The sequence below is a fragment of the Sediminicoccus sp. BL-A-41-H5 genome, assembly GCF_050632405.1.
Lineage (GTDB): Bacteria > Pseudomonadota > Alphaproteobacteria > Acetobacterales > Acetobacteraceae > Roseococcus.
Genome location: NZ_CP192601.1, coordinates 1,763,477 through 1,872,167, shown reverse-complemented (window position 1 = coordinate 1,872,167; position 108,691 = coordinate 1,763,477). Strand labels below are relative to the sequence as shown.

Genomic DNA, 108,691 nt, shown 5'->3' with positions numbered 1-108,691 from the left:
ATGATCGCCGCGCCCATGCTGGCCGCGCTCTTCGCCCTGCTGCCCGGCACAGATTCCGGCGTGGCCGGCCCGTTGCTGTCCGATGCGCTGCTGCGAGGGCTGGAAGGCGCCTTCGGGCCGCTCGGCCGGCTCACCGCGCAGCTCGTCACCGGTGGCTTTGCGGCGATCTTCATCTACCTGGCCTTTGGCGCCTCGCCGAGCGACTGGCGCCGCGCCGCCCGCGTCACCGCCGATGCGGCGCTGGCCACGGCCGATACCGCCGCGCGTGGCGTGGGGGAGGCCGCGGTCTATGGCGCGCGCAAGCGCCATCTGCTGGTGCGCCCCTTCGTGGCCCTCGGTGGCCTCTTCCGCCGCAAGCCGCGCCCGGCCCCGGCGGCCGATCTGATGGACGTGCTGAAGGAGGCCGACCGCGCCGCCGCCACGCCGCACATCGCCCCCTATGTGGAGCCGCCCGCGGCCGCTCCCGTCGAGCAGCGCCCGAAGCTCCGTCAGGAACCTGAGGTCCGCCCCGCGCCGCGCAGCACGCCCCGCGTCGCCCCCACCGCCAAGCCCAAGGCGCCGCCCGAGCAGGCCACGCTCGACCTGCCCGTCGAGGGCTGGCGCACCCCTCCGCTCGACCTGCTTTCCCCCACGCCGCCCCGCGTGGCCGGCGGCCCGAGCCCCGAGGCGCTGCAGGCCAATGCCCGCATGCTGGAACAGGTGCTGAGCGATTACGGCGTGAGCGGCGCCATCACCGAGATCCGCCCCGGCCCCGTCGTCACGCTGTATGAGCTGGAGCCGGCGCCGGGCACCAAATCCTCCCGCGTCATCGGCCTGGCCGACGACATCGCGCGCAGCATGTCCGTGGTATCCGTGCGTATCGCGACCGTGCCGGGCCGCAGCGTGATGGGCATCGAGATGCCCAATGTGAAGCGCGAGACGGTCTGGCTGCGGGAGATGCTGACCAGCGAGGAATACCAGCGCGCCGGCGCCTCGCTGCCGCTGATCCTCGGCAAGAATATCGGCGGCACGCCCATCATCGCCGACCTCGCGCGGATGCCGCATCTGCTGATCGCGGGCACCACGGGCTCGGGCAAGTCGGTCGGCATCAACACCTTCATCCTCTCGCTGCTCTACAAGCACAGCCCGGCCGAATGCCGCTTCATCATGATCGACCCGAAGATGCTGGAGCTCTCGGTCTATGACCGCATCCCGCATCTGCTGGCCCCTGTTGTGACCGAACCGCCCAAGGCGATCGGCGCGCTCAAATGGACCGTGCGCGAGATGGAGCGCCGCTACCGCGCGATGAGCCAGATCGGCGTGCGCAACATCACCGGCTACAATGAGAAGGTGGTCGCCGCCCTCGGCCGCGGCGAGGTGCTGACCCGAAAGGTGCAGACCGGCTTCGACCCCGAGACGAACAAGCCCGTCTTCGAGGAACAGGCGCTCTCGCTCCAGAAGCTGCCCATGATCGTCGTCGTCATTGATGAGATGGCGGACCTGATGATCGTGGCCGGCAAGGAGATCGAGGCGGCGGTGCAGCGCCTGGCGCAGATGGCGCGCGCGGCCGGCATCCACGTCATCATGGCGACGCAGCGGCCCTCGGTGGATGTCATCACCGGCACCATCAAGGCGAATTTCCCGACGCGCATTTCCTTCCAGGTCACGAGCAAGATCGACAGCCGCACAATCCTGGGCGAGCAGGGCGCGGAACAGCTGCTGGGCCAGGGCGACATGCTCTTCCTGCCTGGCGGCGGGCGGATGACGCGCGTGCACGGCCCCTTCGTGGCCGATGCCGAGGTGGAGCGCATCACCGACTGGCTGCGCGAGCAGGGCGAGCCGGATTACGTGGAAGAGGTGACCGAGGTGGAGGAGGATGGCGAAGTCGGCCTCTCCGGCATCGCTGCGGCCTCGGATGCCGACAAGTCGCTGTTCGACCAGGCGGTGGATGTGGTGGCGCGCGAGGGCAAGGCGAGCACCAGCTTCATCCAGCGGCACCTGAACATCGGCTACAACCGTGCCGCCAAGCTCATCGAGCAGATGGAGAAGGAGGGGATCGTCAGCCCCGCCAACCATGTCGGCAAGCGCGAGATCCTCGTGCGCCGAACGGAGCGCGACGACTGAGGCTCAGGCCGCGAAGCGTGCGCTGCGGCCTGTCTCAAAGTAGCGCCGCCGGAAATCCTCGATGGTGCGGATCAGGCCGGCCTCCAGCGGGATCCGCGGCTCCCAGCCGATCGCCGCGCGCGCCTTGGTGATGTCGGGCTGGCGCTGACGGGGGTCATCCGCCGGCAGGTCACGGAATTCAATGCGCGAGGCGGAGCCTGTCAGGCGCAGCACCTCCTCGGCCAGATGTCGGATGGTGAACTCGCCGGGATTGCCGAGGTTCAGCGGTCCCGTCCCGGCGCTGGCGGTTTCCATGAAGCCGACCATCCCCTCAACCAGGTCATCCACGAAGCAGAAGGCGCGCGTCTGCTCGCCATCGCCATAGAGCGTGATGGGCTCGCCCCGCAGCGCCTGCATGATGAAGTTGGAGACGACGCGCCCGTCATTGGGGTGCATGCGCGGCCCATAGGTGTTGAAGATGCGCACCACCTTGATCGGCACCTTGTGCTGCCGGTGGTAGTCGAAGAACAGCGTCTCGGCGCAGCGCTTGCCCTCGTCATAGCAGGCGCGGGGGCCGATCATGTTGACGTTGCCGCGGTAATCCTCGGGCTGGGGATGCACCGTCGGGTCGCCATAGACCTCGCTGGTCGAGGCCTGGAGGATGGGCACGCGCAGCCGCTTGGCGAGCCCCAGCATGTTGATGGCGCCGATGACGCTGGTCTTGGTCGTCTGCACCGGATCGAACTGGTAATGCACGGGCGAGGCCGGGCAGGCGAGGTTGTAGATCTCATCCACCTCCACATAGAGCGGAAAGGTGATGTCGTGCCGCAGCAACTCGAAGAAGGGGTCGCTCAGCAGATGCGCGATGTTCTCGCGCGAGCCGGTGAAGAAATTGTCCACGCAAAGCACGTGGCAATTCCGCGCCAGCAGCGTCTCGCAGAGATGCGTGCCGATGAACCCGGCGCCGCCGGTGACGAGGACGCGCTTTCGGTCACGACGCATGGCGTTCTGCCCCTCCGAGGATGGATCGCGCCCTGGGGCGCGCATCCCGGAGGATCGGCGCGGAAGATGAAGAAAGCCTGAAGCGTCAGACGGGCTTGGTGATCGCCGTCAGCTCGGCATTGATGTCCCAGAGCACGGCGCGGATGTCGGTGGCGCCGCGTACTGTCACGCGCTCGGTGTGCATGGCCTGATAGGCCAGCGCGTGCTCCCGCGTGGTGAAAGCGTAGAGCCCGCCGGCGCGGCCCGCCGCCGCATCCTCGGTCCAGATCTTCCAGACCAGGCCCGGCGTATCGGCCGCGATGGAATGGGCGAGGGGGCGGAGCAGCGCGTTCCGCTCCGCCCCCGGCGCCGGATAGGGGGGCGGCGCCGTCGCGAAATCCATCTGAAGAACGACGGTTGGCTGCCCGGCCGATTCACGGCTTCGGGCTTCGCCCTCCGCCGATCGGACGGGATCGGCGCCGCCCATCGCTCAGCCCTTGTAGGCCACGGTGCGCGTGACCTGCTCGCCCAGGCCCGCAATGCCGACCTTCACTTCCTGGCCCGCCTTCAGGAACCAGGGTGTGGGCTTCTTGCCGAGGCCCACGCCGGGCGGCGTGCCGGTGAAGATCACGTCGCCGGGGAAGAGCGTGATGCACTGGCTGACATAGCTCACCAGCTGCTTCACGTTGAAGATCATGGTCTTGGTGCTGCCATCCTGCTGGCGGACGCCATCCACATCAGCCCACATCTTCAGGTCCTGCGGGTCGGGCACCTCGTCCTTCGTGACCATCCAGGGGCCGAGCGGGCCGAAGGTCTCGAAGCCCTTGCCCTTGTCCCAGGTCGGGCCGCGCTCGGCCTGCCATTCGCGCTCGCTCACGTCATTGCCGACGGCGTAGCCGGCCACATGATCCATCGCGGCCTCCTCCGTCACGTAGCGGGCGGTGGTGCCGATGACGACGCAGAGCTCGCATTCCCAGTCGGTCTTCACCGAGTTCTTGGGGATGATGATGTCGTCGTAAGGGCCGTTCAGCGCGCCGAGCGACTTGATGAAGACGATCGGCTCCTTCGGCACGGCGGCCCCGGTCTCGGCCGCGTGGTCGGCATAGTTCAGGCCGATGCAGATCAGGTTCTTCATGCCGGTCACGCAGGCGCCGATGCGCGGCGAGCCGGTGACGGCGGGCAGCGTGGCCGGATCGATCTTGGCGAGCTTCGCCAGCACGCCCGGCGCCAGCGCATCGCCATTCACGTCCGGGATGACGCCGGAGAGGTCGCGGATGGTGCCGCTGGCATCGAGCAGGCCGGGCTTTTCCTGGCCCTTGGGGCCGTAGCGGAGCAGTTTCATGGGGTTTCCTCCTGAATCGGGCGGCGGGAGCTTGCCCGCAAATGGCGCGGGCGCGAAGGGTGGCGCCTCAGTGGAAGACTCGGCCGGAATCGATCACCACCGTCTGGCCCGTCATCGTCTCGGTCCGGCACATGGTGACGACCATCTCGGCGCAGTCGTCCTTGTCGGCGGCCTTGCCGAGCAGCGCGCCGGCGGCCGAGCGCTCGATCTGCTCGGGCAGCAGGTTCGCCGTGGCGCGCGTGCCCTCCAGCAGGCCCGGTGCCACGCAGTTCACCAGCACCTGCGGGGCGAGGGCGACCGCCATGCACTTCGTCAGATGGATCAGCCCGGCCTTGGAGACGGCATAGGCGATGGAGGAGCCGCTGGGCCCGAGCCCGGCGACGGAGGCGATGTTGACGATGCGCCCGGCCCCTTGCGCCTTCATCACCGGGGCCACGGCCTTGGTCAGGCGCATGGGGCCGGTGAGGTTCACCGCCATGATCTTCTCCCACACTTCCTCGGTCAGGCCGTCCAGGTCAGGGAAGGGGATCGCCTTGTTGAAGGCGGCGTCGTTCACCAGGATGTCGAGGCGCCCGAAGCGCGCCGTCACGGCCGTGACCAGCGCCTGCACGGCGGCCGGGTCCGTGATGTCGCAGCCGAAGGCCGCCGTGTTCACCTGGTGGCGGGCCGCGATGTCGCGCGCCACCTGCTCGGCCTGCTCGCGGCTTTGCGCATACATGACGGCGAGATGCACGCCCTCACGCGCCAGCGCCTCGCAGATCCGCTGGCCGAGGCCGCCATTGCCGCCGGTGACCAGCGCCACCTTGCCCTTGAGTTCCATGTCGCTCCCTCCCTGATCAGGCAGGGAGAGTGCGGCGCAACCCGCCCGTGCGTCCAGCCGGGCCATGCGCGCGAGACGGCTCGTTCAGTAGAGATTGGCCTTCAGCCGCGCCGGAGCCGCCTGATCATACTCCGCCGGGTCGATTCCGCCCCTCTTATGGGCTGCGATGAGTTGCCCCATCGTCGGCACGCCCTCCGGCCGAGGCCGCCCGGCCCAGAGGCCCGAGCGCATGAAGGCCTTGGCGCATTGCATGAAGATCTCGCGCACCTCGACCACCAGCACCGTGGTCGGCGTCTTGCCCTGGGCAACACAGCGGGCGCGGAGTTCGGGATCGGTCGAGATGGTGGCCAGCCCATGCAGGCGCAGCGTCTCGTTCACGCCGGGCACGAGGAAGAGCAGGGAGACCCGGTTGTCCTCCAGGATGTCACGCAGCCCGTCCAGCCGGTTGTTGCCCTTGCGGTCGGGCAGCATGACGCGGTGGTCGTCCAGCACCTCGACGAAGCCTGGCGCATCGCCGCGCGGGGTGATGTGGTTGCCGCGCGCCCCCTGGGTCCCCAGCAGGCAGAAGGGCGAGGCCGCGATGAAGGCGCGGGTCGGCGCATCCAGCCGATCCGTGGATTTCGAGGCGGCGACGGGCGTCACCTCGTCATAGAGGGAGAGGAGCTGGTCGAGGGAGCTGACGGCATGCGGGTCCATCCCCGCATGGTGGCGAAACCCGGCGCCCGGCGCTATACCCCCGTCTTCAACCGATTTCTGAAGTGACCATGGCTGGGCATTCACAGTTCAAGAACATCATGCACCGCAAGGGCGGGCAGGACGCCAAGCGCGCCCGCGCCTTCGCGAAGATCAGCCGCGAGATCACGGTGGCGGCCAAGCAGGGCCTGCCCGACCCGAACCACAACCCGCGCCTGCGCGCCGCTCTGGTGGCGGCCCGCCTCGCCAACATGACAAAGGATGTGGTGGACCGCGCCATCAAGAAGGCGCAGGGCGTCGGCTCGGGCGAGGATTATGTCGAGGTCCGCTACGAGGGGCGGGGCCCCGGCGGGGTCGCCATCATCGTCGAGGCGCTGACCGACAACCGCAACCGCACCGCGAGCGACCTGCGCTCCATGTTCGGCAAGGCCGGGGGCGCCATGGGCGAGACGGTGGCGTTCCAGTTCGACCGCGTGGGCGCTCTGCGCTTCGGCGCGAATGTCGCGGATGCCGACACCATGCTGGAAGCCGCCATCGAGGCCGGCGCGCAGGATGTGAGCAGCACCGCCGATGGCCATGAGGTGCTGACCCTGCCCGAGGACCTCAACACGGTGCGCGACGCGCTGGAGGCCCGCTTCGGCGAGCCCCAGGCCGCGCGGCTGGAGTGGAAGCCCAACCTGACCGTCGATCTGGACGAGGAGGCCGCCGCCAGTGTGCTGAAGTTCATCGACGCGCTGGACGACCATGACGACGTGCAGCAGGTCTATGCCAATTTCGAGGTGAGCGACGCCGTGATGGCGAAGCTCTCGGGTTGATGTGATCGGCGGCGTTCGCATTCTCGGGATCGACCCTGGTCTGACCCATACGGGCTGGGGGGTGATCGAGAGCGCGGGCTCGCATCTGCGCTTCGTGGCGGCCGGCGCCATAAGCACCGGCACGGTGGATGAGCTGCCGGCGCGGCTCGTGCAGATCCACAACGCGCTGTCGCACCTGATCGGCGAATGGCGGCCGGATGAAGCGGCCGTCGAGCACACTTATGTGAACAAGAACCCGGCCGCCGCACTCAAGCTCGGCCAGGCGCGCGGTGTCGCGCTGCTGGCCCCGGCCATGGCGGGGCTTCCGGTTGCGGAATACCAGGCGATGGAGGTGAAGCGCGCCGTCGTCGGCACCGGCCATGCCGACAAGATCCAGGTGCAGGACATGGTGAAGCGCCTGCTGCCCGGCGCGGTGCTCAGGCGCGCGGACGCGGCCGATGCGCTGGCCATCGCCATCTGCCACGCGCATCACCGCGGCACGCGGAACCTTCTCGCGAGGCTCGCGCAGGCATGATCGGCATGCTCACCGGCCGTGTGGATGGCGTCGCCGACGGCGCCTGCGTGCTCGACGTGAACGGCGTGGGCTACCTCGTCGCCTGCTCCCGCAAGACGCTGGACCGGCTGACGGCGCGGGACGGCGTGCAGAAGCTGCTGGTCGAGACGCGTGTGAGCCAGGACGCCATCACCCTCTACGGCTTCCTCGACGCCGCCGAGCGCGAAGCCTTCCGCGCCCTGATCGAGGTGAAGACGGTGGGTCCGCAAAAGGCCCTGCTGGTGCTCTCCGGCCTCTCGCCCGAGCAACTCGCCCGCGTCATCGCCGCCAAGGAGCGCAAGAAGCTGGCCGAGGTGAAGGGCCTGGGGGCGGCCACCGCCAACCGCGTGATTGACGAGCCGGCGATGCAGAAATGGGCCGTGGGCCGCGCCACGCCCGAGGAGGATGGCGGCGGCGTGACGCTGGCCCCCGTCGCCCCTGAAAGCCCCGAGGCCGATGCGGTGAGCGCGCTGCTCAACCTCGGCCTGAAGCGCCCCGAGGCGGAGCGCGCCGTGGCCCGCGCCAAGGCGCAACTGCCCGCCGGCTTCGACCTCAACGCGCTGATCACCCTGGCACTGCGGGAGTCGGCCCGCCATGTCTGAGCGCCTGACCGGCCGTGAGCGCCAGGAGGAGGATGCGGGGGAGGCGAGCCTCCGCCCCCAGCTCCTCAGCGAGTTCACCGGCCAGAAGCTGCTGCGCGAGAACCTCTCGGTCTTCATCCAGGCCGCCTCCGCGCGCGGCGAGGCGCTGGACCATGTGCTGCTGCATGGGCCCCCCGGCCTCGGCAAGACCACGCTCGCGCAGATCGTGGCGCGCGAGATGGGTGTCGGCTTCCGCGCCACCTCGGGCCCGGTGTTGCAACGCGCGGGCGACCTCGCCGCCATCCTGACCAACCTGCAGCCGCGCGACGTGCTCTTCGTGGATGAGATCCACCGGCTGCAGCCCGCCATCGAGGAGACCCTCTACCCCGCGATGGAGGATTTCCAGCTCGACCTCATCATCGGCGAGGGGCCGGCCGCGCGCACCGTCCGCATCGACCTGCCGCCCTTCACCCTGGTGGGTGCGACCACGCGGTCCGGCCTGCTCTCGACGCCGCTCCGCGACCGCTTCGGCATCCCGCTGCGCCTCAACCTCTACACGCCGGAGGAGCTTTTTCGCATTGTCCGGCGTGGTGCCGAGAAGCTCGCCTTCGCGCTTTCGGAGGAGGGGGCCAGGGAGATCGCCAACCGCTCGCGCGGGACGCCGCGCATCGCGGGCCGCCTCTTGCGCCGCGTGCGGGATTTCGCCGTGGTCGAGGGCCGCGTGGCGGACCGTGCCATGGCGAACCTGGCGCTGGAACGGCTCGAGGTGGACGCCAAGGGCCTCGATGCGATGGACCGCCGCTACCTCCGCCGCATCGCCGAGCACCACAATGGCGGCCCGGTCGGCGTCGAGACGCTCGCCGCCGCCCTTTCGGAAAGCCGGGACACGCTGGAGGATGTGGTGGAGCCCTTCCTGATCCAGGAAGGGCTGGTGCTGCGCACGCCACGCGGCCGCATGCTGGGCGAGGCGGGATGGCGCCACCTGGGCCTGACACCGCCGGCCGGAAGCACCACGCAGCCCGATCTCCTGGATGGTCCAGCGTGAAGAAGAGTTACGAACACCGCCACTCCATCCGGGTCTATTTCGAGGACACGGATGCCGGCGGCGTCGTCTATCACGCCAATTACCTGCGTTGGGCCGAGCGCGCGCGCACCGAAGCCCTGCGCGACATGGGCCTGCCCCATTCCGAAATGCAGCGGCTGCATGGGTGCTTCCTGGTGGTGCGCCGCGCCGCCGTGGAGTATGCACGCCCGGCGCGGCTCGATGACGAGGTGGTGGTCGCCACCCGGATTCGCCGCGCGGCCGCAAGCCTGCTGCTGGTGCAGGAGGTCTTTCGGGGGGAGGAGACATTGGCCGTCATCGAGGTGACGCTCGCCTGCGTGGATGCGGCGGGCCTTGCCCCGCGGCGGCTGCCCGAACCCTGGCTGGGCGCGCTGCGCGCCCGGATCGCAACCGACGAAGCTTCACGACCCGGAGGCATGGCCCCTTGAAGTATCTCCTCGCCCTTCCGCTTCTGCTGGCCGCCCCGCTCGATGCCCTGGCGCAGGGCGTCTCCTCCGCGCCGCTCGCCGCCCCCGCGCATGACCTCTCGCTGATGGGCCTCTTTCTGCAGGCCGATTGGGTGGTGAAGGCGGTGATGATCGCGCTGCTGCTGGCCAGCGTCTATGTCTGGGCCATCGCCTTCGAGAAGTTCACCGCGCTCAAGCGCGCCAAGCGCGAGGCGGACGAGTTCGAGGACCGCTTCTGGCGCGGCGGCAGCCTGGATGAACTGTACCGCGCCCAGGGCGACAACCCGGCGCACCCCATGGCCTCGGTCTTCGTCGTCGGCATGCGCGAATGGCACGCGTCAACGGCCGCCGGCACCGGTGCCATGATGGTCGCCGGCACGCGTGAGCGTGTGGAGCGCGCCATGGCGGTGACCATCCAGCGCGAGATGGAGCGCCTCGAGAAGCGCATGACCTTCCTCGCCTCCACCGGCTCGGCGGCGCCCTTCATCGGCCTCTTCGGCACGGTCTGGGGCATCATGAACAGCTTCGCCGCCATCGCCGGCATGCAGAACACCAGCCTCGCCGTCGTGGCGCCCGGCATCGCGGAGGCGCTCTTCGCCACCGCCATCGGCCTGGTCGCCGCCATCCCGGCGGTGCTGATCTACAACATGCTGGCCTCGCAGATGGGCAAGTTCGCCGGGCGGATGGAGGGCTTCGCCTCCGAGTTCGGCGCGATCCTGGCCCGCCAGACCGAGGCGGCGGCGGCGGCACCCCGCGCCGCGGCGGCGGAATAAGCCCATGGCCGGCCCCCTGATGAAGCGCGGCGCGGGCGCCCGCTACCGCCCGATGGCCGAGATCAACGTGACGCCCTTCGTGGACGTCATGCTGGTGCTGCTGATCATCTTCATGGTGGCCGCGCCGATGATGACCACCGGCGTGCCGGTTGACCTGCCCCGCACCACCGCCCAGCCCCTGAACCAGGAGCAGGAGCCGCTGACCATCAGCGTGGACCCGCAGGGCCGCATCTTCCTGCAGGAGACGGAAGTGCCGCTGGAGGGCCTGGTCGCGCAGCTCCAGGCCATCGCCCGCAACCAGCCGGCCGGCGCCGCCCCGGGAACCCCGCAGGAGCGCCGAATCTTCGTCCGTGGCGACCGCGCCATCAGCTATGGCCGCGTGATGGAGGTGATGGGCACGATCAGCGCCGGCGGCTTCACCCGCGTGGCGCTGCTGGCCGAGCAGGCCAACCCCACGGCGCGCCCCCCCGCGCCGCCGGCCGGCGCGCGCCCGAACACTCCCGCGAACCCGTCCGCCACCCCCCCGGCGCGAGGCCAGGCCCCGCGCTGAGCCATGATCCGCATTCCCTCGCTCGCGGCGCAAAGGCCCCTGGGGCCGGGGCGCCGCCTGCGCCCCGGGCGCTGAGCCATGGATGACGGGCGTTTCCGCCTCTGGGTCGGCATCTCGTTCGGCGCGCATCTTCTGGTGCTCGCGCTGATCCTGCTCGAGCTGGCGCCCAAGCGCCTGCCCGAGCCGACGGAGCAGGCCTTCGCGGTCGAATTCGCCCCGGCACAGCAGGCTCAGGGTGACACGCCCGCCCCGCGCCCGGCGCCGCCCACGCCCGTTCCCGCACCCCCCACACCGACGCCCGAGCCGCCCGAGCCGCCCCGCAACGCGCCGGTCGCCCCGCCGCCGCCGCCGCCCCCGCCGCCGCCCGCCCCGGCCGCCACGCCGACGCCGCCCAGCCAGGCCGCGCGCCCGGCCCCCGCGACCCCGCCGCCCGAGCCCGCGCCCTCGCCCGTGCAGGTTCCGCCGCGCCCGCAGCAGCAGGCCCAGGCGCCGACGCCGCCCAGCCCGACACCGCCGCCGCCCACGCCTGCGCGCCCCGCGCCGCCCCTGCCGCTGCCCCCACCCCCGGTGCCTCCGCCGCCCGAGCCCGCGCGCACGCCCGGCACCGGCCAGACGCCGCCCGTGCAGCGGCCGGAGGATCGCAGCCAATCCGTGCTGAACACGCTGGAGCGGCTGCGCCAGCAACAGCAGCAGCAACAGCCGCCGACCGCGCGCGCCAATCCCTCGCCCGGCTCGCCCCAGCAGGGTGGCGGCGCGCCGCAGGGCACGGCCAACCTGACGGCCGCCGAGCGCGCCGGCCTCGCCGACAAGATCGGCGAGTGCTGGGCGGTGGATGCGGGCGCGCCCAACATCCAGAACATCATCGTGGAATTGCGCGTGGTGACGGATGCAGGCGGCACGGTGCGTGAGGTGCGGCCCAATGGCGCGGTGCCGACCGAGCCCCGCGCCCGCATGGTCTTCGAAGCGGCGCGCCGCGCCCTGCTTGACCCGCGCTGCAACCCGCTGCCCCTGCCGCGAGAGCGGCTGGACGCGCTGCGCAACACGGTGTTCCGCTTCAACCCGCGCGAGTTGGGCCTGCGCTGAGCAGCCTCAGGGCGCGGTGCAGCCGAGGAAGCGCAGGCTGACGGTGGATCCGGCCAGCGAGCCGCCGAAGGGATGGAAGCCTGCGAGCGTCGCCATCTGGCCGCCGCCGATCAACCCGGAGATGTTGCCCGACTTGCGCTGGTTGTTGCCGGTCATCGTCACTTCGATCGTGACCCGCGCGGCGCTCGTGGCGCGGTTGACCACGACGAAGCGCAAGGAGCTGAGCGTGCTGCCCGAATGCGTGACCTCCACCACCCGCATGTCGCAGCCATTGCTGCGGTTGCCCGAGATGGACAGGCCGGTGCCCGTCCAGCTCGTCTGCGCCTGGGCCGGGCCAGCCAGGAACGCCAGGCTGAGGACCAGGATTCCGGCCGCGATCAGCGTCTTCATGGGATGCCTCCTTCGGCCCAACATTGCGCCGCGTTAAGGCGTTTCCTCAAGGCCATGCCACCGATCCCCCTGATCGGCCGCACCAATCGCCCGCTGCCGCGTTGGGCCAGCACCGCGCAGGGAGAGATTCACCTTTCCCCCAGAATCGGGCAGAAGTGGCCAAGGTTCGGAGTCTGTCCAACATGAGCACGATCAACCGCCGTTCGCTTCTCGCCGCAGGCCTCGTCGCCCCCGGCATCTGGGCCACGCCTTGGCCGGCCAGCGGGCAATCGGGCCAGCCGACGATCGTGGACATCACCCGCGCCCGCACCGAGCCCATCCCGATCGCCATCCCCAACATGGCGGGCACCGGCAGCGAGGGCGCGCGGCTGGGCGCCCAGATCGCGCAGGTCATCACCAACAACCTCCGCAATTCGGGCCTGTTCCGCCCGGTCGAGCGCGCGGCCTTCATCCAGTCGCCCGAGGCGGCCGCGGCCACGCCGCGCTTCCAGGACTGGCGCGTGATCGGGGCCGTCGGGCTCGTCACCGGCCGCGTGGATGCGAGCGGCGACCGCCTGCGTGTCGAGTTCCGCCTCTGGGACATCCTGCCCGAGCAGCAGGCGCTGGGCACCGCCTACAATGCCAGCCTCTCCAACTGGCGGCAGATCGCGCACATCATCTCGGACGACATCTACAAGCGGATGCTGGGCGAGAACGGCTATTTCAACACCCGCATCGCCTATATCGCCGAGACTGGGCCGCGCGACCGCCGCACCCGGCGCCTGGCCATCATGGACCAGGATGGCGAGAACAACCGCTTCCTGACCGATGGCCAGTTCCAGGCCCTGACGCCGCGCTTCCACCCGAACGCGACGCAGATCGCCTTCATGTCCTACCAGCGCAACGAACCGCGCGTGTATCTCTTCAGCCTGGAGAGCGGCCGGCAGGAGGTCTTGGGCAATTTCGGCGGCATGACGCTGAGCCCGCGCTTCTCGCCCGATGGGCGCAGCGTCGTGCTCTCCGCCATCCGTGGCGGGGACGCGAATATCTTCATCGTGGACCTCGCCTCGCGGCGCGAGCGGCAACTGACCAACTCGCCCGGTCTGGACGTATCGCCCTGCTTCTCGCCGGACGGCACGCAGATCGTCTTCAACTCGGATCGTGGCGGCGACCAGCAGCTCTATGTGATGGACGCGGGGGGCGGCGGCGCGCGGCGCATCTCCTTCGGCAATGGCCGCTATGCCACGCCGGTCTGGTCCCCACGCGGTGATCTCATCGCCTTCACCCGCATCTCGCGGGGGCAATTCGCCATCGGCGTGATGCGCCCCGACGGCTCGGGCGAGCGCATCCTCTCCGAGGGCTGGGCGATGGAAGGGCCGACCTTCGCGCCCAATGGCCGCGTCATCATGTTCTACCGCGAGAGCGCCGCGCGCGATCAGCGCGGCGCCGGCTATTCCGCCCGCCTTTCCTCGATCGACATTGCGGGCTTCAATGAGCGACAGATCGTGACCCCCACCGACGCGACGGATCCGAGCTGGTCGCCCCTGATCAGCTGAGCCGGCGCGGGAGATTCCCTGTCACGGAGTGTGACCATGCGGCGTTTGCGCAGCTTTCGCCTTGATTGCGCCATGCGGCGAATGTAGGGGACTGCCTCATCATTTTGCGATTGGCGCGTCCCGCCGCGGGCGAATCCTGGACGCCAGCCTTTCGGAGCCATCGAAGGAGATGACCATGGCCGCCACAAAATCCCTCCTCGCCGCCATCGCGGCCGCGGGCCTGCTCGTCGCCTGCTCGTCCGACAACGACACCGCGAACACCGGCGGCGCGGGCGCCGGCGCCGGGCAGATCCGCCCGGGCAGCCAGGAGGACCTGGTCGCCAATGTGGGCGACCGCGTCCTCTTCGACACCGACCGCAGCAACATCCGCGCCGACCAGCGCCCCGTGCTGGAGCGCCAGGCGCGCTGGATGGGGCAGTACCCCTCCGTGCAGGTGATGGTCGAAGGCCACACGGATGAGCGCGGCACGCGCGAATACAACCTCGCCCTCGGCCAGCGCCGTGCCAATGCGGCGCGCGACGTGCTGGTGGCGGGCGGCGTGGCCGGCACGCGCATCACCACCATCAGCTACGGCAAGGACCGCCCCGAGGCGCTCGGCTCCAACGAGCAGGCCTGGGCGCAGAACCGCCGCGCCGTCACCGTCGTCCGCTGAGCGGGTGAGGGGGCGTGTCGGCGTTTCCGGCTGAGCGCGGCCCGCGGCTGCGCGTCCTGGCGGCGGGCCTGGCGGCTGGGCTGATGGCCCTCTCCGGCCCGGCGTTCGCGCAGATGGACAGCCGCGAGGGCATCGCGCTGCAGAACCAGATCCTGCAGCTGCGGCAGGAGCTGGAGCAGCTGCGCAGCCGTGGCGGCTCTGCACCGGCCCCGGTGGCCCGCGGCGGTTCCGGCGGGGGCGAGCTGGTCGGCCAGCTGCTCGACCGCGTGAACACGCTGGAGGAGGAAGTCCGCCGCCAGCGTGGCCGCCTGGATGTGCTGGAGAACCAGAACCGCCGCCTCGGCGAGGACATCGAAAAGCTGCGCGGCGACATGGATTTCCGCCTGAGCCAAGGTGGCGGTGGCGGTGGCGGTGGCGGTGGTGGCGGTGGCGCGCCCGCCGCGCCCGCCCGCCCTGCGACCCCGCCCACCACCAGCACCGCCGCCGCCGCGCCACGTACGCCCGAGCGTGCGCTGGCCGAGGGGCAGGCCGCGCTTGGCCGCCGCGACTTTGGCGCCGCCGAGGCCGCGGCGCGCGAGGCGCTGGCCGGCCGCTCCGGCGCGGCGACGGTCGCGGGCCAGATGCTCCTGGGCGAGGCGCTGATGGGCAAACGCGACTTCGGCAACGCGGCCATCGCCTTCAACGAGGCCTATACCCGCGCCCGCACCGGGCCCCGTGCGCCCGAGGCGCTGATCGGCCTGGCCGGCGCCTTCCAGGGCCTCGGCAACCGGCGCGAGGCCTGCGACACGCTGAACGACCTCCGCAGCCAGTTCCCGAACCTCTCGGGGGCGATGGCCGAGCGCGCGAATGCGGCGCGGCAGCGGGGGCAGTGCCGGTAAGCGAAGACGAGGGGCGCTGCCCCTCGACCCCGGCGAGAACCTCAGGTTCTTGCATCTCCGACCTTGAATTCGCGGCCCTCATGGCCCCGTTGGGGCCATTTGCCGACTTGATCGCCGTCGGCTGCTCCGGTGGGCCGGACAGCCTGGCCCTCACGCGGCTCGCCGATCGCTGGGCGCGTGCACGGGGCGCCTCCATTCTCGCGCTGATCGTCGAGCACGGGCTGCGGCCGGAATCCGCCGCCGAAGCTGACGCGACCGCCGCCGCCCTTGCCGCGCGCGGCATCGCCACCCGCGTCCTCCCCCTGGTGCTTCCCCCGGGCCCCCGGCTGCAGGAACGCGCCCGCATGGCCCGCCGCGCCGCCCTGCTCGCCGCCTGCCGTGCGGCCGGGGCGCCGCACCTTCTCCTCGCCCACCATGCCGAGGACCAGGTGGAAACCATCCTGTTCCGGGCTCTGCGCGGCAGTGGCCCGCGCGGCCTGGCCGGCATGGCCGCGGTGACGGCAGCGCCCGAGGCCTTGATCCTCCGTCCGCTGCTTGGCCAGCCCAAGGCCCGCCTCGCGGCAAGCCTCAAGGGCTGGGGCATGGACCCGGTGGATGATCCTTCCAACCGCAACCCGCGCTTTGCCCGCGCCCGCCTGCGCGATGCCGGGCCGGGCCTGCTCGATGCAATCCCCTTTGCCCGCCGCCGGGCCCGCCATGCGCGGGAGGAGGCGGCGCGGATGGCGGCCGCCGTGCGCCTCCTGCCCGAAGGCTGCGCGGCGCTGGACGTGGCGGCGCTGGGCCAGGACCGCGTCGCCTGCCGCGTCATGGCGGCGCTGATCCGCGCCATCGGCGGCCGTGCCCATGCGCCAGCCGAGGCCGCGGTCGCCGCCCTGCTCGCGCGCGGCACGGGGACGCTGGGCGGCGCCCGCTGGCTCCCCGGCGGCCGCTGGCTGGTGCGCGAGGCCGCGGCGGGCGGCTGGGACGCGGCGACGGGCCTCTGGGACGGCCGCTTTCGCCTCCCGGCCCCGCCCGCGGGCCATCATTGGGGGCCGCTCGGCGCCGGTGCCGCCGGCTTCCGCGCCCGCTTCCGCCACCTGCCGGCCGCCGCCCTGGCCGCGCTTCCGGCGCTGCGACGCGAGGCCGATGGAATGCTGGCCCTGGTGCCGCATCTGGCCTACGATGCGCTTGGATCTGCACTTCTTGACCCACTCTACTTCGCGCCGCTCGCCGGGCCCGTCACCGAATGTCACCCTTCAGGTGATTTTCATGGCCCCCGGGCATTCTCTCGGGGGGCGCCGACACCATGTTCACCATATGCCGGATCTGAGCCCGGCGAAGGGGAATGCGACACGTGAGCAATTTCGGCCGCAACCTGGCCTTGTGGGTGATCGTCGCGCTGCTGCTGGTGGCGCTGTTCAACCTGTTCCAGCCCTCGGGCACGAGCAGCCGCGCCCAGATGCAGGTGGCCTACAGCGACTTCCTCAACGAGGTGAACGCGGGCCATGTGCGGGATGTGGTGATCCAGGGCCGCACCGTCTCCGGTCAGCTGACCGATGGGCGCAGCTTCACCACCTTCACGCCGGAGGATCCGGCGATGATCTCCAAGCTGACGGAGAAGGGCGTGCGCGTGGTCGCGCGGCCCGAGGAGAGCGAGGTGAACCCGCTCTTCCAGATCCTCATCAGCTGGTTCCCGATGCTGCTGCTGATCGGCGTCTGGATCTTCTTCATGCGCCAGATGCAGGGCGGTGGCGGCCGCGCCATGGGCTTCGGCAAGTCCAAGGCCAAGCTGCTGACCGAAAAGCATGGCCGCGTCACCTTCGAGGATGTGGCCGGCATCGACGAGGCCAAGGCCGAGCTGGAGGAGATCGTGGACTTCCTGCGCGACCCGGCGAAGTTCCAGAAGCTCGGCGGCAAGATTCCCAAGGGCGTGCTGCTGGTCGGCCCGCCCGGTACCGGCAAGACGCTGCTCGCCCGCTCCATCGCGGGCGAGGCCAATGTGCCCTTCTTCACCATCTCGGGCTCCGACTTCGTCGAGATGTTCGTGGGCGTGGGTGCGTCCCGCGTGCGCGACATGTTCGAACAGGGCAAGAAGAACGCGCCCTGCCTGATCTTCATCGACGAGATCGACGCGGTGGGCCGCCATCGCGGCGCCGGCCTCGGCGGCGGCAATGACGAGCGCGAGCAGACGCTGAACCAGATGCTCGTCGAGATGGACGGCTTCGAAAGCAACGAAGGCGTGATCATCATCGCGGCGACCAACCGGCCGGACGTGCTGGATCCCGCGCTGCTGCGCCCCGGCCGCTTCGACCGGCAGGTGGTGGTGCCCAACCCGGACGTGAACGGTCGCGAGAAGATCCTGCGCGTGCATATGCGCAAGGTGCCGCTGGCGTCCGACGTGGACCCCAAGACCATCGCCCGCGGCACGCCCGGCTTCTCCGGCGCCGACCTCGCCAACCTCGTGAACGAGGCGGCTTTGCTGGCCGCGCGCACCAGCCGCCGCACCGTCGGCATGGCCGAGTTCGAGGCGGCGAAGGACAAGGTGATGATGGGGGCCGAGCGCCGCAGCCTCGTCATGAGCGAGGATGAGAAGCGGATGACCGCCTATCACGAGGCGGGCCACGCGCTGGTGGCGATGCACGAGCCCGAATGCGACCCTGTCCACAAGGCCACGATCATCCCGCGCGGCCGCGCGCTGGGCCTGGTGATGAGCCTGCCCGCCGGGGATCGCTACTCCAAGCACAAGTCCAAGATGACGGCCGAGCTCGCCATGGCGATGGGCGGCCGCGTCGCGGAGGAGATCGTCTTCGGCGCGGACAAGGTGAGCAACGGCGCCTCGGGCGACATCAAGATGGCCACCAACATGGCCCGCATGATGGTCACCGAATGGGGCATGTCGGACAAGCTCGGCATGGTCGCCTATGGCGAGAACAGCCAGGAGGTCTTCCTCGGCCATTCCGTCACGCAGTCGAAGAACCTCTCCGAGGAGACGGCGCGGATCATCGACAGCGAAATCCGTGGCATCATCGACCGCGCCTATGCCCGCGCCACCCAGATCCTGACCGACAACCGGGACGAGCTGGAGCGGCTGGCCAAGGGCCTTCTGGAATACGAGACGCTCTCGGGCGACGAGATCCGCACGGTCCTGCGCGGCGAGCCGGTGGTGCGCAACCGCCCGGATGAGCCGACCTCGGCCGGGCGTGGCAGCGTGCCGAGCGCGGGCCGCAACCCGCGCCCCGACACCGGCGGCGGGCTGAACCCGCAGCCGGTGGGGTGATGTCCACCGAATGGCTGGAGCCGCTGGGCCTGTTGCAGGGTCCGGCGGCCTTTGCAGCGCTACGCGATGGGCTCGCCCTGCCACTGCAGGGCGGGCCCTTTGCCTTCACGCTTGTGCGTGAACCGGCCGGCGCGGTCCTCGTGCCGCCCGACGACCACCCGGCGCTGGAGCGGCTGACGCGTCCCCTGCAACCCTTCGCCGGCATCGAGCGCCATCGCGCGCGCCCGCTCGTCATGGGCATCGTGAACTGCACGCCGGACAGCTTCTCGGGCGACGGGCTGGGGGCCGCGCATGACGCCGCCATCGCGCAGGGCCATGCCATGCTGGAGGCGGGCGCCGACATGCTCGACATCGGCGGCGAGAGCACGCGCCCCGATGCCGCGCCCGTGACGCCGGAGGAGGAGCAGGCGCGCATCCTCCCCGTCATTCGCGCGCTGGCCAAGGCCGCGCCGGTCAGCGTGGACACGCGCCACGCCCGCACCATGGCCGCGGCCCTCGAAGCCGGTGGCGAGATCGTGAACGATGTGAGCGCGCTGCGGCATGACCCGGAGGCGGTGCGCGTCATCGCCCAGGCGCGCTGCCCCGTGATCCTCATGCATATGCGCACGCTCGATCCGCGCACCATGCAGAAGGAGGTGCGCTACGAGGATGCGGCGCTGGAAGTGGCGCGCTTCCTGGAAGGGCGCGTCGCGACGCTGGAGGCGCTGGGCATCCCGCGCGGGCGCATCTGCGTGGACCCCGGCCTCGGCTTCGGCAAGCGGGTGGAGGACAACCTCGCGCTCGTCGCGCGGCTGCCGCTGTTGGCCAATCTCGGCTGCACCATCCTGGTCGGCGCCTCGCGCAAATCCTTCATCGGCCGGATCACCGGCGTGGCCGAGGCCGGGCAGCGCATGCCTGGCAGTCTCGGCATCGCCCTGGCGGCGGCGGCCCAGGGGGCCCATCTCCTGCGCGTGCATGACGTGGCGGAGACGGTGCAGGCGCTGAAATGCGCCGAGGCGGTGGCCGTCGGTTTCGAAGAGGGCTGAAAATGTCTGAATGGCTGCCCCTCGGGGTTTTTTTCCTGGCCTGCTTCGCCACCGCGGCCTCCGGCGCCATCTTCGCGCCGGGCGAATGGTATGAGCGGCTGAAGAAGCCCTGGTGGAACCCGCCCAACTGGCTCTTCGGCCCGGCCTGGGGCGTGCTGTTCATCATGATCGCGGTGGCGGGCTGGCTGGTCTGGCGGCAGGTGGGCTTCGGCCTCGCCATGTGGCTCTACGGGCTGCAGTTGGTGCTGAACTTCGCCTGGTCCGCCCTCTTCTTCGGCATGAAGCGGCCTGACCTCGCGCTCTATGAGCTGATCGCGCTGTGGTTCGCCATCCTCGCCTGCATCTTCGTCTTTGCGCCCATCAGCCCCTGGGGCATGGCGCTGATGATCCCCTATATCGCCTGGGTGAGCTTCGCGGGCTGGCTGAACTACACGATGCTCCGGCTGAACGGTCCCCGCCCGGCCTGAGCGCAACGTCAGCCCGGGGGCGGCGTTCGCCTTCTTGTGAAACGCGTCACAAGGAGGCCTCGGATGCCCATTCGCCATGCCCTCGCGGGCCTGCTTTTCCTCGCCACCCCGGCAGTCGTTCTGGCGCAGGCGCCGGCCGGCCTCATCTACAGCCAGGCGCTCTCCAGCGGGGTGACTGCCATGGTGCAGGAGAAGCTGCAGCAGGCGGGCGTCTATTCCGGCCGCGCCGATGGCGTCTGGGGCCCGGAAAGCCAGACGGCGCTGGAGCGCTTCCAGCAGACGCGCAATCTCCAGGTGACGGGCCAGCTCAACCAGGCGACGGCGGCCACGCTCGGCATCCCGCCGGGCGAACTGCTCTCCAGTCGGAATGCGCCCGCCGCTGCTGCCGCACCGCCGGCGCAGGAGACGGTGAGCCCCGCCGTGATCCGCAACGTGCAGCAGCGGCTGCGCGCGCTGGGTTTCTATCGGGGCGGCGTGGATGGCGTCTGGGGCGCGGGCACCCAGGCCTCGCTGGAGCGCTTCCAGCAGGGCCGAGGGCTGCAGGCGACGGGGCAGGTGAACCCGCTCACTCTGCAGGCGCTGGGGCTTGATCCGAATGCGCCCGCGGCGCGTCCGCGTTAGGCGCGAACCAGCCGCATCGCGAAGAACCCATCCATCCCCATGTCGGGCCGCGTGCGCATCGTCCCCGCGGCGGTGGCGCCGATGCCGGGCAGTTCCTCGTCGCGGATGGGATCGAGCCGCATGCCCTCGGGGAGATGCGCCAGATGCGCCTCGCCCTCCTCGGCCTGGAGCGAGCAGGTGGCAAAGACGATGCGCCCGCCGGGCTTCAGCAGCTTGCAGGCCGCCACCAGCAGGTTGCGCTGCTGCGCCGCCAGCACCGCCACATCCTTGCTGCGCTTGAGATAGGGCACGTCCGGATGGCGGCGGATGGTGCCGGTCGCCGTGCAGGGCGCATCCAGCAGGATGGCGTCGAACAGCGCCACGGGCTTCCAGCCGATCACATCCGCGTTCACCAGATCCGGCATGAGCTTCAGCCGCGCCATATTCTCCCGCAGGCGCGGCATGCGCGACGCCTCGCGCTCCACCGCCACCACGCGGGCACCGGCGGCGGCGAGCTGCGCCGTCTTGCCCCCGGGGGCGGCGCAGAGATCGGCCACCAGCTCGCCCGGCTTCACTGCCAACAAGCGCGCGGGCAGGGCGGCGGCGGCGTCCTGCGCCCATAGCTCGCCCGCCGCGAAGCCGGGTAGCTCGGTGATGCGCGTCCCGGCCGGCATGCGCGCGGTGCCGGTCGGCAGCAGCGTGGCGCCCTCGGGTGGCGTGGCGCCGGGCTTGAGCGAGAGGTCGAGCGGCGCCTCGTTCCGGTGCGCGGCGGCGATGGCGCGCACCGCCGATCCATGCGCCGCATGCCAGGAGGCCCAGAGCCAATTGGGCGTGTCCAGCCGCTCGGCGTCCAGCTCCTCCAGCGCAGCCGCGCCATGCTCGGCCACGCGGCGCAGCACGGCGTTGACCAGCCCCGCCAGCGGCCGCGGCACGATCGAGACGGCGGCGGAGACGGCCGCATGTGGCGGCGTGCCCAGCAGCAGCAATTCCGCCGCGCCGATGCGCAGCGCACGCAGGGCGGGGGCAGGGGGCTGACGGCGCAGGAAGGGTTCCATCACCGCATCCAGGCTCCCCAGGCGGCGCAGCACCGTGGCGGCGATGCGGTGCCCGGCCGCCTTGTCGCGCGGCTCGATGCTGGCCGGGATTCCATCCAGCGCCTCCTCCAGCGCACGGTGCTGCTCCAGCACGGAATCCAGCAGGCTGTCGGCGACGCGCCGGGCGGGTGAGATGCTCATCCCCCGCTTTATGGCCGTGCCCGGCCCCCCGTGCTAGACGCGCGGCGACATGACGACCCTCGCTCCCCGGATGGACCGCTGGATCAGCGGCATCGGCGCCCGCGCCCAGGCCTGGCCGCGCCTCGCGCTGGTGCTGCTCTGCCTGGCACTCTTCCTGCCCGGCTTCTTCGTGACCCCGGCGACGGACCGCGACGAGAGCCGCTTCTCCCAGGCCACGCGCCAGATGGTGGAGACGGGCGACTACATCCACATCCGCGTCGGCGAGGAGGAGCGCAACAAGAAGCCCGTCGGCATCCATTGGGCGCAGGCGGCGAGCGTGCATCTGCTCGAAGCCACGGGGTTGGGCACACGGCGGGACATCTGGGCCTATCGCGTGCCCTCGCTGCTCGGTGCCATTCTCGCCGTGCTCGCGACCTTCCACTTTGGCCGCGTGCTGGTGGGCCGCCGCGCCGCGCTGCTGGCGGGTGCCATGCTGGCCGGCTGCATGGTGGTGATGGTCGAGGCGCATATCGCCAAGACCGACGCCGCGCTGCTCGCCACCATCACCGCCGCCATGGGCCTCTTCGGCGCGGCCTATCTGCGGCCCGAGCAGTTCACCCCGCGTCACGCCGCGGCCTTCTGGGTGATCCTCGGCCTTGGCGTGCTGCTGAAGGGGCCGATCGCGCCCATGGTGCCGCTGCTGGCCGGCATCACGCTCGCCATCAGCGACCGCAGCGCGCCCTGGTTCCGCGCGCTGCGGCTGCTCTGGGGCCTGCCCCTGATGCTGCTGATGGTGCTGCCCTGGATGGTGGCCATCGGCATCGCGACCGAGGGCCGCTTCTTCGCCCAGGCCATCGGCGACGACATGCTGGGCAAGGTGGGCTCGGGCGATGAGAAGCATTGGGGCCCGCCCGGCTTCTACCTGCTGAGCTTCCTGATCGCCGCCTTCCCCGCCGGTTTCCTCGTCGTCCTCGCCGCCGCCGGCGCCTGGGGCCAGCGCCGCCAGCCCGTCACGCGCTTCCTGCTGGCCTGGATCGTGCCCACCTGGCTGGTCTTCGAGGCGGTGGCCACCAAGCTGCCGCACTACACCATGCCGACCTACCCGGCGCTGATGCTGCTGGGTGCCATGTGGGCGATGGACCCGCTGCGGCGCGAGCCGCCGCGCTGGCTGGTGCGTGCCATGAAGGGCGCGATCGCCGGTGTCGCCTTCGGCATCGGCGTGGTGGCCCTCGCCGTGCCCTGGTTCGTCACGCGGCATGAGCCGTTGGGCGCGCTGCTGGCGCTGCCCTTCGCGCTCCTACTCACCTGGCTTGTCTGGCGCGAGATGAGCCGCGCGGCCTGGGCGCGGGCCGCGGTGCTCGGCGTGGTGGCCGCCATCCCGCTCTATGCCAGCATCATGCAGTTCACCTTTCCGCGCATCGAGGCGCTGTGGATCGCCCCCCGTCTGGAAGCCGTGCTGGCGCGCGAGGCGCCGGGGCTCGACCCCGCGCAATTCGGTATCACCAGCCATGCCGAGCCCTCCACCCTCTTCCACATCGGCGGCGCGCTGCGCCTGCTGCGCCGGGGCGAGGATGCCGCCCGCTTCCTGGCCGAGCGCCCGGGCCGCGTGGTCGCCGTCGGCAATCGCGCGCTGGATGACTTCAACCGCGAGGCCGCGACGCTCGGCATCACGCCGCGCCAGATCGGCGAGGTCGCGGGCTTCAACTATACGCGCGGGCGGCCCATCACGCTCAGCCTCTTCAAGGTCACGACCCCATGATTGATCTCGTCACCTCCTGGGTGGCCGCCGCCGGCTATCTCGGCGTCTTCGCGCTGATGTTCCTGGAGAACCTGTTTCCGCCCATCCCGTCGGAGCTCATCATGCCCTTCGCCGGCTTCGCCGCCGCGCGGGGCGAACTCTCACTGCTGCTGGTGATCGTGGCGGGCGTGGTGGGCACGCTGGTCGGCAATGTCGTGTGGTTCGAGCTGGCGCGCGCCTTCGGCGCCGACCGCACGCGCCGCCTCTGCGAGAAATACGGCCGTTGGATCGGCGTGCTGCGCGAGGACCTGGACAAGGCGGAGGCGACCTTGCGCCGCTGGGGGCCGCTCGCGGTCTTCCTCGGCCGCATGATGCCGGGCATCCGCACCGTCATCTCCATCCCCGCCGGCCTGATCGAGATGCCGCGCCTCGTGTTCTATTCCTGGACGGCGCTGGGCAGCACCATCTGGGTCGGCGCGCTGGCCCTGCTCGGCTACATCCTGGAGGAGGGCTACCAGCACATCGAGGGCTATGTGGACCCGATCGGCAAGGTCCTGGTGCTTCTGGTGGCGGGCCTGTTCTTCTGGCAGATCATCCGCATCTGGACGCGCAAGCCGCCCGCGGCCTGACGGTTACATTCGAACGACTTTGTTTCTTGCATCAGCGGGGGCGGCGCGGGCCTATGGGCCATTCTTGAAGGAGTGGACCCGTGACGCTGACCCTGCCCCGCCGCCTCCTCCTCGCCGCGCCCGCCGTGATCACGCTGCCCGCCGCGGCGCAGGTCGTGCGCACGCCAGCGCAGATGGAGGGGCCCTATTACCCGCGCGCCATCCCGGCCGATGCGGATGACGACCTGCTGCAGGTGGCGGGCCAGCCGCGGGCGGCCCGTGGGCAGAGGCTGCTGCTGGGCGGCGTGGTGCGTGGCCGGGATGGCGCGCCGATGGCCGGCGCCCGCGTCCAGATCTGGCAGGCCGATGTCGCGGGCATCTACCTTCATCCCGGCGATGCGCGCGTGGCCGAGCGCGATCCTGGCTTCCAGGGCTATGGCGCGACGCGCACCAGCGAGGCCGGGGCCTATGCCTTCCGCACCATCCGCCCGGGCCTCTATCCCGGCCGCACGCCGCATATCCATATGCGCATCACCTCGTCCGACGGGCGGCTGGAACTGACAACGCAGGCCTATTTCCCCGACTCTCCCGGCAATGACCGGGACTTCCTGCTGCGTTCGCTCTCGGCCGCCGATCGCGCGCTGCTGATGGTGGCGCTGACGCCCGTGGATGACGGCGCGCGCGGCCGCTTCGACATCGTTCTGGGCTGAGCGCCCGTCACGCCTCGCGCGTGTAGCGGAAGTTGCAGTGGGTGGCCCCGCCCATGATGGTCTGCGTGCGTTCCAGCTTCAGCTTGGGGTCGTAACCCTCGCAGAGCGCGCCATCCCGGTTGCAGGAGAGCACGGCGCCGAGCTTGCCGAGGCCCATCTCGCGATAGGTCTCGGCGTAGCGGCAGCGCGTGACGTTGAAGTCGTAGTGGTTCTCGTCCTGGCGCAGCACCTCGATGCGCAGCGCGTCATCCAGCTTCCAGCGCTCCATCGCATCGGCGAAGTGCTGGATGCTGGGCTGATCCGTCGTGGCCGCGATGGCGGCCCCCGCTTGGCGCGCCAGCTTCACGATGGCGCGCGAGAGGATCTCCGTCGCCTGCTCCTCGCCCAGCGTGGCGGCCATCTCCTCGAAGATGCCCTTGGCGAAGGCCGCTTCGATGCGGCGCTGCTCGAGAACGGAGAGGGTCATGCGGGGCTCCTGCCAAGGGTTGCCACCGCAGCTTGCCGCAGCTTCGCCACTCTGCCCATCCGCGGCTTGCGGGTGGGACCGGCGCGCGCCAGCATGCGGCCAGCATTGCAGGAGGGACCATGTCGGCCACGCAGATCGCCCGTTTGGGCGGGTTTCGCTTCATTCCGGGCGTCTACCAGTATTCCGCCGGCGTCGCCGCCGAGCCCGGTTTCCGGCTGGAGCGCGTGCGCTTCGCCGAGCCCGTGCCGATGGCCGAGGGCTTCGAGCGCATTGCCGCCGTGCTGGAGGCCGCGGGTCGGCCGAAGCAGGCCTTCGCGGCCTGCGAGCTACGCTCGCCCGAGCCCTTCACCGAGGCGGGGTTCGAGGCCTTCAATCGCGAATACGGCGCGGTGCTGACCGAATGGGGCATCTTCCAGGACGGGCTGAACCCCATCGCGCGCAGCAATGTCTGCCCCGAGTTGCACAAGCCGGCCTCGCCCAGCTTCCACGCCTTCACCTTCACCGTGCCGGATGCCGCCGCCGCCCCCTCCTTCGTCGTCGCCGGCAGCGGGGAATCGGCCGAGGGCAAGGGCACCTACCGAGACAACACCGTGGCGCTGGGCGACATCTCGCCCGCCGGCATGCGCAAGAAGGCGCAATGGGTGCTCTCCGAGATGGAGCGCCGGATGGCCGGGCTCGGCTTCACCTGGGCCGGGACCACCGGCGTGCAGGCCTATACCGTCCACGACGTGCACCCCTTCCTGGCGGAGGAGCTGGTCGCGCGCGGTGCCGCGCGGCACGGGCTGACCTGGCAGTTCTGCCGCCCGCCGGTCGTGGACCTGGAATACGAGATGGATTGCCGGGGCGTCTTCACCGAGCGTGTGCTGCCCCAGGGCTGACGCTCATTTTTGTCGCCATGGCGCAAAAACCCGCCCTGGCGTGCTTGACGCATGGCGGGGGCCGCGCCGCATGATTGGGTGCCGCCCCGAAAGGATCCCGCCATGCCGAAGCTTTCCCGCCGCGCCGCCGCCCTCACGCTGCTCGCCACCCCCGCGCTCGCGCAATCCTGGGCGCCCACACAGCCGATCCGGGTGATCATCCCCTTCACGCCGGGCGGCACGATGGACACGGTGGTGCGCCCCGTGCAGCAGATCCTGCAGCAGGAGCTCGGCCAGCCCATCATCATGGAACACCGCCCGGGGGCGGCGACCGTCATCGGCACGCAGGAGGTGATGCGCGCCCCGGCCGATGGCCACACCATGATCATGATCGCCAACAGCTTCGCGGCGAACATCACGCTGCGGCCCAGCATGCCCTACAACTCGCTGCGCGACTTCGCGCCGCTGGCCATGGCGACGGTGGTCCCGCATGTGCTGGTGGTGCACCCCTCCGTCGCGCGGGATTTCCCGGCCTTCATCGCCGCCGGCAAGCGGCCGGGCGCCAATCTCGCCTTCGGCTCCTACGGCATCGGCACATCGAACCATCTGGGTGGCGAGCAGTTCCGCGAACTCACCGGCATCGGCGCCACGCATGTGCCCTATAATGGCGCGCCCCAGGCCTATACGGACCTGATCGGCGGGCGGCTGCAATTCATGTTCGCCAACCTGCCCGACGTGATCCAGCCCGCGCAGGCCGGGCAGATGCGCCCCATCGCCATCTCCGCCGAACGCCGCGTGCGCGAATTGCCCGATGTGCCGACCATGGCGGAACTCGGCTTCCCGCTGGTGCTTTCCGACAGCTGGTTCGGCCTGATCAGCCGCGCTGACGTGCCGGCGCCGGCGCGCGCGCGGCTTGAAGCGGCCTGGCTCGCGGCACTCACACGGCCCGAGGTGAAGGGCCGCCTGGAAGAGCTCGGCTTCACCGTGCTCGCCAAGCCGGGCGCCGAATTCGGCACGGAGATCCGCCGCTACGCGGACACCTACGCGCAGGTGATCCGCGCCAACAACATCCGCGTGGAGTAACCCCCCATGAGCACGCCGCTGGAACACATCTTCGTCGAGGGGCAGTGGAAGGTCGCAGCCCCCCTCTCACCCGCCGTGAAGGTGGGCAACCTGATGTTCATCTCGGGCATCCCCGCCTATGACGAGAAGGGCGCCCTCGCGGTGGGGGACTTCCCCGCGCAGATGAAGCAGACCATGGCGACCATCACCGGCATCCTGAACAGTGTGGGTGCGGGCTGGGACCGTGTGGCGAAGGTGAACGTGCTGCTGACGCGGCGCGAGGATTTCGAGGAGATGAACCGCATCTACGCGGCGCACTTCCCGGATGGGAGATATCCGGCGCGCACCACCGCCATCGTCTATTCGCTGCCGCGCCCGAACTTCCTGCTGGAGATCGAGGCCGTCGCCGTCCTCGACTAACGCCGAGGCAGCCAGCGATAGCCGGCCATGCCGGCGAGCAGGCAGAGCGCCATCAGGGCGAAGCCGGCGCGATAGCCGGCCTCGCCATCGCCCACCGCGCCAACCGCCCAGCCCACCAGCACCGGCAGCAGGGCCGAGCCCAGCACCTGGGCCAGGTTCACGGTGGTGACGCCGCGCCCCACCAGCGCCTCGGGGAAGAGCGCGCGGCCCTGCGTCACCAGCAGGATGGAATAAGCCGAGAAAAAGCAGCAGAGCATCAGCAGCGTGACCGCTGCCGCCAGCGGCAATTCGGGCCAGAGGGCAAGGATCACCAGCGTCCCCACCACCGTCCCCGCTGAGGTCAGCACCGCCGCATCCCGCCCCAGCAGCCGCTCCAGTGGCGGCACGGCCAGTTGCCCGGCCGGCACGGCGAGCCCCATGGCGAGGATGACGCTGCCGCGCGCCGCCGCATCGAGCCCATGCACCGCAAACAGGTAGGGCCCGGCCCAGAGTGCCAGCAGTGTCGCCATCGTCGCATAGGCGAACGTGTGCAGCGCCAGGATGCGCGGCAGGCCCGGCGTGGCCCAGACGGTGAACTGCCCGGCCAGCACCTGGCCCAGTGTTTCCCGCGCCAGGACCCGTGGCGGCGCATCCGGCGGGTCATCGGCGGCGAAGCGCCACCAGATCAGCCCCACCAGAAGCATCAGCGCGGCCGAGAGCAGGAAGGCGCCGCGCCAGCCCATCACGCCCGCCATCACGGCCAGCGGGGCGCCGGCGGCGAGGATGCCCGCATTGCTCCAGGCGAAGATGGAGGAGAGAGCGCGGGTCAGGCCCGGCCCCTTGTGCCAGCGCCCGGTGAGGAAGACCGCCGCCATGAAGCTGGCCCCGCAGCCCAGGCCGAGCAGGAAGCGCGCGGCGAGGAACTGGGGCCCGTCCTGCGCCAGCCCCTGCGCCGCCGCCCCCAGCACGGCGAGGCCGGTGAGCCAGAGCACCAGCCGCCGCGGCCCGATGCGGTCCAGCATCACGCCGACCGGGATCTGCGCCACCATCAGCGCACCGAAGAAGGCGGTGTTCGCTGCCCCCAGGGCCGCCGGGCCCATCCCGAGATCCACGGCCAGTTCGGGGGCGATGACGCCCACCGCCGCGCGATGGAATTGCGAGGCGCCGGTCATGGCCGCCAGCGCCACGGCGACGCGCGCGGCCGGGGTCATGCCCTGCGCTCCCCAGGCGCCGGGCGGGCCGCGGCGCCTGGCCCCGAGAGCCGCCCAGACCAGCCTCTTGCCGCAGGCCTCACAACGCCATCCCGAATTCCGCCGCGAGCGCCCGCGCCCCTTCCGGCGTGCAGGCGAGGCGCCGGCGCTGCAGCGTGTCCGTCGCGCCCGGCTCGATGCGGGTCAGCCAGTGGCGGCGCAGCATCATCGCCGTCACTTCGCGCCCCAGGCCGCCGGCCAGATGCGGCCGCCGTTCGGACCAGTCCATGCAGTCACAGGCGAAGCGGGGCGCGCAGCGCGCGGCAGGCAGGTCCACGCCGAGAGCCGCCAACCGCGTCTCGCCACGCGCGGTCAGGTCCCAGCCGCCGGGGGCCGCCTGCATCCAGCGATCCCCGGCAAGGCGCTCATGCAAGGCGACGCCAAGGCGGCCGGCGAGGTGGTGCCAGCACAGCCGGCCCTGCCGGAAGGCCTCGCCATGCGGCCAGGATCTGCGCGGGCTGGCCTGCGGGAGGGCGATCAGCGTCTCCAGCGCGGCCGCCACTTCCTCACCGGCCAGGCGGTGGTAGCGGTGGCGGCCCTGGGCATGGACGGCAATGAGCCCAGCCTCGGCCAGCGCCTTGAGCTGCCCGCTTGCCGCCGCCGCCCCGATATTCGCGACGCGCGCCAGTTCGCCCGCCGTCAGCGCCTCGCCCGGCAGCAGGGCCTGGAGCATGGCGGCGCGGGAGGGATCCCCGATCAGGGCGGCGATGCTGGCGAGGTTGGGCATGCGGAGTTCCGGGTGACTGACGGCTTGCAGCCTAGCCGACCACAGGCGGGCATGTTTCGGAACCCGCCGAACCCTCGCACCCGATCGGGTTTCCCGGCAGGATGCGCCCATGCGCCTCCTCCTCCCGCTCGTCCTGCTGCTGCTGGCCCTGCCCGCCGCCGCCACCGAGCTCAAGATCGCCAGCTGGAACATCGCCTGGCTGACGCTCCGCCCCGCCCATGACCCTGACCTGCCGCGCGGCCTCACGCCCCGCCAGCCGGGCGACTTCACGCTGCTGGCCGATTACGTCCGGCGCCTTGATGCCGATGTGGTCGCGCTGCAGGAGGTGGACGGGCCGGAGGCCGCCGCGCGCATCTTCAACCCGCGTGACTACGCCTTCTTCTTCCCCGATGAGCGCGACATCCAGCGCACCGGCTTCGCGGTGAAGCGCCACATCCGCGCCATCCGCAACGCCGACCTGGCCGAGCTGGATCTGGCACCCACCGCGCGCTTCTCGCAGCGGCGCGGCACCGACATCACGATCGAGCAGGAGGGGCGGATGCTGCGCCTCCTCTCGGTGCATCTGAACGCCGGCTGCCGCGAGGGGCCGATGGATCCGGGGCGGGGCCGCGAATGCGACAATCTCTCCCGGCAATCCGCGGTGCTGGCGGGCTGGGTCGCCGCACGCCGGGCCGAAGGTGCCGCCTTCGCCGTCCTGGGCGACTTCAACCGCCGCATCCCCGACGCGCGGGATGATCTGCTCGCGCAGCTCACGCGCGCCGCGCCGCTCGTGCGCGTGAATGACGGGCTGGGCAATCCCTGCTGGGCCGATGCGCGGGGCGGGCGGCCCTTCATCAGCCACATCTTCCTGGGCGGGCCGGCGCAGCGCTGGCTGGTGCCTGGCAGCCTGCGGGTCCTCGTCTATGCCGAGCGCGACCCCGCGATGCGGGACCGCCTGTCCGACCACTGTCCCATCAGCTTCCGCGTCAGGATGAACTGAGTTGCACATCTTCCTTCGCGTCACGCTGCCGCTCGCCTTCGTGAATGTGCTGAACCAGGCGAGCCGCGCGATGCTGGCGGTGATCGGCCCGCTGCTCGCGCTCGAATTCTCGCTCTCCGCCTCCGATCTCGGGCTGCTCGCGGCCGTGCTCTTCGTCGCCTACGCGGGGGCGCAGCTTCCTGTCGGCGTGGCGCTGGACCGCTACGGCGCCCGGCGCGTGCAGACCGTGCTCGCCGCGCTCTCCGGTGCGGCCTTCCTGCTTTGCGCGCTGGCCGATGGCGTGGTGATGCTGGGCATCGGGCGGTTCCTCACGGGCATCGGCATCGCTGCCGGGCTGATGGCGATGCTGAAGGCCAACACGCAGTGGTTCCCCAAGGCGCGCATCGCGGCGATGACGGGCAGCGGCATCTTCATCGGTGGCCTGGGCGGCATGATGGCGACGCTCCCCTTGCAGGCGATGCTGCCGCTGGTGGGCTGGCGCGGCGGCTTCGCCGTGCTGGCGGTCATGTCCTTCGCCATCGCCGCCTGGATCTGGATCTCGGTCGCGGATGCGCCGCCCGGCCATGCGAAGCCGCCCACGCGCGGCCTGGTGAGCGAGGTGAAGGCCTTCGGGCCGATCTTCACCAACCCCTATTTCACGCGCTTCGTTCCCGCCATCATCGTGCTGTCGGGGCTGAACTTCGTCTATCAGGGGCTCTGGGCCGGGCCCTGGCTGCGCGATGTGGCGGGCTTCGACGCGGAAGCCAGAGCGATCGTCCTCTTCGCCTATGCCTGCGGGATGGCGGGCGGCAGCCTCGGCAACGGCCAGGCGGCGAGCTTCTTCCAGGCACGCGGCCATTCGCCCATGCTCGTGCCCTGCATCGCCATGGGCGTGCAGATCTCGCTCCAGGCCCTGCTCATCTTCCACCCGCCGATGAGCCTCTGGGCGCTCTGCCTCGTCTGGTTCATCTTCGCCTTCTCAGGCTCCGCCGGGCCCATGGGCTATGCCGCCGTCGGTCAGCGCTTCACCGCCGAATTCGCAGGGCGCGTGGCCACCGCGATCAACGGCTCCATGCTCGTCCTGGTCTTCATCCTGCAATACGTGATCGGCGCCATCATTGACTTCTGGCCGCGCACCGCCTCGGGCGGCTGGGACGCGGCGGGCTATGCCTGGGCGATGGGCCTCACCCTGGCGCTGCAGGCCGGCACCATCCTATGGGCGTGGCGCCTGCACGCTTTCCGACGGGGGGCACTGGCATGAACATCGCGGAGCTCGACATCGACGTCGAGAAGATCCTGGCACGCTATCGCGTCGAGGACGGCAAGGGCTTCCGCCTCAAGAAACACGATCCCGGCGACACGGCGGGCCTCAAGCTCGACAAGAAGGATGCGGCAGAGCTGTTGCAATACGGCGTGGACCGGCTGAGCGCGCAGCAGGACATGCTCTACGCGCAGGATCGCTGGTCCGTGCTCTGCCTGTTCCAGGCGATGGACGCGGCGGGCAAGGACGGCACGATCAAACACGTCTTCTCCGGGCTGAACCCGCAGGGCTGCCATGTGGTGAGCTTCAAGCAGCCGGGCCCGGTCGAGCTCGACCACGACTTTCTCTGGCGGCATGTGAACGCGCTGCCGACACGCGGGCAGATCGGCATCCACAATCGCAGCTGGTACGAGGAGGTGCTGGTGGCGCGCGTGCATCCGCGCGTCCTCGCCGGCCAGAAACTACCCGAGGCGCTGGTGACGAAGCACATCTGGGACGAGCGGCTTGAGGACATTGCGGGCTTCGAGCGCTACCTCGCGCGGCAGGGCGTGGTGGTGCTGAAGTTCTTCCTCAACATCTCGAAGGCCGAGCAGAAGAAGCGCTTCCTCGCGCGGCTGGACGAGCCCGAGAAGAACTGGAAGTTCAGCGCGAGCGACGTGGCCGAGCGGCGGCACTGGGACGCCTACATGGACGCCTATGAGCGCGCGATCCGCGCGACCGCCAAGCCCCACAGCCCCTGGTATGTCGTGCCGGCGGACAACAAGTGGTTCACGCGCCTCATCGTCGTCGCCGCCATGAACCGTGCGCTGGCGAAGCTCAAGCTGCATTATCCGGCGGTGACGGAAGCACAGCGCGCGGCGCTGGCGGAAGCGCGGGCCGCACTCGCATGACGCTCTATTTCGGTTATGGCTCCAACCTCGATGCGCGGGACTGGAATGCCTTCTGTGAGCGCTGGGGCTTCGTGGGCGCCGAACTGGTGCCTGTCTCGACCGCGCTGATGCTCGACTGCGAACTGGCCTTCGACCGCTATGCCGCCTCCCGCCGGGGTGGCGCGCTGAACCTGCGCGACCGGCCCGGCCAGGCCGTGGAGGGCGTGGTGTTCCGCGCGAACCGGGCTGCGCTCTATGCGCTCGACCGCAAGGAGGGCGCGCCTGCGCATTACCAGCGGCTGGATCGCCACGTGGTGCTGCCCGACGGCCATGTGCTGCCGGTGATGACCTATGCCGGGCCGAGCCAGGGCTATCATGCGCCGCATGCCGACTATGTGGGCGTTGTGCGGCGCGGCCAGGCGGCGCATGGCATCGCGCATGACATGATGGAGGCCGTGGCGCGCGATGCGGCGCCGTCGCTCACCATCCGGCACCTGTTCGTCTATGGGACGCTGATGCAGGGCGAGGCCAATGCCCATCACCTGGAAGGCATCGCGCGGGCACCGGGCCGCGTCGCTGGGCTGCTGCATGATTGCGGCGCCTATCCGGCTTTGAGCCTGGGGCCGGGCGAGGTCCATGGCGAGGTGGTGGAGTTGCCGCTCACGCGCCTGGCCGGCATGGACGCTCTGGAGGATGCGGCGCCCGGTGGCGCGCCGGGGGGCATGTATCGCCGGAGCGTGCTGCGCGTGCTGACGGCGGCCGGCGTGATCCGTGCCTATGCCTATGTGATGGATGAGGCGGCGCGGTTTCCCGTCATCAGCGGCGGCGACTGGCGCAGCGTGGGCAAGCGGCACGCGGCCTGGGCGGCATATGCGGCGCGATCAGGCAAGGATGAGCGAACTGGCGGGGCGTAGTTCACTGAGAATGAACGGTCTCTGCGACCGCACTCCAGCGCTGGGACCCGGTCGCGAGCTGACGCGACCCTGAACTTCTCACGATGCTCTGCGCAAAATCTCAGTCATCCCTTCAATCGCGCGCTCGACTTCTGCCGCTTGAATTGCGGCAAGTGTCGTCTGATTTTCCGCCGATGCCTGCGCATAGGCAATTTCAATATCGGTCCACAGATCCTCCAGCCTTTCCATGTCAACAGACCGCTCCTGAGAAAGGTCATGGATCTGTGCCCAAAGCCGATCCAAAAGGCCTGCAAGGCGAAGTTGGCCCGTTTGAAATTGGCTGATGGTGTCCAAGACATCCTTTGGCGTGGTGCGGCCGTGGTGTGCTGCATTGATGGTCATGCTGGTTGCTCCTATCGCCTGGGGGCCGTGCTGCGCGGTATGGCGGCAATCACAGTGTTCGTCCTCGGATCAACCACCACCATGATTCAATTCACCGGATCCCAATAAAGATTTGCGCCCCTACTGCTTCGGATGAGATTTTCTGCCCGAACGGCATTTTCAACGGCAGATGGGGACAGACCTCTGCCCTGCATCCGGTCAAGGGCGTGGCCTGAATACGGTCGCCCCCGAATGTCGGCCGGTGGATTTGTCCCACGATCAATCTCAATGGGGCTGCGTAGCCGCCCAACTGGATCTTGCGGACCCGGTAACCCTTGGCCGTAGCCTGGAGGCACGCTTCCCCTGTCCTGAACGGCAATCCGCGACCCGTCACTCTCTTCCCCGCAATCTGGGTTTGCACGAGTGTAGGCTGATACTGACTCCTGCTTGCCATTTCGAACACGGGTGTGAGCGCCGACAGATGCGATGCAACTCTGAAAAGGCGCTCCGCCCCTCGCTGCAGCCTGCGCCAAAGCTCTGAGGGTGTTACGATCCGGCATCGCGGCGGGTGACGATGCGGCCATGGAAACCCTCCTGCTGCGGCCTATTTTCCTATCATAGGTTACACATTAGGTAAAGAACAAAATAGGAACTCAATTAGGTGCGGCCTTGAAATGGGCCGGAGGAGAGGCTTGAAATTGTGCGGCAGCGAAAAACTGCGCGGCACAGCGAAATTCTGTGGACTGGCGGAAGAGGTACGACCGGCTGCAAACGCTGCCTCCCAGGTTTTTGCTCATCTTCAACGGTTGCCCGAGTGGATGCGCGAACCAGAGCGAAACGCGGCGTAGCGGTGCGAACCAGAGCGAAACTGGCGGAGGAGGCGCGTCCGGTTACAAACGGTCCCTCGCAGGTTTTCGCTTGGCTTCGATGGTTTCCGGAGTGGAAGCGCGTGCCAGAGCGAAAAGCAGCGTAGCGGTGCGAACCAGAGCGAAACTGGCGGAGGAGGTGCGACTCGGTACAGGCGGTCGTTGCGGCGTTACCTCGTGCGGCTGACGCGGCTACCGTCGCGCAGCGTGCTCGGCGGAAACAGGACGACGGTCTCGCCCGCCGTCGCGCCGCCGGATATCATGGCACTGCGGGCCGCGCGCCCCGCAACCTCGACTTGTCGCTCGCGCGCTACGCCGTCCTGAACGATATAGGCCGCCCAGCCTGCGCCCCGCCGAAAAAGCGCGCTGACCGGCACCAGCACAGCGTCCTCGATTGCCTCCACCGTGATCCGCGCATCCACGCGGAACCCGTCGCCGAGCGCAGCCCAGCGCTCTCCGGGGCTGACGAAGTCGACCACCACCCACACCCGCTGCTCCTCGACGCCGAGCGCCGAGACCCGGGTAAAGGCGCCAGGTTCGACCCGCCGGACGCGGCCTTCCAGCGGCGCCGGCCCGCCCCACCGCTCGATGGCAACCGGCGCGCCTGGGCGGATGCGGACCGCCTCGGTGGTGAGGACGTCCACCACCACTTCCAGGTCCGTCGGATCGCCGAGTTCGAGCAACGACGCGCCGGAGGCGACGACCGCCTCACTCTCCTGCAGCACGCGCAGCACGCGCGCGGCGATGGGCGCGCGCACCTCATGACGCTCCGGGCCGTCCACCGGCGCGTCGGCCGATGCAAGAAATGCACGCGCCTGGTCCAACTCGTGCTCGGCGGCGTGCCTGCGCCGTTCCGCCACCAACATGTCACGCGCGGCCGTGCGCTCGGCCAGGTCCGCACGCTCCAACTGCTGAAGCGGCGCCGCGCCTCGCGCGTGCAGGGCTCGCACCCGGGCAGCATCCGCCTCGGCCTGAGCCTGCTGGGCGGCGGCGCGCTCCACCAGCACACCGGCCTGCTGCAACATGGCCTCCGCGGCGCCGACACGCTCCTGCGCCTCGCGCCGCGCGCGAGGGCTGAGCAGTGCCGAAGGCGCGGCCAGGATCTCCGCGACCAGGTCGCCGCGCCCGAGCGTGTCGCCGGCGCGCACGCCAAGCCGCAGCACGCGCCCGGCGACGGGGGCGGAGACGACATAGCGCTCGCGCACCCGCGTGCGGCCATCCTCCTCGACCACGGCCTCGAAGCGGCCGCGCATGACCTGCTCCGTCTCGACGGGTACCGGCCGCTGGCGGAAGGCAAGGAGCGCGCCGCCTACCGCCAGAAGGACGAAGGCGGCGATTAGCGCCCGGCGGAGATGCCGCCCCACCGCTCAATCCCTCGCCTTCAGGGCGGCGACCAGGTCCAGCCGGTCGATGCGCCGCCGCACCACCACAGCGCTGGCGAGTGCCGCGCCCAGCACGACGATCGCGGCCGTGGCGAAGGTGGCCGGGCTGATCGCGGCAGGAACATCAAAGCTCTCATTGTCCCGCGCGCCCAGGATCAGCGCGACGATCCATTGCGCCAGGAAGAGCCCAAGCGGCACCGCGATGAGAACGGCCAGCGCCAGTTCCGCGAACAGGATGCGCGCCACCTCCTGTCGCGTGAAGCCGAGGACCCTGAGGCTCGCCATTTCCCAGCCCCGCTCCTGCAGCGCGACGCGCGCGCTGTTGTAGACCACGCCGATGGCGATAATGACGCCGAAGCCGGTCAGCGTCACCGCGCTGGTCAGCACGAGGCCTGCGATTACCTCGTCGAAGACGCGCAGCCAAACCGCCTTCACACTGGTGGCCGCGACGCGCGGTCGTTCCGCCAGTTGCTGCCAAAGCGCCTGCGCCGCCTGGGCGTCCACGCGCAGCGCGACATGGGAGACGAGGTCGTCCTCGCGCATCAGCCGGTTGAGCGCGCCGATCTCGATCAGCGCGCTGAACCCGATGATGTCCTCGACCAGCGCGGCCACCGGCAGGTCATGGACGCGGCGCGCGCCTTCCAGCACCTCGACCTGCACGACGTCGCCTTCGCGGACGCCGAGTCGCTCGGCCAGCCGCCGGCTGAGCGCCAGGCCCTGCTGCGGGATCGGCACCGGGCGGAGATCGGCATCCCGAGGAACACGAAGCTCCGCGCCCTCCGGCAGACCAGTCAGGGGGAGAAGGCGGCTGCGCTGCGCAGCCCGAAGCCGCACCGGCACGATGCGATGGCCCTCAGCGGCGAGCACGCCGGGCAGGCGCGCCATCTCCCGCACGGCGCGGGAGGGCCGCGGGTCGGTGAGCGCCACGAAGGCATCGCCGCGCTCGATGCGGTCGAACTGCAGCTCGACCATGCTTTCCATCGCGTCCCACCAGAACAGGCCAAGCACCACCATCGGTACCGCCAGCGCAATGCCGAGGACAGTGAGGAGGGTGCGCAGCGGGCGACCGAGCAGGCCGCGCAGCGGGATCTTCGCCCTGGCCCCGACCTGGCGGCCCCAGTGGCCGAGCGTGCCCCCGCCGAAGGCGGGCGGGCGCGGCGGGCGCAATCCCTCGGCGGCGGGCAGGCGGAGGATCCGCCGCAGCGCGGCCAGCACGCCAAGCAGCGCCACCGCGAAGCTGGCCGCCGCCGCGAGCAGGGGCAGCCAAGCCGGCAGCAGGTAGGGCATCTCCGGGAAGCGGAAGAAGGGCCGGTAGTTGCCGAGCATGCCCGCGCCCATCCAGGCCCCGGCCGCGATCCCGAACACCGAGCCCAGCGCACAGACCACGGCGACGAACTTCGCGTAGTGGGCGGCAATCGGAAAGGACGGGTAGCCCAGCGCCTTCAGCGCCGCGACCTGCTCGCGCTGCGCCTCCACCATGCGGCCCAGCACGACGTTCAGCAGGAAGGCGGCGATGCCGAAGAAGACCAGCGGCACGGTGACCGCAAGCGTGCGCTGCTCGGCTAGCTCGTCCTCTAGGAAGCGATGCGAGGGCTGGTCGCGCCGCCCGTAGGCGCCGCGACCGCCCCAGTGCTGCAGCAGCAGGTCGAGCTCCGCGATCACCGCGGGCTCCGACGCGCTGGGGGCCAGGGTCAGCACCACTTCGTTGAAGGCGCCCTGCATGTCGAAGGCGCGCGCCGCCCCCTCCTCGTTGACCCAGAGCACAAGGAAGCCGCGGTCGTCCGGCAGGGGATTGCCAGGGCGCGAGGTGAAGACGAACTCCGGCGAATGGGCAATGCCGGCGATGCGGAAGCGCTCGCGCCGGCCGTTCAGGATGACGGCGATCTCGTCGCCCGGACGCACCTGCCAGGCCTCCGCGAAGGCTGCATGGATCACCGCCTCGTCGTGTCGTGTCGGCTCGGGCAGCCGGCCGGCAAGCAGCCAGAGCCGGTTGAGCGCCGGTTGCTCCCCATTGGCCGGAAGGGACAGCACGCGCCCGGCGACCGGCACCGCCGCCCCGGGCCAGTCCACGCGGGCCTCGCCGCCGACGCGCGCCTCTGCGAGCGCCACGCCCGGAATCTCCCCGATCCGCGCTAGCAGCGTGCGGGGCGCCCGCTTCACCACGGCATAGACCTCCGCGAAACGGCTCTCCGCATAGAAGGTCTGCTGCGCAATGCGCAGGGAGAGAAAGCTGCTGACCGACATCACCAGGACCGCGACGCCGGCGCCGATCAGCAGCGCGATGGTCAGGACTTGGCCGCGGAGCGCCCGGACATCGCGCAGCACCTTGCGGTCCAGTACCCTCACCAGACAAGCTCCTCAGGTGCGCAACGGTTGGCATTCGCCTCGATCGACACAATGCGACCGCCACCCATGCGCAGCACCCGGTCGGCCATGCCGGCGATCGCGGCGTTGTGGGTGATGACGACCGTCGTGGCGCCTACCTCGCGGTTGGCCCGTGCGATGGCCGAAAGCACGATCTTGCCCGTCTCGACGTCGAGCGCGCCGGTGGGCTCGTCGCAGAGCAGGGCGTCGGGCCGCTTGACGATGGCGCGCGCAACAGCGACGCGCTGCTGCTCGCCGCCGGAAAGCTGGCCGGGGAAATGGTCGAGCCGGTGCGAAAGGCCGACCAGCGCCAGCGCCTCCTCCGGCCGCATCGGATCCTGCGCGATCTCGGCGACGAGCTCGACATTCTCGCGCGCGGTGAGGCTCGGGATCAGGTTGTAGAACTGGAAGACGAAGCCGACATGATCGCGGCGATAGGCCGTCAGCGCCGCCTCGTCGGCTCCCGCGAGTTCGTGGTCCCGCCAGGACGCGCGGCCGGAGGTCGGGGCATCCAGCCCGCCGAGGATGTTGAGCAGCGTGGATTTGCCGGAGCCCGAGGGGCCGAGCAGCACCACGAACTCGCCCGGCAGGATGTCGAGGTCGAGGTCGCGTAGTGCATGGACCGTGGCGTCGCCGCCGCCGTAGCTCTTGCACAGGCCACGCGCGATGAAGACCGGGGGCACGCCGATGGAGCGCGTATCACTGGTCGGGCGCGCTAAGTCGGCCATATTGGGCATCGCCATGGTGTGGAGGATGCCACGCTTCATGACCGAGTGGCCAAGATCCCGCCGGGCGAGTTTACCCTCAGGCGCGGCCGTTCAGCCTTTCCGCTACGGCAGCAAATCGCAGAGCATGCTGTCGCCGGCCTCGAATTGGCGCCGCGGCACCGCTTCTTCGTATTCAACGTCGGGATGGTCGGATCCATCATCCGATCTAGCCTGGGCGGCGCCCGCACCGGCTAAACGACCGTGCCGAATAGCGCGCCGATGCCAGCCGTCAATGCCATCGCCAGCGCGCCCCAGAAGGTCACGCGCGCGGTGGCACGCAGCACATTGGCACCGCCCGCCTGGGCGCCGATGGCACCCAGCAAAGCCAGAAAGGCCAGTGAGGCGCCGGAGACGATCCAGACAAGCAGGTGGGTGGGCGCGACGACCACCATCAGCAGGGGCATGGCGGCGCCGACCGCGAAAGTCGCCGCCGAGGTCAGTGCGGCCTGGATGGGCCGTGCGGTTGTGATTTCGGATATCCCGAGTTCATCCTGTGCATGGGCGCCGAGCGCGTCCTTGGCCATCAACTGCTCGGCGACCAGCCGGGCCACGTCGCGGTCCACCCCGCGCCGAACGTAGATATCGGCCAGTTCCTCATGCTCGAAGGCGGGGTTGTCCCGCAATTCCTGGGTTTCCCGAGCGAGGTCGGCCTGTTCCGTGTCGGATTGGGAACTAACCGACACGTACTCGCCAGCCGCCATCGACATCGCACCGGCGACCAGGCCGGCCACGCCGGCGATCAGGATGTCGCTCTGGGTGGCCGCGGCGGCGGCCACGCCGACGATCAGGCTGGCGGTGGAGACGATACCATCATTCGCCCCCAGCACCGCCGCCCGGAGCCATCCGATGCGCGAGACCAGATGGCGTTCCGGATGCAGGTGGAGGCGTGGCATGACGTCTTCCTTGTAGCTGCGGCTTGGCCGACCGGGATCGCAAGTCGTTGCTGCCCGTGCTGCGCCATCAGGGCCGGCGGTCTGGCGCAGCTTCAGGCGGCCTCGGTGTGACGATGAACAGCATGAAGCGCGCCAGCGGACGCTTGAACAAGAACAGGTAGGCGACGTGAAGGCCGACCAGAATCATGAGGAAGTTCGACAGTCCCTCATGCAACTCACCGACGATGCCGTCCTCCTGCTTTCCACCCCGTGCTTCTAGGTCGCGGCGGTGTTCACGGTTATCGTCGCGTGCCTGCGCCTCGGTCACGACAACGCTGGTTGCCATGCCGAGCGTCCTGCCGCGATCCATGGCGATCCCGGTTGCCGTCGCCAGGATCAAGCAGGCGGCGATGCCCGCCAACAGCGTCTTGCTGATGGCCGGGTGGGTAAAGGCATTGCCGAACGTCATGCCGTCGAACTGCGGATAGAATCGCGACAGGCCCAATTGCCGAAGACCGGAGACTGCCGCGACGATACGGCCACCGATGATGACCGCGATCGCGTAACCCAGCACCGCGTGGATCGTGCCCAGCTCGCCTGTCAGAAACGCGGCGATGACCAGAATGCCAAGCGCGGCGTGGTAGGCCCGCAGGCCCTGCATGATGGACATGATGATCCTTGAGGAAAGGCTGGGAGAGCGTTGACGGGCAAGTCTACTCGTGGCCGGGACGGATATCCTTGCGCGACATCAACCTATCGGTCCGAGATGTGGAGGAAGACTGGGCTTCGGGGCGATGACGCTGTGCCCATTTATCGCGTTGTCCTCTTTGGACGTTCACGGCACCCGCCGCCTCTCGTTCCCAGCCAGTGAATCCTCAGCTTCGATTTTCACATGGACGAGCGACAGCCGCAGGTAGAGCCGGCGCCGGCGAACGATCGGCCACCAGTCGTAGAGGAAGATCTCTACCGGTCGCCAGTTGGCGACCCATCCCAGGATGATCAGGCCCTCGCCCAGAAAGCGCCCCAGATACCCCGCCCCAAGCAAGCCGCCGGCGCCCGTCCCCAGGGCGATGCACAAAGCCAGGACCGCGAGGCCGATAGCGAGTGATGCGCGGCCCCTCCGGAACAGGTCGCGGAGCTCCCAACCCAGGACTTTCGACCGGTAGGCGAAGTAGTTGCGCATCGCCTCTTCGATGTGCAGCGCTTCGGCTCGCTGTGCCTCGGCGGTCGGGAGATGAACGATGATCGATATATCATGGCCCCTAGCGATCTCTCCTGCCCAGCCAACGATGTACTCTTCAACGGCTGCGTCGAGATCCCGCTCGCGAAACGGCAGAGGATCGAGCGTATGGAAGATCTGCCCGATGTCTTTGACACGCAGCTCGATGGGACCAGCCGAGTGCGTGCTGTCTCGCATTTCGAGCGCGCCTGTTCGGGAGGGTGAGCCCGATGCCCCCAACCCTAGAACGTGCCGCGCAGGAGTAGCGGCATCGGGTCAAGCTTGTCCTTAACCGCCGTCACCCCCGGCACCGCTTGTGCCAGCACCATCAGGCCCTGGCGCATGGTCTCGGAGCGTGCAAATCCATACAGAGTAACGACGCCCGCGGCTACGTCAGGGTATACCCAATATGTGTCCACCCAGGGCTGCTCGCGCATCGCGGCGATGACGCCGCGCAGAATGGCGCCGTCTCCAAGATTGCGCTCAGGGCTAGGCACTGCGCGAAGCACCGCTCGCAAAAGATCGGCGCGGCTGACGATGCCGACCAGCCGGTTGCCGGCCAGCACCAGCACCCGGCGAATGCCGTGCATCTCCATCAATTGCGCGATGCGTTCAGCAGATTCGCCTTCTGCAACACTCACCAATTCAGCCGACATCACATCCCTCGCGCAGGCTCCATGCGCCTTTGCGAAGCGCTCTATCAGCGGCTTTGTCCCGGCGAAGAGCTGCAGAAACCAGCCGAACGGGCCGGGTGGCTGATCTGCCAGGCGGCGGATGAGGTCACCCTCCGTGACGATACCGAGCGGGGCACCATCCGCATCCACCACGGGCACTGCGGAAATGCCGCGAGCGGCAAGCAACTCCGCCAATGCGGTCACTGGCGTCTCGGGCGGCACCACAACCAGATTGGTCGACATCAGCTCTTTGGCATGCATGGTAGCCTCCGGATTTTTTTGGCCGAGCTGATTGCAGCTAGGCAGACAACACTGGCGAGTGGCTGGCCGACCGGCAGCGACGAACTATGCGCAGAAAGCGGGAAAAATGTCTTTGCGCAAAATCAACGCCCTGAAACGCCAAATAGTCCAAAAGCGGCGCGATGGATTTTGCAGCGATTTATTTGTCGGCAGCCGAGCTATTTTCGGGCGAGTTCACCCACTCGTGGGTTGGACGGGGGCGACCATGCTGCCCGTTCGCATTCGGCGGATCGGCATGGCGCACCACAAAGGAAGTCCGCCATGCTGGATGTGCCAAAGCACGCATCGCCCGTTCCGGGCCTGAGCGAGCAGGAGGCGGAGGCTCGCCTCAAGGCGGATGGCCCCAACGAACTGGCGCGCACCGGCCGGCGAACGCCATTCCGGATCGTGGTCGAGGTCCTGCGCGAGCCGATGCTGGCGCTGCTGCTCGGCGGCGGCGTGCTCTACCTGCTGCTCGGCAGCCCGGAGGAGGCGCTGATCCTGCTCGGCTTCGCACTCTTCTCCATCATCATTACCGTGATCCAGGAAGGCCGTACCGAGCGCGTGCTGGAGGCATTGCGCGACCTGACCAGCCCGCGCGCGCTCGTGATCCGCGATGGAGAGAGAAAGCGCGTCGCCGGCCGCGAGGTCGTGCGCGGGGATCTGGTGGTGTTGGCGGAGGGCGACCGTGTGCCGGCCGATGCCAGGCTGATCGACGCCAGCGACCTGCAGACCGATGAATCCCTGCTGACAGGGGAATCGGTGCCGGTCCGCAAAGCAGTGGGTGCTGCGTCGGCATCAGCGCGTCCGGGCGGTGATGACCTGCCGCAGGTCTTCTCGGGTAGCCTGGTGGTGCGCGGCCACGGCATCGCCGAGGTGACGGCGACCGGCCCGCGCAGCGAGATCGGCCGAATTGGCCAGTCACTGAGCGCCCTGGAGACGGAGCCGCCGCGACTGCGAGCGCAAATGCGCCGGCTCGTGACGCTCTGCGCGATCTTCGGCGGCGTGGTCAGCCTGGCGGCGGTGGTGCTCTACGGCACGCTGCGGGGCGGCTGGCTGGATGCATTGCTGGCGGGCATCGCCATCGGCATGTCGATGCTGCCGGAGGAGTTGCCGGTGGTTCTCACCGTCTTCATGGCGATGGGGGCCTGGCGTATTTCCAAGGCGCGGGTTCTGACGCGGCGTGCCGCGGCGATCGAGACGCTCGGCTCCGCCACCGTGCTGTGCACCGACAAGACCGGCACGCTGACGCAGAACCGAATGACCGTCGCCGAAATGTGCCTGCCCGACGGCACGGCCTTTCGGCCGCCGGATGGCGCGCTGCCGGCGGAGTTTGCCTTGCTGGCCGAAACCGGACGGCTGGCCAGCGCGCCGCAGCCCTTCGACCCGATGGAGAAGGCCTTCCATGCGGTGGCTCAGGGGCTGCCCTCGCCCGCTCTGGATCTCGTTCGCATCTACGGCCTACGGCCTGGCCTGCTGGCAATGACGAATATCTGGCGTTCAGATACGAAATCCATCGTCGCAGCCAAGGGCGCGCCCGAGGCAATCGCAGCGCTTTGCCACCTGGACCCCACCGCAGCCGCCGAGTTGACCGCCCGGACCGAGGCGCTTGCCGCCAAAGGCATGCGCGTGCTGGCCGTGGCCCGCGCCGCTCTGGACGGGCAGGCCTGGCCGGAGACCCAGGACGGCTTTGCCTTCAGCCTGCTGGGCCTCGTCGGCCTGGCCGATCCATTGCGGCCGGGCGTGACCGAGGCTGTCTCCGAGTGCCGCACAGCCGGAATCCGCGTCATCATGATCACGGGCGACTATCCCACCACAGCCGCGGCCATCGCGCGCCAGGCGGGGCTGGACGCCGAAACCATCGTGAGCGGCGAAATGCTCGCCGCCATGGATGATGAGACTCTTGCGCAAACGGTACGGACCGCGACGGTCTTCGCCCGCATCATGCCGGAGCAGAAGCTGCGCATCGTGGCCGCGCTGAAGGCGGATGGCGAGGTGGTGGCGATGACAGGCGATGGCGTGAATGATGCGTCCTCGCTGAAGGCCGCGCATATCGGCATCGCCATGGGTGGCCGCGGAACGGATGTGGCGCGCGAAGCATCGTCGCTGGTGCTGCTGGACGATGATTTCGGCGCGATCGTCGCGGCCGTGCGGCTCGGCCGCCGCGTTTTCGACAATCTGCGCAAGTCGATGGGCTTCATCGTCGCGATCCATGTGCCGATCGCGGGATTGGCCCTCCTGCCGCTGGTCTCTGGCCTGCCCATCCTGCTCTGGCCGATGCACATCGCTTTCCTGGAGATGGTGATCGACCCGGTCTGCACCTTGGTCTTCGAAGCTGAGACGGAGGAGGAGGGCATCATGCTGCGCCCACCGCGCGACCCCGCGGCGCCGCTCTTCTCAGCCGCGCTGATCGGGTGGAGCCTGTTGCAGGGCACGGTCGTGCTGGCATTGTCCGCCGGGATCTATCTGCTGGCGTTGGATCGCGGCATGCCGGAGGCCGAGGTTCGGTCGCTGGCGTTCTTCGCCCTCGTGCTTGGGATCATCGGCCTGATCTTCGTGAACCGCTCCTTCAGCGCGTCCATCGTGACAGCCTTCCAGCGGCGCAACGCGGCGCTGCGTTGGGTGATGCTGTCGGTGACGGCAATGCTGAGCGTCACGCTGCTGCTGCCCTTCGCGCAGCGCATGTTCCGCTTCGGCCCACTGCATTTGGATGACATCGCGCTGACGGTGGCTGCGGGGTTGGCGACCATCCTGGTCCTGGAGCTCCTGAAGCCGCATTGGCGCAAGCGCCTGATGACATGACGGCGCTCTGGACCAGTTTCGCCGTCGCGCTGGGCATTGGGCTGCTGATCGGGCTGGAGCGGGAACGCAGCAAGGGCGAGGGCCCGACACGGCGCCCAGCCGGCATTCGAACCTTCGCCTTGGCCAGCATTCTGGGTGCTGTGGCTTTTCATCTGGGTGGGACGGTGCTGTTGGCGGTCGCTCTGGCTGGGGTGATTGGTCTGACAGCCACGTCCTACATCCGGGGCCACGAGACGGATCATGGGCTGACAACCGAGCTCGGCCTGCTGGCGATGCCCCTGCTGGGTGCGCTTGCCATGGTCAGCCCGCTGCTTGCGGCCGCCTTGGCGGCGGCTGTCGCGGTTGTCTTTGCCGCGAAGGCACCACTGCATGGCTTCGTGAAAGGTGCGCTGACGGATGCCGAGGTCAAGGACGGCCTGATGTTCGCCATCGCCACCCTCGTCATATGGCCTCTGGTTCCTGATCGACAGATGGGGCCGTTCAACGCCATCAATCCGCACAATGTCTGGTTGCTCGTCATTCTCATGCTGGCGATCGGGGCGGCTGGGCATGCCGCCACCCGTCTTTTGGGCGCTCGATATGGCTTGCCGGTGGCGGGGCTGGCTGCCGGCTTTATCTCCAGCACGGCGACGATTGGTTCGATGGCGGCGCGGGTGGTCAAAGACCCGGCAAGCATGGGCCCAGCCGTGGCCGGGGCGGCGTTCTCGACCTGCGCCACCTTCTTGCAGATGGCGGTCCTGCTGTTCACGATCAGTCAGGCAACCCTGGTTGCGATGGCGCCCATGCTGGTCGCAGGAACGCTGGTTGCGATCGCCTATGCGCTTGTCTTCGCGATGCGTGCGTCGGCATCGCGGGATATCCAGGATGGTGAGCCCGGCAGGGCGTTCAGCCTGGGTCCAGCGCTCGGACTGGCCGCCATGATGGCTGTGATGCTCGTGGTGTCGGCTGCGATGAAGGATTGGTTTGGCGAGGCGGGCGTCATCGCGGGCGCCGCCGTCGCCGGAATCGTTGATACGCATTCTGCTGGCATAGCCGTGGCGTCCCTGGTGGCGACGAGCGGTCTATCGGCTGACGCCGCCATTGCGCCGATCCTTGCCGCAATGACGACCAATGCAGCCGCCAAGATCGTGATGGCTATCAGCCTAGGGACGCGTGGCTTCGCCCTGCGCATTGTTCCCGGTGTCGTGATCTCCATGTTGGCCGCCTGGACGGTCGCCGCGGTGATGCTGAAATGGGGTTAGAAGTGCCGGTGGCTCCGGCGATCTTTGGTGCGCCATCGTATCACAAAGCTCAGAATCCGCACGGCTGAGCAAGGCGGTGTCGGACCTGGCGCTCGAGAAGGTCATTCTCAAGGAAGCCGCATCGGGAACGTGGTCAGCCCCGCGCGACGGAGGGCGCGCGTCGAACAGTCGTGCGCGAGCTCGGCGTGTTGGAGCGCAAGGCCTTTGGGGTAGTGGGGCAGCACAGATCGACGCAGCGGAGGGCGCCGCGTGCGGCGGAGGACGAAGCCGCGCTGACGGCGGACATCGTTGATCTGGCGAAACGCTATTGTCGGTATGGCTATCGGCGGATCATCGCCTTGCTGCAAGACGCCGGCCGGTCGGTGAACCGTCAGCGGGTGGGACGGATCTGGCGGCGTGAGGGGCAGAGGGTGCCGCATCGGCAACCGAAACGCGGCAGGCTGTGGTTGGCGGACGGCTCGGGTAAGCTACGCGGCGAGCTGCTGAACGGCGATGTATTCAACACGCTCAGGGAAGCCCAGGTGCTGATCGAGGAATGGCGCCGGCACTACGACAGGGTCCGGCCGCATTCGTCGCTGGGTTACCGCCCGCCTGCTGCGGAGACAGTGCCAATGGCCAAGTCGCAGATCGGCTCAGGAACAGGCGCGGCTGCGATGGCCCACCAAAATTCGGCCTGGAACACTCGATGGGCGCTGGTCAGTGCGCGCAACGCGACCCGAGCAGCTCGGGGAGCTTCGCGACCGAAACGGCCTGTAAGGCGAATTTCGCGGTCAGCGCTGGACCCGCGGAGGTGATCCGGCCAACGATGGAGACGGCCAATACGGAGCCTCGCGCCATGCGTCACGCCTTGCCCTCGCGCCGCCGTCATCAAGCGGCCTGTCGCGCGCAATGAGCGGCTGGCCCGAGCGGTTCCTCTGGGGGCCTCCACCTCGGCTTTCCAGGTCGAGGGCGGGACAAGCGCCGAGGGGCGTGGCGAATCGATCTGGGATGCCTGGGCGCGCGAGCCCGGCAGGATGCGCGACAACGAGACGGGCGAACCCGCCGCGGGCCATTACGCGCGCTGGGCCGAGGATGTCGGCTGGTTGTCAGCACTCGGCGCGCGGGCCTATCGGTTCTCCATCGCCTGGCCGCGCGTGCTCCCGGCGGGCGGCGGCGCGGTGAACGAGGCTGGCTTTGGTTTCTACGAGCGCCTCACCGATGCGCTGCTTGCCGCTCGCATCGAACCGATCATCTGCCTCTACCATTGGGACCTGCCGCAGGCGGTACAGCAGCAGGGGGGCTGGCCGGCGCGCGATACCGCCGGGCGCTTCGCCGATTATGCCGCTATCTGCGCCGCGCGCCTGGCCGATCGTGTCCGGCTCTGGGCCACATTCAACGAGCCCAATCTCTTCACCATGCTGGGCCATCTGAGCGGCGCGCATCCTCCCGGGCTGGCCGATCGGAACGCCTATCTGGCGGCGCTGCATCATGTGAACCTGGCGCATGGCGAGGCGACGCGGGCCATCCGCGCCGCCCGCGCCGATGCGCTGGTGGGCTGCATCCACAATATCCAGCCAGTGCGCGCGGTGGCGCCTGAGGATTCTCACGCTGCGCTGATACTGGACGCGCTGTGGAACCGCGCGCTGGCCGATCCGCAACTGCGCGGGCACTACCCGGCGGAACTGGCGGAGGCGGTGGCGCCGCATCAACGCGCCGGCGACATGGCGCGTATCCGCGCGCCGGCAGACTGGTTCGGCCTCAACCACTATTCACCGCTCTACGCCAAGGCCGACCCTGCCGCACCCTTCGGTACCGGCTTCGGTGAGGCGCCGGCGGACGGAACCCCGGCTACGCCGATCGGCTGGCGGATCGAACCCGCGGCCCTGCGCGACACCATCCTTGACGTGCATCGCCGCTACCGCCTGCCGATCATCATCGCCGAGAATGGCTACGGCGCTGAGGAGGATGGCATCGACCTCCAGGATTCCTGCCGCATCGCCTACCACCGAGACTACATCGCGGCCATGCAGTCCGCGATGGCGGCTGGAGCGGATGTGCGGGGCTATCTCGCCTGGTCGCTGCTCGACAATCTGGAATGGGCCTCTGGCCGGCGCATCCGCTTCGGCCTGATCCGCGTCGAGCCGAACACGCTGGAGCGCCAACCCAAGGCGTCCTTCGCCTGGTACCGGGCGCATATCGCGGGCGCGGCATGAGGCGCGCCCGGTGAACGCTGCCGCACCGTAATCCACGGTGCGTGTCCTTCTGGCAATCTCCGCGCATTGGCTCGGGCGCTGGCGGACGCGGCTGGCGATCCTGCTGATGCTGTCGCTGACCGCGATGCAAGTGGTCATGGCGGTGGCGTTCAACCTGTGGAACGCGGCGCTTTTCGATGCGCTGGAGCGGCGCGATGTGGCGGCGCTGTGGCATGCGGTCGGTCTCTTCGCCCTGCTGATATTCGCTATCCTGCTGACCAATGCCGCGCAGCTCGCCGCCAAGCGCGGGCTGGTGCTCTCCTGGCGGCGTGCTTTGACCGAGCGGCTGCTGGCCACCTGGCTCGCCGAGGGGCGGCACTGGCGGCTCGGCCAGATCGCCGACGGGCCCGACAATCCTGACGGCCGCATCGCCGAGGATATCCGCGTCGCCACCGAGCATGGCGTCGAGCTGGTCTCCTCGATCTTCTACAGCAGCGGCCTGCTTGCGGCCTTCGTCGGGATCCTGTGGTCGCTCTCGGGCATGGTGGAGATCCTGGGCATCCCGGTCCCTGGGCATATCGTCTGGCTGGCTGTGCTCTATGCCGCGGGCGGCGCGCTCGCCGCCTTCGCGCTGGGTCGGCCGCTCACGCTGGCCACCGAGGCCCGGCAGCATGCCGAGGCCGATCTGCGCTACGCCCTGGCGCAGGCGCGTGGGCATGACGAGGGCATGGCGCTGGCCCGCGGCGAGCAGGTGGCGCGTGGTGGGCTGGCAGAGCGGTTCGAGACGCTGGCCAGGACCTGGCACCGGCAGACTAGCGGCCTGCGCAACCTGATGGGGTTTCAATCCGCCTGTGTCACCGTCTCGCCGATCTTCCCCCTGCTTGTCGCGGCGCCGCGCTACCTTGCCGGCCACTTGACGCTGGGTGGGCTGACGCAGACCGCGCAGGGCTTTCAGCAGGCGGTAGCAGCACTCTCCTGGCCGGTGGAGAACACCGCGCGGCTGGCCGAGTGGCCAGCCTCGGCGGAGCGCGTCCTGGCCCTGGTCGACGCGGTGGATCAGGCGGAAGGCCAGCCCGCGGGCCTGGAGCTGCGGACCGAAGGTGAGGCGCTCGTGCTGGCCGGCGTCACGCTCCGGCTGCCGGATGGCAGTGCGCTGGCCGCGCCGATCGATACCAGCATTCCACGAGGCGCGCTGGTCGAAGTGAGCGGGCATGCGCGTGGTGTGGAGGCGCTCTATCTCGCCATCGCCGGCCTTTGGCGCTGGGGCGATGGTGTTCTGAGCATGCCCTCGCCGCTGCGTGTCGCGGCCCTGCCGCGCCGGCCCTGGCTGCCGGCGGTGGCGCTTTCGCGGCTGCTGACGCCGACGGGCGGTGCCCCGCGCGAGGCGCTGGTGGCGACGCTGGAGGGCGTGGGACTGGCGCCGCTGGCTACGCAACTCGATGAAACCACTGATTGGGAGAACGCGCTGAACGAGCCGGACCGCATGCGCCTTGGCTTTGCGCGGCTGCTGCTGGCGCGCCCGGATGTCGCGCTGATCGCCGATGTCGCGAGCGTGCTGGATGAGGGCGAATTGCGCCGGCTGATCGGCATCCTGACGCGCGCCATCCCACATGCCATCGTGCTGGCCACCGAGAATGGCGGCCTGCACTTCCCGGCGCGGCTGGAATTAAAGCCGGCGGTGGACATTCCGCGCGGCCCCGCGGCGCGGGCCACGGCACGGCAACGCGACTTCCGGCTGGTGGACTGGCTGCGCCGCGGCTTCGGCCACCGCGAGAACTGAACGCTTCCCAGGCTCAGTGAGCCGCCTCTGCCTCCGCTACCCGGCGCGCCGCGGTGACGAAACCATCGGGATTGAGCGAGATGGAATCAATGCCGCATGCCACCAGGAAGGCTGCAAAATCCGGATGATTGCTCGGTGCCTCGCCGCAGATGCCGACCTTCACGCCGCAGGCATGGGCGCGGCGGATCACGTCGGCGATCATCCGCTTCACGGCCTCGTCCCGCTCGTCGAACAAGCCGCGCAACTCGGCACTGTCGCGGTCCACGCCAAGCACCAGCTGCGTGAGGTCGTTGGAGCCGATCGAGAAACCATCGAAGCGCGCGGCGAATTCCTCGGCCAGGATGACGTTCGAGGGGATTTCGCACATCACGTAGATCTGCAAACCATTCTCGCCGCGCTTCAACCCGTGCTCCGCCATCAGCGCCAGCACGCGGTCGGCCTCGGCGGGCGTGCGGCAGAAGGGGATCATCAGGATGATGTTGTCCAGGCCGATCTCCCCGCGGGCCTTGACCATGGCGCGGCATTCCAGCGCGAAGCCCTCGCGATACCGCTCGCTGTAGTAGCGCGAGGCGCCGCGCAGCCCGAGCATCGGATTCTCCTCGGCCGGCTCGAACGCGGCGCCGCCCAGCAGATGCGCATATTCGTTGCTCTTGAAGTCGGACATGCGGACGATCACGGGGTTGGGATGAAACGGGGCCGCGATGCGCGCCACACCGCGCGCCAGCGTCTCCACGAAGTAGCTCGGCTTGTCGCGGAAGCCGCGCGTCAGCGCCTCGATCTCGCGCCGCGCCGCCCGATTGGTCACGGCCTCGAAGCGCAGCAGGGCCATCGGATGGGCCTTCACCACGGCGCTGATGATGAACTCCATCCGCGCCAGCCCGACGCCCCGCGTGGGCAGCCGCCAAGCGCGCAGCGCCGCCGCCGGGCTGGCGATATTCAGGAGCATCGCGGTCTTCGTGCGCGGGATCGCGGCGAGGTCGATGTCGGTCGCGCTGAAGTCCAGAATCCCGTCATAGACCTGCCCTTCCTCACCCTCCGCGCAGGAGAGCGTGACGGACTGGCCGTCCTGCAACAGCGTGGTCGCGCGCTGCGTGCCGATGACTGCCGGGAGGCCGAGCTCGCGGCTGACGATGGCCGCATGGCTGGTGGCGCCGCCATGGTCGGTGATGATGCCCGCCGCCTTGCGCATGAGCGGCACCCAGTCGGGATCGGTCGCCTCGGCCACCAGCACGGCGCCCTGGGGGAAATCCGCGATTTCGTCGGGGCTCCGGGCCACGTGGACCGGCCCGGCCGCAATCGCCTCACCCACCGCCGCGCCACGGAGGATTGGCGCAGCCCTGGCCTTCAGACGATAGCTCCGCAACACCGGCGCCGCGCGCCCGCTATGCACCGTCTCCGGCCTCGCCTGCAGGATCCAGAGCGCGCCATCGTCGCCGTCGCGCGCCCATTCAATGTCCATCGGCCGGCCGTAATGTCGCTCGATGGCGACGGCCCAGCGTGCCAGACGGAGGATGTCGGCATCCTCGAGCACGAAGCGCGAGCGCTCGTGCAACCGGGTCGTCACCAGCGCGGTACGTGCGCTGCCGCCGCTCGCATAGATCATCTTGCGCGCCTTGCCGCCGCAGGTCTTGTCGAGGATCGGCACAAGCGCCGGGTCGTTGAGGGCGGCCTTGAACACGAGGTAACGGTCGGGATCGACCTGGCCCTGCACGATCGGCTCGCCCAGCCCCCAGGCGGCGCTGATCACCACCACGCCGGGAAAGCCGCTCTCGGTATCGATGGTGAAGATGATGCCCGAGCCGCCGAGATCGGCCCGCACCATGGCCTGCACGCCGATGGAGAGCGCCACCTGCATGTGGTCGAAGCCCTGCATTTCGCGATACGCAATCGCGCGGTCGGTGAACAGCGAGGCGTAGCAGCGCCGGCAGGCCTCCAGCAGCGCGCGCTCGCCTTGCACGTTGAGGAAGGTCTCCTGCTGGCCGGCGAAGCTTGCATTCGGCAGGTCCTCGGCCGTCGCACTGCTGCGAACGGCGACGGCGGGTTCGGCTAGGCCGCGACGCCGGCCGAGTTCGCGATAGGCCGCGCGTATCGCCTGGGCCGTCTCTGCCGGGAACTCGCCTTCCAGGAAGAGCTGCCGGATGGCCTCGCCGGTCTTCTGCAGGTTGGCGCTGCCGGCCTGGTGCGCGGCAAGCGCCGCCCGCATCGCCGGACCGATGCCATTCGCGGTGACATAATCGTGATAGGCGCGGGCGGTGGTGGCGAAGCCCGGCGGCACCCGCACGCCGGCAGCCCCAAGCGCGCCGATCATCTCGCCGAGCGAGGCGTTCTTCCCGCCCACGCGCGGCACATCGGCGGCGCCCACCGCCTCAAGCCACACTAATGGCGGGTCATCTCCTCCGGGGTGGGCGGATGCAAGTACGGCCATGGCTGATCCCTCCGGAAGTGAGCAGAGCATCATCCACGCGAAGCGCGACCGCATTGATCCGGATCATGGTGCCGCGCACCGTCACCGTGTTCCGCTGCCGCCCGACGATCAACGCTCCGATGCAGGGAGACAAACCCATGCCTAACGCGGTCGAATGGGCGCTCGTAGCCGATGCCCGACACGTGCGCCTCCTGGAGCGGCACGGCGGCGCGGCCTGGGCGGAGCGGCCCGACACCATATCCGCGCCCGACAACCCCGCCTCGCACGAGCACGGCACAGAGCGCCCGGGGCGCGTTCACGAAAGCGTCGGCAGCGCGCGCCATGCGATCGAGCCGCGGCAGGATCCGCATCGCGCGGCGGAGGCCAGCTTCGCACGGCACGTGGCCGATGAACTCGAAAAGGGCGCCGCGATGGGGCGCTATGACAGCCTGGTGCTTTTGGCGCCGCCGGTTTTTCTTGGCGACCTCCGCAAAGCGCTTGGTGCTGCGACGCGACAGCGGCTGCGCAGCAGCCTCGCCAAGGACATCGCGCAGGCCAGCCTCGCGGTTATCATTCGCCAACTGGACGAGGTGCGCCCTGCCTGAACAGCGCCCCGTATCGCACAGCCCCGGCCAGTGGTCGGGGCGTGCCGGGCTGATCTTCGCTACGGTCGGCTCGGCGGTCGGGCTCGGCTCGATCTGGAAGTTCCCCTACGAGGTCGGCGAGAATGGCGGCGGCGCCTTCGTGTTGATCTATGCCGTGGGACTGCTGGTGGTCGTGCTGCCGCTGATGCTGGCGGAATTCGTCATCGGCCGGCGCGGCGGAGGCGATGCCATGGCGAGCATCCGGCGGCTGGCCGAGGCGGCCGGAGAGGCCGCGGGCTGGCGCTGGCTGGGCGCGCTGATGCTGGCCGCAGGCTTCGCGATCCTGAGTTACTACGCGGTGATCGGCGGGCTCACGCTGGCCTATGGCGCGCAGGCGATGGGCGTGGGGTTCGGCGGGCTCGACGCGCCCGGCGCGGCCAGGCTTTTTGCCGCGCGCAGCGGCGACCCGCTGGAGCTGGCCGGATGGCATGCCCTGTTCATGGCCCTCACCGTGGCGATCGTGGCACGCGGCATCGAGCGCGGCATCGAGGCGGCCTGCCGCCTGCTGATGCCTGTGCTGGCCGCCATCATGCTGCTGCTCGCGTTGCATGGTGCGGCGAGCGGCGAGTTCGCCCGCACTGCGGAGTTCCTGCTGGCACCACGGCTGGAGGCGATGACGACGCGCGCGGCGCTGGAGGCGCTCGGCCTCGGCTTCTTCTCGATCGGCGTGGGGCTCGGCGTGCTGCTGACCTATGCCGCGCATGCGCCGCCCGGCACGTTGCTCGGCACCGTAGCCCTGGCGACGTTGGCGGGCGACACGGCGATCTCGCTGCTCGCCGGCTTCGCGGTCTTTCCGCTGGCCTTCGCGCATGGGCTGGACCCCGCGGCCGGCACCAGCCTGATCTTCCTGACGCTGCCCATCGCCTTCGGCCAGATCGCGTCGGGCGGCCGGATCGGCGGTGCCTTCTTTGCGGCCCTCGCACTGGCTGCCCTGGCCTCGGCCATCGCCTTGCTGGAACTGGTGGTGGCGCCGGCGATCCGCTGGACCGGCTGGTCCCGGCCGACCGCGGCCATGGCCGTGGGCCTCGCCTGCTGGGTCGCGGGCCTGCCCAGCGCGCTCTCCTTCGGGCTGTGGCGCGAGGTGCGGCCGCTCGGCTTCCTGCCGGGATTCGCTGATGCCGGCATCCTCGAGGCACTGGACCGCGTGACCTCCAACCTTGCCCTTCCGCTGGCCGGCTTCCTGCTGGCGATCTTCGCCGCGCGCCTGCTGGGCGCCCGGACGCTGGCCGCGGAACTCGGCTGGCCGCCGAGGCGCCTGGCCGCACTGCGGGCGCTGCTCGGCTGGGGCGTGCCGGGGCTGATCCTGGCCGTGGCCGCACTCGGCCACCTGCCCAGATAGGGGTATCCCATGCCCGCACCACTTCTCCTCGCCCTGCTCGCGCTCGCCGTGCTGGCACCGGCCCTGCTCGGCTGGGCGCTCGTCGGACCGGCGCGGCCGTGGCGGGACGAGGTGGCCGGCGCCCTGGCGCTCGTCGGCTTCGCGGCGCTGTTGCTGGAATTCGTCTTGTCCGGCCGCTTCCGCGCTGTCTCAGGTGGCGCCGGCATCGACCGGACGATGCGCTGGCACCAGTTGGCTGGCCGGATCCTCGCGGCGCTGCTGCTGCTGCATCCCTTTTTCTACACTCTGCCGGACGGCCCGGCCTTCCACCGCCCGGATGACCTGACGCACGCGACCTGGCTCGGTCTGGGCAGCGCGGCCATCGTGACCGGAATGCTCGCCTGGTTCCTGCTCGCCCTGCTGATCGTGATGGCAATCCGCCGCGACGATCTGCCTTATCGCTATGAAACCTGGCGCGGGATGCACGGGCTGGGCGCCCTGCTGGTCGGCGGGTTTGGCCTACATCACGCGCTGGCGGCGGGGCGCTATGCCACGCACCCGGCCGTCGCGGCCGCGCTGTGGGCGCTGACGGGCCTCGCGTGGCTGACCCTGGTCTGGGTCTACCTCGTGCGCCCGCTCGCGCTCTCGCGCCGGCCTTGGCGGCTGGCCGCCGTGACACCTTCGGCACGGGCGATCTGGGAGGTGGTGCTGGAGCCGGTCGGCCATGCCGGGCTGGACTTCCATGCCGGCCAGTTCGCCTGGCTGAAGCTCGACCGCGGGCCCTTCGCCCGGCGCGAGCACCCCTTCTCCATCGCCTCCGCCCCGGCCGAAGCAGGGCGGCTGCGCTTTCTCGTGAAGGAGATGGGGGATTTCACCCGCGGCATCGGCGCGCTGCCCCCAGGCGCGCGCGCCTTCGTGGACGGGCCGCATGGTCATGTGTGCCTCGAGGGGCGAACCGAACCAGGGATCGTCTTTCTCTGCGGCGGCGTCGGGGTCGCGCCGGCGCTTTCCATGATCCGCGAGGCGGCGGCGCGCAGAATGCGGCGGCCCATGCTGCTGCTCTATGGAAATCGCGTGGAGGCGCAGATCCTGGTGCGCGGGGAACTAGCGGCCCTGGCGGCAGAGGGCTGGCTCGAGGTGGTGCATGTGCTGGGCGAACCGCCCGCCGGATGGCGCGGCGAGACCGGCCAGCTCGACGCCGCGCTGATCACGCGGCGCTGCGCCACCGCGGCGGCGGCGGGCTGGCTGTTCGTTCTGTGCGGCCCGAAGCCGATGCTGAAGGCGGCGCAGACGGCGCTTCGTGGCCTTGGCGTGCCGGGCGCGCGCATCCTGGCCGAGCGCTTTACCTATGATTGAGTGTCCTGTCCGGACCCACCCTGATCAGTTCGGCATAGCTCCCGGATAGCGTCCGCGCTGATGGTGTGGATCTGACAGGCTGCTAGCGCAGGAGGCTAGCACGGGCGCCGTCCTGCAGGGCACTCGGCGGGAACGGCACGACGCTCTCGCCAGGCGCCAAGCCCGCGGCGACCACCGCGCGTCGCGCAATGTCGACCGATCAGGTTGCAGAATTGGAACGCCAAGCCGACGTGGCCGCTCCGGTAGGCCGTCAGCGCCGCCTGGTCGGCGCCAGTGAGTTCATGGTCCCGCCACGCCGCGCGGCCGGTTGTCGGGACGTCGAGGCTGCCCAGGATGTTCAGCAGCGTGGACTTGCCTGAGCCCGACGGGTCCAGGAACACCACGAATTCGCCCTGCAGGATGTCCAGGTCGAGGTCGCGGAGGGCATGGATCGCGCCATCGCCGCTCCCTTAGGTCTTGCACAGCCCGCGCGCGACAAAGACCCGGGTCGCACCAGCCGAGCGGAGGTCGCCGGCCAGTGGCGCGCCGTCGGCTGCCGCCGTCATGGGTGTCCGACGCAGCGTGACATGCCTCGCGCGATGGTGGCATTGGCATCCTGCTCCACCAGAACCTCACGGCCCTGCGCCACCAACTCCCGCAGCGAACCGGGCACGAGGCCGACGCGGTGTTCGCGGATCTTCACCTCCTCGGGTACGCCGATGCGCATGTCCTGGCTCCTGTAAGGCGGCGACTCATGCGAACCGCCGCCGGCAAGGGTGGGGACGCCTGCCGGAATCACTCGGTTACGGCGGCGCTCAGCGCGGTCCGGATGCTGGCGGGCAGCACCGAGAGCACCTTGGCGATCTGTCCGTCATCGACATGCTGCGACAGGGTGCGGAAGACCGAAGCCGTGATCGTGGCCGGATCCTTGTGCGTCTGGCCGAGATGCCGGCTCAAAAGATCAAGAAAATCCTCGATGTCGCGCACCGGCACGGCGTGCGGCGCAAGGTGCCATTGTTCGAAATACGCGCCGCGCACCAGCAGCGGCAATTGCGCGCCCAGATGCACGGCCACTTCGATCGGCAGTCGATCGCGGAGCGTGCGGAGCACGGCGCCGAGCGCATGCCATGCTGCCTGCCGATTCGGCCCGACTTCTTCCATGATCTCGTCGAGCCAGATGTTGGTGGTCTGGATGGACTTGTCCCAGACTTCGAGGCCGGTTGCCGCCATGGCTGGAGCTCCTTCAGGTGGACCCGCCCACGGCAGGCTCAGGCAAAGGTTGCGCCAATCCGGCCCGCGCTGCCTTGCGCTGGCTCAAGGCGAGCTTGCGATGGGGCGCGGGCGGCCCGAGTTCATCGCGCCGTTGTCGCGCCCCGCATGTGATGCGGATCAAGGCGCGCTGCGTTCGGTGGCCTAGATTGAATCGGGTTCAATCTCTTCGTGGAGGAAAAAATGCCGATCAAGGACATTCTGGTCCACCTCGACGCCTCGCCCGCCTCGGGCCCGCGGCTCGATTTCGCAATGGGGCTCGCGAAGCGCCATCAGGCCCATCTCATCGGCCTGTTCATCATCGACATCGTCCCGCCGTTTTCCGCAGGGGCCGATATGGGCGGGGGCAGCGCCATGGCGGAGTTGCTCATGCAGATGCGCGAGGATGCCCTGACGGAGGCTGCAAGCGGGGAGGCTGCCTTCCGGGATCTGCTTCGCCGCGAAGGCCAGGCCGGCGAATGGCGTCAGGCGGAAGGAATGACCTCTGCCCTGCTCGCGGTGCATGGCCGCTACGTGGACCTCATCGTGGTCGGACAGCCGGAGCCGAAGGCGTCGAGCATGGCGGTCGAGGCAGCGTTGTTCTCCACCGGAAGGCCGATCCTTCTCGTGCCCTATACCGGCCCCGCCAAAAGCCTCTGCCGCCGCGTGCTCATCGCCTGGAACGGCAGCCGTGAGGCGGCGCGCGCCGTGAATGACGCGCTCCCTATTCTTGCCGGTGCGGAGAGCGTCACCTTGTTGGTGGTTGATCCGAAAACCGGGCCGAGCGACCATGGAGAGGAGCCGGGGGCCGACATCGCGCTGCATCTCGCACGCCACGGCGTGGGGGTGACGGTGCGGCGCGTGATGGGCGACGATGTCGGCGTGGGTGACATGCTGCTCAATGAGGTGGCCGATCTCAGCAGCGATCTGATCATCATGGGTGGCTATGGCCATTCGCGGCTACGTGAACTGGTGCTGGGCGGCGCCACGCGCACGCTGTTGCGACAGATGACCGTGCCGGTTCTGATGTCGCATTAGCAGGTTCCTGCGGCGGCACAATGCTGGGAAGCAGCCGGCGGAGCGTGCGGGCTTCCACGGGCTCGACCTTTACGACATGACCGCCTCCATTGCGGCAGTGCTGACCTGTCTCGACAAGATCGATCGCGAGGCAGCCGAAGTCGCGCGTCGGCGCTATGGCTGTCTCCGAACCCGGGTCACGCGAACCCGCCGCCTATGGGCGCGAGGCGCTGTGTCACCAGGTCGGAGTGGAACGCTTCTTGTTCGATCTGCGCTTTGGCCGGAATGACGCCATGCGGAAGGCCCTGAGCACCAAGCGGCTCGAGCGCTACATCGGCGTCATCTATCGGCCCGAGACAGAGCGCTGGCGGGAGGCAAGATGTGCTGGAACATGGCGATCCGATCATGAGCGATGATGGGGCGACGCGGGATCGCGCCATGACCAGCCGATGCGACAGGCGGCCCACTCGCCCATCAGATACTCCGCCGGATGTGCTGTTCTTTACCCTCGCAAACTACCGAGATGTGCGTCAGCGGGAGCGACGCGCGCGGCACGCGCGGGCGCCGCGCCCATAGTGCTCTCGCTACGGCTTCGCTCGTCTGGACTGACAAAGCGCGAGAATTTCTCGATGCTGCACGAACGCGCTTCGCACCGACTTCTCCGCGCGCGCGAGAGCGGGAGGCGTCACGCCTGGCCAGCGCGGCTGGCAAGCCGTTTAAGCGTTTCGGCCGCGACCAGGTAGCCGAGCACCAGCGCCGCAATCACGGCCAGCAGCACGCCCGGCAGCGGCGCGAAGCCTAGCATCGGCGCCAGCGGGCCCAGCGCCAGCGCGAAGGCCAAGGCGAGGGCAGAGAGCGACGTCGCGATCAGTGCTGGATGGGGGCGCGCCGCCTTCCATGCGCGGCCACGGGTGCGGATCAGGAAGATCACCAGCACCTGCGTCGCCATGCTCTCGATGAACCAGGCGGTGCGGAATTCCTCCGGCGTGGCGCCGAAGCCCCAGAGCAGGATGCCGAAGGTCGCGAGGTCGAGGACCGAGAAAAGCGGCCTCATCATCAGCGTGAAGCGCAGCACCGCGGCCATGTCCCAGCCATGCGGCTTCGCCACATCCTCTGCATCCACCGCATCGAAGGGAATGCCCATCTCCGACAGGTCATACAGCAGGTTGTTCAGCAGGATCTGCGCCGGCAGCAGCGGCAGGAAGGGGATCATCAGCGACGCCACGGCCATCGAGAACATGTTCCCGAAATTGGAGGAGGTGCCCATCCGAACGTATTTCATGATGTTCGCGTAAGTCCGCCGCCCTTCCTCCACACGATCCGCCAGGACGCCGGGATCGGGCGCCAGCAGGATCAGGTCGGCGGCCGCGCGGGCGACTTCGGTCGCACCTTCCACCGACAGCCCGGCATCGGCGGCGTGGATCGCAGGCGCGTCGTTGATGCCATCCCCGATGAAGCCCACCGTATGGCCATGCGCCTTCAGCGCGAGGATGACCCGTCGCTTCTGGTCCGGCGAAACACGGGCGGAGAGGTCCACCTCCTCGACCCGCGCGACCAGGCAGCAGCCGCTTGCAGGGCAGGCCAAGCCAAGCCAAGCGAGGCGACCACATGAAGCAGTACTGGCGCCGCATCGCCAGAGACGATCTTCACCCTCACGCCCAACGCGCCAAGCCGTGCAATGGCCGTGGCAGCGGACGGTTTCGGCGGGTCGAGGAAGGCGCAAAAGCCCGCAAACACCAGCCCGGCCTCGGAGTCAGGCCCCTCGATGGTCTCGCACTCCGGCATCGGCCGCCAGGCGATGCCGAGCAGGCGCAAGCCCTCGCCACCCCTGGCCGCGGCGCGCGCGAGCAGATCGGCGCGCGTGGCCTCTGTCATCGGCAAGGACGCGCCATCGGCGCCTTCGACAGCCGTGCAGGCGGCCAGCACGGCCTCGGGCGCACCCTTGACGACCAGCAGCCGCTGGCCCTCCCCTTCGCACAGAACCGAGGAACGCCGCCGTTCAAAGCCAAACGGCGCCTCTGCCAGCGCGCGCCATCCCGGTGGGGCCGGATTGGCTAGCAGGATGGGGCCGCATCAAGGTGATCGCTTTCCAGCACCTGCAGCCGCCGGCCGATCGAGTTGGCCGGCATGATGTCAGCGGGGAGCATGCGCACGAAGCATTCGCCGCTCTCCACCACCGCCCGCATGACCAGCGCCTGCAGGCCGTAGAGGTCGAGCCGGCCCTCCGCATCGCAGGCGGTGCTGTCGGACCAGCGCCGCCAGGCCTCGGCGTGCGGCTTGTCGGGCCAGCGCGTCGTGATGCCCGCGCCCACCGCGTTGCCCGTCCAGAGATCGACGATGCGGGCGGCATAGGGGTCGTTGCGGACGGCATCGCGGGCGCGGCGCGCCACGGTGGGTGCGGCGGCGCCGACCTCCGCCGTGGCGCTGCCGCCTGAGGCTGCCCAGCTCGAGGCGCGCGTGTCCTGCGCCGCGGCATAGCCACGCAGGGCGTGCCAGGCATCCCGAATGCGCCCCATCACTTGGTTCCCTCGCGCGAGAAGCTGGCGAAGGTGACGCCGGGGCGGCGCGCGGCGGCGTTCTCGGCAGCGTGCAGAACGGAGAGGGCGCGGCCGAGTTCATCGAGCGAGCGATATTCCACGGTGCGGCCGTCGAAGGTCACGCGCGTGGTGCCGCCGGTGAAGGCCGCGGCCAGGACGGCGGCGCGGGTGCCGGCAGGCTGCGCCAACGCCCAAGCGAGGACGGTCGGGTCCATGGTCGTCCTCCCTCAGCAAAGCCAGTTGCTGCGCGGTGCCAGCCAGCCACGAGGGCGCTCGCTGTTGGGTGCCGGCTCGACCTGCGACGGCGGTGATGGGTGAGCGACATTCCCGGCGGTGGGAACTTCGCTCGGTCGCAGCGGCGCATCGGCGACCTGTGCGCCCTTCATGAACACCACGCGGCGGGCCGGATGCACCGCCGAGAGCGCATCCATCACGTCCTTCAGGTAGGGCGTGCGGCTGGTGCGCCAGGGGGCGGGTTCGGCGGAGGCGCGGCTGCCAAGCATGCGGTGCCGCTCGGCCCATTCCGAGACAGTGAGTTGCGGTGGTGGGCGGAGCATCGCGCCGACGCCGCGGCGTACATGCTCACGGCTGCGGAGACCGATCCCCTCCGAGACCTGCGGGATCGAAGCGATCGGCCGCCTCCGTCAGCAGGTCGTTGATGTGGCTCTGCAGGATCGTCTGCAGCAGATGCGGATCGACGCTGATCTCGGCGGCGATCAGGCCTGCCACGCGCGCGGGCCAGTTCAGCAGCGCGTCGCGCATCGTGCTGCCGATCTCGTCGAGGGCGGCGTTGGCCTCGGTGACATCGACCAGGCGGCGCTTGGTCTCATCCAGCGAGAGGCGCTGCGCCTCCACCTTCAAGGCGAGCTGCGCGACCTTCAGCCGGGCGAAGGGCGTGCCCTCGGCGCTGGCACCACTGGCCAGGGGCGAGCGGGCGGGATCGGCGGTCTCGGTCAGGCGGCGGCGGGTCTTGTCGATATCCCACTGGCCATCCGGCTCGCGGGTGATGCGGCCCGCCCGCTCGGCCTTGTGGATGGCGGTGTCGCTGACGCCAAGGCGACGGGCGGCCTCGCGCGTGGAGGCGGTCAGCTCGGGCATTGCGGCGACCTCCCGCCGCACAAGGATGGACTACGCGCGTGCTTATCGGGGGCGCAGTGCGTGCTGACGGGCGGCTTCAAAGGCGTTGATGGCGGCGGGCCAATCCAGCGTGGCGCCGTCGCCGAGCATCTGCACCGGCGCGAGCGCCACGCGGCGGCGCGACCAGTAGTTTCCGTCCAGCGTGGCGAGCCATCCCGCCAGCCCCTGCGCGGCAAGTGCCGCGGCGGCGGCTTCGACCTCTGCCTCGCTCGGCGGCGCGGCGCGGCCCATCGTCACGTGGCGGCCGTCCTGCGCCAGGATGATCCAGCGGCGCTCGGAGGGCATCAACCCTCCTCCTTCTCGGTCTGCCAGGTGGCGTAGTCCGCCGTGGCGAAGATGCCGCGCCCGTCGCTGGCGGTGCAGACCTGGATCGTGGCGCGACCCACGCTGTCGGTACTGCGCGGCGCGGTGGCGAGAAGCTGCTGCCAGCCGGCGCGGTCCTGCGGGCCTTCGGCGGTCTGGTGCGGGAGGATGGTGGTGGTGCTCATCGTCGTCTCCGTCTCGGCGGGGCGGGATGCCCTGCGCGTGACGGACGATTCGCGCTGTGCCGGGGCGCAGCCAACTCGATAAAGCGCCGGGAATCTGGATGATCCCCGGCGCTCCCGATGATGTTCGAGGCTGTGGCTGAGGCGCTTCACTCGGCCAGGACGTAGATCGTGAAGGAGCCCTTGGCGCCGGTCTTGTTGGGGCCGACCTGGCGGATGCGCTCGCGCACCTCCACCGCGTGGCCCTTCTTCTTCAGCCCGGCGAAGAAGCCGCGGACCGTGTGCTGCGCCCAGCCGGTGGCCTCGGCGATCTGTGCCACCGTCGCGCCCTCGGGGCGGCGCAGCATGGCCAGCACCTGCTCCTGCTTCGTGCCCTCGCGCAGCTTGCGCGGTGCGCCGGGCTCGCGCGGCGTGCGGGTCGGCTTGCCGGCGAGCTGGGTGCGCAGAGCTTCGATCGCGCGGGAGATTGGATTGTCCGTGGCGTCCTGCGCAGGGCTCGCGTCCCAGGCATCGAGGACCCGCTGTGCAGCGTCGCGCAGGCTGGCGCGCGGCGTTGCGGCGCGTGCCGCCAGGGCCTGGTCGAGCATCGCGATCTCCTCGGTCAGGGGGGCCGCCTGGGCGGCTTCGTTGGCGGGCGCGGGGCTTTCCCCCGGCGCGTCGTCCGGCGCCACCGTGGGCGCCGTGGCAGGCACGCTGCCCTCGATGCCGGAGCAGTCGGGCTCGCCGGCCCCAGCGTCGCCCTCGTTCGGGTCGATGCCGATGGCGCGCAGCCCCTCGTCGGTGATGCGCGCCACGATCCAGGTGCCGTCGTCGTCCTGCCGCCAGCCCAGGCCGACATGCTCCCGCGGCGCGTTGATCTCGGTGAGCAGGCTGTTCTTGATGAGGCTGCGGAACACCGCGTTGCGCGCTGCGGCCGGCAGGGTCTTCGGCGCGCGGGCGAGGCCCATCTCGTGCTGTGCGGCGGCGCTCAGGATCACGCGCTGGCTGTCGGAAAGCTTGGTCATCGTGGTGGTCTCCGGATCCGGGCGCCGGTCATCGGCCCCTACTGCCGGGAGCCCCACCGGGCAGAACCCGGTCGGGGCGGTGCGGGAGTGGCCTGCGTCAGCAGGCGTATTCGCCGCGGCGGAAGTGCTGGTCCGCGATGTCCTTCAGCTTCGCAGTGGCATCCGAAAGCCAGGCCGCTTCGCCCCAAAGCACCGTCTCGGGATCCGCGCCGAAATGGTCCGCACTGGCCTGGGTGAGTTCGGCGAGAAGGGCGTCGAATTCGGCCTTCTTCGCCACGAAGGCAGCCAGGCTCTTCTCCTGGTTGCGGGCGGCGCGGGCTTCGCGGTCGGTCATGGTCGTCTCCGTCGTGGTGCAGGGCGGGGTGCTCTGCGTGTGACGGACCATTCGCGCTGTGCCGCGCACGAGCCAAGCAAGATGCAGCGGCTCGGAATTGCTATGTTTCGGCGGTCTGGATCACATCATGATCGTGCTGGCCGTCGGCCTGAAGCGCCTCCCGGCGCACATCATTCTTGCCAAATTTTGCCAAACCTGGGTATCGTATGGCCCATGGGCACCATGAACGTCTCCCTGCCGGATGGGCTGAAATCCTTCGTGGATGAGCAGGTCGCCGTGCGTGGCTACAGCACCAGCAGCGAGTACGTCCGCGAGCTGATCCGAAAGGACCAGGAGCGCGAGCGCCTGCGCGGGCTGCTGCTGGACGGCGCGGCATCCGCTCCGGCAGCGCCGGCGGATGACGCCTACTTCAACACGCTCCGCCGCCGCGTCCGTCAACCGCAGGCGTGACCGCCAAGCCGGTCATTCCGCGAGAGGCGGCACAGCGCGACATCGACCAGGCCATCGCCCACTACGTGGCGGACGCCGGCGAGCCGGTCGCGCTGGCCTTCATTGACGCCTTGGAGCGGGCGTTTCGGCGGATCGCGCAGCATCCGGCCGTGGGCTCGCCACGCTATGCCTTCGAGTTGCGGCTGGAAGGGCTGCGCGCCTGGCCACTCCGGCGCTACCCGTATCTGGTGTTCTACGTCGAGCGGGAGGACCACCTCGACGTCTGGCGGGTGCTGCATGCGCAGCGCGACATCCCGGCCTGGATGCAGGAACCTGAGGCTCAGTTGCCGCACGGTTGAACTTGGGCGTTACCCATGGCGGAGCTGGTTTCCTTGGCTCTCAGCACAGCGATATCGGCGAAGATGCGATCATCGCCCTCCAGCATGGCCGCTTCGCCCGTCGTCTCCTGCCAGCGCCGCACGATGACATCGGCATAGGCGGGATCGATCTCCAGCAATACGGCGCGCCGCCCCGTGTGCTCCGCCGCGATCATGGTGGTGCCCGAGCCGCCGAAGCAGTCGAGCACCGTGTCGCGCGGCTTGCTGCTGTTGCGGATGGCCCGCTCCACCAGCGCCACCGGCTTCATCGTCGGATGCAGGTCATTCCTGGCCGGCTTGTCGAAGTGCCAGACATTCCCCTGGTCGCGCGCACCGCACCAGTAGTGCTGCGCGCCAGCTTTCCAGCCGTAGAGCATCGCCTCGAACTGCTGGTGGTAGTCGGCGCGGCCGAGCGCGAAGGTGTTCTTCGCCCAGATGATGGTGCTGGACCATTTGCCGCCCGCCTCCTGCCAGACGCGATGCAGCGTCGGCCATTCGGAGGAGGACATGCAGACGTAGCAGGCGCCCTTCGTGACCGAGAGCAGATTGGCCAGCGCGGGCCGCAGGAACTCGGGAAAGCCACCGCCGAGCGCGTCATTGGCGATGGTCATCTTCGCTGCGGTGCCGCCCTCGTAGGCCACGTTGTAGGGCGGATCGACGAAGCCCATGTCCGCCAGGTGACCGGCGCCGAGGGCGCGCTGTACATCCTCGATCTTGGTGGCATCGCCGCACAGCAGGCGGTGTTCCCCGCAGCGCCAAAGGTCGCCGGTGCGCGTGACGGGCACCACGGGCCGTGGCGGCGCATCGTCGGCATCATCGCCGAGACCAGCGTCGGCAGCCGCCAGCAGCCGGTCCAGCTCCATGCCGGAGAAGCCGAGTACGTCCAGGTCGACCACCGCCTCGTCGCGGATGCGCGCGATCTCGGCGGCAAGCAGCGCTTCGTCCCAGCCCGAGTTCAGCGCGATCTGGTTGTCCGCCAGACGCAGCGCACGCGCCTGCGCGGGAGAGAGATGGCCGAGCCGCAGGACCGGTACCGAGGCCAGCCCCAGCTGCTTCGCCGCCATGACGCGGCCGTGGCCGGCGATCAGCACGCCCTCGGCGTCCACTAGCACCGGGTTCACGAAGCCGAATTCGGCGATGGAGGCCGCGATCTGCGCCACCTGCGACAGCGAATGCGTGCGGGCGTTCTCGGCGTAGGGGACCAGCCCCGCCACCGGCATGGCGGAGACCACGAGATCAGGCTGCACTGGCTGTGACCTCCTGCCTCGCTGCGGCGACGGCGTCGTAGTCGCGGCCATCGTCCGTCAGTGTTACCGGCATGTCGGGATGCAACATCCGCCAGCGGGCGATCGCCAGGTCGACATAGGCTGGCGCCAGCTCGATCGCCCGCACGCGGCGGCCGGTGCGCTGCCCTGCGATGATGGTGGTGCCGGCGCCAGCAAAAGGCTCGAACACGACGTCGCCGTCGTCGGCATAGGCGCGCATCAGGAAGTCCGGCAGGGCGACGGGGAACACCGCGGGATGCTCCGTCTCTATGCCACGGGCCTTGTGCCGCGTGATGCGCAGCACGTTGTCCGGGATCCTGGTCTCCTGCACGCCCTGGCCGGCATGCTGCCATTCGCCGACGGTGCCGTCCTTCGCGCGGAGGCCACCCTTCTCGGAATTGACGTGCCCTGCCCAGCGGCAGGGGATGATCTTGTTCGGGCGGCGGGCCTCGCGATTGAAGTGGAACAGAAGCTCGAATGCGGGCGACAGCCGCCCGTTCCAGTCGCCTGGCAGGCCGGGTCCCTGGTCCCAGGTGTACAGCCCGAAGCGCCGCCAGCCGCGGGCGCGCATCCAGTCGAGCCAGGCGGCCCAATAGGGCTGCCATTCATTGTCGCGATGGATCAGCCCGAGGTTCACCAGCACCTGGCCGTCCGGCCGCATGGCCGCGTCGAGATGCTGGAAGACACCCTGCATCAGCGCGTCCCAATCCGTGACGCCGCCGGTCGTATAGTCGCGCTGGTTTCCGTAGGGCGGGGAGGTGAAGAGCAGCGCCGCGCGGTCTGCACCCATCACGCGCGCCACGCTGGCCGCGTCGGTGCTGTCGCCGCAGAGCAGGCGGTGGTCGCCCAGCAGCCAGAGATCGCCAGGGCGCGTGACGGCTTGGCGCGGCGGCTCCGGGTCGGCATCGGCGGGGTCCTCCGCCGGCGCATCCTCGGTGACCGCCGCGCCCGCCGCACCGCCCCCCTCGGCGGGATCCGCGGACAGAGCCTCGGGCGCGTCGCCGTCGGACACGGCATCTCCAGCCGCCGCGAGGATGTCCGCGAGTTCCCCCGCCGAAAAGCCGAGCGTGCCGAGGTCGATGTCCGGCACTGCCTGCACCGCGGCGAGCGCATCACGCAGCATCGCCTGGTCCCAGGTCGCGTTCTCCGCGATGCGATTATCGGCGAGGCGCAACGCCTCCTTCTGCGCTGCGGACAGGTGCCGGAGCACGATGGTCGGCACCTTCGCCATGCCGAGCGCCGTCGCTGCCTCAAGCCGGCCGTGGCCGGCGATCAGCACGCCGTCCTCGTCCACCAGCAGCGGGTTGGTGAAGCCGAAGGCCAGCATGCTGGCCTTGATCTGCTCCAGCTGCTCGGCGCTGTGGACGCGGGCATTGCCGGCATGCGGGCGTAGCTCCGCCACCGGACGCAGCACAATCTTCGCCGCCATCCAGGGGAGCGTCATGATGCCATCCGGTTTGCAGGGCCGCGGCGCGGCGTCGGTTTGCAGCTAACGATTTGAAGCCGCGGGGAAAGGCTGCAAACCGCAACCCATATTTTCGGCCTGGCGCTAGCGATGTTGCGCGCTTCCGCCCCCCGCATACAGCGGGGCCGGGAAGGAACCATCGGCTCGAGAGCCACTGTCTCGTCTGAGCGACGCTGCGGCTCTTGAGCCGCGCTGCGGTCGCACCCTTTCCAGGTGTCCAGATGATAGGCCGTGTGGATTTCGGTGCGCAACGCGACATTCTTTCGCTGCGCTACGCATGATTGCGCTGCGACGATTTTTCTTCGATCGACGCGCCGCTCATCACGCCGCCCTCGTCCGCGGCACGAGCCCGAAGTGCCCCGCCAGAACGCTGAGCGTCGCCACCAGCATCCCCTGCGCCTGCGGAGGAGCAACGGGGCGCCCGCCCCATCCCTGGCGCATCGCCCACTCGCGCACCGACATCTCCAGGCCGACGACGTGCCACGCGCAGGAGCCCGCCGCGCTGTCATGACCACCAAGCGCATCCAGGGCTGTCCCGATCTTGCGGCGTGCGTCCATGTGATGGTCGGACAGGGTGTCGGCCGTCTGGCCTGGCAGGCGGACCAGCACCGACTTCGACATGCCATCCAGGGCGGCGCTGCGGAACAGGGCGCGGAAGTAGCCACCAGCATCGTGCATCTGCTGGGTGATCGTCCCGTTCGCCAGCATCATGCCCAACGTGTCCACGGCACGCCGATGCTGCACGGGGCTGCCCGTCTCGGGATCCGCGTCGCGGATCGGCTCACCAAAGCCGCCATGCTGAAGCCGCCACTTCGAAGGGCCCATCGCTTCCTTCTGCTTTGTGGTTTTCGCTTTGCGCTTACCGGCCATGAATCTTCTCCTGCTGCCGAGGGCCCCAGCGGCGCACGGCTTCGTTCTGGATTGCCTGGCGCAGCCAGGGATCGGTGATGTCCTCGAGGTGCAGCGAGACGACGCCCTGCTGCAGCCACACGCGGCGGCGCAGCATTTCCATCTCAGGCACGGTGGTTGCGCTGCGGCTTCTGCGGTCGAGGGACGAGCGGGGCGGCAACGGCGCGCCAGGCATGCTCATGCCTGCCTCCCCCGACCGAGCTCTTGAAGAGTGGTGAAGAGTCGAGGGGGTGAGAGGGGTCTAACTATTTGATCAATATAACTATTCAATTCTTCAAACTCTTCAAAGGGTCTCTCTCCCCCGCACCCCCGCCCGGGCGTCTGCATACGCCCGCGTGAAAAGTTGAATTGTTGAAGAGTCCCGTTTTCTGCGGGTTTGCGCGCGTCATGCAGCATCACTCTTCAAGCCCTCCTGCGGTTCGGTGGCGATGATCCAGCTGGTGCCCGGGCCCGACGCGTTCTGCGTGACCTCGATCGCGATCTGCTTGCTGTCGAGCAGCGTGGCGATGGCGTCCTCCCGCTCGGCCTTCGAGAGGAACTGTGTCTTCCGGACGAAGGCGCTGCGGCTGATCCGGCCGGCCTTCCGGATCACCTCCAGGACCTTCTTGATGCGGGAATGCGCGGGCGTGTCGGCGACGAGACGCTCGGCTTCGCGCAGCAGCGTGCCGATGCAGTGCTCGACCAGCGCTGAGGCCCAGGTGACGTCGCGGGCCTCCGTGATGGGTCGAGAGGGATCACGACTGACCGCTGCGATCATCGCCAGCTTCGCCGCGTTCTCCGCGTATCGGCCGAACAGGGCGGTGGCGTAGGTGCCACGGTGCGATCGTAGGAGGTCGGTGGCCTCACGCCGCACGCGAGCCATGGCTGCTTCGGCGTCCGGGGTCAGCGGCACCGTGTAGGCATGGATCGGCGCCGAGGATTCCATGGCATCGGCGATGTTCCCGCCGTGGCTGTGGCCGGGCACACCGCGGGCGATCCCCTGCAGCGCCGACACAAGCGCCGGCGGCGGATCCATCGGCGCCGGAGTCTCATTGCGCTCCGGGTAGTCGTCGTCGGTCAGGAAGACCAGGAAGCGCGCGATGGAGCCGTCCGCCAGCGCGCCACCTTCCAGCGCCGTCCACAGCGGGCCCGGGACGGTGACGCCCCAGATGCAGGCGCAGGGCTGCTCGATGGTGACGCGCGGCCGCGCCTTCTGGTCGGCGTATTCCGCGCCGATGTAGGGCTCGGCGGCTGAGGTGTAGAGCTTTGTTAGCTCCGACCAGATGGCCGCCTTATGCGCCGGCGCGCGCTGGTTCAGGACCAGCTTCAGGAACTGGCCGAATTCGTCCACCTGGAACAGTCGGGCCGGATGACGCTGCAGGGATGTGAGCAGGCCGGCCGAGGAGGCGAGGTCCTCGCCGCCGAGGTAGCGGTCCAGGCCCGCGGCATAGATCGCGCGCTTCGCGCATCGCCGGGCGTGGTCCTTGCCGCCACCGCTGTCGGCGATGCCGATGGCGTAGACGTTGCTGCGCAGGTCGGTCGGCGTGCGGTAGCGTCGGCCGGCGATGGCGCCGACGAGGCAGACGGCGGCACCGAGCGAGAGGAAGGGCTGCGGGCTGACGGCGCTGGCCGTGGCGTAGTCCACGAACATGCGCAGCGCGCCATCCACCTGCAGCAGCTCGGGCGGGACGCGATAGGGCTTCGGCGGGGGCGCGATCGGCAGCGGCGCGACCGCGACCTTTGCCAGCAGGCCCGCCGCCGGATGCGGCTGTGCCGCCTGCTCGGCTGCGGTGCCGTTTAGCGTCAGGGCGGGATCCGGCACCCAGCCGCGCTGCTCGGCGAGCCAGTAGATCTTCCCGGCGCCGACGCTGTGCGGCCGCAGCGAGGCCCAGCGCCGCTCGGGGGTGTCCGATCGGCCTGACTGGCCCGACTTCCCGGAGCGCCGCGACCAGTCGAGCCAGAGGTCGCGCCCTTCCTCGCCGATCGCGGCCTTGATGGCGGCGCCGACAGTGATCCACTCGTTGCCCGGCAGGTCGTCGTTCGGCAGCCATGCCAGGGCTGCGGCGATGGCATCGCCAGTCCCCTTCGGGTCGCTGGGGCCGCGCCAGGTGCTGGTCGGTGCGTCCGCCAGGATCGAGTTGACCCGGACCTCGTCCGGGACGAGCTGCCAGGCGGCGTCCAGGAAGGCCGTGCAGCCGGCCTCGTCCACCACCGGCAGCCGGGACAGCGGCAGCTCCACGAGGCTGTCCTCGGGCCACTCATAGGGGCGACCGGTGTCGGGGTGCACGGCATAGGCGACAAATTGCTGACCGCGCGCCAGCAGCTCGAGGGGGTGGCGCTTCCGGCCCGCGAAGGGGGTGGACGCGCGATAGACCAGCAACCGCTTCGGAGCACGGCCGATGCGCAGGCAGGGCGTATCGCCCAGCATGGAGGTGGCGAGCTCGGCGATCTGGATGGCCAGCGCGCCATCCAGGATGTCGATGTCGATGCCCACCACGGCGCCAGTGGCGATGCCGACACCGCACCCGGGCCAGCGACGCCAGATGTCCACCTCGAAGGGCTTCGTCGGCCGGTCGCAGTGCCGCGCCCAGTCGGGATAGGGCGACCACTCTCCGCCGGTGAAGCGTCCCGGCACCTTGGTGCCCGGCATGAAGGGGATGACGGAATAGCCATTGTCGACCAGCCGCTCGCCGTAATCGGCCATGAAGGAGGGCTGGGTCATGAACGACCACCCGCCGCGAGCGGCGGTGCCGGATGGCGACCCTGATCCAGCAGGCGCGCGAGCTCGTCCTGGTAGGCGGTGATGATCACCTCCAGCAGCGTCAGCCACTCGGCCTCTGTCAGCACCGCGAGGTCGGTTTTCCCGATGCTCTCCAGGTACTCCCCCGCCATGGGGCTGGCGGCCGCGATCGCGGCAATCTCGTGCTCGTCGGGATCAACCACGCCCCACCTCCGGCAGAGCGCGTTCATGCAGCGCATGGAGCAGGCCGGCAGCGGTTCGCTGGTTCGCACCCGCGGATCGAACCAGCCGAAGCCGCGGGCGGTGCGGAGGCGACATGCCGCGCATCTCACACGAACCTCGCGGCGGCGATTTCGGTGTACTGGCCGGCCGGCCGCACCTGGATCGCGATGGGACGACGCAGCTGGTCGAGCTGTGCCAGCGCCGTATCGACGGTCGCGGGGGGCGGCAGATTGCCGGCACGCCGCCGCCACCAGCCCACCGCCTTGTCGCGCGGAAAGCCGGTGTGCTCGAAGCAGACCCATTCGCTGTGCCGCGCGAGGCCGCATTCGTAGGTGACGCGCATCAGCGACCGCACCTTCCCGATCCGGCATCTCGCACATGCCGGCGTCGTGCCGGTGCTGTTGACCACGCACTCCCACGCGCTCGATCGCGCAGATCGTGCTTTCGGCGACGACGGCCGGCGTCGCGCGCCGCAGGCGGCGATGCAGGAATACCTGAACGCCGAACCCGCCGCCCTGTGGGGGGTAGTCGCCAACGGCAACCATCTACGTCTCCTGCGAGACAACCCATCGCTGACCCGGCCCGCTTATGTCGAGGTCGATCTCGAGCGCATCTTCGAGGAGAGCCTGTATCCGGACTTCGCAGCCCTGTTTCTCATGGCGCATGCGAGCCGAACCGCGCCTGGCGCCGGCGGCATGTCCGGCTGTTGGCTGGAGCGCTGGCGTCTTGAGGGGGCGAAGACCGGCCAACGCGCGCTGGAACGCCTGCGCGCCGGTGTGACCACGGCACTGCGCGAACTTGGCTCGGGCTTCGTCGAGCACCCACAGAACGACGCGCTACGCATTGGGCTTCGTGACGGCACGGTGAGTGCCGACATCCTGCATCAACAACTGTTGCGCTTGGTCTATCGGCTGCTGTTCCTGTTCACGGCAGAAGAGCGCGATCTGCTGCATGCACCGGATGCCACGCCAGAGGTCCGTGCCGTGTATGCGCAGGGCTATGGGCTCGGCCGGCTGCGCGAACGCGCGCGGCGACGTCGCTACTATGACGGCCATTCCGATCTGTGGACCGGTCTGACGGTCACCTTCAAGGCGCTCGCCCGAGGCGCACCACCGCTCGGACTGCCGGCGCTTGGCGGCCTGTTTGAAGACGAGCAGTGCCCGCTGCTGGATGCCTGCGCGCTGCCCAACAAGCGGATGCTCGCCGCGATCTATGCTCTCGGCTATTTCGAGGACGGTGGCAGCCTAGCGCGGGTGAACTACCGTGACATGGGCACGGGGGAACTCGGCTCCGTCTACGAGAGCCTGCTCGAGCTGCACCCCGTGGTTCAGGTTGAGGTGAAGCCATGGACCTTTGGCTTCGTCGGTGATGCGGCCGCGGGTGATGCGCGTGCAACCGAGCGCCGCCTCTCTGGCTCCTACTACACGCCCGACAGCCTGGTCATCGAACTGCTCCGTGCGAGTCTCGACCCGCTGATCGAGAAGACCTTGGCGGCGAACCCGACCAATCCGAAGGAGGCCTTGCTTCGGCTTCGCATCATCGACCCCGCCTGCGGTTCCGGCCACTTCCTACTGGGCGCTGCGAGACGCCTCGCGGATGCGGTCGCGCGGCTCGACATGGAGGGCGATCTGCCAGACGAGGCGGTGCGCCGGCGCGCCCTGCGTGATGTGGTGCGTCGCTGCATTTACGGCGTGGACCGCAACCCACTTTCGGTCGAGCTCTGCCGAACGGCCCTCTGGATCGAGGCCATCGAACCAGGACGCCCACTCTCCTTTCTCGACGCGCACATCCGCTGCGGTGACGCGCTGGTCGGCGTCACGGACTTCAAGCAATTGGCGACGGGGATCGCCGACGACGCCTATGAAGCCTTCGTTGGTGATGACAAGGCGGCCGCCACAATCCTGCGGAAGCTGAACAAGGTCGAACGGGATTCGCCGGCGCCCTCCATGGACCTTGGCTTGCGCCTTCCCACCGATCTGGCAGCCGGGCTCGATGCTCTCTCGGCAGAGCCGGACGACGATCTCGCTGCGATCAAGCGCAAACGGGAGCGATTCGAGGCGCTGCGCTCAGGCCCGGTGGGTTGGCGGCTGAAGTTGGCGTGTGACATCTGGACCGCCGCCTTCTTCGCCGAGAAGCAGATGGGCGAGATTAAGGGCCGGGAGCTCTGCCCGACCACGGGAGCGGTTTGGCGCTACCTGCAAGGCGGCACGCTCTACGGCCCCCTCGTGGCGGAAGCCGACCGTCTTTCCCAGCACTACCGCTTCTTCCACTGGCCGCTGGAATTCCCCGACGTCATGCGCGATGGGGGCTTCGACCTGATCTGCGGCAATCCCCCCTGGGAGACGACCAGCCCGGACGCGAAGGAATTCTTCGCAGCCTACGATCCGCAGGTGCGCTTCATGTCGAAGGAGGAGCAGACCGTTGCCTTCGAAGAGCTGAAGCAGAATCCCGGAATCCTGGCGCGGTGGGATGCCTACCGGCGTTCCCTGTACACGCAGACCAACTTCTACAAGTGCAGCGGCCGCTACCGCCTCTACGCGCCGGGCAATCTCGGCAAGGGCGACCTTAACGTCTACCGCATGTTCGTCGAGACCGCGCTGGACCTCACTCGCCCCGGGGGCTGCGCGGCGCAATTGGTGCCCGAAGGGCTCTACAGCGGAGCCAATGCGGCGGCGATCCGCGGCGCGATGTTCGAACGCTTTCGTCTGGATCGGGTCGTGGGCTTCGAGAACTCGCGTGGCATCTGGTTTCCCGATGTGGATACACGCACCAAGTTCTGCCTGTACGTCGCCTGGCCGGGTGGCAAGACCGAGGAATTCCGTGCCGCGTTCCGCGTGAACTCGGAGCAGAAGCTGGCGGAGATGGCGGAGGGGCGCATGCTCTCCATTCCGGTCAGCATGGTGCGTGAGTTTGCGCCCGAGGCGATGGCGGTGATGGAGATCGCTGCACAGCAGGACATCGACATCTGCCGGAAAATGTACGCGCGCTATCCAAAATTCGGCGAACGCATCGCGGGCCAGCCGAACCGCATTTACATGCGGGAAGTCGATATGGGCACCGATCGGGAGTTGTTCCCGGAGGGCGCCGAAGGTCTGCCGCTGTTCGAGGGGCGGATGGTGGACCTCTACGACTATCGGGCGAAGGGGTATGTGTCCGGCCGAGGTCGCTCGGCGGTTTGGCGCGACATGCCTTTCGGCCAACCAGGAAAGTCGGTAGTGCCGCAATGGCAGGTACCACCGAATTTGGTGCCGGATAAGCTGCTTGGGCGGATCAACCAGTATAGGATCGGCTTCTGCGACGTTGCGAGCCCGACGAACGAGCGGAGTTTGATTGCGACGTTGATCCCGCCCGATGCGATCTGCGGCCACAGCGTCCCAACCATCGCCTTTGACAGCGCTGTCCCGGCGGACTTCCTGCTTTGGCTTGGTATCGCGAATAGCCTGACGATGGACTTCCTTGTCCGAAAGCGAGTTGCGCTGCATTTGAGCTACACGGTCATGGACGCCTTGCCGTTCCCTCGCGGCTGGCACCGCACGCCGTCTGCCGAGGCCATCATCACCCGCGCCTACGCGCTCGCCGCCTGCGGCGCAGAGATGGAGGACTTCCGACGCACCGCACCAGGCTCGCCGGGCATTCCAACCGGACTTGTGCCCGTGGAGGATCCCGCTCAACGCGCCCAGCTGATGGCGGAGATCGACGTGCTGGTCGCGCGCGAGGTCTACGGCCTCGACCGCGACGACCTGCTGTTCCTGCTTGACCCGGACAACATCCTTGAGGCCGATGCCGGCGTCGAGACCTTCAAGGCGCTGCGCAACCGGGAGAACCGCGAGCATGGCGAGTATCTGACTCAGCGCCTCGTCTTGGAGGCCTGGGATCGCTTGCCTGCAGCGACCGATAGCGCCGTCGGTGGCAAGGGGCCTGGCGATGTCCGCACTTGACCTGACTCCGCTCGATCAGATCGCCGAATCAGATCTCCAGGCGCTGGTGAGCAACGGTGCGTCTGAGACCGTCAGCCTTGAATTCAAGGAGACGACCTACGGCAGCGCCGACGACGATAAGCGCGAGTTCCTGAAGGACGTGACAGCACTCGCGAACACGAGTGGCGGGCACGTCATCATCGGTATGGCGGCAGTCGACGGCGTGGCGACAAGCCTTCAGCCGATCACGACACCGTCGGCCGATCAGGAGAAGCAGCGACTGGAGAACATGCTGTTGGCGGCAGTCGAGCCGCGCCTGGTCGGCCTGCAGATGCGAGAGGTTCCGGTCACGGGCGGCTATGTGCTGGTGCTTCGCGTGCCACGGAGTTGGAACCCGCCGCACCGTGTCACCTTCAAAGGGCTAGAGCTTAATCCCATCCATCTGGATCATACCCTGCTGCGGCGAACATGCGCTGACACTCGCGCGGGGTGACGCGGTCGAGAATGCGCCCGATGGCGTTCCACAGGGTGTCGATGGTCCGCGCAGCCTCGCGGCGCAGCAGCGCCTTCAGCTTGGCGAACAGGTTCTCGATTGGATTGAAGTCCGGGCTGTAGGGCGGCAGGTAGAGCAGATGCGCACCCTTGGCCTCGATGAGGGCCCGCACGGCCGGGCCTTTGTGGCTGCTGAGGTTGTCCATCACCACGATGTCGCCGGCCCGCAGTTCCGGCACGAGCGCTTGCTCCACCCAGGCTTCGAAGATGAGCCGGTTGACTGGGCTGTCGATCACGAAGGGCGCGACCACGCCGCTGCTGCGCATCCCGGCGATCAGCGTGGTGGTTTTCCAATGGCCGTGGGGGATTGCCATGCGCAGGCGCTCGCCACGCGGGCAGCGGCCATGGCGTCGGGCCATGTTGGTGCTGGCCCAGCTCTCGTCGACGAAGATCAGGCGCTCAGGATCGAGGTCGAGCTGCGCCTCGAACCAGGCTTCGCGCCGGCTCAGGACGTCGGGGCGTTGCTGCTCGGCTGCGTGCGCGGTCTTTTTTTGCGCGTGTAGCCGCGACGGTCGAAGAAGCGCCAAAGCGTGCCGTAGCCGAAGCGCAGGCCCCGTTCGGCAAGGGCTACGCGCAGTTCCAGCAGCGTCATGTCGCGCTGCGCGTGAAACACTTCGAGGATCGTCTCAGCCTCGGCCTCCACAACATGGCTGCGCCGATCACCACCAAGCGGACCGTGCATCGGCACCGCACCCTCGGCGGCAAGGGTACGCCAGCGGCTGACGCTGGCTGCGCTGACCTTGAACCGCTCGGCCGCCTGGCGGTGCGTGAGGCCTTCTTCCAACACCGCAGCCAGCGTGCGCTGCCGTAGATCCAGTGAGAGCGCCTTCGACATCCAGCCCGGCCTCCACGCTCCGGAAGACAGCGTGAATCAGAAAACAGCCGTTCCGGGAATCCCCACGATTCAGTCAGACCGGATGACGCTCTAAACCGCTACTTCTTTCGCCACTCCTCGGGCGTCTATGAGCCAAGCGTCGATCAGCTTCGGGCTGTCTTTTTGGGAGGCGCAGAGCGGGAGCGCCAGCTTCTCGAATTCCGATTGGATCGGCTGAGCAGGCTGCGAACCGGTGAACGAGGCCCGCGCGTTCGCGGGGCCGGAAAGCTTGTCGTCCAGGTCGTCCCCTTCGTGGCGCAGCAGCAAGGCTTCGCATTGCCGAGCGCCGAAGTCGCATACCAGACCTTTCGGCCGCCAGCCGCCAGCGCTGGCCTCGAATGGTTCCATAACTTTGAAGGCTTAGTCATCTACTCCGCAAGCGGACAGCAGGCTGACGGTACCACCACGTACACTCAGATATTTCACACGGGCGCTGTGGAGCTGGTTCGTGGCGGCTACGTCTTCGACCGAGATTTCGCAGGCGCGACATGGCGCTTGATCGGTACTCAAGCAGTGATGCGCGACTTGTTCGGCAGCGTAGCGCGCGCCGTGATTGGCCTGCTCAAGTGCGGCGCCGAAGCGCCATTCGTCGTGATGATTTCGCTCCTCGACGCTGCGGGCGCTCGGCTAACAGTCACGGATCACGATCTCGACGAGGCCCGTCCTCTTGATCGCCCCGATCTCCTCTTTGCACCAGTGGTCGTCACGGCCGATGATCTCCAGGGCCACTGGTCTGCCCGCCTTGCTCCAATCGCGGATTCCTTATGGAATGCCTTTGGTTATGAGACGTGTCACGTCTTACGTGATGCAAGCGGCACGTGGACCGGACTTCCGGGCGGGTGGCGATGATCCGCGGGCAGGAAGCGCGGACACTCGTCCGGTCACCGTGGCTGATGCGACGATCTGCAGGCGTGCCACTCGGTCTGGTTAGTTAAAGGCCAGTGCCGTTCTCCCGCACGCTGCGTTACGAGATTGAGCCGTCGCATTTGCGACCCGCGCTGATCACTGGCGACATAATAACGATCGACACCCCCAGCTTGGCGGTCAGCGCGACACGAGAGTTGAGCCAAACGTCACCTGTCCTGATAGGTCTGGGGCCGGCCATCCACGATCTGCTGGCGCCTGGGCGTGCAGAATGGCGCTGGCGGGACAGCGGTCCAGGAGTGGGCCGAGAGGTTCGCCGGGCGATGTCCGGCCTCTTCGGTCGGTTCATCGCGCGCTGGTATCTCGAGACCCATCACGGGGCGCGCGCATTCGTTCCGATCGACCGGGACACCTTTACGTTCCGCCTCCCGTCGATGGGGTTCTCGTTCCGCGTGAACCGTCGGCCTGGTGAGACTTCAGACCTGCCCGACTGGGTCTGGGCGACGCCACCCGCGGCACCGGGAGGGCCGCCAACCGGAGGGTTCCTTGAGGCCAAGGGGACCTACTATCGGAACCAGCTGCTGCGCAGCCTTGACGGCGCGCACACGCAGCTTCGCCAATTGACCGTCGAGTACAGCGCTTCGCCCTCCGGGCCCTGGATCCCGCTACAGACGAAGGGATGGGCCGTAGCCTCCGGCTGGGCAACCGCAACGCCCATCAAGCGTGGCTTCCCCGACCCCATCCTACGCGTGGAAGACCCCGTCGAGGATGGCGCGGTGTGGACCGAGCAACTTTCGGAGGCGTTCTTCGAAGGCCTTCGCCGCCTGCAGATGGCCCAGAGCCTCGCCGGGCTGGGTGCCCGGCGTCGCGCCATGCGAATCCTCGGGACGATGGGACGGCCTGACATCCCTCTTCCCAGCGACAGCGGCCAGCGTACCGGCGTCTGGCGCGTCAAGACTGAAGGAGCGGACGCACGGACCATCATCGGCATCGAAGTGCGATCGCTGGCAGGTGCCGGCGATGCCGCGCCGGTGGTGGCTGGCATTGATGAGCAGGCTGCCGAACGTGCAGAGGGATTTCAGCCCGCATCAACTGAGCGGGTTTTCGCCGAACCGGACGAGTTCGTGATGGTTCGCGCTGATCAGGCCCAGCGCATTCGCGACGAGGCGCAAGACTAAATGATGGAAGAGCCGTAGGGCACGGTCGGTCTGGGCGGTTGGCGCCGCGGCGCTGATACTCCGATCCCTCTGGAAGCCCGTGCAGGCGTTGCGCGATCACGACATTCGCAGTCCGTGCGACCAGGGGGTTCATGTTCCGGATCTCAACACGACGGCGAAATGTGCTCTCGCCCAGCTCGGCCGCGAGGCGTCCAAGCAATTCATCCAGGAAGGATGATGCGGCACCGTTGATCCCAGCAAAATCGATGATCAGCGGGGAGTCGAGGTCTGGCAGCAGGGCCATGATCTTCCGCCTCAGCGAAGCAGCCGGTGCTCGGGCCCGGGCGCTGACAACCTCATCGCGAACCATTAGACCAGCAGTCTCTGCGGCTTCAGCCTGCTTCCCGATGAAGTCGAGTGCGGTTCCCGCGATGAACGTGTTTCGGAGGTCGATGGGCCTATCGAGACGGAAATTCAGCACCACGCCCGTTCCGAGAGCACCCGGTACCTCGACGTAGCCTTTGTCCTGTCCGGCGAGGATGCGGAACATCGCATTGCCCGACCAAACATGCAGGTCGCCCCTATTCTCGACCACGATCTCACGCGTACCGGCCAGGCCGTTGCCCTGTCCAACTTTCGGGTCGCGGGTCACGCCGCGCTGCAACGCCTTGGCGATTGCCTCGCCGTCACTGCCGGTGGTGATGGACGATGCCAGAGATTGCCGGATGCCAATGCCCTGATCGACGACCGCCAGTTCGAGCCGTTGGCGCTGCGCATCAATGCGGGCGAAAAAGACGCCGGGGGTGGCAGCCGAGGCGTGGAGTTCGACATTGTCGGTGACCTCATTCGCTGCCCACTCGATGGCAGGGATGACGGAGCGCGGCTCGGCCGCGTGGCGCAGGACGAGATCGCAAAGGCTGTTCACCGCCTGCCTGCCTATCGGACAGCATCCAAGCTGCCAGCAGGGCCACCGCCCCGGGCGTCGGGGAGCTGCCCGCAGCGAAGCGGAAGGTCGCGCCGGCCATCCCGCCCTTTCGGGCCCGAGCCTTCCGCAGACCACCGAGGATTCCCGCCGGATCGACCCGGCCGGTGAGTTGCACGAGTGACACTGCGATCCTTGGACGAGCATGTTGAGCCGGAACGGCGGGGCGCAGCTCGCGCTGCAGCGCATGCCCGCAAGGTAGCTCATCGTCGCTCAGGCAGCGATCCTGGCACAGACATCGGGCCTTGTGCGGTCCCACTGGTAGTCCGCCACGCCAGCACCATCGGGGCCAAACACTGCCGTACCAAAGTGTTCGCTCTCGAAGTACGGATTTCGGGCAAGTGGGGTTCGAACCAGAGCAAGCGCTCACCGCGCTGAAACCGGCTTTTTACCTAGGTTTCTGCGTTCCGTACTAAAACGCCCAAGTCAGGAGGTCCGGAGAGAAAGGGCCTCCGGAGAGCCATTTCCGGCCGTCTCCGGCTCGGACCAGTCAACAGGTCTGCCCCGAGAACCCCAGGAAACCTGCCACTCAGCGCGGCGGCCGATCTGGCGGGGAGCACGGCTCGTATGGGAACTGGCGGAGAGGGTGGGATTCGAACCCACGGTACGCTTGCACGTACTCCGGTTTTCGAGACCGGCGCGATCGACCACTCTGCCACCTCTCCGTCTGCCCGGTTGAGGGCTCCCACCCTATCGGTGGGCGTGGCCGCGCCTAATTGCCCGGATGGGCGCAGGGATGCAAGGGCCCCGTCCGCGCTGGCGCATGAGAATCGGCACGCTCGCCCCGGCAACGCCGGCCGTCCCCCCGCGTTCCCCGCAGGTCGGCCAGCAGAGGTCCCCGCCATGCCCGCAGATCCGCATCACCAAGCGCCGCACCGGGTCCCCACCGCCCGCCCCGGATGACCCGCGGGCGCGCCTGGGCGCTCGGCTTCGGCGGGCTCGCGCTCGCGCCGGCGCTTGCTGTGCTGGCGCTCGGCCTCGGCTGGTTCACGCCGTGGGCAGCCCGCCTCGCCTCGGCCCGCCTGGGCCGGCCGGTCACCATCCAGCATCTCGCCCTCCATCCCGGCCGCGTCACGCGCGTCACCCTCACCGGCATGACGATCGCCAACCCGCCGGGCTTCCCCGAGGAACCGCCCTTTGCCCGCATCGCCACGGCTGAACTCGCCCTCGACAGCTGGGCCAGCCTGCGCGAGCGCGCAGCGCGGATCACCGCCCTCACCCTGACGGGCGCCGAAATCACGGCGATCACGCGCGCCGATGGGGCCAGCAATCACGGCCTCAGCGGCGCGGGCGGCGGCGGGCTGCCCATCGGCGCCCTGGAACTGCGCGATGCCCGGCTGCACATCTTGCATGCGCCGCTCGATGCCGACTTCACCATCACCGCGGGCACGACGACCGAGGGCATCGCGGGATTGCAGGCCGAGGCCGCCGGCCACTACGCCGGCGCGCCCATCACGGCGCGGCTCGTGGGCGGCTCGCTCGTCGCGCTGGCGCATGCTACCGCGCCCTGGCCCGTCACGCTGGAGGTGATGAACGGCACAACCCGCGCCCTGTTGCGCGGCACACTGGTCAATGGGCTGGAACTGGCCGGCGCCGATCTGCGGCTCGAGCTCTCCGGCCCCGACATGCGCTTCCTGCGCCCGCTCACCGGCGTGCCGATCCCCAGCACGCCAGCCTTCCAGCTCGCCGGCAGGCTCGGCTACGGGCCCGAGGGCTTTCGCTTCACCGAGATGGAGGGGCGCATGGGCCGGAGCGATCTCGGCGGCAGCGTGACGGTGGACCCGCGCGGCACGGTGCCGCATGTGACGGCGGACCTCACCTCGCGCCAGCTCGACCTGGCCGACCTCGCGGGCTTCATCGGCGGCGAGCCGGGGCGCGGCGTGCCGATCCGGCCTGACACCCCGCGCACCGGGCGCGTGCTGCCCGATGCGCCGGTGAACCTCCCGCTGTTCCGCGCCGCCGATGTGGCCGCCCAGTTCCGCGCCGCCCGCATCCAGGGCGAGAATTCGCCCTTCGACAGCCTCGACGTGACGCTGGAGCTGAAGGACGGGGAGCTCACGCTCAAGCCGCTGCATGGCGCCGTGGGCCGCGGTGCCGCGCTGGTCACCGGCACGCTGGCGCCGAACGAGGAGGGGGGCGGTGCGGGCGGCGCTCGATGTCACGCTGCAGCGCCTCGACATCGGAAGGGTGATGCGCGCGCTGGGCGGCAGCGGAGCCGGCGCGCTGGAAGGGCGCGGCCGGATCGAGGCCACCGGCCGCTCCACCGCGGAGCTGCTGGCACGTGGCAATGGGGGTCTGGGCCTGCGCATGGCGGGCGGCGACCTGCGCGCCGTCGCGGTGGATCTCGCCGGGCTGCGGCTCGGCCATGCCATCTTCTCGGCCTTCGGCCTCCCCATGCGGACGGCCCTCGAATGCTTCGCCGCCGATTTCGTGCTGCGGGACGGCGTGCTGCACACCCGCCTCATGCTGCTCGAAACCAGCGACGCGCTGCTCCATGCCACCGGCACCATCCGCCTCGACCGCGAGGTGCTCGACCTGCGCCTGCGCAGCGAGGCGAAGCGCTTCACCGTGGGCTCGCTCCCCACGAGCCTCGCCGTCACGGGGCGGCTGAGCGACCCTTCGGTGGCGCCCGTCATCGTGCAGGACCGGGGCGGGGAGGGGCTTGGGAGCGTGCTGGATCTCGCGCTGGCGCCGCTCTCGCTGCTGCCCATCATCGAGTTCGGCATCGGCGACGATCCGCGCTGCCGCGCGGCGATCGCGCGCACGCGGGCGCGCCCCGAACGCCCGCGGCCCCAACGCCAGCGCCCCTGATCCCGGCTTCGCGGCAACGGTGGCGCCCCCTGACCGTTGGGCGCTGATGAACCGCCTCGCCACCGACCCATGTCGCCACGCGTGAAGCTCCCGCGCTTGCGCACGGCCCGCTTGCGCCGCGCCACGCAGCGCCTCGGCCAGGCCGCCATGCGCTGGATGAACACCGCGCTCACCCCGGTGTTGGACGCGCCGCAGCCCCCTGCGCGCCGCACGGGGCAGGGCCTCGCCGAGGTGGCGCGCTTCGGCTCCAACCCTGGGCGCCTCAGCATGCTGGTCTTCCATCCGAAGCGGCAGCCCCCGCCCGGCGCGCCGCTCATCCTCCTGCTGCACGGCTGCCGGCAGGACGGTGCGGCCTTCGCCATGCAAAGCGGGTGGATGGCGCTCGCCGAGCGGCTTTCCATCCCGCTCGTCATCCCCGAGCAGAGCGCCGCGAACAACCGCCATCGCTGCTTCCGCTGGTATGAACCGGCGCAGGGCGGGCGCGGCACGGGCGAGGCCATGTCCATCCGCCAGATGCTGCGCCATGCGTGCCAGGGATTCGGCTCCGACCGCCGCCGCGTCTTCATCGTCGGCCTCTCGGCCGGCGGCGCCATGGCGGCCGCCATGCTCGCGGCCTATCCGGCCGTCTTCGCGGCAGGTGCGGTGGTGGCGGGGCTGCCGGTCGGCGCCGCCACGACGCCCGCCATGGCCATGCTCCGCATGCGCCGCGCCGCGCCCTTCACCACCGGCCCTGGGCTGGCGGCGGCCGCGCGCGCGCGGGCCAATCCGCGCCCCGGCCGCCCCTGGCCGCGCCTTTCGATCTGGCAGGGCGAGCAGGACCGGGTGGTGGACCCCGCCAATGCCGGGCAACTCGCCCTCCAATGGGCCGCGCTGCATGGCTGCGCTGACCCGCCAGCCACCGACGAAGCGCCCGCCCCGGGCCTGCGCCACCGCGTCTGGCGCTCGGGCGGCCGGCCGGTGGTGGAACTCTGGATGCTGGAGAGCCTGGCCCATGGCTACCCCGTGTCCCCAGGCCACGGCCGGGCTGGCCCCTGGATGCTGGAGCACGGAATCCCCGCGACGATGCATATCGCCGCATTTTGGGGACTCGCCTCCGAATGATCCGGAAAGCACGTCCAGAGGCGCGCTCGGGACCATGCATGCCAGGAGCGCCCATTGCGTCGCTGCATTCCGCGCAAATCGGGTGCAACGTGCAGGGGGCTGCCGCGTTCCATGCCCCGCCACGCCCCAGGGAACACACCCATGCCGCGCCTGCAGATCACCCACCGGACCGAATACGCCTATCAGCGGCCGGTCGGGCTGCTGCGGCACCGGCTTCTGCTTCGGCCGCAGGACAGCCACGACCTCCGCCTCCACGCGGCCACGCTGACCGTGGACCCGCCGCCCAAGGACCGCGTCTGGGCGCATGACGTGTTCGGCAATTCCATCTGCCTGCTCGACTGGCCCGGGGATCTCCAGACCGAGCACCTCACCATCGTTTCGGAGCTGGAGCTGACGCATTATCCCTCCGGCCTTGGCGTCCCGGCCACCTCGCTCGACCCAGCGGCCGAAACCTACCCCTTCTCCTACCCGGCGGCCGAGATCCCGGATGTGAGCCGCCTGACCGAGCGGCAATACCCGGACCCGGGCGGCAGCGTGGATCGCTGGGCGCGCCGTTTCGTGACGCCCGAGGGCGATGCGCCGATCCGCACGCTGGAGGTGCTGTCGGCGATGACGCGCGCGGTGAAGGCGGAGTTCACCTACCGGGCGCGTGAGGCGGAGGGCACGCAGCTGCCGGCGGAGACGCTCCGGCTGCAAAGCGGCACCTGCCGCGACTTCGCGCTGCTGATGATGGAGGCGGCACGCAGCCTTGGCTTCGCCGCGCGCTTCGTCACCGGCTATCTCTATGACGCGGATCCCGATCCGGATGCCGCGGGCCAGCAGGGCGCGGGCGCCACCCATGCCTGGTGCGCCATCTACCTGCCGGGCGCGGGCTGGGTGGAATACGACCCGACCAACGGCCTGCTTGCCGGCGACAATCTCGTGCGCGTCGGCGTCTCGCGGGCGCCGGAGCAGGCCCTGCCGGTGAGCGGTGGCTTCGTGGGCGATGCGCAGGATGCGCTGGCGCTGCGCGTGGGGGTGGAGGTCCTGCTGCTCTCGGAGGGGCCCTTGGCCGCGGCCGCCTGACGCCGGACGTGGTGCGGGAGGCAGGCATGCATTGGCTCAGACGCAAGGCGAGCGCCCTCCCCTTGGCCATCTGGGCCGTGATCGGGCTTGTCCTGGCGCTGGTGCCGGCCGCCTTCGTGCAGGTGCTGCTGGAGCGCGAGGCGCGCATCGAGCGCACGCAGCAGCTGGGGGAGCAGGCGATGCGCTTCGTCCGTCTGGTCGGCCAGCAGCAGAGCAGCATGCTCGAAGGCGCAAGCCAGCTGCTGAGCAGCATGGCGGCGCATGACGCGATCCGCGCCATGCAGCCCGATCCGGAATGCGACGCATTCCTGGCTCGCATCGTCGCCGCCAATCCACGCTACCTGACGGCCACCCTGTTCGACCGCCAGGGCCAGCCGGTCTGCGTCGCGCATGAGGCTGCGCGCGCCATCAATGTGGCAGACCGCCCCCATTTCCAGGAGGTGCTGCGCAGCAACAGCTTCGAGATCGGCACCTATTCCATCGGCCGCGCCACCGGCCAACGAAGCTTCCACCTCGCCGCGCCGCTCCGTGACGATGCCGGGCAGGTAATCGGTGTGCTCGCCCTGTCGCTCTCGGTGGACTGGCTGATCCGGGAGCTGCAATCCATTCCGCTTCCCCCGGGGAGCGCTTCCACCATCGCGGGTCGTGACGGTGTCGTCCTGGCCCGCTCGCTCGATCCGGAGCGATTCGTCGGCCGTATGATGCCGCAGATCGGCATGGCGGTGCTGAACGCGCCCGCCCCCGGAATCATCGACGCCCCCGCGCTGGACGGCGTGCGCAGGATCGCCGCCTATCTGCCGGCCACGGTGGAGCCGCTCGGCCTCTTCGTGACCGTCGGCCTCGAGACGACCGCGCTGCTGCGGGATGCCGTCTATGCCGACCGGCGCGCGGCGCTGATGATCATCGGCTCGCTGCTGCTCACCTTCATGCTCGCCGTGCTGGTCTTTCATGGCGCGGTGGAGCGCCCGGTGCGCCGCCTGCTCGCCACCGTGCGCAACTGGGAGGGGGAGGACTGGTCCGCGCGCGTCGGCCCCATCGCGGGCGGCCGGGAATTCAGCAAGCTCGCCGAGGCGTTCGACAGCCTGGCCGAGAGCGTCGCGATGCGCGAGGCGGCGCGTTTGCGCGCGCAGACCCGCATGCAGGCGGTGGTGGCCGTGGCGCCGCAGATCGTGCTCACCGCCGACCAGCACGGGCAGGTGGATTGGACGAACCGCTACTGGGAAGAGCTGACCGGCCTCGGGCTCGCCGAGAGCCGAGGCGATGGCTGGCTCGCCGCCGTCCACCCCGAGGATCGCGAGGGGGCGGCGGCCGCCTGGCGTGAGGCGTTGGAACGCGTGGCGCGCGGCGAGTTGGAGCAGTTCTCGCGCGAGATGCGCATCTGTAATGCGGCGGCGGGGCATTGGCGCTGGTTTCTCTTCACCGGCGCGCCCATCCGCACGACGGCCGGCCGGCCCGCCGCCTGGACCGCCGTCGGCCTCGACTACCACGAGCGTCGCCAGGCCGAGGCCGACCGCGCCGAGACCGCCGCCCGCCTGCGCGCCACCTACGAGAGCGCGCCCGTCGGCCTCTGTCTCTTCGATCGCGAGCTGCGTTACATCGCCATCAACGAGATGCTGGCCGACGCCAACGGCTTCCCCGCCTCCGCCCATCTCGGCCAAACCATGGAGGCGATGGCGCCCGAGGCGGCCATCGAAGTCGGTCCCATCCTGCGCCAGGTGCTGGAAACAGGCGAGCCGGTGCAGGCGGTGGAGATGGGCAGCCTGATGCATGGCGAGAGGCGCTCCTGGCTGTGCAGCTATTTCCCCGTGCGCGACGAGCAGGGCCATGTCACCGGCGTCAGCGCCGCCGTCGTGGACATCACGACGCGCAAGCGGATCGAGGCCTCCGAGCGCATGCTCTCGCGCGAGGTGGACCATCGCGCGCAGAACGTGCTGAGCGTTGTGCGCGGCCTCGTGCGCCTTTCGGCGGCGGAAGCGGATGACGATTTGCCGGCGCTGATCGAGGTGCTGGAAGGGCGGATCGCCGCGCTCAGCCGCGTGCACAACGTGCTGGCGCAGGAACGCTGGGTCAGTGCCGAGCTCTCGGCAATCCTGCGGCAGGAACTGGCGCCGGTGCGCGGCCAGGTGGCGATGGAGGGGCCGGCGCTGCGTCTCGTGGCCGATGCGGCGCAGCCCTTCGGCCTCGTCGTGCATGAGCTCGTGACCAACTCGATGAAGTATGGCGCCCTGTCGAGCGTGGCCGGCTACCTGACGCTGCGCTGGCATGTCTGCGGGCAGGAGGTGCTGCTCGACTGGATCGAGGCGGGCGGCCCCGAGATCACGGCGCCGCCGGTGCGCATCGGCCTCGGCTCGTTGTTGATCGACGCCAATGCGGGCGCCCAACTGGCCGGCCACATCGAGCGGCGCTGGCTGCGTGAGGGGCTGCACTGCGTCCTGACCATGGGCGCGAGCGCCTTCGCCGGTGAATTGCGGCCGGACATGCCGGCCCGCGCCGGCGTCCTGTCAGGCCGCCGCGTGCTGGTGGCCGATGACCAGCCCGAGCGCGCCGCCGCCCTCGTGGCCACCCTCCGCGAGGCGCGCTGTGAGGTGATCGGCCCCGCGACCTCGATCGAGGAGGCGCTGGCCGCTCTGGAGCGGGCGCGGGCGGTGGATGCGGCGGTCTTGCCGGCGACCCTCAAGGGGGTCTCGGTGCAGCTGCTGCGCGAAGCCCTGGACCGGCGGGCGGTGGCCACGCTGAACCTCCACGCCTCCGGCTCCCTCCCGCGGACGGGCGAGGCAAGCCTGCCCGAGCCCAGCAGTTCGGCCGAGCTGCGCCTGGCGCTGGCCGCCCTTCTCGGCCTGCAGGCGGCCGTGGAGCGGACCGTGGCCTGAGGGGCGCGTCACGCGCCGCCGGCCGGGTGATCCGAGGCCTCCTCGATCCAGCGGTCCACCTGGCTGACGAGGCCCGGCAGGCCGATCACCCAGGGCAGCGCCATGCCGTCATCCGCAAGGGCTTGCTCCGCCTCGTCGCTCGCGGCGAAGGCGATGAAATGGCCGGTCAGCCGCCGCGCGGCGCGCAGGGCGCGCAGCAGGCGCTGGCGCGGCGGGCGCGTGGCGGCGACCAGCAGCGTGACCACGGGGGCGGGAGCCTTTTCGGGCCGCAGCGTGGCGGCATGGCCGGTCTCCAGCAGGGCGGCGACGACCAGCTGGGTGGTGGCACGGTCCAGCGCCCCGGCGACGGGCAGGACGAGGATGTCCGCCTCCCCATCCGGCTCGTCGGCGTAGGGCTCCAGCACGCGCACCAGCGTGCGGGAGGCACGGATGGTGAGCGCGGTGCCGAAGGATTCATTGCCGCGTTCGCTGCCGACCTGCGCGATGGCCGGCAAGGCGAGCTGATCCAGCGCGGCCTGCACGCCCTGGCGGGCCATGGCGGCGCCCAGCAGCGCGCCGGCGCCCCGCGCATCCTCCGCCAGCACGCGCTGGTAGAAGCGGGCGGCCGGGGGCAGGGGCTCGGCGTCGCCCAGCAGCACGTCGAGAAAGCCGAAGGCCGGCACGTGGCGGCCGATGATGACCAGGCAGGCCGTCATCGCGGGCGCCAGGATCAGCCCGACCGGCCCCCAGAGCACCGCCCAGAAGGCGGAGGAGATCAGCAGCGCGAGCGGTGTCACGCCCGTGCTGGCGCCATAGATCCATGGCTCCAGCACATAGGTGATCGTGATGTCCACCAGCGCGAAGAGCGCGAGGACGAGCAGCACGGTGGCCCATCCCTCCGTCGTCGCGAAGGCCAGCAGCAGCGGAAACAGGACGGAGAGCGGCGCGCCGAGGAAGGGGATGAAGCGCAGCCCGAATCCCAGCACGCCCCACAGCGGGGCATTGGGAATGCCGAGGCCCCAGAGGCCGAGCCCCATGCAGAGTCCGAACAGCCCGTTCACGGCGAGCTGCATGAGCAGGAAGCGGCCGATCCGCACCGTCGCCTCCGTCATCGCGCCCGTCGTCCGGTGCAGCTCATGCACGCCGGCGAGGCGCAGCGCGCGATCCCGCACATCCTCGCGCTGCACCAGGATGAACGCCATGAGCAGCAGCGTGATGGCGAGCATGGCCACGGGCGCGATGATGACCAGGCCGAGCTCGGCCAGCGTGCGCAGCGCGCTCTGGCCGTCGCTGACGACGGCGACGGTCATGGCGGCGGGCGCTGCCTCCGGCCTGTCCAGCGCGGTGCCGAGGCGGCGCAGCAGCAGCATCACGCCCTCGACAGGGCCGGAGCCCTGGCTCAGGCTCTCGAGCTTGCCGCGCAGAACGCTCTCATAGGCCGGCAGTTCGGTGGCCAGGGCCAGCGCCTGCGTCAGCACCACATAGGCGAGCCCGCCGAAAAGCCCCAGCACGAGCAGCAGCACGAGCAGCACGGCCAGGATGCGCGGCAGGCCGCGCGCTTCGAGCCATTCGGCCGCGGGCAGGGCGGCGATGGTGAGCAGCAGCGCAAGCGCGAGCGGCGCCAGGATCTCATGGCCCAGATAGAGCGCGACGATCACGCCTGCGAGCAGCAGGAACCGCCCGCCGCCACCCTCCGTCGCGCCGGGTTCGGGGGGGCGGAACGGCGCCATCGCGGTCTCCTTGCTGAACTTCGCTGCAACGCGCCGCGCCGTGTGGCGTTGCGGGCGGGGAAGGAGCCGAGGCCGATGGATCAGCTGAAACCTGACAGGGACATGCGCGGTAACGGGGCGGACGGTTCCGCGCTTCGGGCCGTGCTCGCCGATACGGCGGTGCTGCTGGCCAAGACGCAATCCTGCCACTGGAACGCGCAGGGACCGGCCTTCTACGCCATCCATGAATTGACCGAGGCGCAGTACCAGGAACTCTTCACGGCGCTCGACGTGCTGGGCGAGCGCTTGCGCGCCGTGGGCGAGGCAGCCCCGGACGGGCTCGGCGAGATGCTGGAGCATGCGAGCCTGGCGCCCGGGCTGGGCGAGGCCGCGATCCCCGCCGCCGTCGCCGCCCTCGCCGCCGATCACGCGCGCCTCGCGGCCCGGGCGCGCGAGGGGGCGGAGGAGATGGAGCGCGCCGGCGACGCCGGATCGCACGATGTGCTGATCGCGCGCGTCCTCGCGCATGAAAAGGCCGCGTGGCTGCTGCGCAGCCATTTGGGGCCGCGAATGGAAGCCGGAGGATGATGATGATGTTAGACCCACAGCGCGATCCGATGCCGGGCGACCGCCCGGTGCAGGCGCAGGTCGAGGAGGTGATGGACCGCCATGTGACGCCCGCGCTGGGCGAGGTGGTGGGCCAGGTGGAATTCGTGGTGCAGGAGGCGGGCGAGGAACTGCGCCACCAGTTGCAGCGCCTCGCCGAGACGGTGCGCGCGCAGCCGCTCACCGCGATCGCGCTCGCGGCTTTGGCGGGCTTCGTCTTCGCACGTCTGACGGAGCGCTGAGCGCGCAACGCGGCGCGCCGCGCGGTGTTCATCCCCTGTGCGGTTCCAGCCCCCAAGGTCCCGCACGGGAACCCAGAGGAGAGATCCAGATGCACCACACCCCCATGGCGCCTGCCTTGATCCGCATGACCCTGACGGCCGCGCTGCTCGCCGCGCCCGGCCTCGCTTGGTCCCAGGCGCAGACGCAGCCGCCTGCCGGCCCGTCCTCCACCATGCCGCAGGCGAGTCCGACACGGCCCGTGAATCCCGCGGCGGACCCGGCGACGACCACGCGCAGCGCGCCGGGCGCGACGCCCGGCACGACCACGCCCGGCGCCAGCCTGAACCCGCCGGGTGGCACCGCCACGGCGGGCTCCATCGCCACGGCACGGCCGCGGATGAGCCAGATCATCGGCAGCCGCATCTACAACGACCGCGACCAGAATGTGGGCGAGGTGGATGACATCCTGCTGACGCCGAATGGCCCGGTGGCGATCGTCCAGGTCGGCGGCTTCCTCGGCATCGGCGGGCGGCTCGTCCAGATGCCGCTGAGTGAGGTGCGCTGGAACGCCGAGCGCGAGCGGCTGATGCTGCCGGGCGCGACGAAGGAGATGCTGGAGACCCGGCCGGCCTTCGAATACGACGCGGCGCAGCGGCGCCGCTGAGCGAGGGCATGTCCTCACGGGAGCCCGCGGCGCAGGCGCCGCGGGCTTTCTCGCGTCTACAGCACCCCGAACAGCCAGAGCGCGATGATCACGGGAATGGGAATGCCGATCAGCCAGAGCAAGGCGCCACGCATGGGATTTCTCCTGGGTTGAACAGCAGCGGGAACGCGGCGCCTCGGCCTCGGTTGCGGCGGCAACCAGGGGCGCGGGGCCGCGTTCAGCCCTGCATCACCAGGAACCCATGGAAGGATGCGATGATGACGCTGCTGCGAAACCTGGCCCTCTCCGCGCTCTTGCTCGGCACGGTCGCCTGCACGGATTCCGGCGGCGGCAACCCGCCCGGCACCGCCGCGACCCGTGCGCTGGACCGCGCGGCCGGCACCAATACCTCGGGCGCCTATCCGGCGCAGTCGGATGGCACGCCAGCCAATCCGCCGGGCACCGCCACGAACCGCGCGGTGGATCGCGCGGCCGGCACCAACACCTCGGGCGCCTATCCCGCACAGTCGGACGGCATGCCGGGCAACCCCCCGGGCACGGCGGCCAGCCGCGCGATGAACCGCGCCACCACGCCCGCCACCCGCTGAGGGCCTCGCGCCGAGAGCATGCGCGCCGCGCTGATCGTGAACCCGGGGGCCGGCGCCTTGTCCGCCCTCGCCGCACCCCGGGCGTCCCTGTCCCGGGCGCTGCGCGAGGCGGGCTTCCTTCTCGGTGACCTTGCCGAGGAGGCGCCCCTCGACGTGCAGTGGGACGAAGTCGAAGCCTGCGATGCCGAGGTCGTCTTCGTCGCGGGCGGCGATGGCACCCTGCGCAGCGCCGCCGCGCGCCTGCTCGATCGGCGCCTCGCCCTGGCGCCGCTGCCCGGCGGCACCATGAACCGCGTCTGCGCCCGCCTGGGCCTGCCGCGCGATCCGCTGGACGCTGCCGCCGCATATCGCCCCGACTTCTTCACGACGCTGGATGTCGCCAGCGCCAATGGCGAGGTGTTCCTCTACCAGAGCATCGTGGGCCAGCCCTCGCGCCTGATGCGCTTTCGCGAGATGCAGCGCGGCGCCGGCCTCACCGGCTGGGCGCCCGTTCTGCGCGCGGCCGCGCGCGGGATGCTCCGGCCGCCTGGCCAGGGACTGGCACTTCGCACCGGGCCGCGCGGGCGCATCCGGGGCCATGCCGCGGTGGTGACGCTGCCCGCCCCGGGCGAGCCGCCACTCCTCCTGCTCGACCTCGCACGCCCGGCCGGCCCGGTGGCGCGGCTGCGCCAGGCCATCCGCTGGCTGCGCGGCGGGCTGAGCCGCGATGCGGAGGTACGAAGCTTCCTCGGCCGGCGCTTTGTCGTGCATGGGCCAACCCCGTGGCTGCGCCTGAGCCTGGATGGTGAGATGCACCTGGTGCCGGGCCCCGTGCGCTTCCGGCTGCACCCCGGCGCGCTCCGCCTGTTGCCGGCGAAGCGTGTGGCGTGATGGCGCGCATCGCGCATCTGGCCGATCTGCATTTCGGCGAGGGCGATGCCGCCGCCGCCGCCATGCTGGCTGCCGACATTCGCGCGCAGGCGCCAGAGGCGGTGGTGGTGAGCGGCGACCTCACACGCCGCGCCCGGCCGCAGGAGTTCCGCGCGGCGCTGACCTTCCTGGAGGCGCTACAGGCGCCGCTTCTGGTGGTGCCAGGCAATCACGACATCCCGCGCGACGACGTGCTGGCGCGCTTCCTGCACCCGCGCCGCCGCTGGCACGCCGCACGCTCCAGTGCCTGGCGCGACGGGCTGATGCTGCCCGGCCTGCGCCTGATCGGCCTCGACAGCGTCAGCCGTGCGCAATGGCATCTCGACTGGGCGGCGGGCGCCCTCCCGGCTTCGCGCCGCGCGGCGCTCGGGGCCGCGCTCGCCCTGCCGGACGGGGCGATGACGATTGTCGCCTGCCATCACCCGCTGCGGCATCCGCCCTGGGCCATCCGCCGGCGCGTGCCGCGCCATGCCGAGGCGACCATCACGTTGCTGCGCGACCATGGTGTGGCCGCGCTGCTCTGCGGCCACCTGCATCGCGCCGTCGCCATGCGATTGGGTGTGGATGGTCCCTTGCAGGTGGTGGCGCCGAGCGCGCTTTCGCCGCGCGGTGCGGGCTTCGCCAATGGCTGGAACCTGATCACGGCGGAGGCGGGGCGCTGCTGCGTCATCCTGCGCGAACGGGGCGGTGGCGGCTGGTCGGCCCGTCCCCTTGAAGCGGCCTAACGCCTCGGCCGCCGCCGCGTCCATTGCCGCCGCGTGCCTTCCCGTCGCGGGCGCGAGAAGCGCGCGCCGCCCTCCGCCCGTACCAATGTGAGCGTGCGCTCGTGGAAGGCCGAGAGGCCGGGGCGATGGCCGATGGAGATCAGCGCGGCCTCTGGCAGTTCGTCGAGCACGAGCTGCATCATCGCATCCTGGTTCGCCTCATCGAGCGCCGCCGTCGCCTCGTCCATGAAGATCCAGCGGGGGCGGTGCAGCAGCAAACGCGCGAAGGCCAGGCGCTGCTGCTCCCCCAGGCTCAGCACGCGGTCCCAGCGCTCGTCCTCGGCCAGGCGACCTGACAGGCGCTCCAGGCCCACGCGGGCCAGCGCGTCGCCCTGTGCCTCCTGCGGGAAACCGTCCTGCGGCGCGGGATAGCAGAGAGCGGCGCCGAGCGTGCCGAGCGGCAGGTAGGGCCGCTGCGGCATGAACATCATGCTGGTCCGGGGCGGGATCACGATCTCGCCCGCCCCCCAGGGCCAGAGGCCGCCGATGGCGCGGAACAGCGTGGACTTGCCCGTGCCGGATTCGCCCTGGATCAGCACGCGTTCGCCCGCGCGGATCTCGGCCGAGGCATCGGCGATCACCGTCGTGCCATTGGCGAAGGCGACCTCGAGGTTGCGAAAGATCAGCGCGTCTTCGTCGCCCTCCGTGATGGTGATCGTGGGCTGGTTCGGGTCCTCCACCAGCGCGTCCAGCTCCTCGATCAGGTCGCGGAAGACGACGATGCGCGAGACGGCGCTGCGCCATTCGGCGATGCGGCCGAAATTGTCCACGAACCAGTTGAGCGCGCCCTGGACCTGGCCGAAGGCGGCGCCGATCTGCATCAGGCCGCCCAGCGTGATGGCACCTGAGAAATAGGCGGGCGAGGCGACGATGGTCGGGAAGATCATGGCCAGCGTGCCATAGGCGCTGGTCAGCCACATGAGGTTGCGCTGGCTCCGCATCAGTCCGCGCACCGCCCCGGCCACGCTGCCGAAGAGGCGCGTGAGGCCGCGCTGCTCATCCGCCTCGCCGCGGATGAGCGCGATGCCTTCGCCGCTTTCACGCGCGCGGTTCAGACCGAAGCGGAAATCCGCCTCCGCCGTGGTGCGCGCCACGTTCAGCGGCACCAGCGGCCGGCCAACGATCCAGGTGAGGAAGGTGCCGAGCAGCGCGTAGGTGAGCGCCGCCCAGACCATGTAGCCGGGGATGTCGAACTCGCGTCCCGCAATGCTGAGGTGCAGCGCGCCCGAGAGCGTCCAGAGGATGCCGATGAAGGCGGTCAGCATCAGGAGGGAGTTCATCAGCCCCGTCGCGAAATCCACCGCGAGGTCGGTCGCGACCCGCACATCTTCTGCGATGCGCTGGTCCGGATTGTCGGCGCCGGTCTGCGCCATTTCCAGCTGGTAGTGCCGCCCCTCGCGCAGCCAGACCTGCAGCAGGTGCCCCGTCAGCCATTCGCGCCAGCGCAGCTGGATCAACTGCTTCATGTAGAGCTGGTAGACGGCGACGCTCATGGACAGGGCGGCAAGGCCCAGGAAGAAGAGAATCTGCGCCCGGAAGGCGCCGCCGTCGCGGTTCTCCAGCGCGTTGAAGAAGTCGCGGTTCCAGATGTTGAAGCGGATCTGGATCGCGACCTGCGCGAGCGTCAGCAGCACGAGGCCTGCGAGCAGCCAGCGCGCGCGGCCCCGATTGGGCGCGGTCAGCCAAAGGCGGAAGGTGCCCATGAACGCCAGCACCGGCGAGCCGGCGGCCGGGGTCTGTCCCGGGGTCTGGGGCGTCGTGGCTTCGGTCATCCGCGCGGGACGGGCTGCAGGCTGTCCATCGCGCGGCCGATCGAGAGGGCGTCGAGCGCGACAAGTCTGTCACGCCGCGTGCCGAGCCCCTCTGCGGCCAGCGGCTCGCCGGGCTTCAGGAGATCGCCCAGGGCGCGGTGGGCCGCGACCGGCAGCCGGATGGCCCCGCCCTCGGCCAGCACCACGCCCATGCCCTCGCCGCGCGGCGTGAAGAGCGGGCAGAGGATGCGCCCGGAGAGCTGCAGTGGCTCCCGCCCTGGCTCATGCGCGACGAACCAGGCGGGTCGCTCGACGAAGCCGAGCGGCTCCGAATCCGACTTGCCCCAGGCGAGCATCAGCACCACCGCCGCGTTGCGGGCGCGGATGCCCCAGACGCTGATCGGCGCACCCGGCTCGATCGCCGTCATCAGCGCCTCCGCCTCCGAAGAGGCGAAGACGAACTGCGTCCCCTCGCGCAGCAGGCCGCGATCCACGGCGCCGGCGGGGGTTGCGATCCAGCGCTCCAGGCGCCCGCTATAGGAAGGAAGCTGCGTCGGGTCGAACCAGAGCGAGGCCCCGCGCTGCGCGGCGGCAGGCGCCGCGAGCAACAGTGCGGGCGCCATCAGCACCACGCGACGGCGCGGCCTCACATCTCCCATCCCGCGCCGGTGACCAGCGCCAGGGCGAAGAGGGCAAGGAAGACGAAGAACATCAGGCGCGCCGTGCCGTCCGCCGGGCTAGCGGCGCCGCCGAAGCCGAATGCACCGGAGATCAAGGCGACCAGCAGGAAAATCATGGCCCAGGCCAACATGACCGGTCCTTTCAGGCGTCACCCTTGGCCGGCGCCTTGAGGGGGAAGGGCGGAGGCGGGGCGCCCTACCCCCAAGGCGGCAGGGCAGGCCCCGCGCGATCCGCGGCGGCACCGCGTCACATGGAGCGCTGGCGCGCCTCCCACGCCTTCACCTGCGTCTCGGCCTCCTCCTTCGCGATCCCGTATTTCTGCTGGATCTGGCCCACCAGCTGGTCGCGCCGGCCTTCGATCGCCGTCAGGTCGTCATCGGTCAGCTTGCCCCATTGCTCCTTCACGGAGCCGGTCAGCTGCTTCCAGTTCCCCTTGATCGTGTCCCAGTTCATTTGCGTTCTCCTCATGGCCGCGAGATCCGCGGCACCTTGGGGAAAACGCGCCTTCCTGGGGGCGGTTGCAGGGGCCTCAGGGCAGCGGTACGACGCCCGCGCTGATCGCCTGGTAGGTCAGCACCGCCAGCATGAAGCGGTCGAAGGGCTTCCGCATGACGAAGGCGGGCTCGATGCCCTCCGCGGTCAGCAGGTCCTCCGGGTAGGCGGTCACGAAGATCACCGGCACGGTGATGCGCGTCAGGATCTCCTGCACGGCGCGGATGCCGTTGCCGCCTCGGCCGAGATTGATGTCGGCCAGGATCAGCCGCGCATCGCCCTCGGCGGCCAGGCGCACCGCATCCGCCTCCGTCGCCGCGACGCCGATGACCGTGTGCCCGCAATCCTGCACCAGCATGCGCAGGTCCATGGCGATGATCGGCTCGTCCTCGATGATCAGGACGCGGGTGACCACGGCGGAGCGGATGGCCTCGCGCGCTGCGGCGATGCGGGCCTCCGCCTCGCCCTGTTCAAGCCCGGTGACGCGCGCAGCCTCGGCGGTGGTGAGTTCCTCGATGGTGGTGAGCAGGAGCAGGTGCCGGGCCAGCGGCGGCATGCCCGGGCCCGCAGACAGCCCGGCGGTGAGGGCCGTGATGGCGGAGAAAAGACCGAGGCGGGGCGGCATGTCCTCCGGCAATCGCGCGGCGGCGCGGGCCACCATCTCGTCGCCAGGGCCCTGCGCCCCCGTCAGCGCGCGCGCGAAGCGGCGCGCATAGGGGAGGGCCGGGAGCAACTCGGAGGTCTTGGGCAAGTTGGGGATTCCCATGTCAGGACGGGACGAAGCCGCGGGCAGGTCGCGCCGCGTGCCGGAGATTCTGCAACCTCATGTCGTCATGCCGAATTCCATCGCGAGCGAAACCCGGGGCGTGGCCCAAGGTTGCATGGCATTCGCAGGAATCCCAATTTATGAACAAAAAGACATGCATCCACGGCCGACCTGGCGGGTTTCTCCAGTCTCGCATTGTGAAGGGGGCCTTTTTGCATGACCCATCAAACACCAGATCGTGACGAGAGCCGCGCCGCGTCCCAGGAGTCTGCCACGATCGATTTCCATGACCTGATGATGGCGGCCCTTCCTTCGCTGCGCCAGCAAGCCTTGGCTCTGACGCGCAACCGCGCCGATGCCGACGACCTGGTGCAGACGGCCGTGGCCAATGCGCTGTCCGCCCGCGCCTCTTTCGAGCCGGGCACGAATTTCCGCGCCTGGATGGGCAGCATCCTGCGCAACCGCTTCCTCTCCGACTGCCGTCGACGTCGGCCGACCGCCTCGATCGAGGATGTGCCGCCGGCTTCGCTCGCCCGCAGCGGCGGGCAGGAGGAAAGCCTCGCGATGAAGGAACTGCACCACCACCTGGCACGCCTTCCCGCCGACCAGCGCCTGCTGCTGCTGATGATCTCCGTGCAGGGCGTCTCCTATGAGGATGCCTCGGCGCAGATGGGCATTCCGGTCGGCACGCTGAAGGCGCGTGTCTCCCGCACGCGGGCGCAGTTGAGGAACTGGATCCTGGGGGAAGGGGCCGCGCGGCCTCCGGGAAGGGAGGAGCGGCCGAGGATGCCGCTTGACGGACCGCTCCCGCGCAAGGCAAGCCGAGCCTCGCGGCCCGGGGGCGCGTCCCCGGGGATGTGGCTCACCTAGGAGGTGGCTTGCCCAAGGACCACGACAATTCCGGCAAGGAGAAGCGGCTGATGTCTGCGGCTCGGCAGAAGGCCCGGCGCACGCGCGACGCGGCGCCGGACGCGGCCTTCGACCTCTGGCTGGATCGCGGGCTCAACTCCATGTTCGGCAAGGTCGCTGAAGAGCCGATCCCGCCCGAGTTGATCGCGATGATCGAGAAGAGCCGCAAGGGCGGCTCCTGACCCTTTGCTCCGGCCGGTGACTTGCGTTTTGCAAATTGGCTGGGGGCACCTTGCATTTTGCAACGCATTCTTCGGCGGTCTCCCCTGGCATGTGGCGAAGCGGCCGGTTTGGTTCTCATGAAATCAATCGGTTAGGCGTATGGCCCGGCGCTTGCTCCTTGGGGATCAGACCACCCCACCCGAAGGAGCACCCCATGTCCCAGATGACTGAAGCCGCCCGCGGTGACCTCGCCCTGATCGTCCTGCGCCTGGTCGTGCTCGGCACCGCCAGCACCCTGGTTGGTGTCCTCGCGCACATCGCCTGGCGCGCGATCTCCCAGTAAGGCCCCGCACGCCGCAACCGCAACGCCAGGCCCCACCCGGAGACGTCCTCACCCGGGCCCCTCCCTGGCGGATCAACGACCCAGCAATCCCCTGAGCAGGTTGTTGATGGCAGGCTGCGACGAACCGGGCGGAGCGGGTGCCACTTGCGGCACCGGCCCTTCCCGGCCCCCCCGGGCGATACGCAGCGTCCCCGCGCAATCCGGTATCGCAACTCCCCCGGCCCCCCCGCCGGGCGCCCCCAGCAGACTGCCCACCGCCCCCTCGGTCAGGGCAGCAAGTTCCAGGCGCGGCGCCGCCAGCGTTCCCCCGAGCGGGATCGGTGCCCGCACCCGGACTCCGGCCAGCCGCAAATCCCCCTGCATGCGGATGGCCAGCGTCTCGTCGCGCAGACTCATCCCCCCCTCGCCGGCGAGACGCCCCGCGGCCCCATCCAGATAGAAGGCGCTGAAGCGCACAAGGCCGCGGTCCGCTTCCCCCCGCAAGGCGAGGCAATGCACCGGCACACCGGCCGCGAAGCCCGGGATCTGCGCCAGCGCCTGCGCCGGGCCGCCGCTCAGCCGGCCCTCCACCACCGCCAATCCGAAATGCCCGGTGGCGCTCGCCGCCACGGCGCGCCAGTCGGCACCCTCCCCGCGCAAATTCACGTCGAGATCGGTCCGGCCGGTCAGCGGGCTCGCGAGGCCGAAGGCGCCGAGCAGCGCCGCCGGGTCGAGTCCCTGGCCGCCGCCGCGGATCTGCACCGCGGGTGCGGCGCCGGTTGCGTCCGCCGCGAGCGTCAGCGAGAGCCGCCCGCCCGGCAAAGTGGCCGCAAAGGGCTCAAGCCGTGCCCGGCCGCCGGCATTCACGAGGCGGCCTTCGATGTGGCGCAGCGTGAGCTCGCGTTCGATCACCTCACTCAGCGTGAAGGCGAGGTCCGCATCAAAAAGGCGCAGCGCGGCGAGGTCGAGCGGGGTGTCCGGGATCACCCGGCCAGACGCAGGGGACGGGGCGGCCGGCGCGGCTGGAGGAGCCGCCGATGCCGGTGGCGCCGAGGCTGTCGGCGCGGGGGGAAGCCGCAGCGCGGTCAGGTCGAGCCGGGAGGAGGTGATCCGACCGGCGACGGCGGGGCGTGGCGCCCAGCGCCATTCCAGTGCGCCCGCCAGATCGCCCGCCGAGGAGGCGAGCGCGAATTCCCCGAGGCGCAGGCCCTCACCGAAGAGCGGGCCCAGCGCCGTGACGGCGGCACCGAGGCGCGCCTCGCGCAGCGGTGGCAGGGGGCGGCCCGCCAGGGCGGACAGACGCCCCAGGTCCGGTGCGGCGGCCGAAACCCGAAGGGTGCCGGGCCATTCGCCGGTCAGGCTCGCCGTCGCACCGCCGGCCGCGAGCCGCAGCGCCAGCGGCGCCGGCGTGCCCGCGATCAGAGCGAGCGGCCGCGCCTCGGCCGTCAGCGTCACCGCCTCGCCCCGGAACCGGCCATTCGCCTCCAGGGTAAGGGGTGCGTCCTGCCCCATCTGGATGAAGCGCGCGGCGGTCAGGGTAAAGCCGGCGACCTCGCCGCCCGTGGCCTCGCCATCCAACCCGGCCAGCCGTGCCGTGCCGCCCGTGACCTCCAACGCCGCGCGCAGCGTGAGGCCGGTCAGCGCCGGCAAGGGGCGCCCGGCCAGCGGCGCCAGCCCATCGAGGCGCGGGATTTCGGCGCGCAGGGCGGCGCGCCAGTCGCCATTCGCCTGCTGCCCCTCCGCCGTCAGCCGGAGGCCAGGAAGTGTCGCCGTGAGCTGGAAGGGCCAGGGGGCCGGGCCGTTCCAGGCGGCGGGGGCACCGAGCCGTCCTTCGATCCGCGCCTCGGTGCCGCGCGCGGCCAGCGTCCCCGCGAGGTCGAGCGAGGCGCCGGGCCCGCTGCCGGTCAGCCGCAATTCGGGCACCCGCCAGGTCTCGCCGCCTGCCGTTACCTGCCAGTCCCGCAGGGTGACGGCGCGCAGGTCCAGCTCCATGGGGCGGACGGGCGCGGCCTGGGGGGCGGGGCTGGCCGGCGGTGCCGCTGGCGCGGCGGGGCGGGCGAAGCGCCAGTTCTCGCGCTCCAGCAGGAGCCTGCCGCCCTCGAGGCGCAGATGGGCGAGCTCGACGCGGCCGGAGAGGAGGGGCAGCAGGGCAAGGCGGATGTCCGCCTGGGCGATCCGCAGCATCTCGGGCGCGCTGCCGCCCGGCAGATTGGCCAGCACCAGGCCCTCGGCTGCAAGGGTGGGGGTGAGGGCGGGCGTCAGGTGCAGGCGCCCCTCGATGCGGAAGTCCCGCCCTGTGGCGCGCTGCACCGCCTCGACCACGCGCGGGCGGAAGGCGTCGGCGTCGAAGAAGAGCAGGAAGGCGGCCAGCGCCAGGAGCGGCAGGGCCAGGATCAGGCCGAGCGCGAGGAGAAGCGCGCGCCTCATTTGCTGCGGCGGGGCGGGCGGGGGGCAGGGTTGTCGAAGCCGAAGAAGCGCATGGTCTCCTCGAAATGCCCGGGCGGTGCCGCCATGACCTCAAGCGTGCCGCCCTCGGGATGCGGCAGGCGCAGCGCGCGCGCATGCAGGTGCAAACTGCCCGAGAGCCCCTCCAGATGCGCGGCCTGGCCGCCATATTTGCCGTCGCCCAGGATGGGGGTCTTGAGCGCCTCGGCGCAGTGGACGCGCAGCTGGTGGGTGCGGCCGGTCTGCGGGCGCAGCTCCAGGAAGGCCGCGCGGTGCTTGGCCGCCTCCAGCACCTGGTAGTCGGTCACGGCGCGCATCCCGGCCGTGCCCTTCTCGGCCGGTGCGGTGCGCTCGCCGCCGCGGCCCGCCGCCTGCGCGCCGACGAGGCGCATCAGCGGCATGGAGATGCGGCCGAGCGCGATCTGCGGCTCGCCCACCACCACGGCCCAATAGGTCTTCTCCATGTCACGCCCGCGAAAGGCCTTGGCGAGATGCGCGGCGGCGGAGACGGTGCGCGCCACGACCAGCACGCCCGAGGTGTCGCGGTCGAGCCGGTGGACGAGGCGCGGCTTCTCGCCATCCTCGGCCAGCGCCTCCAGCATGCCGTCGAGATGCTTCTTGATGCCCGGGCCGCCCTGGACCGCGAGGCCGGGCGGCTTGTTCAGCACGATCAGGCTGTCGTCGCGGTAGAGCACCATGGCGTGCATCTCGGCGACGGCCGCGTCCGAGAGCGGGCGCGGTTCGGCCTTGGGCGCGGGGGCCGTCGGCATCGGCGGCACGCGCAGCTCCTGGCCGGCGAGCAGGCGGGTATTTGCCTCGGCCCGCTTGCCGTCCACGCGGATCTGTCCGGTTCGGAGCATCTTCTGCAGCGCCCCCTGGGTGAGGGCGGGGAAGCGGCGCTTCAGCCAGCGGTCGAGCCGGGTGTCGTCTTCCGCGGGGGGGACTTTGAGCGTGGTGATGGACATGCGCGCCCTCTAGCAGATTTTGCCGGGCCAGGCGTGTACGTCGCGATGGGCTGCCGCGCATGGAACGCGGCTTGCAGGGTCGTGCCATGCGGTTCCATGCTGCCAACAATCATGGAAGGCAAAAAAGGAGAACTACCATGCAACGCCGTTTTCTCGTCGCCGCCCTGCCGGCTGTCCTCGCCGCCCCCCTGCTCGCTGGCTGCGTCTCCGAGCAGCGCTACGACCAGCTGCAGGCCGCCTACAACCAGCTCCAGGCCCGCTACACCGCCGATGAGGCGACGATCCAGCTGCTGGAAGGCCGGCTGAAGGTCACGATGACCGACCGCATTCTCTTCTCCTCGGGCGGGTACCACATCGATCGCCGCGCGCAGGAGGCGCTGGGCAAGATGATCCCGACGCTGCAGGGCCTGCAGAACACGCGCATCATCGTCGAGGGCTACACCGACACGACGCCGGTCGGGCCCGAACTGCGCCGCCAGGGCATCAGCACCAACCTCGACCTGTCCTCGCGCCGGGCCGACACGGTGGCGGACAGCCTGATCCGCCAGGGCGCGCCGCGGAACCTGGTCTCGGCCGATGGGCGTGGCGAGGCGAACCCGATCGCGTCCAACGACACGCCGGCCGGGCGCGCGCAGAACCGCCGCATCGAGATCACGCTGGTCGGCCCCGGGACCTGATTTCCCGCAAGGATGTGCAGCGGCCGCTTCCGGGAGGGGGCGGCCGTTTGCGTGTCTGGATCTCGCGTGTTGGGAGATGGTGCCGACTCGGGGAATCGAACCCCGGACCTACTGATTACGAAGTCGGCTAAAATGCTGCAATTTCAATAGGATTTCCAAGAGAGATGCGGCAATGGTTGTCGGTTGCCACCTTACAAGCGCGGCTCTACACCGCGCGCGGTAACGGTGTCCGAGTTGAGGTCTAACGCGGCCCTGGTCTGGTTCGAGACCTGTGCGTCGACTTAAGCGGACTGCGCCTTGTCCGCGTGGGCAAGGGCAACACGCTGTCCACGCCCAACGGCTGGCCGGGTGGCGGCACTGTTTACGCCTCGGTGAATGAGTGCAAAAGTTGTATGCGATCGCAATTTTGTAGGGGAGAGAGAACGCGCGTGCCGCTGCCGCCTTTTGACATGCGCGGGTTGTTGCCGCCGTTCATCGGTGCAGACGCCGCTACACACGACCGTTCACCCTACGTGTCCACAATGTCGGAGCTCGGGGCATCCCTGGGGACCACCCCCGAACGGCGCCATCTGCTGCGGAATTTGATCGCCTACCGTGCCCTGATCGCCAGTGACGGGTACACCTCAGGTTTCCAATTCATCGACGGCAGCTTCGTGGAGAACATCGAGGCGTTGGCCGGCAGGCCGCCGGGAGACATCGACGTTTTCAGTCTCCTTGATGCACCGACGAAGTATCTAACAAATTCAGTATCCTGGCAGACGCATGGTTTGCCATTCTGGCAGCACGAAATCGCCAATAGGAACCACAATAAGGCGCGCTTCTCCCTCGATACATACGCGCTACTTTTCCAGGAACTGCAGCCCATGGGGCTGATCCAGGCGACGATCTATTGGTATAGCCTCTTCTCACACCAACGTAATACGTTTGCCTGGAAAGGCTTCGCTACGATCCCGTTGGACCCGGCGGGCGACCAAGTGGCTCTCGCTGCGTTAGGGACAACCTAATGCCCACGCTCCTGTCCATTGAGGCGCTGCAAGCCGACCGGCTCTACGTCGAACAGCAGCTTCTGGCGGCTTCCGCGAACCCGTGGGGAACCAGCCGCCTCATGTGGGAGAACCGGCTAGCGGAAATCGATGAGCAGATGCGTGCATCCAGTCTGACGCGCGCGAATCATGCCTCGGTCGCGCTGATATTCGACGGCAACCCCGTCATCGGGTCTGGCGACATCCGCCTCGATTTCACAACCCAGGCTCTGGATAGCTACCAGAAAATCGTATCGCTTTCTCTGGCGTCTGCGCTTTCCGAGGCGCTGCCCCTGCGTGGCCGCCTGCCTGGTGCTGACCTTTCGCGGCTGTTTATCCGAGACATTGTCAGGGGATCCATGGGGTTCATCCTAGAGGAAGTTTTGCCGGATCAGACGGAATTGGTTGAAACGCGGCTGAAGGATGCTCTCGAACGAAGCACAGAACTCATCTCCGTCTTAAGCCGGGCGGAAGAAGATGAATTTGCTCATACCATCGAGAAAACCCCGGCTCGGCTTGTCGCCGCCGTGCAGGGGTTTGCGAAGCTGCTCCGAGACTCTGGCGCAAGCACGAAGATCTTCGGGGACATGAATAAGGTAGAATTGTCTCTGGAGGACGTGAGGCGCCTTACCGACAGGCTAAACGAAATTGAGGTTAAGGAAGAGCTGGCGCCTATTGTCGGAATTCTTCTAGGAGTTCTTCCAGATTCGCGAGAATTTGAGCTACGTTTACCGGATGGTGAGGGAAACATCCTTCGAGGTTCGGTTTCCGAGGATTTGGCGTTCAAATACACTTCCGATACCGCCTTTAAGGACAAGTTACTTCTCCAGCCTGTGCGTGCGCACATCAACACGGTGAGCACTTTCCGAAACGGCCGGTTGGTGAAGGAACGTCGCGTGTTGGAGGCTCTGGAGGCCGCGCCGCAGGACGGTTTGCTCCTCCCTGGGCGGTGACCCTGTCGCGCAGCGAAAGCTCGCGGCACCGTACTGGCCACAGTTCCAAGGCCGCTGTCCTGCGGCTAACGCGGCCTAAGTTACTGAAAAAATGGTGCCGACTCGGGGAATCGAACCCCGGACCTACTGATTACGAATCAGTTGCTCTACCCCTGAGCTAAGTCGGCGCCCTTGGTGGCGCGGTCCATAGCGCCAGCGGCGCCGCCTGTCCATCGCCCCGGCTGGCTTTTCCTGTCTTCGCAGCCGGCATGCGTGACCCTATGTCAGCGCGACCCTCGGACGGATGCAGAACCCATGGCCCTTGAGCCCGATCTCCTTCTCGATCGCCGCCGGCTGAAGCGGCAGCTCGGCTTCTGGCGCGCCGCCCTCATCCTGGGCGCCGTGCTGGGCGGCGCCGTCCTGATGGCGGACAGCCTGCCGGAGAACCCTGCGCTGGGCGGAGAACACATCGCCCGCCTGCCGCTGAACGGCACGATTACCGACAATCGTGATCTCGTGCGCCTGGTCGAGCGTGCGGGCCGGGACTCGCAGGTGCGGGCGCTGCTCGTCTCCATCGACAGCCCCGGCGGCACGGTGGCGGGCGGCGAGGCGCTGCACACCGCCATTCGTGGCGTTCGCGCTGCGGGCAAGCCCGTCGTCGCCGTCATGGGCGGCACCGCGGCCTCGGCCGGCTACATGGTGGCGCTGCCGGCCGAGCGCATCTTCGCGCGCGAGGCGACGCTGACCGGGTCGATCGGTGTGATCCTGCAATCCTTCGAGGTCTCGGAGCTGATGGAACGCCTGGGCCTGCGCGCCGAGGCGCTGACCTCAGGCCCCTTGAAGGATCAGCCGAGCCCCTTCCGTCCGCTGACCGAGCAGGGCCGCGCCTCGCTCAATGCCGTCGTGCAGGACATGCAGAGCCAGTTCGTCGCCATGGTGGTGGCCGGGCGCAACATGCCCGAGGAGCGCGTGCGTGAAATCGCCGATGGGCGCGTGATGACCGGCCGCCAGGCGGTCACGCTCGGGCTGGTGGATGCGATCGGCGGCGAGGCCGAGGCGCGGCGCTGGCTGGCCGAGACGCATGGCCTGCCCGCCGAACTCCGCCTGCGCGATCTCGACCCGCGCGGGACGGCGGAACGGGTGCTCTCCATGGCGTCGCTCCGTCTCTGGGAGGGGGCCGTCTCAGTCCTGCGGGCTCAGGGTTGGTGGCCCGGGCATATTCTTCCCCGCTGAGACGGCACTCAGCCCTTGCAAAACCTTCCAACTCGGCATGCTATACGCCCGGGCCGTTGCTTGAGGGGACCATGACAAAGAGCGAACTGATCGCGCATCTCGCCATGCAGCACCCTCATCTGCGCCTGCCGGATGTCGAGGCCGTGGTCAGCACCATCTTCGAGGAGGTCAGTGCCGCCCTCGCGCGCGGGGATCGCGTGGAGCTGCGCGGCTTCGGCGCCTTCACCACCCGGCGGCGAGACCCGCGCCAGGGCCGCAACCCCCGCACGGGCGAGGCGGTGGCCGTCGCCGGCAAGGGCATGCCGCATTTCCGCCCGGGCAAGGAATTGCGCGCCCGCGTCAATGGCGGGCAGGACCCTGGCGAGGCCGGGTGATCACTTACCTGCTGCCGGCGCTGCTCGCGGTGGCCCTAGCGTTTTTCGCTCTCGCCAATCCTGAACATGTCGCCGTCACCTTCTGGCCCGACGGCTGGGTCGTCGAAATTCCGCTCTGGCAGGCCATTCTGGTTCCCTGCCTCGTCACCTTCCTGGCCGGGGCGCTGACCGTCTGGCTCGCGCATCTTCCGGCGCGGCGGAGTGCGGCGCAGCTGCGCCAAGCGGCTGCCCTGCTTGACGCGGAACTCGCCAGCCGCGATCCCAGGCCCGCCAAGCCGCACTGAGGATGTGTCCCGAGTCATGCTGCATCGCCCGACAGGCCCGGAGGGCCGGCTCATCGTCGCCCTCGACACCCCGAAGCTGGAGACGGCCGAGGCGCTAGCGGGCCGGGTCGCACCCTACGCCGGGCTGGTGAAGCTCGGGCTCGAACTCTTCTGCGCGGCCGGACCGCCCGCGCTGGCGCGGCTTGCCGCGCATGCGCCGGTCTTTCTCGACCTCAAGCTGCACGACATCCCGAACACGGTGGCGGGCGCGGTCGGCTCCCTCGCGCCGCTCGGCGCCTCCATGCTCACGCTGCATGCGGGCGGCGGGCCGGCGATGATCACCGCGGCGCGCAAGGCGGCCGAGGCGGCCGGGCCTGCCCGCCCTGTCCTGCTCGCCGTCACCGTGCTCACCAGCATGGACTCCGAGCAATTGGGCGTGGTCGGCGTGGCGGGCGGCCCGGCGCAGCAGGTTCTGCGCCTGGCCCGCATGGCGATGGAATCCGGCGCGGATGGCCTCGTCTGCTCGCCGCGCGAGGTCTCGCTGATCCGCGACGCGCTGGGCGAGGCGCCCATGCTGGTGGTGCCCGGCATCCGCCCCGCGGGCAGCGCCGCGGGCGACCAGGTGCGGATTGCCACGCCCGAAGATGCGGTGGCGGCCGGGGCCGACTGGATCGTCGTGGGCCGCCCGATCACCGAGGCCGCCGACCCGGCCGCCGCCGCCGCCGCCATCACGGCGGGCCTCGGCCGGTGAGCATCGAGGTCAAGATCTGCGGGGTGAACTCGCCCGAGGCGCTGGCCTGGGCGGCCGAGGCGGGTGCAGACTTCGTGGGTTTCGTCTTCTTCCCCGCTTCGCCGCGCGCGGTGACGCCGGACCAGGCGGGCGCCATCTCGGCCAGCGTGGAAGGCGGCCCGCGCCGCGTCGGCCTCTTCGTGGACCCGGCGGATGCGCTGCTGGAGGCGGCTCTGGCCGCGGCACGGCTCGACGTGATCCAGCTGCATGGCGAGGAAAGCCCCGCGCGCGTGGCCGCGATTCGCGCGCGCTTCGGCGTGCCGGTGATGAAGGCCATCGGCATCGCGACGGAGGCCGACCTCGCGCAGATCGCAGCCTACGCGCCCGTGGTGGACCGGCTGCTGCTGGACGCCAAGCCGCCGCCGGATGCCGTGCTGCCCGGCGGCAATGCCGCGCCCTTCGAGTGGCGGCTCGCGCGGCTGGCCCCGATCCCGAAGCCATGGCTGCTGGCCGGTGGCCTGACGCCCGTCAATGTCGCCGAGGCCATCGCGGCCAGCGGCGCGCCGGGGGTGGACGTCTCCTCCGGCGTCGAGCGCGCGCGCGGCGTGAAGGACGCGGCCCTGATCCGGGATTTCATCGCCGCCGCCAGGGGTTGGGAAAAGCCCGCGCCTTCTATATGACCATGGCGACACGCCAGCTCCCGGGATGCCTCCGTTGAACCAGCTCCTCAAGCCCAACACCTACAAGAGCGGCCCGGATTCCGCCGGCCGCTTCGGCGGCTTCGGCGGCCGCTATGTCGCCGAGACGCTGATGCCCCTCATCCTCGAGGTCGAGGCAGCTTATGCGACGGCGAAGGCCGATCCCACTTTCGATGCCGAGTGGCGCCGCCTGCTGAAGGATTATGTGGGCCGCCCGAGCCCGCTCTGGTTCGCCGAGCGCGTGACGGAGCACTGCCGCGCCAAGGCCGAGCCGGGGAAAGGGGCAAAGGTCTATTTCAAGCGCGATGAGCTGAACCACACCGGCGCCCACAAGATCAACGCCGTGCTGGGGCAGATTCTGCTCGCCAAGCGCATGGGCAAGAAGCGCATCATCGCCGAGACCGGCGCCGGCCAGCATGGCGTGGCGACGGCCACCGCCTGCGCGCTGTTCAACCTGCCCTGCACCGTCTTCATGGGGGCGACCGACGTCGAGCGGCAGCAGCCCAACGTCTTTCGCATGAAGCTGCTGGGGGCCGAGGTCGTCGCCGTCACCTCGGGTGCCGCCACGCTGAAGGACGCGATGAACGAGGCGCTGCGCCACTGGGTCGCGAATGTCGAGGACACCTACTACTGCATCGGCACGGTGGCCGGCCCGCACCCCTATCCGATGATGGTGCGCGACTTCCAGTCGGTGATCGGCGCGGAGACGCGCGTGCAGATGCAGGAGGCCGAGGGCCGCCTGCCCGACCTGCTGGTGGCCGCGATTGGCGGCGGTTCCAACGCCATGGGGCTTTTCTATCCCTTCCTGGATGACGCCTCGGTGCAGATGCACGGCGTGGAGGCCGGCGGCCACGGCATCGAGACCAAGACGGGCCATGCGGCGAGCCTCACCGGCGGCCGCCCCGGCGTGCTGCATGGCAACCGCACCTATCTCCTGCAGGACGAGTTCGGCCAGATCCTGGAAGGCCATTCCATCAGCGCCGGCCTCGACTATCCCGGCGTCGGCCCCGAGCATTCCTGGCTGCATGAGCTGGGCCGCGTGCAATACGTGAACGCGACGGACAAGGAGGCGCTGGAGGCCTTCCAGCTCTGCTCGCGCCTCGAGGGCATCATCCCCGCGCTCGAGCCCGCGCATGCGCTGGCCCACGTGCTGAAGGTGGCGCCGACGCTCCCGGCCGAGACGCTGATCGTGATGAACATGTGCGGCCGCGGCGACAAGGACATCTTCACCGTCGCCGGCCATCTCGGAGTCAAGTTGTGAGCCGTATCGCTGCCCGCTTTGCCGCGCTGAAGGCCGAGGGCCGCGGCGCGCTGATCCCCTTCCTCGAAGCCTATGACCCCGACCCGGCCACCAGCATGGCCATCCTGCGCGGCATGCCCGCCGCCGGCGCGGATCTGATCGAGATCGGCGTT

Annotated in this window: 117 protein-coding genes, 2 tRNA genes and 1 pseudogene (2 of these 120 cut by a window edge); 67 read left to right on the top strand and 53 right to left on the bottom strand. The window is 69.6% G+C overall.

The features are described from left to right. Positions 1-2,103, top strand: partial view of a DNA translocase FtsK gene (locus ACQ860_RS09405; RefSeq protein ID WP_431303117.1) — the 3' portion only. It extends 342 nt beyond the left edge of the window; only the last 2,103 of its 2,445 coding nucleotides appear in the window; its start codon lies off the left edge, out of view; its stop codon occupies positions 2,101-2,103. A gap of 3 nt (positions 2,104-2,106) precedes the next feature. On the opposite strand, the gene ACQ860_RS09400 is transcribed toward ACQ860_RS09405, so the two are convergent. The 5 genes from ACQ860_RS09400 to ACQ860_RS09380 all read right to left on the bottom strand — a co-directional run bounded on the left by ACQ860_RS09400 (position 2,107) and on the right by ACQ860_RS09380 (position 5,921). Beyond that, positions 2,107-3,084 (bottom strand): UDP-glucuronic acid decarboxylase family protein, encoded by a 978-nt coding sequence (locus tag ACQ860_RS09400; protein WP_431303116.1) that lies wholly within the window; start codon positions 3,082-3,084, stop codon positions 2,107-2,109. An 85-nt stretch (positions 3,085-3,169) separates the two neighbouring features. Further along, on the bottom strand, positions 3,170-3,466 hold the full coding sequence (locus ACQ860_RS09395; RefSeq protein ID WP_431303115.1) for a YdhR family protein: 297 nt from the start codon (positions 3,464-3,466) through the stop codon (positions 3,170-3,172). Positions 3,467-3,553: 87 nt separating this feature from the next. Further along, a complete protein-coding gene (locus ACQ860_RS09390; RefSeq protein ID WP_431303114.1) occupies positions 3,554-4,405 on the bottom strand; it encodes a fumarylacetoacetate hydrolase family protein in 852 nt (283 codons plus the stop codon). A 67-nt stretch (positions 4,406-4,472) separates the two neighbouring features. Continuing rightward, positions 4,473-5,225, bottom strand: a complete 753-nt coding sequence (locus tag ACQ860_RS09385) for an SDR family NAD(P)-dependent oxidoreductase (RefSeq protein ID WP_431303113.1) — start codon at positions 5,223-5,225, stop codon at positions 4,473-4,475. 84 nt (positions 5,226-5,309) lie between these two features. Next, positions 5,310-5,921: a pyridoxamine 5'-phosphate oxidase family protein gene (locus ACQ860_RS09380; protein ID WP_431303112.1), complete on the bottom strand. Its 612-nt coding sequence runs from the start codon at positions 5,919-5,921 to the stop codon at positions 5,310-5,312. Positions 5,922-5,989: 68 nt separating this feature from the next. Between ACQ860_RS09380 and ACQ860_RS09375 the strand changes: the two genes are divergently transcribed. From ACQ860_RS09375 to ACQ860_RS09340, 8 genes are all read left to right on the top strand, one after another. Continuing rightward, positions 5,990-6,733, top strand: a complete 744-nt coding sequence (locus tag ACQ860_RS09375) for a YebC/PmpR family DNA-binding transcriptional regulator (RefSeq protein ID WP_431303111.1) — start codon at positions 5,990-5,992, stop codon at positions 6,731-6,733. Between the two features lies 1 nt (position 6,734). Further along, positions 6,735-7,247 carry a crossover junction endodeoxyribonuclease RuvC gene (gene ruvC / locus ACQ860_RS09370; protein WP_431303110.1) on the top strand — a complete coding sequence of 171 codons (513 nt, stop codon included), beginning with the start codon at positions 6,735-6,737 and terminating at the stop codon, positions 7,245-7,247. Next, positions 7,244-7,867 carry a Holliday junction branch migration protein RuvA gene (gene ruvA / locus ACQ860_RS09365; protein WP_431303109.1) on the top strand — a complete coding sequence of 208 codons (624 nt, stop codon included), beginning with the start codon at positions 7,244-7,246 and terminating at the stop codon, positions 7,865-7,867. Before ruvC ends, ruvA begins: the two co-directional genes overlap by 4 nt. Beyond that, the gene (gene ruvB, locus ACQ860_RS09360; protein WP_431303108.1) at positions 7,860-8,891 is read left to right on the top strand and encodes a Holliday junction branch migration DNA helicase RuvB; all 1,032 of its coding nucleotides are present in this window, start codon (positions 7,860-7,862) and stop codon (positions 8,889-8,891) included. Before ruvA ends, ruvB begins: the two co-directional genes overlap by 8 nt. Then, positions 8,888-9,337, top strand: coding sequence for a YbgC/FadM family acyl-CoA thioesterase (locus ACQ860_RS09355; RefSeq protein WP_431303107.1), 450 nt, complete (start codon positions 8,888-8,890; stop codon positions 9,335-9,337). Before ruvB ends, ACQ860_RS09355 begins: the two co-directional genes overlap by 4 nt. A 47-nt stretch (positions 9,338-9,384) precedes the next feature. Then, complete coding sequence (tolQ, locus tag ACQ860_RS09350) at positions 9,385-10,128, top strand: protein TolQ (RefSeq protein ID WP_431305742.1); 744 nt, start codon at positions 9,385-9,387, stop codon at positions 10,126-10,128. A 4-nt stretch (positions 10,129-10,132) separates the two neighbouring features. Then, positions 10,133-10,678 (top strand): protein TolR, encoded by a 546-nt coding sequence (gene tolR, locus ACQ860_RS09345; protein ID WP_431303106.1) that lies wholly within the window; start codon positions 10,133-10,135, stop codon positions 10,676-10,678. 78 nt (positions 10,679-10,756) lie between these two features. Further along, a complete protein-coding gene (locus tag ACQ860_RS09340; protein ID WP_431303105.1) occupies positions 10,757-11,761 on the top strand; it encodes a hypothetical protein in 1,005 nt (334 codons plus the stop codon). Positions 11,762-11,767: 6 nt separating this feature from the next. Here the strand turns inward: ACQ860_RS09340 and ACQ860_RS09335 are convergent, their stop codons facing one another. Further along, positions 11,768-12,151, bottom strand: coding sequence for a hypothetical protein (locus tag ACQ860_RS09335; RefSeq protein WP_431303104.1), 384 nt, complete (start codon positions 12,149-12,151; stop codon positions 11,768-11,770). Between the two features lie 182 nt (positions 12,152-12,333). Here ACQ860_RS09335 and tolB point away from each other — a divergent pair, with 182 nt between their 5' ends. From tolB to ACQ860_RS09295, 8 genes are all read left to right on the top strand, one after another. Next, complete coding sequence (tolB, locus tag ACQ860_RS09330) at positions 12,334-13,686, top strand: Tol-Pal system beta propeller repeat protein TolB (RefSeq protein WP_431303103.1); 1,353 nt, start codon at positions 12,334-12,336, stop codon at positions 13,684-13,686. A gap of 175 nt (positions 13,687-13,861) precedes the next feature. Beyond that, on the top strand, positions 13,862-14,338 hold the full coding sequence (pal, locus tag ACQ860_RS09325) for a peptidoglycan-associated lipoprotein Pal (RefSeq protein WP_431303102.1): 477 nt from the start codon (positions 13,862-13,864) through the stop codon (positions 14,336-14,338). A 14-nt stretch (positions 14,339-14,352) separates the two neighbouring features. Next, positions 14,353-15,216 carry a tetratricopeptide repeat protein gene (locus ACQ860_RS09320; protein WP_431303101.1) on the top strand — a complete coding sequence of 288 codons (864 nt, stop codon included), beginning with the start codon at positions 14,353-14,355 and terminating at the stop codon, positions 15,214-15,216. A gap of 107 nt (positions 15,217-15,323) precedes the next feature. Next, the gene (gene tilS, locus ACQ860_RS09315) at positions 15,324-16,553 is read left to right on the top strand and encodes a tRNA lysidine(34) synthetase TilS (protein WP_431303100.1); all 1,230 of its coding nucleotides are present in this window, start codon (positions 15,324-15,326) and stop codon (positions 16,551-16,553) included. Continuing rightward, positions 16,550-18,472, top strand: a complete 1,923-nt coding sequence (gene ftsH / locus ACQ860_RS09310) for an ATP-dependent zinc metalloprotease FtsH (RefSeq protein WP_431303099.1) — start codon at positions 16,550-16,552, stop codon at positions 18,470-18,472. The genes tilS and ftsH overlap by 4 nt, the downstream gene beginning before the upstream one ends. Beyond that, positions 18,472-19,497 carry a dihydropteroate synthase gene (gene folP, locus ACQ860_RS09305; RefSeq protein WP_431303098.1) on the top strand — a complete coding sequence of 342 codons (1,026 nt, stop codon included), beginning with the start codon at positions 18,472-18,474 and terminating at the stop codon, positions 19,495-19,497. The genes ftsH and folP overlap by 1 nt, the downstream gene beginning before the upstream one ends. A gap of 2 nt (positions 19,498-19,499) precedes the next feature. Beyond that, a complete protein-coding gene (locus ACQ860_RS09300) occupies positions 19,500-19,964 on the top strand; it encodes a TspO/MBR family protein (protein ID WP_431303097.1) in 465 nt (154 codons plus the stop codon). Positions 19,965-20,027: 63 nt separating this feature from the next. Next, positions 20,028-20,585 (top strand): peptidoglycan-binding domain-containing protein, encoded by a 558-nt coding sequence (locus tag ACQ860_RS09295; RefSeq protein ID WP_431303096.1) that lies wholly within the window; start codon positions 20,028-20,030, stop codon positions 20,583-20,585. Here ACQ860_RS09295 and ACQ860_RS09290 read toward each other — a convergent pair. Then, entirely contained in the window at positions 20,582-21,799 is a 1,218-nt protein-coding gene (locus tag ACQ860_RS09290; protein ID WP_431303095.1) for an RsmB/NOP family class I SAM-dependent RNA methyltransferase, read from the bottom strand. The genes ACQ860_RS09295 and ACQ860_RS09290 overlap by 4 nt on opposite strands. A 49-nt stretch (positions 21,800-21,848) precedes the next feature. Here ACQ860_RS09290 and ACQ860_RS09285 point away from each other — a divergent pair, with 49 nt between their 5' ends. The 3 genes from ACQ860_RS09285 to ACQ860_RS09275 all read left to right on the top strand — a co-directional run bounded on the left by ACQ860_RS09285 (position 21,849) and on the right by ACQ860_RS09275 (position 24,834). Beyond that, positions 21,849-23,537, top strand: coding sequence for an ArnT family glycosyltransferase (locus ACQ860_RS09285; protein WP_431303094.1), 1,689 nt, complete (start codon positions 21,849-21,851; stop codon positions 23,535-23,537). After that, positions 23,534-24,145, top strand: coding sequence for a DedA family protein (locus ACQ860_RS09280; RefSeq protein ID WP_431303093.1), 612 nt, complete (start codon positions 23,534-23,536; stop codon positions 24,143-24,145). The genes ACQ860_RS09285 and ACQ860_RS09280 overlap by 4 nt, the downstream gene beginning before the upstream one ends. An 80-nt stretch (positions 24,146-24,225) precedes the next feature. Further along, on the top strand, positions 24,226-24,834 hold the full coding sequence (locus tag ACQ860_RS09275; RefSeq protein ID WP_431303092.1) for a hypothetical protein: 609 nt from the start codon (positions 24,226-24,228) through the stop codon (positions 24,832-24,834). 7 nt (positions 24,835-24,841) lie between these two features. Here ACQ860_RS09275 and ACQ860_RS09270 read toward each other — a convergent pair whose 3' ends face one another. Then, positions 24,842-25,300, bottom strand: a complete 459-nt coding sequence (locus ACQ860_RS09270; RefSeq protein WP_431303091.1) for an L-2-amino-thiazoline-4-carboxylic acid hydrolase — start codon at positions 25,298-25,300, stop codon at positions 24,842-24,844. A 119-nt stretch (positions 25,301-25,419) separates the two neighbouring features. Here ACQ860_RS09270 and cnbZ point away from each other — a divergent pair, with 119 nt between their 5' ends. The 3 genes from cnbZ (at position 25,420) to ACQ860_RS09255 (ending at position 27,639) form a co-directional block, all read left to right on the top strand. Then, positions 25,420-26,178, top strand: a complete 759-nt coding sequence (cnbZ, locus tag ACQ860_RS09265) for a 2-amino-5-chloromuconate deaminase CnbZ (RefSeq protein WP_431303090.1) — start codon at positions 25,420-25,422, stop codon at positions 26,176-26,178. Positions 26,179-26,280: 102 nt separating this feature from the next. Then, complete coding sequence (locus ACQ860_RS09260; RefSeq protein WP_431303089.1) at positions 26,281-27,240, top strand: Bug family tripartite tricarboxylate transporter substrate binding protein; 960 nt, start codon at positions 26,281-26,283, stop codon at positions 27,238-27,240. A 6-nt stretch (positions 27,241-27,246) separates the two neighbouring features. After that, positions 27,247-27,639: a RidA family protein gene (locus tag ACQ860_RS09255; protein ID WP_431303088.1), complete on the top strand. Its 393-nt coding sequence runs from the start codon at positions 27,247-27,249 to the stop codon at positions 27,637-27,639. Here the strand turns inward: ACQ860_RS09255 and ACQ860_RS09250 are convergent. Both ACQ860_RS09250 and ACQ860_RS09245 read right to left on the bottom strand, forming a co-directional pair. After that, positions 27,636-28,829: an MFS transporter gene (locus tag ACQ860_RS09250; RefSeq protein ID WP_431303087.1), complete on the bottom strand. Its 1,194-nt coding sequence runs from the start codon at positions 28,827-28,829 to the stop codon at positions 27,636-27,638. The two genes, ACQ860_RS09255 and ACQ860_RS09250, sit on opposite strands and share 4 nt — an antisense overlap. A gap of 79 nt (positions 28,830-28,908) precedes the next feature. Then, on the bottom strand, positions 28,909-29,595 hold the full coding sequence (locus tag ACQ860_RS09245; protein ID WP_431303086.1) for an ArsR/SmtB family transcription factor: 687 nt from the start codon (positions 29,593-29,595) through the stop codon (positions 28,909-28,911). Positions 29,596-29,704: 109 nt separating this feature from the next. Here ACQ860_RS09245 and ACQ860_RS09240 point away from each other — a divergent pair, with 109 nt between their 5' ends. The 4 genes from ACQ860_RS09240 to ACQ860_RS09225 are packed head-to-tail and all read left to right on the top strand — an operon-like array spanning position 29,705 to position 33,597. Continuing rightward, a complete protein-coding gene (locus ACQ860_RS09240) occupies positions 29,705-30,574 on the top strand; it encodes an endonuclease/exonuclease/phosphatase family protein (protein ID WP_431303085.1) in 870 nt (289 codons plus the stop codon). Between the two features lies 1 nt (position 30,575). Next, positions 30,576-31,814 carry an MFS transporter gene (locus tag ACQ860_RS09235; RefSeq protein WP_431303084.1) on the top strand — a complete coding sequence of 413 codons (1,239 nt, stop codon included), beginning with the start codon at positions 30,576-30,578 and terminating at the stop codon, positions 31,812-31,814. Beyond that, entirely contained in the window at positions 31,811-32,704 is an 894-nt protein-coding gene (locus ACQ860_RS09230; protein ID WP_431303083.1) for a polyphosphate kinase 2 family protein, read from the top strand. Before ACQ860_RS09235 ends, ACQ860_RS09230 begins: the two co-directional genes overlap by 4 nt. Then, positions 32,701-33,597 (top strand): gamma-glutamylcyclotransferase, encoded by an 897-nt coding sequence (locus tag ACQ860_RS09225; protein WP_431303082.1) that lies wholly within the window; start codon positions 32,701-32,703, stop codon positions 33,595-33,597. Before ACQ860_RS09230 ends, ACQ860_RS09225 begins: the two co-directional genes overlap by 4 nt. 78 nt (positions 33,598-33,675) lie before the next feature. On the opposite strand, the gene ACQ860_RS09220 is transcribed toward ACQ860_RS09225, so the two are convergent. From ACQ860_RS09220 to ACQ860_RS09205, 4 genes are all read right to left on the bottom strand, one after another. Beyond that, positions 33,676-33,978 (bottom strand): hypothetical protein, encoded by a 303-nt coding sequence (locus tag ACQ860_RS09220; protein WP_431303081.1) that lies wholly within the window; start codon positions 33,976-33,978, stop codon positions 33,676-33,678. 1,015 nt (positions 33,979-34,993) lie between these two features. Continuing rightward, on the bottom strand, positions 34,994-36,076 hold the full coding sequence (locus ACQ860_RS09215; RefSeq protein WP_431303080.1) for an efflux RND transporter periplasmic adaptor subunit: 1,083 nt from the start codon (positions 36,074-36,076) through the stop codon (positions 34,994-34,996). A gap of 114 nt (positions 36,077-36,190) precedes the next feature. Continuing rightward, on the bottom strand, positions 36,191-38,551 hold the full coding sequence (locus ACQ860_RS09210) for an ABC transporter permease (RefSeq protein ID WP_431303079.1): 2,361 nt from the start codon (positions 38,549-38,551) through the stop codon (positions 36,191-36,193). Further along, on the bottom strand, positions 38,548-39,312 hold the full coding sequence (locus ACQ860_RS09205; protein ID WP_431303078.1) for an ABC transporter ATP-binding protein: 765 nt from the start codon (positions 39,310-39,312) through the stop codon (positions 38,548-38,550). Before ACQ860_RS09205 ends, ACQ860_RS09210 begins: the two co-directional genes overlap by 4 nt. A 30-nt stretch (positions 39,313-39,342) precedes the next feature. On the opposite strand from ACQ860_RS09205, the gene ACQ860_RS09200 reads away from it, so the two are divergent. Then, entirely contained in the window at positions 39,343-39,531 is a 189-nt protein-coding gene (locus tag ACQ860_RS09200; protein WP_431303077.1) for a hypothetical protein, read from the top strand. On the opposite strand, the gene ACQ860_RS09195 is transcribed toward ACQ860_RS09200, so the two are convergent. The 4 genes from ACQ860_RS09195 to ACQ860_RS09180 form a co-directional block, all read right to left on the bottom strand. Beyond that, entirely contained in the window at positions 39,528-40,229 is a 702-nt protein-coding gene (locus ACQ860_RS09195; protein WP_431303076.1) for a VIT1/CCC1 transporter family protein, read from the bottom strand. The genes ACQ860_RS09200 and ACQ860_RS09195 overlap by 4 nt on opposite strands. A 67-nt stretch (positions 40,230-40,296) precedes the next feature. Beyond that, complete coding sequence (locus tag ACQ860_RS09190) at positions 40,297-40,878, bottom strand: cytochrome b/b6 domain-containing protein (protein WP_431303075.1); 582 nt, start codon at positions 40,876-40,878, stop codon at positions 40,297-40,299. A gap of 165 nt (positions 40,879-41,043) precedes the next feature. Continuing rightward, positions 41,044-41,625: a hypothetical protein gene (locus tag ACQ860_RS09185; RefSeq protein WP_431303074.1), complete on the bottom strand. Its 582-nt coding sequence runs from the start codon at positions 41,623-41,625 to the stop codon at positions 41,044-41,046. 44 nt (positions 41,626-41,669) lie between these two features. Beyond that, positions 41,670-42,362, bottom strand: a complete 693-nt coding sequence (locus ACQ860_RS09180; RefSeq protein WP_431303073.1) for a CBS domain-containing protein — start codon at positions 42,360-42,362, stop codon at positions 41,670-41,672. Between ACQ860_RS09180 and ACQ860_RS09175 the strand changes: the two genes are divergently transcribed. From ACQ860_RS09175 to ACQ860_RS09155, 5 genes and pseudogenes are all read left to right on the top strand, one after another. Further along, positions 42,357-45,182, top strand: a complete 2,826-nt coding sequence (locus ACQ860_RS09175; RefSeq protein WP_431303072.1) for a cation-translocating P-type ATPase — start codon at positions 42,357-42,359, stop codon at positions 45,180-45,182. The two genes, ACQ860_RS09180 and ACQ860_RS09175, sit on opposite strands and share 6 nt — an antisense overlap. Beyond that, positions 45,179-46,423, top strand: coding sequence for an MgtC/SapB family protein (locus tag ACQ860_RS09170; RefSeq protein ID WP_431303071.1), 1,245 nt, complete (start codon positions 45,179-45,181; stop codon positions 46,421-46,423). The genes ACQ860_RS09175 and ACQ860_RS09170 overlap by 4 nt, the downstream gene beginning before the upstream one ends. Positions 46,424-46,475: 52 nt before the next feature. Next, a pseudogene (locus ACQ860_RS09165) lies at positions 46,476-47,031 on the top strand (integrase core domain-containing protein); the annotation flags it as partial. 210 nt (positions 47,032-47,241) lie between these two features. Beyond that, a complete protein-coding gene (locus tag ACQ860_RS09160; RefSeq protein WP_431305741.1) occupies positions 47,242-48,615 on the top strand; it encodes a GH1 family beta-glucosidase in 1,374 nt (457 codons plus the stop codon). A 37-nt stretch (positions 48,616-48,652) separates the two neighbouring features. Next, positions 48,653-50,374 carry an ABC transporter ATP-binding protein/permease gene (locus ACQ860_RS09155; protein WP_431303070.1) on the top strand — a complete coding sequence of 574 codons (1,722 nt, stop codon included), beginning with the start codon at positions 48,653-48,655 and terminating at the stop codon, positions 50,372-50,374. A gap of 13 nt (positions 50,375-50,387) precedes the next feature. On the opposite strand, the gene ppsA is transcribed toward ACQ860_RS09155, so the two are convergent. Beyond that, entirely contained in the window at positions 50,388-52,751 is a 2,364-nt protein-coding gene (ppsA, locus tag ACQ860_RS09150) for a phosphoenolpyruvate synthase (protein WP_431303069.1), read from the bottom strand. Between the two features lie 113 nt (positions 52,752-52,864). Between ppsA and ACQ860_RS09145 the strand changes: the two genes are divergently transcribed. Genes ACQ860_RS09145 through ACQ860_RS09135 form a run of 3 tightly spaced genes read left to right on the top strand, consistent with a single transcriptional unit; the run spans position 52,865 to position 56,096 of the window. Then, the gene (locus ACQ860_RS09145) at positions 52,865-53,383 is read left to right on the top strand and encodes a host attachment protein (protein WP_431303068.1); all 519 of its coding nucleotides are present in this window, start codon (positions 52,865-52,867) and stop codon (positions 53,381-53,383) included. After that, positions 53,280-54,761, top strand: coding sequence for a sodium-dependent transporter (locus ACQ860_RS09140; RefSeq protein ID WP_431303067.1), 1,482 nt, complete (start codon positions 53,280-53,282; stop codon positions 54,759-54,761). Before ACQ860_RS09145 ends, ACQ860_RS09140 begins: the two co-directional genes overlap by 104 nt. Positions 54,762-54,770: 9 nt before the next feature. Then, a complete protein-coding gene (locus tag ACQ860_RS09135) occupies positions 54,771-56,096 on the top strand; it encodes a ferredoxin reductase family protein (RefSeq protein WP_431303066.1) in 1,326 nt (441 codons plus the stop codon). A gap of 95 nt (positions 56,097-56,191) precedes the next feature. On the opposite strand, the gene ACQ860_RS09130 is transcribed toward ACQ860_RS09135, so the two are convergent. From ACQ860_RS09130 to ACQ860_RS09120, 3 genes are all read right to left on the bottom strand, one after another. After that, a complete protein-coding gene (locus ACQ860_RS09130) occupies positions 56,192-56,527 on the bottom strand; it encodes an ATP-binding cassette domain-containing protein (protein ID WP_431305740.1) in 336 nt (111 codons plus the stop codon). Positions 56,528-56,637: 110 nt separating this feature from the next. Further along, a complete protein-coding gene (locus tag ACQ860_RS09125) occupies positions 56,638-56,802 on the bottom strand; it encodes a hypothetical protein (protein ID WP_431303065.1) in 165 nt (54 codons plus the stop codon). Positions 56,803-56,870: 68 nt separating this feature from the next. Beyond that, the gene (locus tag ACQ860_RS09120; RefSeq protein WP_431303064.1) at positions 56,871-57,305 is read right to left on the bottom strand and encodes a DUF2267 domain-containing protein; all 435 of its coding nucleotides are present in this window, start codon (positions 57,303-57,305) and stop codon (positions 56,871-56,873) included. A 222-nt stretch (positions 57,306-57,527) separates the two neighbouring features. Here ACQ860_RS09120 and ACQ860_RS09115 point away from each other — a divergent pair, with 222 nt between their 5' ends. Genes ACQ860_RS09115 through ACQ860_RS09105 form a run of 3 tightly spaced genes read left to right on the top strand, consistent with a single transcriptional unit; the run spans position 57,528 to position 58,756 of the window. After that, the gene (locus ACQ860_RS09115; protein ID WP_431303063.1) at positions 57,528-58,361 is read left to right on the top strand and encodes a universal stress protein; all 834 of its coding nucleotides are present in this window, start codon (positions 57,528-57,530) and stop codon (positions 58,359-58,361) included. Beyond that, positions 58,357-58,629 carry an erythromycin esterase family protein gene (locus ACQ860_RS09110; protein WP_431305739.1) on the top strand — a complete coding sequence of 91 codons (273 nt, stop codon included), beginning with the start codon at positions 58,357-58,359 and terminating at the stop codon, positions 58,627-58,629. Before ACQ860_RS09115 ends, ACQ860_RS09110 begins: the two co-directional genes overlap by 5 nt. After that, positions 58,517-58,756, top strand: a complete 240-nt coding sequence (locus tag ACQ860_RS09105; RefSeq protein WP_431303062.1) for an erythromycin esterase family protein — start codon at positions 58,517-58,519, stop codon at positions 58,754-58,756. The genes ACQ860_RS09110 and ACQ860_RS09105 overlap by 113 nt, the downstream gene beginning before the upstream one ends. 269 nt (positions 58,757-59,025) lie before the next feature. Here the strand turns inward: ACQ860_RS09105 and ACQ860_RS09100 are convergent, their stop codons facing one another. The 10 genes from ACQ860_RS09100 to ACQ860_RS09055 all read right to left on the bottom strand — a co-directional run bounded on the left by ACQ860_RS09100 (position 59,026) and on the right by ACQ860_RS09055 (position 63,837). After that, a complete protein-coding gene (locus ACQ860_RS09100) occupies positions 59,026-59,925 on the bottom strand; it encodes an HAD-IC family P-type ATPase (RefSeq protein ID WP_431303061.1) in 900 nt (299 codons plus the stop codon). After that, on the bottom strand, positions 59,820-60,320 hold the full coding sequence (locus ACQ860_RS09095) for a hypothetical protein (protein WP_431305738.1): 501 nt from the start codon (positions 60,318-60,320) through the stop codon (positions 59,820-59,822). The genes ACQ860_RS09100 and ACQ860_RS09095 overlap by 106 nt, the downstream gene beginning before the upstream one ends. A gap of 74 nt (positions 60,321-60,394) precedes the next feature. After that, positions 60,395-60,856 carry a phage portal protein gene (locus ACQ860_RS09090; RefSeq protein ID WP_431303060.1) on the bottom strand — a complete coding sequence of 154 codons (462 nt, stop codon included), beginning with the start codon at positions 60,854-60,856 and terminating at the stop codon, positions 60,395-60,397. Then, entirely contained in the window at positions 60,856-61,092 is a 237-nt protein-coding gene (locus ACQ860_RS09085) for a phage head-tail joining protein (protein ID WP_431303059.1), read from the bottom strand. The genes ACQ860_RS09090 and ACQ860_RS09085 overlap by 1 nt, the downstream gene beginning before the upstream one ends. A 12-nt stretch (positions 61,093-61,104) precedes the next feature. Continuing rightward, positions 61,105-61,434 (bottom strand): phage terminase large subunit family protein, encoded by a 330-nt coding sequence (locus ACQ860_RS09080; RefSeq protein WP_431303058.1) that lies wholly within the window; start codon positions 61,432-61,434, stop codon positions 61,105-61,107. 25 nt (positions 61,435-61,459) lie between these two features. After that, the gene (locus ACQ860_RS09075) at positions 61,460-61,975 is read right to left on the bottom strand and encodes a hypothetical protein (RefSeq protein ID WP_431303057.1); all 516 of its coding nucleotides are present in this window, start codon (positions 61,973-61,975) and stop codon (positions 61,460-61,462) included. A 42-nt stretch (positions 61,976-62,017) separates the two neighbouring features. Beyond that, positions 62,018-62,299 carry a hypothetical protein gene (locus tag ACQ860_RS09070; protein WP_431303056.1) on the bottom strand — a complete coding sequence of 94 codons (282 nt, stop codon included), beginning with the start codon at positions 62,297-62,299 and terminating at the stop codon, positions 62,018-62,020. After that, the gene (locus ACQ860_RS09065; protein WP_431303055.1) at positions 62,299-62,502 is read right to left on the bottom strand and encodes a hypothetical protein; all 204 of its coding nucleotides are present in this window, start codon (positions 62,500-62,502) and stop codon (positions 62,299-62,301) included. The genes ACQ860_RS09070 and ACQ860_RS09065 overlap by 1 nt, the downstream gene beginning before the upstream one ends. 146 nt (positions 62,503-62,648) lie before the next feature. Continuing rightward, positions 62,649-63,503, bottom strand: coding sequence for a DUF3489 domain-containing protein (locus ACQ860_RS09060; protein WP_431303054.1), 855 nt, complete (start codon positions 63,501-63,503; stop codon positions 62,649-62,651). A 97-nt stretch (positions 63,504-63,600) separates the two neighbouring features. After that, positions 63,601-63,837, bottom strand: coding sequence for a hypothetical protein (locus ACQ860_RS09055; RefSeq protein WP_431303053.1), 237 nt, complete (start codon positions 63,835-63,837; stop codon positions 63,601-63,603). Positions 63,838-64,059: 222 nt separating this feature from the next. On the opposite strand from ACQ860_RS09055, the gene ACQ860_RS09050 reads away from it, so the two are divergent. After that, positions 64,060-64,287 carry a ribbon-helix-helix domain-containing protein gene (locus ACQ860_RS09050; RefSeq protein ID WP_431303052.1) on the top strand — a complete coding sequence of 76 codons (228 nt, stop codon included), beginning with the start codon at positions 64,060-64,062 and terminating at the stop codon, positions 64,285-64,287. Beyond that, positions 64,284-64,625: a type II toxin-antitoxin system RelE/ParE family toxin gene (locus ACQ860_RS09045; protein WP_431303051.1), complete on the top strand. Its 342-nt coding sequence runs from the start codon at positions 64,284-64,286 to the stop codon at positions 64,623-64,625. Before ACQ860_RS09050 ends, ACQ860_RS09045 begins: the two co-directional genes overlap by 4 nt. Here ACQ860_RS09045 and ACQ860_RS09040 read toward each other — a convergent pair. The 7 genes from ACQ860_RS09040 to ACQ860_RS09010 all read right to left on the bottom strand — a co-directional run bounded on the left by ACQ860_RS09040 (position 64,607) and on the right by ACQ860_RS09010 (position 71,566). After that, the gene (locus ACQ860_RS09040) at positions 64,607-65,890 is read right to left on the bottom strand and encodes a site-specific DNA-methyltransferase (RefSeq protein ID WP_431303050.1); all 1,284 of its coding nucleotides are present in this window, start codon (positions 65,888-65,890) and stop codon (positions 64,607-64,609) included. The two genes, ACQ860_RS09045 and ACQ860_RS09040, sit on opposite strands and share 19 nt — an antisense overlap. Continuing rightward, positions 65,880-67,352, bottom strand: coding sequence for a site-specific DNA-methyltransferase (locus tag ACQ860_RS09035; RefSeq protein ID WP_431303049.1), 1,473 nt, complete (start codon positions 67,350-67,352; stop codon positions 65,880-65,882). Before ACQ860_RS09035 ends, ACQ860_RS09040 begins: the two co-directional genes overlap by 11 nt. 342 nt (positions 67,353-67,694) lie before the next feature. Beyond that, positions 67,695-68,243 (bottom strand): hypothetical protein, encoded by a 549-nt coding sequence (locus ACQ860_RS09030; protein ID WP_431303048.1) that lies wholly within the window; start codon positions 68,241-68,243, stop codon positions 67,695-67,697. After that, positions 68,233-68,463: a hypothetical protein gene (locus ACQ860_RS09025; protein WP_431303047.1), complete on the bottom strand. Its 231-nt coding sequence runs from the start codon at positions 68,461-68,463 to the stop codon at positions 68,233-68,235. The genes ACQ860_RS09030 and ACQ860_RS09025 overlap by 11 nt, the downstream gene beginning before the upstream one ends. Positions 68,464-68,667: 204 nt before the next feature. Continuing rightward, positions 68,668-70,983, bottom strand: coding sequence for a bifunctional DNA primase/polymerase (locus ACQ860_RS09020; protein WP_431303046.1), 2,316 nt, complete (start codon positions 70,981-70,983; stop codon positions 68,668-68,670). Then, entirely contained in the window at positions 70,980-71,204 is a 225-nt protein-coding gene (locus ACQ860_RS09015) for a DUF6511 domain-containing protein (RefSeq protein WP_431303045.1), read from the bottom strand. Before ACQ860_RS09015 ends, ACQ860_RS09020 begins: the two co-directional genes overlap by 4 nt. A 125-nt stretch (positions 71,205-71,329) precedes the next feature. Beyond that, positions 71,330-71,566 carry a hypothetical protein gene (locus ACQ860_RS09010; RefSeq protein WP_431303044.1) on the bottom strand — a complete coding sequence of 79 codons (237 nt, stop codon included), beginning with the start codon at positions 71,564-71,566 and terminating at the stop codon, positions 71,330-71,332. On the opposite strand from ACQ860_RS09010, the gene ACQ860_RS09005 reads away from it, so the two are divergent. Continuing rightward, complete coding sequence (locus ACQ860_RS09005; RefSeq protein WP_431303043.1) at positions 71,556-75,161, top strand: Eco57I restriction-modification methylase domain-containing protein; 3,606 nt, start codon at positions 71,556-71,558, stop codon at positions 75,159-75,161. The genes ACQ860_RS09010 and ACQ860_RS09005 overlap by 11 nt on opposite strands. After that, the gene (locus ACQ860_RS09000; RefSeq protein WP_431303042.1) at positions 75,148-75,633 is read left to right on the top strand and encodes an AlbA family DNA-binding domain-containing protein; all 486 of its coding nucleotides are present in this window, start codon (positions 75,148-75,150) and stop codon (positions 75,631-75,633) included. The genes ACQ860_RS09005 and ACQ860_RS09000 overlap by 14 nt, the downstream gene beginning before the upstream one ends. Here the strand turns inward: ACQ860_RS09000 and ACQ860_RS08995 are convergent. Both ACQ860_RS08995 and ACQ860_RS08990 read right to left on the bottom strand, forming a co-directional pair. After that, positions 75,569-76,527, bottom strand: a protein-coding gene (locus tag ACQ860_RS08995; RefSeq protein WP_431302838.1) for an IS630 family transposase whose coding sequence is annotated in 2 segments (ribosomal slippage) — positions 75,569-76,176 and positions 76,176-76,527 — 960 coding nt in all. Because the reading frame shifts where the segments join, the coding sequence is not laid out codon by codon here. The genes ACQ860_RS09000 and ACQ860_RS08995 overlap by 65 nt on opposite strands. 90 nt (positions 76,528-76,617) lie before the next feature. Continuing rightward, entirely contained in the window at positions 76,618-76,833 is a 216-nt protein-coding gene (locus ACQ860_RS08990; protein WP_431303041.1) for a hypothetical protein, read from the bottom strand. Between ACQ860_RS08990 and ACQ860_RS08985 the strand changes: the two genes are divergently transcribed. Next, positions 76,819-77,415: a hypothetical protein gene (locus tag ACQ860_RS08985; protein ID WP_431303040.1), complete on the top strand. Its 597-nt coding sequence runs from the start codon at positions 76,819-76,821 to the stop codon at positions 77,413-77,415. The two genes, ACQ860_RS08990 and ACQ860_RS08985, sit on opposite strands and share 15 nt — an antisense overlap. Before the next feature lie 996 nt (positions 77,416-78,411). Here the strand turns inward: ACQ860_RS08985 and ACQ860_RS08980 are convergent. The 3 genes from ACQ860_RS08980 to ACQ860_RS08970 all read right to left on the bottom strand — a co-directional run bounded on the left by ACQ860_RS08980 (position 78,412) and on the right by ACQ860_RS08970 (position 81,731). Continuing rightward, positions 78,412-79,512: an STAS-like domain-containing protein gene (locus ACQ860_RS08980; RefSeq protein ID WP_431303039.1), complete on the bottom strand. Its 1,101-nt coding sequence runs from the start codon at positions 79,510-79,512 to the stop codon at positions 78,412-78,414. A 632-nt stretch (positions 79,513-80,144) separates the two neighbouring features. Next, a tRNA-Ser gene (locus ACQ860_RS08975) sits at positions 80,145-80,234 on the bottom strand. 195 nt (positions 80,235-80,429) lie between these two features. Further along, positions 80,430-81,731, bottom strand: coding sequence for a hypothetical protein (locus ACQ860_RS08970; RefSeq protein ID WP_431303038.1), 1,302 nt, complete (start codon positions 81,729-81,731; stop codon positions 80,430-80,432). Here ACQ860_RS08970 and ACQ860_RS08965 point away from each other — a divergent pair. The 4 genes from ACQ860_RS08965 to ACQ860_RS08950 all read left to right on the top strand — a co-directional run bounded on the left by ACQ860_RS08965 (position 81,709) and on the right by ACQ860_RS08950 (position 87,416). Then, on the top strand, positions 81,709-82,380 hold the full coding sequence (locus tag ACQ860_RS08965) for an AsmA-like C-terminal region-containing protein (RefSeq protein WP_431303037.1): 672 nt from the start codon (positions 81,709-81,711) through the stop codon (positions 82,378-82,380). The two genes, ACQ860_RS08970 and ACQ860_RS08965, sit on opposite strands and share 23 nt — an antisense overlap. 96 nt (positions 82,381-82,476) lie before the next feature. Further along, a complete protein-coding gene (locus ACQ860_RS08960) occupies positions 82,477-83,481 on the top strand; it encodes an extracellular catalytic domain type 1 short-chain-length polyhydroxyalkanoate depolymerase (RefSeq protein WP_431303036.1) in 1,005 nt (334 codons plus the stop codon). A 141-nt stretch (positions 83,482-83,622) separates the two neighbouring features. Further along, on the top strand, positions 83,623-84,546 hold the full coding sequence (locus ACQ860_RS08955; protein WP_431303035.1) for a transglutaminase family protein: 924 nt from the start codon (positions 83,623-83,625) through the stop codon (positions 84,544-84,546). Positions 84,547-84,572: 26 nt separating this feature from the next. After that, positions 84,573-87,416, top strand: coding sequence for a PAS domain-containing protein (locus tag ACQ860_RS08950; protein WP_431303034.1), 2,844 nt, complete (start codon positions 84,573-84,575; stop codon positions 87,414-87,416). A gap of 8 nt (positions 87,417-87,424) precedes the next feature. On the opposite strand, the gene ACQ860_RS08945 is transcribed toward ACQ860_RS08950, so the two are convergent. After that, positions 87,425-89,125, bottom strand: a complete 1,701-nt coding sequence (locus ACQ860_RS08945) for an AI-2E family transporter (RefSeq protein WP_431303033.1) — start codon at positions 89,123-89,125, stop codon at positions 87,425-87,427. A gap of 75 nt (positions 89,126-89,200) precedes the next feature. Between ACQ860_RS08945 and ACQ860_RS08940 the strand changes: the two genes are divergently transcribed. The 6 genes from ACQ860_RS08940 (at position 89,201) to ACQ860_RS08915 (ending at position 92,817) form a co-directional block, all read left to right on the top strand. Continuing rightward, complete coding sequence (locus ACQ860_RS08940) at positions 89,201-89,692, top strand: Dps family protein (protein ID WP_431303032.1); 492 nt, start codon at positions 89,201-89,203, stop codon at positions 89,690-89,692. 5 nt (positions 89,693-89,697) lie between these two features. Beyond that, complete coding sequence (locus ACQ860_RS08935) at positions 89,698-89,952, top strand: hypothetical protein (RefSeq protein ID WP_431303031.1); 255 nt, start codon at positions 89,698-89,700, stop codon at positions 89,950-89,952. Between the two features lie 89 nt (positions 89,953-90,041). After that, positions 90,042-90,596 carry a PRC-barrel domain-containing protein gene (locus tag ACQ860_RS08930; RefSeq protein WP_431303030.1) on the top strand — a complete coding sequence of 185 codons (555 nt, stop codon included), beginning with the start codon at positions 90,042-90,044 and terminating at the stop codon, positions 90,594-90,596. A 257-nt stretch (positions 90,597-90,853) separates the two neighbouring features. Continuing rightward, on the top strand, positions 90,854-91,183 hold the full coding sequence (locus ACQ860_RS08925; RefSeq protein ID WP_431303029.1) for a hypothetical protein: 330 nt from the start codon (positions 90,854-90,856) through the stop codon (positions 91,181-91,183). A gap of 18 nt (positions 91,184-91,201) precedes the next feature. Next, positions 91,202-92,053: a diacylglycerol/lipid kinase family protein gene (locus ACQ860_RS08920; RefSeq protein WP_431303028.1), complete on the top strand. Its 852-nt coding sequence runs from the start codon at positions 91,202-91,204 to the stop codon at positions 92,051-92,053. Continuing rightward, positions 92,053-92,817 (top strand): metallophosphoesterase family protein, encoded by a 765-nt coding sequence (locus ACQ860_RS08915; protein ID WP_431305737.1) that lies wholly within the window; start codon positions 92,053-92,055, stop codon positions 92,815-92,817. Before ACQ860_RS08920 ends, ACQ860_RS08915 begins: the two co-directional genes overlap by 1 nt. On the opposite strand, the gene ACQ860_RS08910 is transcribed toward ACQ860_RS08915, so the two are convergent. From ACQ860_RS08910 to ACQ860_RS08890, 5 genes are all read right to left on the bottom strand, one after another. Further along, positions 92,814-94,628 carry an ABC transporter ATP-binding protein/permease gene (locus ACQ860_RS08910; protein WP_431303027.1) on the bottom strand — a complete coding sequence of 605 codons (1,815 nt, stop codon included), beginning with the start codon at positions 94,626-94,628 and terminating at the stop codon, positions 92,814-92,816. The two genes, ACQ860_RS08915 and ACQ860_RS08910, sit on opposite strands and share 4 nt — an antisense overlap. After that, entirely contained in the window at positions 94,625-95,257 is a 633-nt protein-coding gene (locus ACQ860_RS08905; RefSeq protein ID WP_431303026.1) for a hypothetical protein, read from the bottom strand. The genes ACQ860_RS08910 and ACQ860_RS08905 overlap by 4 nt, the downstream gene beginning before the upstream one ends. Then, positions 95,254-95,418: a DUF1328 domain-containing protein gene (locus ACQ860_RS08900; protein WP_431303025.1), complete on the bottom strand. Its 165-nt coding sequence runs from the start codon at positions 95,416-95,418 to the stop codon at positions 95,254-95,256. The genes ACQ860_RS08905 and ACQ860_RS08900 overlap by 4 nt, the downstream gene beginning before the upstream one ends. A gap of 116 nt (positions 95,419-95,534) precedes the next feature. Beyond that, positions 95,535-95,741, bottom strand: coding sequence for a CsbD family protein (locus ACQ860_RS08895; protein ID WP_431303024.1), 207 nt, complete (start codon positions 95,739-95,741; stop codon positions 95,535-95,537). Between the two features lie 76 nt (positions 95,742-95,817). Then, positions 95,818-96,546, bottom strand: a complete 729-nt coding sequence (locus ACQ860_RS08890) for a response regulator (protein ID WP_431303023.1) — start codon at positions 96,544-96,546, stop codon at positions 95,818-95,820. Between the two features lie 216 nt (positions 96,547-96,762). Here ACQ860_RS08890 and ACQ860_RS08885 point away from each other — a divergent pair, with 216 nt between their 5' ends. The 3 genes from ACQ860_RS08885 to ACQ860_RS08875 all read left to right on the top strand — a co-directional run bounded on the left by ACQ860_RS08885 (position 96,763) and on the right by ACQ860_RS08875 (position 97,960). Beyond that, positions 96,763-97,416: a sigma-70 family RNA polymerase sigma factor gene (locus ACQ860_RS08885; protein WP_431303022.1), complete on the top strand. Its 654-nt coding sequence runs from the start codon at positions 96,763-96,765 to the stop codon at positions 97,414-97,416. A gap of 50 nt (positions 97,417-97,466) precedes the next feature. Further along, positions 97,467-97,637, top strand: a complete 171-nt coding sequence (locus ACQ860_RS08880; protein ID WP_431303021.1) for a NepR family anti-sigma factor — start codon at positions 97,467-97,469, stop codon at positions 97,635-97,637. A 194-nt stretch (positions 97,638-97,831) separates the two neighbouring features. Beyond that, the gene (locus ACQ860_RS08875; RefSeq protein ID WP_431303020.1) at positions 97,832-97,960 is read left to right on the top strand and encodes a hypothetical protein; all 129 of its coding nucleotides are present in this window, start codon (positions 97,832-97,834) and stop codon (positions 97,958-97,960) included. A gap of 72 nt (positions 97,961-98,032) precedes the next feature. On the opposite strand, the gene ACQ860_RS08870 is transcribed toward ACQ860_RS08875, so the two are convergent. Together ACQ860_RS08870 and ACQ860_RS08865 are read right to left on the bottom strand one after the other, a co-directional pair. Next, positions 98,033-100,366, bottom strand: coding sequence for an AsmA family protein (locus ACQ860_RS08870; RefSeq protein ID WP_431303019.1), 2,334 nt, complete (start codon positions 100,364-100,366; stop codon positions 98,033-98,035). Next, positions 100,363-101,349: an RluA family pseudouridine synthase gene (locus tag ACQ860_RS08865; RefSeq protein ID WP_431303018.1), complete on the bottom strand. Its 987-nt coding sequence runs from the start codon at positions 101,347-101,349 to the stop codon at positions 100,363-100,365. Before ACQ860_RS08865 ends, ACQ860_RS08870 begins: the two co-directional genes overlap by 4 nt. A 137-nt stretch (positions 101,350-101,486) precedes the next feature. Between ACQ860_RS08865 and ACQ860_RS08860 the strand changes: the two genes are divergently transcribed. The 3 genes from ACQ860_RS08860 to ACQ860_RS08850 all read left to right on the top strand — a co-directional run bounded on the left by ACQ860_RS08860 (position 101,487) and on the right by ACQ860_RS08850 (position 104,001). Then, on the top strand, positions 101,487-102,026 hold the full coding sequence (locus ACQ860_RS08860; RefSeq protein WP_431303017.1) for an OmpA/MotB family protein: 540 nt from the start codon (positions 101,487-101,489) through the stop codon (positions 102,024-102,026). A gap of 305 nt (positions 102,027-102,331) precedes the next feature. After that, positions 102,332-103,030 carry a DUF6932 family protein gene (locus ACQ860_RS08855; protein WP_431303016.1) on the top strand — a complete coding sequence of 233 codons (699 nt, stop codon included), beginning with the start codon at positions 102,332-102,334 and terminating at the stop codon, positions 103,028-103,030. Beyond that, positions 103,030-104,001 carry a hypothetical protein gene (locus tag ACQ860_RS08850; protein ID WP_431303015.1) on the top strand — a complete coding sequence of 324 codons (972 nt, stop codon included), beginning with the start codon at positions 103,030-103,032 and terminating at the stop codon, positions 103,999-104,001. Before ACQ860_RS08855 ends, ACQ860_RS08850 begins: the two co-directional genes overlap by 1 nt. 92 nt (positions 104,002-104,093) lie before the next feature. On the opposite strand, the gene ACQ860_RS08845 is transcribed toward ACQ860_RS08850, so the two are convergent. Next, positions 104,094-104,168: transfer RNA gene (locus ACQ860_RS08845), tRNA-Thr, on the bottom strand. A gap of 127 nt (positions 104,169-104,295) precedes the next feature. On the opposite strand from ACQ860_RS08845, the gene sppA reads away from it, so the two are divergent. The 7 genes in view from sppA to trpA are tightly spaced (at most 56 nt apart) and all read left to right on the top strand, a layout consistent with a single transcriptional unit that may run on beyond the window. Continuing rightward, positions 104,296-105,213, top strand: coding sequence for a signal peptide peptidase SppA (gene sppA, locus ACQ860_RS08840; protein WP_431303014.1), 918 nt, complete (start codon positions 104,296-104,298; stop codon positions 105,211-105,213). A 56-nt stretch (positions 105,214-105,269) separates the two neighbouring features. Beyond that, positions 105,270-105,587, top strand: coding sequence for an integration host factor subunit beta (ihfB, locus tag ACQ860_RS08835; protein ID WP_431303013.1), 318 nt, complete (start codon positions 105,270-105,272; stop codon positions 105,585-105,587). Continuing rightward, positions 105,584-105,871, top strand: a complete 288-nt coding sequence (locus tag ACQ860_RS08830) for a LapA family protein (RefSeq protein WP_431303012.1) — start codon at positions 105,584-105,586, stop codon at positions 105,869-105,871. Before ihfB ends, ACQ860_RS08830 begins: the two co-directional genes overlap by 4 nt. A gap of 16 nt (positions 105,872-105,887) precedes the next feature. Then, on the top strand, positions 105,888-106,601 hold the full coding sequence (pyrF, locus tag ACQ860_RS08825; RefSeq protein WP_431303011.1) for an orotidine-5'-phosphate decarboxylase: 714 nt from the start codon (positions 105,888-105,890) through the stop codon (positions 106,599-106,601). Beyond that, positions 106,598-107,260 (top strand): phosphoribosylanthranilate isomerase, encoded by a 663-nt coding sequence (locus ACQ860_RS08820; protein WP_431303010.1) that lies wholly within the window; start codon positions 106,598-106,600, stop codon positions 107,258-107,260. Before pyrF ends, ACQ860_RS08820 begins: the two co-directional genes overlap by 4 nt. A gap of 25 nt (positions 107,261-107,285) precedes the next feature. Continuing rightward, complete coding sequence (gene trpB / locus ACQ860_RS08815) at positions 107,286-108,539, top strand: tryptophan synthase subunit beta (protein ID WP_431303009.1); 1,254 nt, start codon at positions 107,286-107,288, stop codon at positions 108,537-108,539. Next, positions 108,536-108,691 carry the start of a tryptophan synthase subunit alpha gene (gene trpA, locus ACQ860_RS08810; RefSeq protein ID WP_431303008.1) on the top strand. It continues 660 nt past the right edge of the window, so the window shows 156 of its 816 coding nt (coding positions 1-156); its start codon is at positions 108,536-108,538; its stop codon lies off the right edge, out of view. Before trpB ends, trpA begins: the two co-directional genes overlap by 4 nt.

What these genes read in the sequence shown, in the direction of transcription:
- ACQ860_RS09400 (WP_431303116.1), bottom strand. Translation starts at nt 3,084, where the DNA reads ATGCGTCGTGACCGAAAGCGCGTCCTCGTCACCGGCGGCGCCGGGTTC.
- ACQ860_RS09395 (WP_431303115.1), bottom strand. Translation starts at nt 3,466, where the DNA reads ATGGATTTCGCGACGGCGCCGCCCCCCTATCCGGCGCCGGGGGCGGAG.
- ACQ860_RS09390 (WP_431303114.1), bottom strand. Translation starts at nt 4,405, where the DNA reads ATGAAACTGCTCCGCTACGGCCCCAAGGGCCAGGAAAAGCCCGGCCTG.
- ACQ860_RS09385 (WP_431303113.1), bottom strand. Translation starts at nt 5,225, where the DNA reads ATGGAACTCAAGGGCAAGGTGGCGCTGGTCACCGGCGGCAATGGCGGC.
- ACQ860_RS09380 (WP_431303112.1), bottom strand. Translation starts at nt 5,921, where the DNA reads ATGGACCCGCATGCCGTCAGCTCCCTCGACCAGCTCCTCTCCCTCTAT.
- ACQ860_RS09375 (WP_431303111.1), top strand. Translation starts at nt 5,990, where the DNA reads ATGGCTGGGCATTCACAGTTCAAGAACATCATGCACCGCAAGGGCGGG.
- ruvA (WP_431303109.1), top strand. Translation starts at nt 7,244, where the DNA reads ATGATCGGCATGCTCACCGGCCGTGTGGATGGCGTCGCCGACGGCGCC.
- ruvB (WP_431303108.1), top strand. Translation starts at nt 7,860, where the DNA reads ATGTCTGAGCGCCTGACCGGCCGTGAGCGCCAGGAGGAGGATGCGGGG.
- tolR (WP_431303106.1), top strand. Translation starts at nt 10,133, where the DNA reads ATGGCCGGCCCCCTGATGAAGCGCGGCGCGGGCGCCCGCTACCGCCCG.
- ACQ860_RS09340 (WP_431303105.1), top strand. Translation starts at nt 10,757, where the DNA reads ATGGATGACGGGCGTTTCCGCCTCTGGGTCGGCATCTCGTTCGGCGCG.
- ACQ860_RS09335 (WP_431303104.1), bottom strand. Translation starts at nt 12,151, where the DNA reads ATGAAGACGCTGATCGCGGCCGGAATCCTGGTCCTCAGCCTGGCGTTC.
- tolB (WP_431303103.1), top strand. Translation starts at nt 12,334, where the DNA reads ATGAGCACGATCAACCGCCGTTCGCTTCTCGCCGCAGGCCTCGTCGCC.
- pal (WP_431303102.1), top strand. Translation starts at nt 13,862, where the DNA reads ATGGCCGCCACAAAATCCCTCCTCGCCGCCATCGCGGCCGCGGGCCTG.
- folP (WP_431303098.1), top strand. Translation starts at nt 18,472, where the DNA reads ATGTCCACCGAATGGCTGGAGCCGCTGGGCCTGTTGCAGGGTCCGGCG.
- ACQ860_RS09300 (WP_431303097.1), top strand. Translation starts at nt 19,500, where the DNA reads ATGTCTGAATGGCTGCCCCTCGGGGTTTTTTTCCTGGCCTGCTTCGCC.
- ACQ860_RS09295 (WP_431303096.1), top strand. Translation starts at nt 20,028, where the DNA reads ATGCCCATTCGCCATGCCCTCGCGGGCCTGCTTTTCCTCGCCACCCCG.
- ACQ860_RS09290 (WP_431303095.1), bottom strand. Translation starts at nt 21,799, where the DNA reads ATGAGCATCTCACCCGCCCGGCGCGTCGCCGACAGCCTGCTGGATTCC.
- ACQ860_RS09285 (WP_431303094.1), top strand. Translation starts at nt 21,849, where the DNA reads ATGACGACCCTCGCTCCCCGGATGGACCGCTGGATCAGCGGCATCGGC.
- ACQ860_RS09280 (WP_431303093.1), top strand. Translation starts at nt 23,534, where the DNA reads ATGATTGATCTCGTCACCTCCTGGGTGGCCGCCGCCGGCTATCTCGGC.
- ACQ860_RS09270 (WP_431303091.1), bottom strand. Translation starts at nt 25,300, where the DNA reads ATGACCCTCTCCGTTCTCGAGCAGCGCCGCATCGAAGCGGCCTTCGCC.
- cnbZ (WP_431303090.1), top strand. Translation starts at nt 25,420, where the DNA reads ATGTCGGCCACGCAGATCGCCCGTTTGGGCGGGTTTCGCTTCATTCCG.
- ACQ860_RS09260 (WP_431303089.1), top strand. Translation starts at nt 26,281, where the DNA reads ATGCCGAAGCTTTCCCGCCGCGCCGCCGCCCTCACGCTGCTCGCCACC.
- ACQ860_RS09255 (WP_431303088.1), top strand. Translation starts at nt 27,247, where the DNA reads ATGAGCACGCCGCTGGAACACATCTTCGTCGAGGGGCAGTGGAAGGTC.
- ACQ860_RS09250 (WP_431303087.1), bottom strand. Translation starts at nt 28,829, where the DNA reads ATGACCCCGGCCGCGCGCGTCGCCGTGGCGCTGGCGGCCATGACCGGC.
- ACQ860_RS09245 (WP_431303086.1), bottom strand. Translation starts at nt 29,595, where the DNA reads ATGCCCAACCTCGCCAGCATCGCCGCCCTGATCGGGGATCCCTCCCGC.
- ACQ860_RS09240 (WP_431303085.1), top strand. Translation starts at nt 29,705, where the DNA reads ATGCGCCTCCTCCTCCCGCTCGTCCTGCTGCTGCTGGCCCTGCCCGCC.
- ACQ860_RS09230 (WP_431303083.1), top strand. Translation starts at nt 31,811, where the DNA reads ATGAACATCGCGGAGCTCGACATCGACGTCGAGAAGATCCTGGCACGC.
- ACQ860_RS09225 (WP_431303082.1), top strand. Translation starts at nt 32,701, where the DNA reads ATGACGCTCTATTTCGGTTATGGCTCCAACCTCGATGCGCGGGACTGG.
- ACQ860_RS09220 (WP_431303081.1), bottom strand. Translation starts at nt 33,978, where the DNA reads ATGACCATCAATGCAGCACACCACGGCCGCACCACGCCAAAGGATGTC.
- ACQ860_RS09215 (WP_431303080.1), bottom strand. Translation starts at nt 36,076, where the DNA reads ATGCGCGGCCGCTTCGAGGCCGTGGTCGAGGAGGATGGCCGCACGCGG.
- ACQ860_RS09205 (WP_431303078.1), bottom strand. Translation starts at nt 39,312, where the DNA reads ATGGCGATGCCCAATATGGCCGACTTAGCGCGCCCGACCAGTGATACG.
- ACQ860_RS09195 (WP_431303076.1), bottom strand. Translation starts at nt 40,229, where the DNA reads ATGCCACGCCTCCACCTGCATCCGGAACGCCATCTGGTCTCGCGCATC.
- ACQ860_RS09190 (WP_431303075.1), bottom strand. Translation starts at nt 40,878, where the DNA reads ATGTCCATCATGCAGGGCCTGCGGGCCTACCACGCCGCGCTTGGCATT.
- ACQ860_RS09185 (WP_431303074.1), bottom strand. Translation starts at nt 41,625, where the DNA reads ATGCGAGACAGCACGCACTCGGCTGGTCCCATCGAGCTGCGTGTCAAA.
- ACQ860_RS09175 (WP_431303072.1), top strand. Translation starts at nt 42,357, where the DNA reads ATGCATGGTAGCCTCCGGATTTTTTTGGCCGAGCTGATTGCAGCTAGG.
- ACQ860_RS09180 (WP_431303073.1), bottom strand. Translation starts at nt 42,362, where the DNA reads ATGCATGCCAAAGAGCTGATGTCGACCAATCTGGTTGTGGTGCCGCCC.
- ACQ860_RS09170 (WP_431303071.1), top strand. Translation starts at nt 45,179, where the DNA reads ATGACGGCGCTCTGGACCAGTTTCGCCGTCGCGCTGGGCATTGGGCTG.
- ACQ860_RS09145 (WP_431303068.1), top strand. Translation starts at nt 52,865, where the DNA reads ATGGTGCCGCGCACCGTCACCGTGTTCCGCTGCCGCCCGACGATCAAC.
- ACQ860_RS09135 (WP_431303066.1), top strand. Translation starts at nt 54,771, where the DNA reads ATGCCCGCACCACTTCTCCTCGCCCTGCTCGCGCTCGCCGTGCTGGCA.
- ACQ860_RS09125 (WP_431303065.1), bottom strand. Translation starts at nt 56,802, where the DNA reads ATGCGCATCGGCGTACCCGAGGAGGTGAAGATCCGCGAACACCGCGTC.
- ACQ860_RS09120 (WP_431303064.1), bottom strand. Translation starts at nt 57,305, where the DNA reads ATGGCGGCAACCGGCCTCGAAGTCTGGGACAAGTCCATCCAGACCACC.
- ACQ860_RS09115 (WP_431303063.1), top strand. Translation starts at nt 57,528, where the DNA reads ATGCCGATCAAGGACATTCTGGTCCACCTCGACGCCTCGCCCGCCTCG.
- ACQ860_RS09105 (WP_431303062.1), top strand. Translation starts at nt 58,517, where the DNA reads ATGGCTGTCTCCGAACCCGGGTCACGCGAACCCGCCGCCTATGGGCGC.
- ACQ860_RS09090 (WP_431303060.1), bottom strand. Translation starts at nt 60,856, where the DNA reads ATGGGGCGCATTCGGGATGCCTGGCACGCCCTGCGTGGCTATGCCGCG.
- ACQ860_RS09085 (WP_431303059.1), bottom strand. Translation starts at nt 61,092, where the DNA reads ATGGACCCGACCGTCCTCGCTTGGGCGTTGGCGCAGCCTGCCGGCACC.
- ACQ860_RS09080 (WP_431303058.1), bottom strand. Translation starts at nt 61,434, where the DNA reads ATGCTCCGCCCACCACCGCAACTCACTGTCTCGGAATGGGCCGAGCGG.
- ACQ860_RS09075 (WP_431303057.1), bottom strand. Translation starts at nt 61,975, where the DNA reads ATGCCCGAGCTGACCGCCTCCACGCGCGAGGCCGCCCGTCGCCTTGGC.
- ACQ860_RS09070 (WP_431303056.1), bottom strand. Translation starts at nt 62,299, where the DNA reads ATGCCCTCCGAGCGCCGCTGGATCATCCTGGCGCAGGACGGCCGCCAC.
- ACQ860_RS09065 (WP_431303055.1), bottom strand. Translation starts at nt 62,502, where the DNA reads ATGAGCACCACCACCATCCTCCCGCACCAGACCGCCGAAGGCCCGCAG.
- ACQ860_RS09060 (WP_431303054.1), bottom strand. Translation starts at nt 63,503, where the DNA reads ATGACCAAGCTTTCCGACAGCCAGCGCGTGATCCTGAGCGCCGCCGCA.
- ACQ860_RS09055 (WP_431303053.1), bottom strand. Translation starts at nt 63,837, where the DNA reads ATGACCGACCGCGAAGCCCGCGCCGCCCGCAACCAGGAGAAGAGCCTG.
- ACQ860_RS09050 (WP_431303052.1), top strand. Translation starts at nt 64,060, where the DNA reads ATGAACGTCTCCCTGCCGGATGGGCTGAAATCCTTCGTGGATGAGCAG.
- ACQ860_RS09035 (WP_431303049.1), bottom strand. Translation starts at nt 67,352, where the DNA reads ATGACGCTCCCCTGGATGGCGGCGAAGATTGTGCTGCGTCCGGTGGCG.
- ACQ860_RS09030 (WP_431303048.1), bottom strand. Translation starts at nt 68,243, where the DNA reads ATGGCCGGTAAGCGCAAAGCGAAAACCACAAAGCAGAAGGAAGCGATG.
- ACQ860_RS09025 (WP_431303047.1), bottom strand. Translation starts at nt 68,463, where the DNA reads ATGAGCATGCCTGGCGCGCCGTTGCCGCCCCGCTCGTCCCTCGACCGC.
- ACQ860_RS09020 (WP_431303046.1), bottom strand. Translation starts at nt 70,983, where the DNA reads ATGACCCAGCCCTCCTTCATGGCCGATTACGGCGAGCGGCTGGTCGAC.
- ACQ860_RS09010 (WP_431303044.1), bottom strand. Translation starts at nt 71,566, where the DNA reads ATGCGCGTCACCTACGAATGCGGCCTCGCGCGGCACAGCGAATGGGTC.
- ACQ860_RS09000 (WP_431303042.1), top strand. Translation starts at nt 75,148, where the DNA reads ATGTCCGCACTTGACCTGACTCCGCTCGATCAGATCGCCGAATCAGAT.
- ACQ860_RS08955 (WP_431303035.1), top strand. Translation starts at nt 83,623, where the DNA reads ATGCCGCGCCTGCAGATCACCCACCGGACCGAATACGCCTATCAGCGG.
- ACQ860_RS08950 (WP_431303034.1), top strand. Translation starts at nt 84,573, where the DNA reads ATGCATTGGCTCAGACGCAAGGCGAGCGCCCTCCCCTTGGCCATCTGG.
- ACQ860_RS08945 (WP_431303033.1), bottom strand. Translation starts at nt 89,125, where the DNA reads ATGGCGCCGTTCCGCCCCCCCGAACCCGGCGCGACGGAGGGTGGCGGC.
- ACQ860_RS08940 (WP_431303032.1), top strand. Translation starts at nt 89,201, where the DNA reads ATGGATCAGCTGAAACCTGACAGGGACATGCGCGGTAACGGGGCGGAC.
- ACQ860_RS08935 (WP_431303031.1), top strand. Translation starts at nt 89,698, where the DNA reads ATGTTAGACCCACAGCGCGATCCGATGCCGGGCGACCGCCCGGTGCAG.
- ACQ860_RS08930 (WP_431303030.1), top strand. Translation starts at nt 90,042, where the DNA reads ATGCACCACACCCCCATGGCGCCTGCCTTGATCCGCATGACCCTGACG.
- ACQ860_RS08925 (WP_431303029.1), top strand. Translation starts at nt 90,854, where the DNA reads ATGACGCTGCTGCGAAACCTGGCCCTCTCCGCGCTCTTGCTCGGCACG.
- ACQ860_RS08920 (WP_431303028.1), top strand. Translation starts at nt 91,202, where the DNA reads ATGCGCGCCGCGCTGATCGTGAACCCGGGGGCCGGCGCCTTGTCCGCC.
- ACQ860_RS08915 (WP_431305737.1), top strand. Translation starts at nt 92,053, where the DNA reads ATGGCGCGCATCGCGCATCTGGCCGATCTGCATTTCGGCGAGGGCGAT.
- ACQ860_RS08910 (WP_431303027.1), bottom strand. Translation starts at nt 94,628, where the DNA reads ATGACCGAAGCCACGACGCCCCAGACCCCGGGACAGACCCCGGCCGCC.
- ACQ860_RS08900 (WP_431303025.1), bottom strand. Translation starts at nt 95,418, where the DNA reads ATGTTGGCCTGGGCCATGATTTTCCTGCTGGTCGCCTTGATCTCCGGT.
- ACQ860_RS08895 (WP_431303024.1), bottom strand. Translation starts at nt 95,741, where the DNA reads ATGAACTGGGACACGATCAAGGGGAACTGGAAGCAGCTGACCGGCTCC.
- ACQ860_RS08890 (WP_431303023.1), bottom strand. Translation starts at nt 96,546, where the DNA reads ATGGGAATCCCCAACTTGCCCAAGACCTCCGAGTTGCTCCCGGCCCTC.
- ACQ860_RS08885 (WP_431303022.1), top strand. Translation starts at nt 96,763, where the DNA reads ATGACCCATCAAACACCAGATCGTGACGAGAGCCGCGCCGCGTCCCAG.
- ACQ860_RS08880 (WP_431303021.1), top strand. Translation starts at nt 97,467, where the DNA reads ATGTCTGCGGCTCGGCAGAAGGCCCGGCGCACGCGCGACGCGGCGCCG.
- ACQ860_RS08875 (WP_431303020.1), top strand. Translation starts at nt 97,832, where the DNA reads ATGTCCCAGATGACTGAAGCCGCCCGCGGTGACCTCGCCCTGATCGTC.
- ACQ860_RS08870 (WP_431303019.1), bottom strand. Translation starts at nt 100,366, where the DNA reads ATGAGGCGCGCGCTTCTCCTCGCGCTCGGCCTGATCCTGGCCCTGCCG.
- ACQ860_RS08865 (WP_431303018.1), bottom strand. Translation starts at nt 101,349, where the DNA reads ATGTCCATCACCACGCTCAAAGTCCCCCCCGCGGAAGACGACACCCGG.
- ACQ860_RS08860 (WP_431303017.1), top strand. Translation starts at nt 101,487, where the DNA reads ATGCAACGCCGTTTTCTCGTCGCCGCCCTGCCGGCTGTCCTCGCCGCC.
- ACQ860_RS08850 (WP_431303015.1), top strand. Translation starts at nt 103,030, where the DNA reads ATGCCCACGCTCCTGTCCATTGAGGCGCTGCAAGCCGACCGGCTCTAC.
- sppA (WP_431303014.1), top strand. Translation starts at nt 104,296, where the DNA reads ATGGCCCTTGAGCCCGATCTCCTTCTCGATCGCCGCCGGCTGAAGCGG.
- pyrF (WP_431303011.1), top strand. Translation starts at nt 105,888, where the DNA reads ATGCTGCATCGCCCGACAGGCCCGGAGGGCCGGCTCATCGTCGCCCTC.
- trpB (WP_431303009.1), top strand. Translation starts at nt 107,286, where the DNA reads ATGCCTCCGTTGAACCAGCTCCTCAAGCCCAACACCTACAAGAGCGGC.